Origin of the sequence: Allobosea psychrotolerans (assembly GCF_002917105.1) — a bacterium.
Taxonomy (GTDB): Bacteria; Pseudomonadota; Alphaproteobacteria; order Rhizobiales; family Beijerinckiaceae; genus Allobosea; species Allobosea psychrotolerans.
This window is the reverse complement of record NZ_PQFZ01000017.1, coordinates 1-115,343: the sequence shown is the minus strand read 5'-3', so window position 1 is coordinate 115,343 and position 115,343 is coordinate 1. Positions and strand designations below refer to the sequence as shown.

The 115,343-nt window shown below is 66.6% G+C and carries 80 protein-coding genes, 2 pseudogenes and 1 riboswitch (1 of these 83 running past the window's edge); of the genes and pseudogenes, 39 read left to right on the top strand and 43 right to left on the bottom strand.

The annotated features are described in order from the left end of the window. Window positions 1-1,859, bottom strand: the 5' portion of a protein-coding gene (locus tag CYD53_RS23245) for a bifunctional salicylyl-CoA 5-hydroxylase/oxidoreductase (RefSeq protein ID WP_103720501.1). 466 nt of this gene lie to the left of the window's left edge; the window shows 1,859 of its 2,325 coding nt (coding positions 1-1,859); it begins with the start codon at window positions 1,857-1,859; its stop codon lies off the left edge, out of view. A 229-nt stretch (window positions 1,860-2,088) separates the two neighbouring features. Here CYD53_RS23245 and CYD53_RS23240 point away from each other — a divergent pair, with 229 nt between their 5' ends. From CYD53_RS23240 to CYD53_RS23210, 7 genes are all read left to right on the top strand, one after another. Next, entirely contained in the window at window positions 2,089-2,844 is a 756-nt protein-coding gene (locus CYD53_RS23240; RefSeq protein WP_103720461.1) for an SDR family NAD(P)-dependent oxidoreductase, read from the top strand. A gap of 3 nt (window positions 2,845-2,847) precedes the next feature. Then, a complete protein-coding gene (locus CYD53_RS23235; protein WP_103720460.1) occupies window positions 2,848-3,375 on the top strand; it encodes a MarR family winged helix-turn-helix transcriptional regulator in 528 nt (175 codons plus the stop codon). Then, on the top strand, window positions 3,372-4,205 hold the full coding sequence (locus CYD53_RS23230; protein WP_103720459.1) for an enoyl-CoA hydratase family protein: 834 nt from the start codon (window positions 3,372-3,374) through the stop codon (window positions 4,203-4,205). The genes CYD53_RS23235 and CYD53_RS23230 overlap by 4 nt, the downstream gene beginning before the upstream one ends. A gap of 40 nt (window positions 4,206-4,245) precedes the next feature. Then, window positions 4,246-5,481: an acyl-CoA dehydrogenase family protein gene (locus CYD53_RS23225; protein ID WP_210202415.1), complete on the top strand. Its 1,236-nt coding sequence runs from the start codon at window positions 4,246-4,248 to the stop codon at window positions 5,479-5,481. Then, window positions 5,447-7,090 (top strand): benzoate-CoA ligase family protein, encoded by a 1,644-nt coding sequence (locus CYD53_RS23220; RefSeq protein WP_245928388.1) that lies wholly within the window; start codon window positions 5,447-5,449, stop codon window positions 7,088-7,090. The genes CYD53_RS23225 and CYD53_RS23220 overlap by 35 nt, the downstream gene beginning before the upstream one ends. Window positions 7,091-7,136: 46 nt before the next feature. After that, window positions 7,137-7,544, top strand: coding sequence for a RidA family protein (locus tag CYD53_RS23215; RefSeq protein ID WP_103720457.1), 408 nt, complete (start codon window positions 7,137-7,139; stop codon window positions 7,542-7,544). Between the two features lie 187 nt (window positions 7,545-7,731). Continuing rightward, window positions 7,732-8,613, top strand: a complete 882-nt coding sequence (locus CYD53_RS23210) for an EF-hand domain-containing protein (protein ID WP_103720456.1) — start codon at window positions 7,732-7,734, stop codon at window positions 8,611-8,613. A gap of 67 nt (window positions 8,614-8,680) precedes the next feature. On the opposite strand, the gene cysN is transcribed toward CYD53_RS23210, so the two are convergent. The 4 genes from cysN to CYD53_RS23190 form a co-directional block, all read right to left on the bottom strand. Next, the gene (gene cysN / locus CYD53_RS23205; RefSeq protein WP_103720455.1) at window positions 8,681-10,315 is read right to left on the bottom strand and encodes a sulfate adenylyltransferase subunit CysN; all 1,635 of its coding nucleotides are present in this window, start codon (window positions 10,313-10,315) and stop codon (window positions 8,681-8,683) included. Further along, complete coding sequence (gene cysD, locus CYD53_RS23200) at window positions 10,315-11,217, bottom strand: sulfate adenylyltransferase subunit CysD (RefSeq protein ID WP_103720454.1); 903 nt, start codon at window positions 11,215-11,217, stop codon at window positions 10,315-10,317. Before cysD ends, cysN begins: the two co-directional genes overlap by 1 nt. Beyond that, window positions 11,214-12,044, bottom strand: coding sequence for a phosphoadenylyl-sulfate reductase (locus tag CYD53_RS23195; protein WP_103720453.1), 831 nt, complete (start codon window positions 12,042-12,044; stop codon window positions 11,214-11,216). Before CYD53_RS23195 ends, cysD begins: the two co-directional genes overlap by 4 nt. 187 nt (window positions 12,045-12,231) lie before the next feature. Further along, entirely contained in the window at window positions 12,232-13,017 is a 786-nt protein-coding gene (locus tag CYD53_RS23190; protein ID WP_103720452.1) for an SDR family oxidoreductase, read from the bottom strand. 369 nt (window positions 13,018-13,386) lie between these two features. On the opposite strand from CYD53_RS23190, the gene CYD53_RS23185 reads away from it, so the two are divergent. The 9 genes from CYD53_RS23185 to CYD53_RS23145 all read left to right on the top strand — a co-directional run bounded on the left by CYD53_RS23185 (window position 13,387) and on the right by CYD53_RS23145 (window position 41,315). Further along, the gene (locus CYD53_RS23185; protein WP_425428335.1) at window positions 13,387-14,583 is read left to right on the top strand and encodes an ABC transporter substrate-binding protein; all 1,197 of its coding nucleotides are present in this window, start codon (window positions 13,387-13,389) and stop codon (window positions 14,581-14,583) included. Between the two features lie 159 nt (window positions 14,584-14,742). Then, window positions 14,743-15,597: a branched-chain amino acid ABC transporter permease gene (locus CYD53_RS23180; protein WP_103720451.1), complete on the top strand. Its 855-nt coding sequence runs from the start codon at window positions 14,743-14,745 to the stop codon at window positions 15,595-15,597. Window position 15,598: 1 nt separating this feature from the next. Further along, entirely contained in the window at window positions 15,599-16,630 is a 1,032-nt protein-coding gene (locus CYD53_RS23175; RefSeq protein ID WP_103720498.1) for a branched-chain amino acid ABC transporter permease, read from the top strand. Beyond that, the gene (locus CYD53_RS23170; RefSeq protein WP_103720450.1) at window positions 16,627-17,394 is read left to right on the top strand and encodes an ABC transporter ATP-binding protein; all 768 of its coding nucleotides are present in this window, start codon (window positions 16,627-16,629) and stop codon (window positions 17,392-17,394) included. Before CYD53_RS23175 ends, CYD53_RS23170 begins: the two co-directional genes overlap by 4 nt. A 10-nt stretch (window positions 17,395-17,404) precedes the next feature. Next, window positions 17,405-18,154: an ABC transporter ATP-binding protein gene (locus CYD53_RS23165; protein WP_103720497.1), complete on the top strand. Its 750-nt coding sequence runs from the start codon at window positions 17,405-17,407 to the stop codon at window positions 18,152-18,154. A gap of 16 nt (window positions 18,155-18,170) precedes the next feature. After that, window positions 18,171-19,280, top strand: a complete 1,110-nt coding sequence (locus tag CYD53_RS23160; protein WP_103720449.1) for a 5-methyltetrahydropteroyltriglutamate--homocysteine S-methyltransferase — start codon at window positions 18,171-18,173, stop codon at window positions 19,278-19,280. Between the two features lie 335 nt (window positions 19,281-19,615). Then, window positions 19,616-38,572 carry a leukotoxin LktA family filamentous adhesin gene (locus CYD53_RS23155; RefSeq protein WP_146055985.1) on the top strand — a complete coding sequence of 6,319 codons (18,957 nt, stop codon included), beginning with the start codon at window positions 19,616-19,618 and terminating at the stop codon, window positions 38,570-38,572. 107 nt (window positions 38,573-38,679) lie between these two features. Beyond that, entirely contained in the window at window positions 38,680-40,230 is a 1,551-nt protein-coding gene (locus tag CYD53_RS23150) for a ShlB/FhaC/HecB family hemolysin secretion/activation protein (protein ID WP_146055984.1), read from the top strand. 344 nt (window positions 40,231-40,574) lie between these two features. Further along, window positions 40,575-41,315 carry a SapC family protein gene (locus tag CYD53_RS23145; RefSeq protein WP_103720446.1) on the top strand — a complete coding sequence of 247 codons (741 nt, stop codon included), beginning with the start codon at window positions 40,575-40,577 and terminating at the stop codon, window positions 41,313-41,315. 12 nt (window positions 41,316-41,327) lie between these two features. On the opposite strand, the gene CYD53_RS23140 is transcribed toward CYD53_RS23145, so the two are convergent. The 8 genes from CYD53_RS23140 to CYD53_RS23105 form a co-directional block, all read right to left on the bottom strand. Beyond that, on the bottom strand, window positions 41,328-42,323 hold the full coding sequence (locus CYD53_RS23140) for an ABC transporter ATP-binding protein (RefSeq protein WP_103720445.1): 996 nt from the start codon (window positions 42,321-42,323) through the stop codon (window positions 41,328-41,330). Then, window positions 42,320-43,357, bottom strand: a complete 1,038-nt coding sequence (locus CYD53_RS23135; RefSeq protein WP_210202414.1) for an ABC transporter ATP-binding protein — start codon at window positions 43,355-43,357, stop codon at window positions 42,320-42,322. The genes CYD53_RS23140 and CYD53_RS23135 overlap by 4 nt, the downstream gene beginning before the upstream one ends. Window positions 43,358-43,359: 2 nt before the next feature. Beyond that, window positions 43,360-44,250, bottom strand: coding sequence for an ABC transporter permease (locus CYD53_RS23130; RefSeq protein WP_103720444.1), 891 nt, complete (start codon window positions 44,248-44,250; stop codon window positions 43,360-43,362). Window position 44,251: 1 nt separating this feature from the next. Next, complete coding sequence (locus tag CYD53_RS23125; protein WP_103720443.1) at window positions 44,252-45,205, bottom strand: ABC transporter permease; 954 nt, start codon at window positions 45,203-45,205, stop codon at window positions 44,252-44,254. A gap of 199 nt (window positions 45,206-45,404) precedes the next feature. After that, a complete protein-coding gene (locus CYD53_RS23120) occupies window positions 45,405-47,003 on the bottom strand; it encodes an ABC transporter substrate-binding protein (protein ID WP_103720442.1) in 1,599 nt (532 codons plus the stop codon). 174 nt (window positions 47,004-47,177) lie between these two features. Next, a complete protein-coding gene (locus tag CYD53_RS23115; protein ID WP_103720441.1) occupies window positions 47,178-50,771 on the bottom strand; it encodes an error-prone DNA polymerase in 3,594 nt (1,197 codons plus the stop codon). A gap of 10 nt (window positions 50,772-50,781) precedes the next feature. Further along, the gene (locus CYD53_RS23110) at window positions 50,782-52,326 is read right to left on the bottom strand and encodes a Y-family DNA polymerase (protein ID WP_103720440.1); all 1,545 of its coding nucleotides are present in this window, start codon (window positions 52,324-52,326) and stop codon (window positions 50,782-50,784) included. After that, on the bottom strand, window positions 52,232-53,101 hold the full coding sequence (locus tag CYD53_RS23105; protein WP_103720439.1) for an ImuA family protein: 870 nt from the start codon (window positions 53,099-53,101) through the stop codon (window positions 52,232-52,234). Before CYD53_RS23105 ends, CYD53_RS23110 begins: the two co-directional genes overlap by 95 nt. Before the next feature lie 296 nt (window positions 53,102-53,397). Here CYD53_RS23105 and CYD53_RS23100 point away from each other — a divergent pair, with 296 nt between their 5' ends. Beyond that, window positions 53,398-54,633, top strand: coding sequence for an amidohydrolase family protein (locus CYD53_RS23100; RefSeq protein WP_103720438.1), 1,236 nt, complete (start codon window positions 53,398-53,400; stop codon window positions 54,631-54,633). A gap of 193 nt (window positions 54,634-54,826) precedes the next feature. On the opposite strand, the gene CYD53_RS23095 is transcribed toward CYD53_RS23100, so the two are convergent. Genes CYD53_RS23095 through CYD53_RS23085 form a run of 3 tightly spaced genes read right to left on the bottom strand, consistent with a single transcriptional unit; the run spans window position 54,827 to window position 58,069 of the window. Further along, the gene (locus tag CYD53_RS23095) at window positions 54,827-56,050 is read right to left on the bottom strand and encodes an ABC transporter permease (protein WP_103720437.1); all 1,224 of its coding nucleotides are present in this window, start codon (window positions 56,048-56,050) and stop codon (window positions 54,827-54,829) included. Further along, complete coding sequence (locus CYD53_RS23090) at window positions 56,047-56,967, bottom strand: ABC transporter permease (RefSeq protein ID WP_103720436.1); 921 nt, start codon at window positions 56,965-56,967, stop codon at window positions 56,047-56,049. The genes CYD53_RS23095 and CYD53_RS23090 overlap by 4 nt, the downstream gene beginning before the upstream one ends. A gap of 4 nt (window positions 56,968-56,971) precedes the next feature. After that, a complete protein-coding gene (locus CYD53_RS23085; RefSeq protein WP_103720435.1) occupies window positions 56,972-58,069 on the bottom strand; it encodes an ABC transporter ATP-binding protein in 1,098 nt (365 codons plus the stop codon). Between CYD53_RS23085 and CYD53_RS30015 the strand changes: the two genes are divergently transcribed. After that, complete coding sequence (locus tag CYD53_RS30015) at window positions 58,062-58,268, top strand: hypothetical protein (RefSeq protein WP_146055983.1); 207 nt, start codon at window positions 58,062-58,064, stop codon at window positions 58,266-58,268. The two genes, CYD53_RS23085 and CYD53_RS30015, sit on opposite strands and share 8 nt — an antisense overlap. Window positions 58,269-58,274: 6 nt before the next feature. Here CYD53_RS30015 and CYD53_RS23080 read toward each other — a convergent pair whose 3' ends face one another. From CYD53_RS23080 to CYD53_RS23060, 5 genes are all read right to left on the bottom strand, one after another. Further along, the gene (locus CYD53_RS23080; protein ID WP_210202413.1) at window positions 58,275-59,435 is read right to left on the bottom strand and encodes an extracellular solute-binding protein; all 1,161 of its coding nucleotides are present in this window, start codon (window positions 59,433-59,435) and stop codon (window positions 58,275-58,277) included. 193 nt (window positions 59,436-59,628) lie between these two features. Next, window positions 59,629-61,149, bottom strand: coding sequence for an alkaline phosphatase family protein (locus CYD53_RS23075; protein WP_103720434.1), 1,521 nt, complete (start codon window positions 61,147-61,149; stop codon window positions 59,629-59,631). A 14-nt stretch (window positions 61,150-61,163) separates the two neighbouring features. Beyond that, entirely contained in the window at window positions 61,164-61,949 is a 786-nt protein-coding gene (phnX, locus tag CYD53_RS23070; RefSeq protein ID WP_103720494.1) for a phosphonoacetaldehyde hydrolase, read from the bottom strand. Between the two features lie 7 nt (window positions 61,950-61,956). Next, window positions 61,957-63,090, bottom strand: coding sequence for a TIGR03364 family FAD-dependent oxidoreductase (locus tag CYD53_RS23065; protein WP_181011989.1), 1,134 nt, complete (start codon window positions 63,088-63,090; stop codon window positions 61,957-61,959). After that, the gene (locus CYD53_RS23060) at window positions 63,090-63,839 is read right to left on the bottom strand and encodes an SDR family NAD(P)-dependent oxidoreductase (protein ID WP_103720493.1); all 750 of its coding nucleotides are present in this window, start codon (window positions 63,837-63,839) and stop codon (window positions 63,090-63,092) included. Before CYD53_RS23060 ends, CYD53_RS23065 begins: the two co-directional genes overlap by 1 nt. 183 nt (window positions 63,840-64,022) lie before the next feature. Between CYD53_RS23060 and aptA the strand changes: the two genes are divergently transcribed. Further along, on the top strand, window positions 64,023-65,348 hold the full coding sequence (aptA, locus tag CYD53_RS23055) for an omega-aminotransferase AptA (protein ID WP_103720432.1): 1,326 nt from the start codon (window positions 64,023-64,025) through the stop codon (window positions 65,346-65,348). 25 nt (window positions 65,349-65,373) lie between these two features. Here aptA and CYD53_RS23050 read toward each other — a convergent pair whose 3' ends face one another. Then, complete coding sequence (locus CYD53_RS23050; RefSeq protein WP_103720431.1) at window positions 65,374-66,876, bottom strand: aminotransferase-like domain-containing protein; 1,503 nt, start codon at window positions 66,874-66,876, stop codon at window positions 65,374-65,376. A 138-nt stretch (window positions 66,877-67,014) separates the two neighbouring features. Here CYD53_RS23050 and CYD53_RS23045 point away from each other — a divergent pair, with 138 nt between their 5' ends. Next, window positions 67,015-68,622, top strand: coding sequence for a gamma-glutamyltransferase (locus CYD53_RS23045; protein ID WP_103720430.1), 1,608 nt, complete (start codon window positions 67,015-67,017; stop codon window positions 68,620-68,622). 261 nt (window positions 68,623-68,883) lie between these two features. Here the strand turns inward: CYD53_RS23045 and CYD53_RS23040 are convergent, their stop codons facing one another. From CYD53_RS23040 to CYD53_RS23030, 3 genes are all read right to left on the bottom strand, one after another. Beyond that, a complete protein-coding gene (locus CYD53_RS23040) occupies window positions 68,884-70,470 on the bottom strand; it encodes an ABC transporter substrate-binding protein (protein WP_103720429.1) in 1,587 nt (528 codons plus the stop codon). A 416-nt stretch (window positions 70,471-70,886) separates the two neighbouring features. Then, the gene (locus tag CYD53_RS23035; RefSeq protein WP_103720428.1) at window positions 70,887-72,467 is read right to left on the bottom strand and encodes an ABC transporter substrate-binding protein; all 1,581 of its coding nucleotides are present in this window, start codon (window positions 72,465-72,467) and stop codon (window positions 70,887-70,889) included. Between the two features lie 100 nt (window positions 72,468-72,567). Further along, a complete protein-coding gene (locus CYD53_RS23030) occupies window positions 72,568-74,061 on the bottom strand; it encodes an amidase (RefSeq protein WP_103720427.1) in 1,494 nt (497 codons plus the stop codon). 216 nt (window positions 74,062-74,277) lie between these two features. On the opposite strand from CYD53_RS23030, the gene CYD53_RS23025 reads away from it, so the two are divergent. The 5 genes from CYD53_RS23025 (at window position 74,278) to CYD53_RS23005 (ending at window position 81,130) form a co-directional block, all read left to right on the top strand. After that, window positions 74,278-76,377, top strand: a complete 2,100-nt coding sequence (locus CYD53_RS23025) for a hydantoinase/oxoprolinase family protein (RefSeq protein WP_103720426.1) — start codon at window positions 74,278-74,280, stop codon at window positions 76,375-76,377. Window positions 76,378-76,388: 11 nt separating this feature from the next. Next, entirely contained in the window at window positions 76,389-78,017 is a 1,629-nt protein-coding gene (locus CYD53_RS23020) for a hydantoinase B/oxoprolinase family protein (protein ID WP_103720425.1), read from the top strand. 134 nt (window positions 78,018-78,151) lie between these two features. After that, on the top strand, window positions 78,152-79,156 hold the full coding sequence (locus tag CYD53_RS23015) for a TRAP transporter substrate-binding protein (protein WP_103720424.1): 1,005 nt from the start codon (window positions 78,152-78,154) through the stop codon (window positions 79,154-79,156). Continuing rightward, the gene (locus CYD53_RS23010; RefSeq protein ID WP_103720423.1) at window positions 79,153-79,761 is read left to right on the top strand and encodes a TRAP transporter small permease subunit; all 609 of its coding nucleotides are present in this window, start codon (window positions 79,153-79,155) and stop codon (window positions 79,759-79,761) included. The genes CYD53_RS23015 and CYD53_RS23010 overlap by 4 nt, the downstream gene beginning before the upstream one ends. A 64-nt stretch (window positions 79,762-79,825) precedes the next feature. Then, window positions 79,826-81,130 (top strand): TRAP transporter large permease, encoded by a 1,305-nt coding sequence (locus tag CYD53_RS23005; protein WP_103720422.1) that lies wholly within the window; start codon window positions 79,826-79,828, stop codon window positions 81,128-81,130. A 31-nt stretch (window positions 81,131-81,161) separates the two neighbouring features. Here CYD53_RS23005 and CYD53_RS23000 read toward each other — a convergent pair. After that, window positions 81,162-81,370 (bottom strand): annotated as a pseudogene (locus CYD53_RS23000) (TOBE domain-containing protein). 169 nt (window positions 81,371-81,539) lie between these two features. On the opposite strand from CYD53_RS23000, the gene modA reads away from it, so the two are divergent. From modA to CYD53_RS22975, 5 genes are all read left to right on the top strand, one after another. Further along, entirely contained in the window at window positions 81,540-82,322 is a 783-nt protein-coding gene (modA, locus tag CYD53_RS22995) for a molybdate ABC transporter substrate-binding protein (protein WP_103720421.1), read from the top strand. Next, entirely contained in the window at window positions 82,319-83,017 is a 699-nt protein-coding gene (gene modB, locus CYD53_RS22990) for a molybdate ABC transporter permease subunit (protein WP_103720420.1), read from the top strand. The genes modA and modB overlap by 4 nt, the downstream gene beginning before the upstream one ends. Further along, on the top strand, window positions 83,014-84,102 hold the full coding sequence (modC, locus tag CYD53_RS22985) for a molybdenum ABC transporter ATP-binding protein (protein ID WP_103720419.1): 1,089 nt from the start codon (window positions 83,014-83,016) through the stop codon (window positions 84,100-84,102). The genes modB and modC overlap by 4 nt, the downstream gene beginning before the upstream one ends. A 78-nt stretch (window positions 84,103-84,180) precedes the next feature. Further along, on the top strand, window positions 84,181-84,555 hold the full coding sequence (locus CYD53_RS22980) for a winged helix-turn-helix domain-containing protein (protein WP_092164910.1): 375 nt from the start codon (window positions 84,181-84,183) through the stop codon (window positions 84,553-84,555). A 105-nt stretch (window positions 84,556-84,660) separates the two neighbouring features. After that, window positions 84,661-87,015, top strand: coding sequence for a xanthine dehydrogenase family protein molybdopterin-binding subunit (locus CYD53_RS22975; protein ID WP_245928387.1), 2,355 nt, complete (start codon window positions 84,661-84,663; stop codon window positions 87,013-87,015). 199 nt (window positions 87,016-87,214) lie between these two features. Here the strand turns inward: CYD53_RS22975 and CYD53_RS22970 are convergent, their stop codons facing one another. The 10 genes and pseudogenes from CYD53_RS22970 to CYD53_RS31045 form a co-directional block, all read right to left on the bottom strand. Then, window positions 87,215-87,982, bottom strand: coding sequence for an SDR family oxidoreductase (locus CYD53_RS22970; protein ID WP_103720418.1), 768 nt, complete (start codon window positions 87,980-87,982; stop codon window positions 87,215-87,217). A 71-nt stretch (window positions 87,983-88,053) separates the two neighbouring features. Next, window positions 88,054-89,037: an ABC transporter substrate-binding protein gene (locus CYD53_RS22965; RefSeq protein ID WP_103720417.1), complete on the bottom strand. Its 984-nt coding sequence runs from the start codon at window positions 89,035-89,037 to the stop codon at window positions 88,054-88,056. Between the two features lie 3 nt (window positions 89,038-89,040). After that, window positions 89,041-89,802 (bottom strand): ABC transporter permease, encoded by a 762-nt coding sequence (locus CYD53_RS22960; protein ID WP_103720416.1) that lies wholly within the window; start codon window positions 89,800-89,802, stop codon window positions 89,041-89,043. Continuing rightward, complete coding sequence (locus tag CYD53_RS22955) at window positions 89,799-90,563, bottom strand: ABC transporter ATP-binding protein (RefSeq protein ID WP_103720415.1); 765 nt, start codon at window positions 90,561-90,563, stop codon at window positions 89,799-89,801. Before CYD53_RS22955 ends, CYD53_RS22960 begins: the two co-directional genes overlap by 4 nt. Continuing rightward, window positions 90,553-92,001 (bottom strand): acyl-CoA reductase, encoded by a 1,449-nt coding sequence (locus CYD53_RS22950; RefSeq protein WP_103720491.1) that lies wholly within the window; start codon window positions 91,999-92,001, stop codon window positions 90,553-90,555. The genes CYD53_RS22955 and CYD53_RS22950 overlap by 11 nt, the downstream gene beginning before the upstream one ends. A 4-nt stretch (window positions 92,002-92,005) precedes the next feature. Continuing rightward, the gene (locus CYD53_RS22945; protein WP_103720414.1) at window positions 92,006-93,091 is read right to left on the bottom strand and encodes a LuxE/PaaK family acyltransferase; all 1,086 of its coding nucleotides are present in this window, start codon (window positions 93,089-93,091) and stop codon (window positions 92,006-92,008) included. A gap of 93 nt (window positions 93,092-93,184) precedes the next feature. After that, window positions 93,185-93,313: riboswitch (TPP riboswitch) on the bottom strand. 71 nt (window positions 93,314-93,384) lie between these two features. After that, window positions 93,385-94,302, bottom strand: a complete 918-nt coding sequence (locus tag CYD53_RS22940) for a DMT family transporter (RefSeq protein ID WP_103720413.1) — start codon at window positions 94,300-94,302, stop codon at window positions 93,385-93,387. Next, window positions 94,290-95,297 carry an aspartate/ornithine carbamoyltransferase family protein gene (locus CYD53_RS22935; RefSeq protein ID WP_103720412.1) on the bottom strand — a complete coding sequence of 336 codons (1,008 nt, stop codon included), beginning with the start codon at window positions 95,295-95,297 and terminating at the stop codon, window positions 94,290-94,292. Before CYD53_RS22935 ends, CYD53_RS22940 begins: the two co-directional genes overlap by 13 nt. 43 nt (window positions 95,298-95,340) lie before the next feature. Further along, window positions 95,341-97,257 carry a putative bifunctional diguanylate cyclase/phosphodiesterase gene (locus CYD53_RS22930; RefSeq protein WP_181011988.1) on the bottom strand — a complete coding sequence of 639 codons (1,917 nt, stop codon included), beginning with the start codon at window positions 97,255-97,257 and terminating at the stop codon, window positions 95,341-95,343. A 281-nt stretch (window positions 97,258-97,538) separates the two neighbouring features. Continuing rightward, window positions 97,539-97,679, bottom strand: a pseudogene (locus tag CYD53_RS31045) (LLM class flavin-dependent oxidoreductase); the annotation flags it as partial. A gap of 297 nt (window positions 97,680-97,976) precedes the next feature. Here CYD53_RS31045 and CYD53_RS22920 point away from each other — a divergent pair. Further along, the gene (locus CYD53_RS22920) at window positions 97,977-98,741 is read left to right on the top strand and encodes a LamB/YcsF family protein (protein WP_103720409.1); all 765 of its coding nucleotides are present in this window, start codon (window positions 97,977-97,979) and stop codon (window positions 98,739-98,741) included. 117 nt (window positions 98,742-98,858) lie between these two features. Here CYD53_RS22920 and CYD53_RS22915 read toward each other — a convergent pair whose 3' ends face one another. From CYD53_RS22915 to CYD53_RS22900, 4 genes are all read right to left on the bottom strand, one after another. Then, a complete protein-coding gene (locus tag CYD53_RS22915; protein ID WP_103720408.1) occupies window positions 98,859-99,869 on the bottom strand; it encodes a 5-oxoprolinase subunit C family protein in 1,011 nt (336 codons plus the stop codon). After that, the gene (gene pxpB, locus CYD53_RS22910; protein ID WP_103720407.1) at window positions 99,866-100,600 is read right to left on the bottom strand and encodes a 5-oxoprolinase subunit PxpB; all 735 of its coding nucleotides are present in this window, start codon (window positions 100,598-100,600) and stop codon (window positions 99,866-99,868) included. Before pxpB ends, CYD53_RS22915 begins: the two co-directional genes overlap by 4 nt. Window positions 100,601-100,693: 93 nt before the next feature. Beyond that, entirely contained in the window at window positions 100,694-101,992 is a 1,299-nt protein-coding gene (locus CYD53_RS22905) for a Zn-dependent hydrolase (RefSeq protein ID WP_103720406.1), read from the bottom strand. Then, the gene (locus CYD53_RS22900; protein WP_181011986.1) at window positions 101,989-102,723 is read right to left on the bottom strand and encodes a GntR family transcriptional regulator; all 735 of its coding nucleotides are present in this window, start codon (window positions 102,721-102,723) and stop codon (window positions 101,989-101,991) included. The genes CYD53_RS22905 and CYD53_RS22900 overlap by 4 nt, the downstream gene beginning before the upstream one ends. Before the next feature lie 102 nt (window positions 102,724-102,825). Here CYD53_RS22900 and CYD53_RS22895 point away from each other — a divergent pair, with 102 nt between their 5' ends. The 6 genes from CYD53_RS22895 (at window position 102,826) to CYD53_RS22870 (ending at window position 110,407) form a co-directional block, all read left to right on the top strand. Next, entirely contained in the window at window positions 102,826-104,004 is a 1,179-nt protein-coding gene (locus CYD53_RS22895; protein WP_103720404.1) for a M24 family metallopeptidase, read from the top strand. 11 nt (window positions 104,005-104,015) lie between these two features. Continuing rightward, complete coding sequence (locus CYD53_RS22890; RefSeq protein WP_103720403.1) at window positions 104,016-105,572, top strand: ABC transporter substrate-binding protein; 1,557 nt, start codon at window positions 104,016-104,018, stop codon at window positions 105,570-105,572. 184 nt (window positions 105,573-105,756) lie between these two features. Further along, window positions 105,757-106,707, top strand: coding sequence for an ABC transporter permease (locus CYD53_RS22885; protein WP_103720402.1), 951 nt, complete (start codon window positions 105,757-105,759; stop codon window positions 106,705-106,707). Then, the gene (locus tag CYD53_RS22880; RefSeq protein WP_103720401.1) at window positions 106,700-107,518 is read left to right on the top strand and encodes an ABC transporter permease; all 819 of its coding nucleotides are present in this window, start codon (window positions 106,700-106,702) and stop codon (window positions 107,516-107,518) included. Before CYD53_RS22885 ends, CYD53_RS22880 begins: the two co-directional genes overlap by 8 nt. 7 nt (window positions 107,519-107,525) lie before the next feature. Beyond that, the gene (locus tag CYD53_RS22875) at window positions 107,526-109,178 is read left to right on the top strand and encodes an ATP-binding cassette domain-containing protein (RefSeq protein ID WP_103720400.1); all 1,653 of its coding nucleotides are present in this window, start codon (window positions 107,526-107,528) and stop codon (window positions 109,176-109,178) included. A 29-nt stretch (window positions 109,179-109,207) separates the two neighbouring features. Further along, on the top strand, window positions 109,208-110,407 hold the full coding sequence (locus CYD53_RS22870; RefSeq protein ID WP_181011985.1) for a M24 family metallopeptidase: 1,200 nt from the start codon (window positions 109,208-109,210) through the stop codon (window positions 110,405-110,407). Window positions 110,408-110,513: 106 nt separating this feature from the next. On the opposite strand, the gene CYD53_RS22865 is transcribed toward CYD53_RS22870, so the two are convergent. Then, the gene (locus CYD53_RS22865) at window positions 110,514-111,545 is read right to left on the bottom strand and encodes an LLM class flavin-dependent oxidoreductase (protein WP_103720398.1); all 1,032 of its coding nucleotides are present in this window, start codon (window positions 111,543-111,545) and stop codon (window positions 110,514-110,516) included. A 240-nt stretch (window positions 111,546-111,785) separates the two neighbouring features. On the opposite strand from CYD53_RS22865, the gene hmgA reads away from it, so the two are divergent. Next, window positions 111,786-113,099 (top strand): homogentisate 1,2-dioxygenase, encoded by a 1,314-nt coding sequence (hmgA, locus tag CYD53_RS22860; RefSeq protein WP_245928386.1) that lies wholly within the window; start codon window positions 111,786-111,788, stop codon window positions 113,097-113,099. Window positions 113,100-113,346: 247 nt separating this feature from the next. Then, the gene (locus CYD53_RS22855) at window positions 113,347-114,057 is read left to right on the top strand and encodes a glycine-rich domain-containing protein (protein ID WP_103720489.1); all 711 of its coding nucleotides are present in this window, start codon (window positions 113,347-113,349) and stop codon (window positions 114,055-114,057) included. A gap of 592 nt (window positions 114,058-114,649) precedes the next feature. Here CYD53_RS22855 and CYD53_RS30010 read toward each other — a convergent pair. Then, window positions 114,650-114,862: a hypothetical protein gene (locus tag CYD53_RS30010; protein WP_146055981.1), complete on the bottom strand. Its 213-nt coding sequence runs from the start codon at window positions 114,860-114,862 to the stop codon at window positions 114,650-114,652. Beyond that, a partial coding sequence (locus tag CYD53_RS22845) for an RHS repeat-associated core domain-containing protein (RefSeq protein WP_281261273.1) occupies window positions 114,855-115,343 on the bottom strand: 489 nt, incomplete at its 5' end. The genes CYD53_RS30010 and CYD53_RS22845, both read right to left, overlap by 8 nt.

Genomic DNA, 115,343 nt, shown 5'->3' with positions numbered 1-115,343 from the left:
CGCACCGACATCGGCTTCTCCAGCGGCCAGGCTTCGCGCAGGGCGCGGAAGACCTCGAGCGGATAGCGCAGGCGATTCTCGACCGAGCCGCCATACGCATCCGCCCGGTGATTGGTCAGCGGCGAGAGGAAGCTCGCCAACAGATAGCCATGGGCACAGTGCAGCTCCAGCATGTCGAAGCCGGCGCGCTCGCCGCGCTCGGCGGCCTGCACGAACTCGGCCTTCACCCGGTCCATGTCGGCGCGGCTCATCTCGCGCGGGGTCTGGCTCTCCGGATAGTAGGGCAAGGGCGAGGCCGAGATGATCGGCCAGGCGCCCTCCTCAAGCGGCCGGTCCATGCCCTCCCACATCAATCTGGTCGCGCCCTTGCGTCCAGCATGGCCGAGCTGGAGGCAGATCTTCGCCGCCGAATTGGCATGGACGAAGTCGACGATCCGGGCCCAGGCGGCTTCCTGCGCGTCGGTATAGAGGCCGGCGCAGCCCGGCGTGATGCGCGCATCGGCCGCCACGCAGGTCATCTCGGTGAAGATCAGCCCGGGGCCGCCGATGGCGCGCGAGCCGTAATGCATCAGGTGCCAGTCGTTGGGCAGGCCATCTTGCGCCGAATACTGGCACATCGGCGAGAGCACCATGCGGTTCTCGACCTGCATCTCGCGCAGCTTGAGCGGCTGGAAGGCCGGCGGCACGGGCGCGCCATCCTTGCGGGTGCGGGCAAGCGGGCCGAGTTCCTCAGCGACCAGCCTGTCGATCGCCGCGACGAAGCCCGGCGCGCGCAGGGCCAGATTGTCATAGGTGATCGCCTTGGAGCGCGTCATCAGGCCGAAGGCGAAACGCAGCGGGTCGAAGTCCCAGAAGCGGCGCAGCTGTTCGAACCAGACCAGCGAGACGTCGGCCGCGTGCTGGGTCTTCTCGACCTCCTCGCGGCGCGTGCGTTCGAACAATGCGAGCGCCTCAGCGACGTTCAATTGCGCCTTGCCGAAGGCCTTGTGCAGGGCGATCGCGTCTTCCATCGCGAGCTTGGTGCCCGAGCCGATCGAGAAATGCGCCGTCGCCTTGGCGTCGCCGATCAGGACGACGTTCTCCGAGACCCAGTTGCGGCAACGGATCATCGGGAAATTCCGCCAGAGCGAGCGATTGGTGATCAGCTTGTGGCCCTGCAGTTCCTCGGCGAAGACACCTTCGAGAAAGGCGGCCGATTCCGCTTCGCCCAGCCTGTCGAGCCCCGCCTTGGCAAAGGTCTCGGGATCGGTCTCCAGCACCCAGGTCGAGCGGCCGACCTCATATTGGTAGCAATGGGCGATGAAGAGCCCGAATTCGGTCTCCTTGAAGAAGAAGTTGAAGGCGTCGAAGGGACGGGTCGACCCCATCCAGGTGAAGATGTTGGGCCGCAGGTCGGTCTCGGGCTGGAAGCGCTCGCGCCACCCCTCGCGGATCCGGCTGTTGATGCCGTCAGCGGCGACGACGAGATCATAGTCGCGCTTCAACGCCTCGATATCGTCGGCCTCTTCGCCGAACCGAAGAGCGACGCCCAGTTCGCGGGCGCGTGCCTGCACCAGCATGAGCAGGGAACGCCGCGAGCAGCCGCAGAAACCGTTGCCGGAGACGCGGTGGACGCTCTCCTTGAAATGGATCTCGATATCGTCCCAGTATGCGAAATTGTCGCGGATCGCGGCATAGCTTGTCGCATCGGCCGCCTTGAAGGTGTCGAGCGTCTGGTCGGAGAAGACGACGCCGAAGCCGAAGGTGTCGTCGGGCTGGTTGCGCTCGAAGACCGTGACATCGAGCTGCGGCCAGTCGCGCTTCATCAGGAGCGCGAAATAGAGCCCGGCGGGTCCGCCGCCAACGACCGCGATGCGCATCATGACCTCCGAAACATGGGCTATGAAATTATTTTAGGTCTGAAATAATTTTATCTCAAGAGGCTCATTTCATTCGCCGACTCATGCAAGCTTGAAGCGTGAAATCGGACGCGCATCAGCCGTATAACGTGGTTTCTACCGAGCTTCTCGGCCTGCCTCGAAGCCGATCACGGCGCTTGCAAATTCCTTTAGACCTAAAATATATTGGCTTATCAGGAGATCGCTCAGGATGGGTCTTGCAGGACAGCATGCACTGGTGACAGGCGGTGGGCGCGGCATCGGCCGCGCCGTTGCGGCCGCGCTGAAGCGCGAGGGCGCCCGCGTCAGCATCATCGGGCGCGACGCGAAGGTTCTGCAAGAGGCGGTCGAGGCCGGCGACGCCGACGCGTTCATGTCCTGCGATATCCGCGACGAGGCAGCGACTGCCGTCGCCGCTGCCGCCTTGGCGCAAACCCAGCCCTTCGACATCGCCGTCGCCAATGCCGGCGCAGTCGAGACCGGGCCGTTCGCGCGCAGCGATGCCGAGCGCTTCCGCCGCATGAGCGAGATCAATCTGATCGGAACGGTCAACGCCTTCCACGCGGTGCTGCCCGGCATGCTGGAGCGCCGCAATGGTCGCTTGATCGCCATCGCCTCGACCGCCGGGCATCGCGGCTATGCCTATGTCTCGGCCTATGCCGCCGCCAAACATGCCGTGATCGGCCTGGTGCGCTCGCTCGCGCTGGAAACGGCACGCGCCGGCGTCACGGTCAACGCGATCTGCCCCGGCTACACCGACACCGACATGGTCGCAGGCAGCATCAGCGCGATCACCGCCAAGACCAGCCTTTCGGATGAGCAGGCGCTGGCGCAATTGGTGAAGGATAATCCGCAGGGGCGTTTGATCGCGCCGCAAGAGGTCGCCGCCGCCGTGCTCTATCTCTGCGGGCCGACCAGCCAATCCATCACCGGACAATCGATCCTGATCAATGGCGGGGAGTTCTAGGCCATGGAAACGCCCTCCCCCAGCCTCGTGCTCGACCGCGAGACCAAGGCCAGCGAACGCCCCGGCGATCACAAGGATGAATTGCGGCTCTGGCTCAGACTGCTGACCTGCTCGACCCTGATCGAGACCGAGATCCGCAACCGCCTGCGCGAGGAGTTCAAGACGACACTGCCGCGCTTCGACCTGATGGCGCAGCTCGAGAAATCGACCACCGGCATGACCGTCGGCGAGGTCTCGCAGCGATTGATGGTCTCGAACGGCAACGTCACCGCCGTCGTCGCCGGGCTCCTGGCCGATGGGCTCGTCGACAAGCGTGCCGCCGCGCAGGACCGGCGCGTGCAGGTGCTGACGCTGACGGCGCAGGGACGCAAGGCCTTCAAGGCGATGGCCGAGCGGCATGAGGGTTGGATCGCGGAGCTTTTTGCGGGGCTCGACCCTACCGAGACCACGCAATTGTTCCGGTTGCTCGGCCGCACCAAGACCTCGCTGCATGCGGCGATCGCGCAGCGCGCCAACGGAGACAAGGCATGAGCCTCGCCAACGCCACGACCTTGCCGCTGGTGGGTTTCACGCCGGTACATTTCGAGCTGAACGTCGCGGGCAAGGTCGCGACGGTGACGCTGAACCGGCCTGAGAAGAAGAATCCGCTGACCTTCGCAAGCTACCGCGAGCTCACCGATTTCTTCCTGGCCGCGCAGAAGGAAGAGGACGTCAAGGCGATCGTCGTCACCGGCGCCGGCGGCAACTTCTCCTCGGGCGGCGATGTCTTCGAGATCATCGGGCCGCTGGTCGCGATGGAGACCAAGGAGCTGTTGAAGTTCACCCGCATGACCGGGGAACTGGTCAAGGCGATGCGCGCCTGCCCACAGCCGGTCATCGCCGCGATCGACGGCATCTGCGCCGGCGCAGGCGCGATCATGGCGATGGCCTCGGATCTGCGGCTGGGCACGGCCGAGAGCAAGATCGCCTTCCTGTTCAACCGCGTCGGCCTCGCCGGCTGCGACATGGGCGCCTGCGCGATGCTGCCGCGCATCGTCGGCCAGGGCCGCGCAGCCGAAATGCTCTACACCGGCCGCGCGCTGAAGGGCGAGGAAGCCGAACGCTGGGGCTTCCTCAACCGGCTCGTGACCAAGGAGGGCCTGCTCGGCGAAGCCCAGGCGCTCGCAGCCGAGCTCGCCGACGGGCCGACCTTCGCCAACGCCATGACCAAGCGCATGCTCGAAATGGAATGGGCGATGTCGGTCGAGAGTGCGATCGAGGCAGAGGCCGTGGCGCAGGCCTTGTGCATGCAGACCGAGGATTTCGCCCGCGCCTACCGCGCCTTCGCCAACAAGCAGAAGCCGGTCTTCGAGGGGAATTGAGATGGCGGGCAGCGGCATTCTCGGCCAGGCGCCCTCGGGCATGACACCTCTGGGCATGGCGATCCTGGGCGACACGCTCGACTGGCCCTTCTTCGAGGACCGCCATCGCGGCTTCGCCGAGGGGCTTTCGGCCTGGGCCGACGCCACCCTGACCGGCTTGCCGCATGACGATGTCGATGCCGCCTGCCGAGCCCGCGTCAAGGCGCTTGGCGAGGCGGGCTTCCTCAAGGCCGTCGTGCCGGCAGCCTATGGCGGCCTGAGCGAGGCGCTCGACGTCCGCACGCTCTGCCTCGCCCGCGAGATCCTGGCGGCGCGTGACGGGCTCGCCGATTTCGCCTTCGCCATGCAGGGGCTCGGCACGGGTTCGATCACGCTCGCGGGCTCGCAGGCGATGAAGCAGCACATCCTGCCCGGCATCCGCGACGGCAAGCGCATCGCCGCCTTCGCACTGTCGGAGCGGGAAGCGGGTTCCGACGTCGCCGCCATGGCGACCAGCGCCACGCCGGACGGCAACACGCATATCCGGATCGACGGCGAAAAGACCTGGATCTCGAATGGCGGCATCGCCGACCACTATGTCGTCTTCGCCCGAACGGCCGAGGCGCCCGGCGCGCGCGGACTTTCCGCCTTCCTGGTCGAGGCGGACACGCCTGGCCTGAGCATTGCCGAGCGCATCGACGTGATCGCGCCGCACCCGCTCGCCACCTTGCGCTTCGATGCCTGCCGCATCCCGGTCGAGAACCGCATCGGCGGCCCCGGCGACGGCTTCAAGGTCGCGATGGCCACGCTCGACATCTTCCGCTCGACAGTCGGCGCAGCCGCTCTCGGTTTTGCACGGAGGGCGCTGCACGAGACGGTCTCGCACGCCAATGGCCGCAAGCTCTTCGGCGGCACGCTCGGCGACCTGCAATTGTCGCAAGCGGCCATCGCCGACAGCGCGGCCGAGGTCGATGCCGCAGCGCTGCTTATCTATCGCGCCGCCTGGACCAAGGATCGTGGCGCACCCCGCGTCACCCGCGAGGCGGCGCTCGCCAAACTCGTCGCAACAGAGAACGCCCAGCGCGTCATCGACCGTGCCGTCCAGATCCATGGCGGGCTCGGCGTGACCAAGGGCGTCAAGGTGGAGGAATTGTACCGGGAAATTAGGGCCTTGCGCATCTATGAGGGCGCCAGCGAGGTCCAGAAGGTCGTGATCGCACGCGACCTGCTCAAGACACATGCCGAGAAGGCAGGGGAACGAGATGACAGCAACCGGATTCGCGAGATCGGGGCATGAGGACGGTTTCGCGCGGGACAACCTGCCGCCGCGCGACAGCTGGCCCGATCTCAGGCTGACAGAAGCGGGGCTGACCTATCCGGAACGGCTCAACGTCGTCACGGAGCTGCTCGACCGCCATGTCTTGGAAGGGCGGGGCGGACGGACCGCGATCATCGCGGGCGATCTGCGCTGGAGCTATGCCGATCTCGCCGAACAGGTGAACCGCATCGCCAATGTGCTGATACGCGACCTCGGCATGGTCACGGGCAACCGCGTGCTGCTGCGCGCCGCCAACACGCCGATGATGGTGGCGAGCTATCTCGCCGTGCTGAAGGCCGGCGGCGTCGTGGTTGCGACCATGCCGATGCTGCGTGCGGGTGAGCTCATCTATCCGATCCGCAAGGCGAAGATTGCGCTGGCGCTGTGCGACCATCGCTTGCTCGGCGAGCTGGAGGCGGCGCAGGCCCAGGCGCCGGAGCTGACACGGATCGTGAGCTGGGGCGACGACGCCACTGGCAGCCTGGACGCACTGATGCGCCAGCCCGGCTATGAGAACTTCACCGCCGCCGACACGGCGAGCGACGATGTCTGCCTGATCGGCTTCACCTCCGGCACGACCGGCGAGCCCAAGGGCACGATGCATTTCCAGCGCGACATCCTGGCAATCTGCGACTGCTATGGTGCCCGCGTGCTCAAAGCCGATCCGGAGGACCGCTTCATCGGCTCGCCGCCGCTCGCCTTCACCTTCGGACTCGGCGGGCTCGTGCTTTTCCCGATGCGGATCGGCGCGGCGATGATCCTGCCGGAGAAGGCCGGCCCACCCGATCTGATCGACGCGATCGAGCGTCACAAGGCCTCCGTCGTCTTCACCGCGCCGACAGCCTATCGCGCCATGCTCGACCGGCTCGAAGGGCGCGACATCTCCAGCTTGCGCATCTGCGTCTCGGCCGGCGAGGCCCTGCCCAAGCCGACTTTCGACGCCTGGCAGGCCAGGACCGGGCTGCCGCTGATGGACGGCATCGGCGCAACCGAGATGCTGCACATCTTCATCGGCGCACCGCGCGAGACGATCAGGCCGGGCGCGACCGGTCTCCCCGTTCCCGGCTATGAGGCCAAGATCATCGATGAAGCCGGCGTCGAGTGCCCCGACGGCACGCCCGGCCGGCTGGCGGTGCGTGGCCCGACCGGCTGCCGCTATCTCGCCGATGCGCGCCAGGCCAAATATGTGCTGGATGGCTGGAACGTCACCGGCGACACCTATCTGCGCGATGCGGACGGCTATTTCTGGTATCAGGCCCGCTCCGACGACATGATCATCTCGGCCGGCTACAATATCGCCGGCCCCGAAGTCGAAATCTGCCTGCTGACGCACCCTGCGGTCGCCGAATGCGGCGTCGTCGGCGCGCCCTGCCCGGACCGGGGACAGATCGTCAAAGCCTATGTCGTGCTGCGCGAGGGCATCCTGGGCGATGCGAACCTCGTCAAGGAGTTGCAGGAGCACGTGAAAGCGCATATCGCGCCCTATAAATACCCGCGCGCCATCGCGTTCGTGACGGCCCTGCCCAAAACGCCGACCGGCAAGCTGCAGCGCTTCGCATTGCGCGAGATCGCGCGCAGCGAGGCCTGACCCTTCTTCGAAACACGAGCCGGAACGGCCAAACCGAGGCGACACCATGTCGAGTGCTGCAACACAACGCGCCATCCTGCCGGAGGGCTGGCCCACACCACGCGGCTATGCCAACGGCATGGTCGCGGAGGGGCGCGTCCTGGTCACCGGCGGGCTCGTCGGCTGGGACGAGGCCGGCGTCTTCGCGCAGGGCTTCCTGCCGCAGCTCCGACAGACGCTGATCAACATCAAGGCCGTGGTCGAGGCCGGCGGCGGGCAGGTCGAGGATATCGTCCGGCTGACCTGGTACGTCACCGACATCGCGACCTATCGCGCCAGCCTGAAGGAGATGGGACCCGTCTATCGCGAGGTGCTCGGCCGGCATTTCCCCGCCATGGCCGTGGTGCAGGTGGTGGCGCTGGTCGAGCCGCAGGCCCTGATCGAGATCGAGGCGACCGCGGTCGTCGGCCGCTGAAAGCCTGACCCGTGAAGGCCTGCCCCGGCGCGGCGATTATGTTTCTATATGTTTCGGTCACCGCATTTCGAAAACAATCGAAACCAAGATCTTTTCCGCAATGGCACAGGCTTAGCGATCCGGCATGGATTTCTCGTTGACTCTGTTTGCGCCGTCGACCGACGGCAATCAGTGATGGAGACATTTCATGTCGAGCATCGGCAGCGTTGGCGGCTTTCGTCCGCCTCCGCCGAAACCACCCAGCTTCGATACACTAGATAGCAACAGCAGCGGCTCCCTCAGCCTCGACGAGTTCCAGAGCGGAGCTCCCAAGGGTACTGACAGCGCCAAGAGCGAAGCGCTTTTCAAGGCGATCGACAGCGACAGCGACGGCTCGGTCACAAAGGCGGAGTCGGATGCGTTCAAGGCCAAGGCCGAAAAGGCAGGCCAGCAGCTGCAATCCTTCCTGTTCGGGCTTCAATCCGGCCAGACCAGCAGCGCCAGCGACAGCACGACGAGCGGCGGGACCGATATCTTCTCGCAGATCGATGCCAACTCCGACGGCAGCATCGCCAAGGACGAGTTCACCCAGGCCTTCTCCACGGGCACGAGCGACTCGACCAGCGCCTTGGGGGACCTCTTCGACGCGATCGACTCCGACTCCGACGGATCGATCTCCAAGGACGAGCAGTCCGCCTTCCAGGACACGCTCAAGGCCGCCGGACCGCCGCCACCGCCGCCGCCGCAGGACGCCTCCAGCGAGAGTTCCGACGATCAGGACATCTTCTCGCAGCTCGACGCGAATTCCGATGGCAGCGTCGCCAAGGACGAATTCCTGAGCGCCCTGAACTCCGACAAGACGGCTTCCGGTTCCAGCGATCTTCTGAGCAAGCTGTTCGATGCAATCGATTCCGACAAGAACGGATCGATTTCCAAGGACGAGCAGACCGCCTTCCAGCAAGCGTCGGACAAGCGTGGCCCCCCGCCTCAGCCCCCGGCCGCGTTCCTCAACGCCTCGCAGAGCTATGGCAACGTTTACCAGTTGGGAAGCGCGAGCTCCGCAACCAGCAGCTATTCGCAGGCGGCGTGATCCCCATCGCCTGATCAACCCCGGCCGGCAGAATGCCGGTCGGCGTCTCCTGGATACCCTGCGTCTCTCAGATACCTGCACCGTCCTGCAACGCCGAGTCTGCGCGCTCGCGCCACAGCAGCGCGTGGAGCCTGCGCAGCAGCGGCCGCAGGGCGATATCCCCGAGCGCCAGCACAGCTGATATGCCGACCTGTTCAGTTACCGCCCAGGCCGCCAGGAACAGCCCGGCAGTGCTCAGCAGCCGCCAGCTCACTGCAGCGAGCCACAACCGGCGATCGGGCGTTCCGGAGCGGCCGACGGTCCGGATGAGCGTCTGCCGCAAACGCGCCAACTGACCGGTCGCCACGCCACCGGCATCGGCTTCGCCCGCAGCCGCCTCGACGAAGCCGAAAGCAACCGTCTCATTGCTGATCCGGTCGATCAGGATGAAGCCACCGAGTTCACGGTTCTCCTGGTAAGGCAGGGCGATAACGGGCTTGTCGAGCTTCAAGCTGACGAAGCCGATGCCGTTCATGCGCAGGCTCTGGGCCGGCACCGGACGGAAGCCCTCGATATCGATGCTGTGATGCAGCACTTCCAGCGTCGCATTGGCGCTTTGCGTCGCGAGCTTGAGCAGGAACTGGCCGCCCTGCAGCAAGGCCCGTTCGCCGGTCCAGAGCAGGCGCGCCTTCATTTCGCGGCCGGCCGGCACAGACGAAGACGCGGCGACGATGACATCGCCGCGCGAGACATCGACATCGTCCTCCAACGTCACGGTCACGGCCTGGCCGACGGCGGCGTTGCTGGCCTCGCCTGCCGCGCCGATCAAACGGGCGATCCGGCTCGCGCGCCCCGAGGGCAGGACGGTCACGGCATCGCCGACGCGCGCCCGGCCGCGAACGGCCAGACCGGCATAGCCGCGGAAATCGAGATTGGGCCGATTGACCCATTGCACCGGCAGGACGAAGCCGCCCTCGCCTTGCCGCTCCGGCGCGACGGCGATGGTCTCGAGCAAGGGCAGCAGCGCCGGCCCGTCATGCCAGGGCATGGCGGGCGAGCGGCGCATCACATTCTCGCCGTCGCGCGCCGAGACCGGGACGAAGCGGACCGAGGCGAAGCCGAGCGACTTCGTCGCCTCGCGATAATCCGCGACGATGCGTCGGAAGACGGTCTCGTCATAGCCGACGAGGTCCATCTTGTTGACCGCGACGACGACATGACGGACCCCGACCAGCGAGACGATGAAGGAGTGCCGCCGCGTCTGCGGCAGCAGGCCCTTGCGCGCATCGATCAGGATGATGGCGAGATCGGCCGTCGAGGCGCCTGTCGCCATGTTGCGGGTGTATTGCTCGTGGCCGGGCGTGTCGGCGACGATGAAGCTGCGCTTCTCCGTGGCGAAATAGCGATAGGCGACGTCGATGGTGATGCCCTGCTCGCGCTCGGCCGACAGGCCGTCGACGAGCAAGGCGAAATCGGGCTGGGTCCCTTGCGTGCCGAATTTGCGGGAATCGGCGTCGAGCGTGTCGAGCTGATCGTCGAGCACCGCACCCGCCTCGTAGAGCATCCGGCCGATCAGCGTCGACTTGCCGTCATCGACCGAACCGCAGGTGATGAAGCGCAGCAGCGAATGCTGGCCCGAGGCATCGAGCCCGGACGAGTCATTGGCAGGAACCTGCCCGGCAGCCGGGCCCGAGGACCGCTTCTCCTTGGCCAGCGCGGTCATCAGAAATAGCCTTCCTGCTTCTTCTGCTCCATCGAGCCCGCACCGTCATGGTCGATGACGCGGCCCTGGCGCTCCGACGAACGCGAGGAGCGCATCTCGGCAATGATCTCGGTCAGGCTCGCCGCTTCGCTCTCGACCGCTCCCGTCAGCGGATAGCAGCCGAGCGTGCGGAAGCGGACCATGCGGCTCTCGACGACCTCGCCGGGCAGGAGCCCCATGCGCTCGTCATCGCGCATGATCCAAGCGCCGTCGCGCTTCACCACCGGGCGCGGAGCGGCAAAGTAAAGCGGCACGACCTGGATATTCTCGAGCGCGATGTAATCCCAAACGTCGCGCTCGGTCCAATTGGAGAGCGGAAATACGCGAAAACTCTCGCCCTTGTGCTTGCGGGTGTTGAACAATTGCCAGGGCTCGGGTCTCTGGTTCTTCGGGTCCCAGCGATGCTCGGGCGAGCGCAGGGAGAAGACGCGCTCCTTGGCGCGGCTCTTCTCCTCGTCGCGCCGGGCGCCCCCGAAGGCCGCGTCGAATTTGTGCAGGTCGAGCGCCTGTTTCAGGCCTTGCGTCTTCATCACATCGGTATGGATGCGCGAGCCCGAGGCGAAGGGGCCGATGCCGGCCTTCACGCCCTCCTGGTTGACATGCACGATGAGATCGAGCCCGAGCCGGGCAGCTGTCTCGTCGCGGAAGGCGATCATCTCGCGGAACTTCCAGGTCGTATCGACATGGAGGAGCGGGAAAGGCGGCTTGGCCGGATAGAACGCCTTCATGGCGAGATGCAGCAGGACAGCTGAATCCTTGCCGATCGAATAGAGCAGCACCGGCTTGTCGCAAGTCGCCACGACCTCGCGAATGATGAAGATCGCCTCGGCTTCGAGCTTCTGGAGATGGCTGAGCTGGATCATGCGCCTGCCCCGAGCGAAGCGGGCTTCGCTCGCGTCAGCTTCCCATCCGGACCGACATGGAGCCCGCATTCCTTGGCCGCATCCTCCTCCCACCACCAGCGCCCGGCCCGCTCCGGCTCGCCGGGGCGAATGGCACGCGTGCAGGGCTGGCAACCGATCGAAACGAAACCCTTCTCGTGCAGCGGGTTGAGCGGAACGCCATTCGCCTTGGCGAAGGCGAGCGTTCTGTCGCGCGACCAGTCGAGCAATGGGCTGAGCTTGATCAGCCCCCTCGCCGCCTCGGCCTCGGCGAAGCGGACGCCGCCGCGCGCGGCCGACTGATCGGCGCGCAGGCCGGTGATCCAGATGTCGGCGCCTGCCAGCGCCCGCCCGAGCGGCTCCACCTTGCGAATGTCGCAGCAGGCCTTGCGCGCCTCGCGCGAGGTGTAGAAGCCGTCGAGGCCATGCCTGCCGACAAACCCCTCGACCGCGTCATGGCGCGGATAGAAGGGCAGGATCCGGACGCCGAAATGCGCCTCTGTCTCTTTCCAGAGCGCGTGGACCTCCGGAAACAGCCGATCGGTGTCGAGCGTCACGATCTCGACGGGAAGTCCGGCATCGATGATGAAATGGGTGAGGACCTGGTCCTCCAGGCCGAAGCTGGTGGTGAAGACGAGGCGACCATGCGCGGCTGCCGCGGCGCCGGCGAGCCGGGCGGCAACATCCGCCGCGCCGAACGCCTCGTTCAAGGCCTGGGCCCGCCGCTCCAGCGGCGTACCAGCAGCTGGCGCGTCCGAAGCGGTGATCTGACCGGATAGGCCAGGTGGATTCAAGAGATCGGCGGACATCGGTTTTCGCCAGGTGAAGCGTTCGGTAAATCGAACGCTTCACCTAGACCCGATATGCTGAATGATCAATTCACAGGCAGTAGCGTGGTTTTTCTTATTTCACTTCGAAAGGAGAAAAACCTTCCGCAGCACGGCGAAAAGCCCGATTCCGTTGCGGAATTGCGGGCGCTCGCACCCATGCGCAGGCTCAGATGCCGCGCGTGGCACCACCATCGATGCGGATCTTGGCGCCGGTGACATAGCTCGCCCGCGTGCTGGCCAGGAAGGCAACGACATCGGCGAATTCCTGCGCCGTGCCGTAGCGCCCGACGGGAATCGTCGCGCGCGAGGCCTTTGCCGCCTCCTCGGGCGTGATGCCGGTGCGGTCAGCGGCGGCCTTGTCGAGCTGGTCGACGCGCTCGGTATGAATGCGCCCGGGCAGGACGACATTCACCGTGACGCCTTGCGCGGCGACTTCCGTCGAGAGCGTCTTCGACCAGCCGATCACCGCCGAGCGGATGCCGTTCGACAGCGCCAGGCGCGGGATCGGCTGTTCCACGCCGGACGAGGCGATGGTGATGATGCGGCCGAAGCCACGCCCCGTCATGCCGGGCAGCAGGCCCTGCGCGAGATGGAAGAGGTTGGCCGCCATCCCCTCGAAATGCTTCAGCCAGTCCTCGCGCTTGGCCTCGCGCGCCTCGGCCGGCGGCGGGCCGCCCGAATTGCCGATCAGGATGTCGACGCCCCCAGTGCCATTGAGCTCACCGAGAAAGGCGTCGACGGCGGTGATATCCGACAGATCGAGGCTCGCGGCTGAGATGCGCCCGCGTACCTCTGCGGGACAGTCGGCGATCCAGGCATTGGTCGCCGCGACGTTGCGCGCGGCCGCGATCACCGTCGCACCCTCCGTCGCGAGCGTCCGCGCGATGGCGGCACCGAGGCCGCGGCTCGCGCCCAGCACCAGCGCGCGCTTGTCGTGAAGGCCGAGATCCATGATGTGCTCCGTCCGGTTTCCTGGGCGCGCGAGTCCGCACGCCGTCGGCTCGCTGATAGCGGCTCGGCCTCGCCAAGGGAATGGCCGCCTTCGCCGGGGCCGACAGGACGAGGGCGCGTTGCGCGGGCACGTGCTAAAGTCGGATGATTTCAGATGGGATCACTCCGTGACTCCATCTGAAATCATCCGTCCCTCATCTAAAAGTGAGAGCAGGATCAATGCGAAAAAGCCGGTTCCTACTTTTTCGCATCCTGCTCTGGGTTGCAGCCGGCATCGCCTTTCGGCCAGATTGACAGACGGCATCGGCCAGCGGAAAATTGTGCGAAATCAAAATAATAGTGCGGTAATCGCACGTTTTGGGAGGGTATCATGCCGAAATCGACAACCGCCTTATCGCGCCGCGCCTTGCTGGCCCTGGGCGGCACGGCGCTCATGCTCGCTTCGGCGCAGGCACAGGCGCAGGCACAACAGACCGTCAAGATCGGCCTGATCCTGCCGATGACCGGCCCCTTCGCCGGTGCGATCGGCCGCCAGATCGAGGCCGCCGCGAAGCTCTACATGGCCCAGAATGGCGCCAGCGTCGCGGGCAAGACGATCGAGCTGATCATCAAGGATGATACCGGCACGCCCGACGTCACCCGCCGCATCGCGCAGGAGCTGCTGGTCAACGACAAGGTCTCCTTCCTGGCCGGTTTCGGGCTGACCCCACTCGCCTTCGCGGTCGCGCCGCTGGCGACGCAGTCGAAGACGCCGCAGATCGTCATGGCGGCAGGCACCTCCTCGATCACCGAACAATCCCCCTTCATCGTGCGAACCTCCTTCACCTTGCCGCAGGTGACGATCGGCATCGCCGACTGGGCCTCCAAGAACGGTATCAAGAAGGCGATGACGCTGGTCGCCGATTACGGCCCAGGCCTCGACGCCGAGAAGTCGTTCAAGGAGCGACTGACGGCAGCCGGCGGCGAGATCACCGGCGAAATCCGAATCCCGCTGCGCAATCCCGATTTTTCACCCTTCCTGCAGCGCGTCACGGACGCCAAACCCGATGCGCTCTTCGTCTTCGTGCCATCGGGCCTGGGCGTGCAGTTCATGAAGCAATTCGTCGAGCGCGGCCTGGACAAGTCCGGCATCCGGCTGATCGCGACCGGCGACGTCACCGATGACGAGTCGCTCGACAGCATGGGCGACGTCACGCTCGGCCTCGTCACCACGCATCATTATTCGGCGGCCCATCCTTCGCCCGAGAACAAGGCCTTCGTCGAGGCCTTCCGCAAGGCCGCCAATGTGCGGCCCAATTTCATGGCGGTGGGCGGCTGGGACGGCATGCACCTGATCTATCAGGCGCTGAAGAAGACCAATGGCGACACCGACGGCACCAAGCTGGTCGAGGCGATGAAGGGCATGAGCTGGGTCAGTCCGCGCGGGCCGATCTCGATCGACCCCAAGACGCGCGACATCATCCAGAACGTCTATGTCCGCAAGGTCGAGAAGGTGAATGGCGAACTTTACAATGTCGAGTTCTCGACCTTCGAGGCCGTGCCGGACCCGGTGAAGGCAGCCAAGTGAGGCACTGATCATCAAGACCGCAACCGTCTTTGCGAGCACCCGGGTCTTGCCTTCGGCAAGCCCGAGTACAGGCTCCGCGAAGCAATCCAGAGCGGCCGTGTTCGGCCTCCCCTGGATGGCTTCGTCGCTGCGCACACCAACCCGAGAGCGGAGCCCTCCTTGCTGACCATCCTGTTCGACGGGATCGCCTATGGCATGCTGCTCTTCGTGCTGGCGGCAGGGCTGGCCGTGACGCTGGGATTGATGAACTTCGTCAACCTGGCGCATGGCGCCTTCGCCATGGCCGGCGGCTACGCCACCGTCATCCTGATGAACCGCTTCGGGCTGCCCTTCCTGCTCTGCCTGCCGCTCGCCTTCCTGTTCAGCGCGGCGCTGGGCTTCATCTTCGAGCGCTTGCTCTATCGGCACATGTATGAGCGCAGCCATCTCGACCAGGTGCTCTTCTCGATCGGCCTGGTTTTCATGTCGATCGCCGCGACCGACTATCTGATGGGCTCGCAGCAGCAGAACATCCATCTGCCGGCTTATCTGCAGGGCCGCATCTTCATCGGCGGGGTCGGCATCGGCATCTACCGGCTCTTCATCGTGGTGCTTTGCAGCCTGATGGCGCTTGGCCTGCAATGGATGCTGGCGAAGACGCGCTTCGGCAGCCAATTGCGCGCCGCCGTCGATGACCGGCGCGCCGCGCGCGGGCTCGGCATCCCGGTGGTCAAGGTCTTCGCCATCACCTTTGCCTTCGGTTCCGGGCTGGCGGGGCTGGGCGGCGCGCTCGGTGCCGAGATCGTCGGGCTCGATCCGACCTTCCCGCTCAAATTCATGCTCTACTTTCTGATCGTGGTTACGGTTGGCGGCACCTCGAGCCTGACCGGGCCGCTGCTGGCAGCGCTCATGCTCGGCGTCGCCGACGTGATGGGCAAATATCTCGTGCCGCAGCTTGGAGCCTTCATCATCTATGCGATCATGCTCGCGGTCCTGATGCTCAGGCCGCAGGGCCTGTTCGCGCGTGGGCGCTGAGATGCTCAGCAAACCTCCCAGCACCAGGCCATTGGGGGCGCAAGCGCCCTCGCCCGCCGCCTTCCTGCAAGCGAGGGCAGCCTGGCGCTGGCCGGAAATCCTGTTCTGGATCAGTGCTTTCGGATTGATTCTTCTGTTTCCGAATCGCCATCTCCTGCTCAACGAAATCGCGATCCTGGGGCTGTTCGCGCTCTCGCTCGACCTGATCCTGGGCTATGCCGGCATCGTCTCGCTCGGCCATGCCGCCTTCTTCGGCGTCGGGGCCTATGCCGCAGGGCTGCTGGCCAAGCACGGCGTTTCCGAGCCGGTGACCGGGCTCCTGCTGTCTGGGGCGGCGGCCGGTCTCGTCGGCTTCCTCGCCAGTTTCATGATCCTGCGCGGCACCGATCTGACCCGGCTGATGGTGACGCTCGGCGTCGCCCTGATCTTCCACGAACTCGCCAACCGGCTCGACTGGATCACCGGCGGCGCGGACGGCTTGCTCGGCATCTCGGTTGGCCCGATCCTGGGCCGCTTCGATTTCGATTTCGCCGGCACCACGGCCTATACCTACAGCCTGACCGCGACATTCCTGCTCTTCCTGCTGGCAAGGCGGATCGTGCATTCGCCTTTCGGCCTGTCGCTGAAGGCACTCAAGGACAACCACCTGCGCGCGGCAACGATCGGCATCGCGCCGAACCGACGCATCGTCGCGATCTACACATTGGCCGCCGTCTATGCCGGCATGGCGGGAGCCCTGCTCACCCAGACGACGCAGTTCGTCTCGCTGGAGATGCTCGATTTCGCGCGCTCGGCCGATGCACTGCTGGTGCTCGTCATCGGCGGCTCCGGCTATCTCTATGGCGGGCTGATCGGCGCGATCGCCTTCAAGCTGATGAAGGACACGCTCTCGGCGATGACACCGGCCTATTGGATCTTCTGGATGGGCTTCATCCTGGTGATCCTGGTGCTGATCGGTCGCGACCGCCTGATGGCCACGCTGGCCAGGCCTTTCGCCCCGCTGCTCAAGCTGCTGGGAGCGCGCCGGCCGTGACGCTAGCTCACCAGACACTTGCCCTCCAGACACTTGGCCTGAGCAAGTCCTTCGGCGGCTTCAGGGCCAATTCGGATATCTCGCTCTGCGTCGCCAGGGGTGCGCGCCATGCGCTGATCGGCCCCAACGGCGCCGGCAAGACCACCTTCATCAACCTGCTCACGGGCGTGGTGCCGGCGACCTCCGGCACGGTCCGGCTGCTGGACGAGGATGTGACGCGCGTCAGCCAGCAGGGCCGCGTCAAGCGCGGCATGGCGCGGACCTACCAGATCAACCAGCTCTTCGCCGATCTCACGCCGATCGAGACCGTCGGCCTCGCCATCGCCGAGCGCGAGGGTGCCGGTGCGCGCTGGTGGAGCCGCGTCGGCCAGAACAGTGCGGTCGTCGACGAGGCCGAGGCGCTGCTCACGCGCATGAAGCTCGGCGAGGTGATGATGTGGCGCACCGCGACACTGCCTTATGGCAAGCAGCGGCTGCTCGAAATCGCGCTCGCCATGGCCTGCAAGCCGAAACTGCTCCTGCTCGACGAGCCGGCCGCCGGCGTGCCGGAGGATGAACGCCACGACGTGCTCGACAGCGTCGAGGCACTGCCGCAGGACGTCACCGTCCTGCTGATCGAACACGACATGGAGCTGGTCTTCTCCTTCGCCGACCGGATCTCGGTCCTGGTCCAGGGCCAGCTCTTCGCGGAAGGCGGCGTCGAGGAGATTTCGACCGACCCGCGCGTGAAGGCCGTCTATCTCGGGGAGGACGCGCATGTCTGAGCCCGATAGCATCCTCGGCCTGCTCGAAATCGACGACCTCGTCGCCGGCTATCGCGAGGCGATCGTCATAAACGGGCTGTCGCTGCGGCTCGCAGACGGCAAGGCGCTGGCGCTGCTGGGGCGCAACGGCACCGGCAAGACCACGCTGATCGACACGATCATGGGGCTGACCCGTCATATCTCGGGCCGCATCCGCTTCAAAGGCGAGGACATCACCCATTTGCCGCCCGAGCGGCGCGCGGCGATCGGCATCGGCTGGGTTCCCCAGGAGCGCAACATCTTCCGCTCGCTCACGGTCGAGGAGAACCTGACCGTCGTTCAACGCGGCACGGCCTGGACGGTCGCGCGTGCCTATGCATTGTTCCCGCGTCTCGGCGAGCGCCGCCGCAATCTCGGCAACCAGCTCTCCGGCGGCGAACAGCAGATGCTGGCGGTCGCGCGCGCCTTGATGCTCGATCCCGCCCTGTTGCTGCTCGACGAGCCGCTGGAAGGGCTTGCCCCGATCATCGTCGATGAATTGCTGGCTGCGATCGCCCGGCTCAACCGCGAGGACGGGCTGACCACGATCCTGGTCGAGCAGAAGGCGCGCAAGATCCTGCCTTTCACCGACGAGGCGATCATCCTTGAGCGGGGCGCCATCGTCCACGCCGCGCGCTCCGAAGCACTCTTGGCTGACGAGACGGCCATGTCCGCCCATCTCGCCGTCGCCGAACGGCCTGCCCGCTCGCGACGGTCGCCAGCATCCCACAACCAGACCTGATCCGAGGACCAAGACCATGACGACCAGGACCAAGCCTCCCTTCCGCGCCGACATGGTCGGTAGCCTGCTGCGCACCGCCCCTCTCAAGCAGGCCCGCGAGAAGCACGCCGCCGGGACGCTTGACGATGCCGCCTTCAAGGCGATCGAGGATGCCGAAATCCGCAAGTTGATCGCCAGGCAGGAGGCGATCGGCCTGAAAGGCGTCACCGATGGCGAGTTCCGCCGCGCCTATTGGCATTTCGACTTCATGGAGGAGCTCGACGGCGTCGAGGCGATCACGGCCGATTCAGGCATGAACTTCAAGGGCGGCGTCGGCATCGCCAAATCGCTGCGCATCGTCGGGAAAGTCGGCTTCAGCGGCCATCCGATGATCGAGCACTTCAAGTTCCTGCGCGACAATGTTTCTCCGGGCTCGACGCCGAAGATGACCATCCCCGGCCCCAGCATGCTGCACTACCGGGGCGGCCGGAAGATGATCAATATGGGCGTCTACCCGCAGATGGAGGCGTTCTACGGCGATGTCGGCACCGCCTACAACAAGGCCGTCCACGCTTTCTACGATGCCGGCTGCCGCTATCTGCAGCTCGACGACATTTCGTTTGCCTATCTCTGCGACCCCGACCAGCGCGAGATGCTGCGGGCCCGCGGCGACGACCCCGAGCACCAGCCCGAGATCTATGCCGGCATGGTGCGGGCCGCGCTCAAGGACAAGCCGGCCGACCTCGCCATCACCATGCATCTCTGCCGCGGCAATTTCCGTTCGACCTTCATCGCCTCCGGCGGCTACGAGCCGATCGCGGAGCTGCTGTTCAACACCATGCCGGTCGACGGCTATTTCATGGAGTGGGACAATGACCGCTCCGGCGGCTTCGAGCCCTTGCGCTTCCTGCCCAAGGGCAAGCATGTCGTGCTCGGGCTGGTGACCTCGAAAACCGGCGTGCTGGAGAGCAAGGACGATCTCAAGCGGCGCATCGACGAGGCCTCGAAATTCGTCGCGCTCGACCAGCTCTGCCTGTCCCCGCAATGCGGCTTCGCCTCGACCGAGGAAGGCAATACGCTGGCCGAGGACGAGCAGTGGCGGAAGCTCGAGCTGATCGTGGAGACGGCAGGCGAGATCTGGGGCTGAGCCCCATTCGACCGGCATCGCGCTAACCATTATGGCAGTTTTCCGCCATGATCCGCCTGCTGAACGCGTCATGTGAACTGTGGTTCGCAACGCGTTCACCCCCCGCTGACGCAACGACAGACCGCCTCTGGTAGTGAGTCGTTAAGCCTGATCCAGGGGGGAAACGGGCATTCGGAGACCGGCGCGATCCGCGCCGGCATTCGGGCGCCAGCATCTCGACTCGGAATCCGGTGAAACAACACCGTCTTGCCGGACGGGCCGAGGCTTCCGCGTTGCGCTCACTACGCTCCAAGACCACACGCCGTCGCACCGCTTCGCCGCGGCTGCCGCACGTCATGCTCCCGACGCCGTCGCCCGCGGTCCGGCCCAGCTCCTTTGCTACTAAGTCCGTGCTGGCGAATTTGCGCCAGCGTTGCCTGGTCGGCCAGGCGATGGCGCTGGTGCTGTGGAACGCTCCGGCCTTCGCGCAGAACATGATCACGCCCGACGGGCGCACGCAGACCAATGTCTCCGTCAGCGGCGCGACCACGACGATCACCACCCAGACGGTGTCCGGCAATGCCGGCTACAACTCGTTCTCGCGTTTCGAGCAGGCGGGCGGCACGACCGTCAACATGCACCTGCCGCAGAATACCGGCGCGCTGGTCAACATCGTCCGCAACGGCCCGGTCGTCGTCAACGGCATCCTGAATTCCTACAAGAACGGCCAGATCGGCGGGCACGTCTACTTCTCGGACTCCGCCGGCTTCACGGTCGGGCCGTCCGGGGTGATCAACACCGGTCAATTGACGGTCAACACGCCGACGCGCGACTTCCTCGATCAGGTGATCAGCCCCAACGGCGTCGTCAACGAAACGATGGCGGCCAGGCTGAGAGCCAACGACATCCCGATCTCGGCGGACGGCGCGATCTCGATCGAGGGCCGCATCAACGCCAGGCGCGGTGTGACGCTGTACGGCAGCTCCGTCAGCGTCGCAGGGCAGATCACGGCCAATGCCGCCCCCGTCGATATCGGCGAACGCCGGCGGCGTCACCAGAACGCCTTCGCGGCCAGCGTCAACACCAACGGTGTCCGCCATGGCGGCGCGATGGTGGCGCGGCGCGGCGGCGGCATCGAGATCGTCGCGGCGGGCACGGCGAGCATTTCAGGCTCCCTGAGCGCCAATGCGACTGCGCGGCGTTCCGCCGGTTCGATCGTGGTGCGCTCCGGCCGGGGCACCACGATCACCCAGACGGCGCGGTTGAGCGCACAGGGGGCAGCACCCTCGGCCAGGCTTTCGCAGGGCGGCACCGCCTCGGGCCAGGCCGCCGTCAACACCGGCGACGGCGGCAAGATTTCGATCACCTCCGACGCCGCGATCTCGATTGCCGGCGGAGCGCGCTTCGACGCCAGCGCGGCGCAAGGCGCCGCCGGCAAGGGCGGCGAGATCAAGGTCTTCGCCGGGACCAATCTCGATGTCGAGAGCGGCGCGATCTTCAGCGGCAAGGGCGGCCTGACCGGCGATGGCGGCTTCACCGAACTCAGCGCGACGAAGACGGTCACGCTCGGCGCGGTCGCTGTCGACCTCTCCGCCCGCTCGGGCAAGGCCGGCCTGCTCTATATCGACCCGACAGACCTGATCATCGGGACCGGCGGCAGCGCCAGCATGGTCACCAATGGCACGGATGTGTCGTTGCAGGCCAACAACAGCATCACGATCGCCGCCGACGGCAGCATCGACACGCGCCAGTTCAACCGTTCCGCCAATGGCGGCGTGCTCTCGGCCTCCAATCCCTCGACCGGCAATTCCGGCGCCATCCTGCTGACCGCCCCCAACATCAGCGTGTTCGGCTCACTGCTCGCCGGCGTCAGCACAGGCAGCGCCTATGCCGCCGGTGACGTCACGCTCGACGCGACGACATCGGACATCCGGATCGCCGGCATGGCCGGCGCGACCTCGACCATCGACATTCACGGCACGATCACCGGACGCGACATTCTGCTGAAGGCGGATGCGACCGCCGTCGCCTCCTATGCCGATCCCTCCGCCGGGCCGCTGCTGGCGCTCGCGGCGCAAAGCGCGGGCGGCATCCTCTTTGGCCTGAACGGCGGTTATGTCGGCAGCCATGTGCTGAGCCGCATCCGTGTCGTCGACGGCGCGACGATCGAGGCGACCCGCGACGTCACGATCACCGCCAAGGCCCGGCAGGAGGCCTCGCTGCCCGCGATCACGCTGAGCGGCGGAAACCCGTTCGCGGCGGCGGTGTCGATCGGCGAGATCATGGGAACGGTCACCGCCGACGTCGCGCAGGGAGCGACGATCAAGGTCGGCCGCAACCTCGCCGTCAACGCCGAGAACGACGTCAAGCTCGCTGTCTCGGCCGTCTCGATCTCGGTCGGCACGGGCCTGGTCGCGGCGACCGTCGCCTATGGCTATGTCGATGTCACCACCGCCGCGAAGGTCCATTCCGGCGCGACGGTCACGGCGGGGGCGACCAGCGGCTTCGGAACCGTCAGCGTCACCGCCAAGAACACCAATTCCTTCTCGACCTCGTCGACGGCCGTGGCGGCCTCGGGAGGCGTCGCCGGCATCGCCGTCGCCTATTCCGACTATAAGGCGGAGGCCGATGCGCTGCTCGGCGCCTCGCTTGGAACGAGCGCCGACAAGGTCCAGAACGTCACGGTCCAGGCCCTTTCCGACACGGCGAAGAACGCCACGAGTTCATCGGCGACGACCGGCGACAACATAATCTTCAATGCCGGACCGGCCGGAAGCACCGTCTCGAACCTGCTCAGCCAGCTCCTCGGGAAACTGTCGACCGCCTCATCGAGCGTGCCGATCAAGGTCGGCAGCGCCGTCACCATCGCCAGCAGCGACCTGAGCGCCACGGCCGCGATCGCGGCCGACCCGGGCGATCAGGCGCCGACGATCTATGCCTCGGGCGACGTCGTGGTGGCGAGCCGGCAACGCGATTTCGGCGTGCGCCTGATCGCCGACAGCTCGACCAACTCCAACTCGAAGGACCCGACCGCGAGCAATCCAGAGGCGATGGTCTCGCTCTCCTTCGGTATCGCCGTCGGCAACTACGCCCATAGCTCGACCGCATCCGTCGGGTCCGGCGTGACGATCAATGCCGGCCGCATCGGCGTCGCCGCGCTCAGCGAAAACCCGATCTCGAATACCTGGACGAACTGGTCCGGGCTGGGCGAGACCCTCTCGCACATCAACGGCAATCTCGGCATCGTCAACAATATCCTGACGAGCTATGCCAATGCCGCCTCGCAATCGAACGATCTCGGGCTCGCCGGCGCGGTCGACTATTTCCGCGTCAGCAACGACACCTCGGCCTATATCGCCAGCGGCGCGACGCTGAACCAGACCTCGACGACGGCGCCCTGGACGACGACGCTCTCCGGCAACTACGTTCAGAACTGGGCGAGCGGTGTCACCGTCAACGCCGATACGGACCAGCATTCGGTCGATGTCGGCGGCAATTTCGGCTTCACCGGCGGCGTCAATGGCGGCTCCGGTTCGGCGGTCGGCGGTTCGCTGATCGACATCGGCCGCAGCAGCAAGACCGTCGCGGCGGTGGCCGCAGGCGCGACGATCACGGCGACCGACCTCGCGGTCACCGCCAGCACCTCCGACCTGCTGTTTGCGATCGCAACCACCTCCGGGCGCTCGGCCGGCACGATCGCGCTGAACGGCATCGTCTCGGTCTCGGGCATCCACAACCAGACGCTGGCCTCGATCAGCAACGCGGCGGTCGTCACGGCCAATGCGGTCTCGGTCAAGGCCGAGCAGTTCGTCTCCGTCTTCGCGCTCAGCGGCGGCATCGTGGCCGGCGGCGGCAACGGCATCGGCATCTCGGTGGCGGTGCTAGACGCAGGCTCGGTCACGCGCGCCTATGTCGGCGACAATTCGGACGATCTCACGGACGGACGGCTCACTGGGACCGCACCGCAGGGGCTGATCACGGCAGCGTCGCTCGCTGTCGAGGCGGCAACGACCGGGCGGATCACGGCGGCCGCCGTCGCAGCGGCTGCCGCCGACGGCGCTGTCGCCACGACTCTGCCGCCGGGCACGAGCGAGGCGATCCGGAAAATCTCCGACAGCTTCAACAAGCAGTCCGGCAGCGGTCCCAGTCTCTCGGCCGCCGGTGCCTCGGCCGTCGCGCTGACGACGATGGGCACCTCCGCCTGGATCGACGGCGCCCGGCTGCAGAAGAAGGACAATGCCGGACTGACCACGTCGGTCAGGGCCGTGAACTCGACGATCATCGAGGTCGGCGCCGGCGCGGCCGCCGCCAATCTCGCCAACACCTCGGGCGCAAGCGGCGCCATCGCCGGGGCCGTCGCCATCGGCGTCCTCGACAACAGCACCGACGCGCAGATCACCGGATCGAGCCTGACCGGCGCCTACGACACCTCCGTCCAGGCCATTGCCGGCGGCCGGGCGACGATCGTCGGCGTCAGCATCGGCGTCTCGGCCGGCGGCAGCGGCGCGGCCGCGATCTCGGCGGCGGTCGGGCTCGTCACCAGCCGGGTCCAGGCCTCGATCGCCAACTCCGCCATCACCGGGGATGCCGCCACTTCGGTCTCGAAACTCGCCAGCGTCAACGCCTATCAGACCACCGATATCGGCATCGGCGGCGGCGCGGCCTATCTCGGCGGGCAGTCCGGCATCGGGCTCTCGCTGAGCTATGCCGAGATCGGCGATCCGAGCGGGCAGGACGCGGTCAGCGCGACCATCCGCAACTCGAGCTTCGTCAATCTCAACGGCCTGAACGTCGTCGCCTCGAATTCAAGCCGTATCGCCTCGGGGGCCGCCACGGTCGGCCTCGGCGGCAACGGCCTGGCTGGCGCCTTCGTCTTCAACAAGGTCACGCCGACGACGCGGGCCGAGATCAGCGGCACGGCCGGAGCGCCGCCGACCATCACGATCGGCGGCGACGTCGTCGTCACCGCCGACAGCAGCCGCGACACGACCTTCGACGCCATCATCTCCGGCCGCCAGACCTTCTCCCAGGCCGACGCGGCCCAGGTCCAGTTCGACGGTTCCGTCGCCAATGGCGGCGACCCCAACCCGAACGGCGCCGCGATCGTCGCCATCACCGGCATGGTGCAGGTCGGGCGCAACAATGTCGGCATCTCCTTCCTCAGCAACGAGGTGGCGCAGTCGCATATCGCGACGATCGACAACGTCATCCTGACCGCGACCGGCGATGTCTCGGTGCGGGCGCAGGACGGCGCCAGCATCACCGGTGTCGCTGTCGGGCTCGGCGGGGCCACCGGCCAGTTCGCCGGCGTCGCCTCGGTCGCCTTGCAGTCGGTCGATAACGTCGTGCGCGCCGGCATCACCGGCGCGGGCACGATCGTCACGGCCCGAGACGTGAAGCTGAACGGCAGCACGGCCGCAACCATCCGCGGCACGGCAGGCTCGCTCGGCCTCGGCTTCGGGTCGGCGGCGCTCGGTCTCTCGGTCGTCGAGAACAGCATCGAAAACAGCGTCAGCTCGACGATCGAGGATGCGCGGCTGCGCGCCTCGCGCGACCTGCTGGTCCAGAGCCAGTCGACCGGCACGATCTCGACCTTGTCGATCGGCATCGCGATCTCGCGCCAGGTCGGCCTCGCCGGCTCGGTCGCCACCAGCAGCGTCGCGACCGACGTGGCTGCGACCGTGAAGCGCGCCGACATCATCGCCGAGAACAATGTCGGCGTGATCGCGACCAATCATGACGGCATCGCGGTCTCGGCCGGCGCGCTCGGCGCGGCCGGCGGCTCGCCCAGCGTCGCCGGCGGCCTCTCGATCGTGAACAACACGATCGGCGGCAACACTGTCGCCTCGATCAGCGAGACCAGCTCCGTCGATGCGCGCGTCAACGGCACCGGGTCGCTGAGCTTCGCCAGCGGCGCGCTCGTCAGCCCGCCGAGCCTGTCCAGCCCGAGCGGCCCGTCGACCAGCCTGCCTGACCTGGCGATGGCCCAGCGCAGCATTCGCGGCCTGGCCGTGATCGCGACCTCGCAGCAGGCGGTGATGGCCAATGCGGTAACGGCGGGCATCGCGGTCTACCCGATCAGCGGCGCGGTCGGCTATGTCACCATCCGCAACTCGCTCGGCGGAACGACCTCGGCCACGATCGACGGCAGTGCGATCGACACAAGGCTGAACGCCGGCCAGAACCCGACCGCGATCGTGGTCGACGCCGCCAGCCATTCCTATGCCGGCAGCTACATCGTCGTCGGCGCGATCGGCGGCGCGGCCGGCGCCGGCGCCGACGCGCAGACCACGCTGAAGCGCCAGACGAGCGCCGCGCTGACGAACTCGACCACGGGCACGATCGCGACCAGCCAGGCCGGGCTCGGCGGCGTCGGCGTGGTCGAGGTCGCGGCGGTGTCCTCGCAAGCCTCGACCGGCAAGACGATCGGCTTTTCGGCCGGCGTCGCCGGCGCGGCGGCGACCGGCCTCGTCAACAGTTTCGAGGCGGTCACGACCGCGAATGTCGACCAGGGCATCCTCAACGCGGCCTCGCTGCGCGTCACCGCCGACAGCACGAACGGCTTCTACGGCGTCGCCGGTGTCGGCTCCGGCGGCGGCGTCGCGCTCGGCAGCGCCTTCGTCGTGGCCCGTAGCCAGAGCACCACGCTGGCGACGATCGGCGGCGGCGCGAGCGTCACCACGTTGAACATTTTCGGCACGTTGAACGTGCTGGCGACCAGCACCAACAGCTTCACCGCGCTGGCGGCCGGCGGCTCGGCCGCGGGCCTGGTCGGCATCGCCGGCATGGTCAACCTGATCGACGTCGCCAACACGACCCGCGCCGGGCTTTACGGTGTGAACTCGACGCAGCGGCGCACACCGATCCAGGAACTGGCCGGCCAGAGCATCGACGGCTCACTCAACGTCATCGCGCGCGAGACCACCACGATCACGCCGGAAACGGGCGTTGCCGCCATCGGCGGCGCCGGCGTCGGTGCCGGTGCCGCGACCAATGTCGCCAGCCTCGACTCGAGCGTGCTCGCAGACCTCTCCGGCAGCACGATCTCGACGACCGGCGCGGTCGTGGTCCAGGCGGTGAGCGACCGCAGCGTCGATGCCAACGCCTTCACCATCGGCCAGGGCGGCTCGATCGGCCTCGGCGCGGCCGTCAACGTCATTTCGGTCGGCACGGGCGCGCCCGCCGGCGCGGATCTCAATATCGGCGGCAACGGCACGCTCTCGCGCGTCAACCAGCTCACCGCCGTCGATCCCGGCTTCATGCTGAGCACCAGCGGGCTTGCGACCTATCGCACCCTGCGCGGCGCCTACGCCTCAGGCGCAACCGACGACCAGTTGCGCAGCACGGCCAATGCCGAATATCTGGCGCTGATCCAGAACGGCACCGTCGTCAACGGCGTGCTGACCCTGACCGCCAGCGGCGTCCAGGCGCTGCGCTCCAACGCCGCCATCGCGCTCTTCCAGGAGACGGTGACCGACCAGCAGGTCCGCGACTACGCGGCGGCGCGCTACACCGCGCTGAAGGCCGCCAATCTCCAATATGTCATCGGCGACGCCGGTCTTAACTCCTATCGGCAGGTCCTTGAGGTCGCGACGCCCAACCTCACCGACGCGCAGGTCAAGATCGCCGCCAACGACGCCTATGCCACGCTGCTGGCCAACGGCGTCCCGGTGAACGGGCTCTATTCGCTGCGTGGGTCGGGCCAGGCCGTCTACCAGGCCGCCGCCGACGCCGAGCTCGGCCGGACGGCGACCTTCAGCGAAGTCAGCGCCTACGCCGCCTCGCAATATGCCTGGTTCACCAGCAACCGCGCCCGGACGGCGACGCCGAGCGCGATCAGCGCCACGGCCCTGCTCGATTCGACCGGCGCCCAGACCGGCGCGACCGCGCTCGGCGGGTCGATCACGGCCAGCTCGGTCTCGGTGACCTCGACCTCGAAGACCTCGACCGATAACACCGCGCTCGGCATCGGCATCGGCGGGGTCGGCGTCGGCGCGGCCCTCGGCTACACGACGGTCGCCGACAATGTCAGCGCCCAGCTTGACCAGGCGACGGTGACGACGGGCTCGATCACGGTCAATGCCTCGGCCATCGACGGCGCCGGGGGCGTGGCGTCCAGGATCGACGTCAAGGCCGGCGCGGGCTCGGGCACGGCTTCCGCCGGCGCGGCGGTGGCGCAGGGCGCGATTTCGAACACGCTCACCGCCCGGCTCGGCGGCACGCTCACGGTCACCGGCGCGACGACGGTCGGCGCGACGACGACGCAAGGCTCGCGCGCCGACGCGCTCGGCGCGGCGGCTGCAGGCGGCGGCGCGCTCGGCATCTCGCTCGCCAAGAGCAGCCTCGACGGCACGGCGACGTCGAATGTCGCGGCCAACACCACGCTCTCCGGCGGAACCTCGCTCACTGTCGATGCCAGCAGCGCCGGCATCTCCTATGCCTCGGCGACCGCCGGCGCAGGCGGCTTGCTGGTCGCCGGCACGGGCGCCGACGCGCGCGCCAGCGACTCCTCGCGCGTCGAGGCCCATCTCGGCGACAACGCCAGCGTCAATGTCGGGACCGGAGCGATCCGCGTGACCGCGACCGCGACGCCCGACGCCAAGGCCGCCGCCTATGGCGTCTCGGTGACGGGCGGGCTCGCCGTGGGCGCGGCAATCTCGCGCGCCACCACCAACCAGACCGTGATCGCGGCGATGGATGGCGGAGCCGCCGCCCAGCGTGCGCTCACCGCCGGCAGCCTCTCGATCCTGGCCACCAGCACGATCTTCGGCACACCCGTGACCTCGATCGGCGGCTCGCCCGGCGCGACCGGCGATTTCAGCCGCGGCGGCACCGGAGCCGCCGCCTGGTCCTTCTCCGGCTCTGGATCCTACTATGCCAGCGCGGTCGGCTCGGACGCGAAGGCCGTCAACACCTCGACGGTCACCGCCTCGGCGGGCAACAATGTCCGGCTGCCGGCCGGCACCGTCGAGATCAACGCGACCAACGAGACGCGCCAGATCGCCTCGGCGACCGGCGTCTCGATCGCCGGCAAATACGCGATCGGCGCCGTGCTGGCCGAGGCGCGCTCGACGGCGACGACGAGCGCGACGCTGGGCGACGACGCCCGCCTGCTCGGCAACAGCGCGACGAGCTTCAGCCTGATCGCAGCCGGCAGCGACACGCAGATCGCCAGCGCCACCTCGGGCAGCGGCGGACTGGTCGCCGGCGCCGGCGCCTCAGCCGACACCGCCAATACCGCCACGGTCACGGCGAGCATCGGCGCGCGCACGCAGATCGGCGCCAACACCATCCTGGTCAATGCGGGCCATACCGATTCCTATGCCAACCGGGTCGACGCCGTGCAGGCGGCAGCCCTTGGCGCCAGCGCTTCGCTCGCCAGCCACGACGCGACCTCCAACGTGCTGGTCGACATCGGCGCCTCCGTCATCTTCAACGCGATCGGCAACGGCACCAAAGGCTGCTACGTCACCACCTGCCTCCAGGGCATCGAGCTCGAAAGCCGCAACGTCTTCACCCAACTCGCGCTCGGCGACACGATCAGCGCCGGCGCGGGCGGCGGCATCAACGGCGTCGGCGCCAAGTCGACGATCGACATCGACGGCTCGTCGAAGGTCCTGATCGGCGACAACGCCAACTTCTCCGGCGGCTTCAACGCCGTCTCCTCGCCCGGCCCGATCGCGATCCAGGCGATCACCGAACTCACCGCCAACGACACGGTGACGCTGACCACCGGCGGCCTGCTGCAAGGGTCCGGCGTCACCTCGCAATACCGCGCCCGCAATGTCGACAATGAGGTCACGCTCGGAACAGGCGTTACGCTGACCTCGGCCGGCACGATCAATATCGGCACCTACACCACCGCGACGGTCAAGACGAACGCGCTCGTCACGACCTATGGCCTCGCCGCCGTCGGCGTCGCCGAGGCCGATACCGACATCATCACCAACCAGACGATCACGATCGGTGCCAACAGCACGCTGACCGGCCTCGACAACGTCAACGTCACCGCCGGGCGCGATGCGTCCGGCCTGGCGATGACCTCGATCTCCGGTGACGCCACGGCGATCGGCTATGTGCGCGGCCTGATCGCGGTGCCCGACGCCGATGCCTCGACCGACCTGCAGAACCGGGCGCGGCTGAACGTCAACACCGGCGCGGCGCTGCTCAGCGCCCAGAACGTCACGCTCGGCGCCTATAACGGCATGGTGACGCCCAATGCCGACGGCGCCGGCCACGGCTTCCAGCTCTATTTCATCCCGGTGACGCAGCGCGACGAGACCCCGGGCGCATCGGCGACCTCGACGGTGGTGATGAACGGCCGCGCTGTCGGCGGCGTGTTCCACGAGCAGGAGATCACCATCGGCTGCGGCACGGGCGGCCTGTCGATCTGCGACCTCAACGCGACGCCGACCGTCTATGTGAAGGCCGGCGGCGCGCCGGTCGTCGTCACCCGCGACGACGCCTTCGACGCAGTGGCCTATGTCCGCGCCAACTACACCACGACCAACGGCACGATCGACGACACCGCCGTCGCCGACACGCTGGTCGGCGGCATCTCCTCGGGGCTGGTGCGGGCCTACCGGATCAGCCAGCTCTATGCGGCCGGCGGCAATGTCTTCGTCAATGGCGACACCATCCAGGGCAATGGCACGCTGACCGCCAATGGCGGGCCGACGATCAAGGTCGTCAACAACAGCGCCGCCTATCTGATCCTCGACGGCGGCGCCTATATCCCCGACCTCGCGACCGGGCAGATCCTGTTCACCGGCGCGGCGCAGGGCCAGACCGGACTGACGCAGACCCGCTTCAACGCCAACGGCACGGCCAGCGTCATCATCAACAACGCCTATACCCGCGACGATATCGGCGGTTACGGGCCAGCGCTGCTGATCGCCGACGACATCAGCAATCTCGGCGGCCTGGTCTCGATCAACAACACGCAGGGCTCATTCGGCTTTTCGGGCCAGCGCATCGACTCGCTGCAGTTCAACGTCACGGTGCCCAACGGCGCGGTCGCGATCTCCTCAAACGGACCCAACGGCATGTACAATGCCGGCGCGTCGCCGCAGGCTGAATGGGGCGCTGCGATCACCTATCCCGGCGCCACGCCGGGTGCGCCATCGCAGAACTACGTCATCAACGACACCGTCAACGCGATCGCCAACACGCTGTATTTCGGCTCCGGCGCAAGCCTGAACTATAACCTCTACCACCGTATCGAGGATGGCGGGAATCCCGGGCTGCGCTACAGCACCATCATGTACGGCAACTGTATCGGCTATGGCTCGACCGGCATGAACTGCCAGGGCGGCTATGATTTCGGCAACGGCATCTACTTCGCCCAGATCCCGATCGTGCCGAAATACTACCAAAGCGACACGGTCCAGGCGCAAGGCAGCGGCTCACAGATCTACGGCGCACAGGTCGCGATCAAGGCGACAGTGATCAACGTCAACGCCTCGATCGAGGCCGGGCGAATTACCAACCGGTCGGTCGTTCTGGGCGATAACCTGATCCAGGCGCTCGGTTTCGCGATCTTCAACTACAACACCTATGGCTACGGCTCGCCCGTGGTCGATCTCACCAACGATACGCGCCTGATCAACTACGGCAGCGCGGCCGGCTCCTACCGCGTCCTCAACAGCGGCGACAAGCTGATCCCCGTCAGCTACGACATCCGCACCGGACAGCTCAGTGTCAGCGACGTCAACGCCTCCTCGGGCGGCGGCTCGGTGCTGCTCGACGGCCAGATCATCAGCACCAACGTGCTCGGCAAGATCAAGATCAATGGCGGCTTCGGCCATGTCGACATCGTCAACAACAGCGGCATGGCGCTCGTCACCAACAGGATCAACACCGGCACGGCCGCCGGCGCCAACGCCAGCACGAGCAAGATCACGATCGTCGATCGGCTGAAGCCGGCCGCCGAGAACACCACGGTCTATGTCTACACGCCGGGCTCCGGCATCGCGAAATACATCACCGACAACGGGCGCCAGCCGATCCTGAGCGGCGCCAACGCCACTCAGCCCGTGCAGTTCATCGCCGGAGACAGCACGACCTACGACACCAAGGACGGCATGCGCTACGAGTGGACGCAGCAGCTGTTCGTTCACAAGGACGGCCTCGTCAGCGGCGATCCGAACCAACAGGGCGTGTGGCGCTATAATTCGGGCTCGGCCAACAATCCCTGGGTGTATGTCCCGGCGCCGGCGACCGGCATCTGGGGCGACGGCACCTCGTCGGGGCCGGACTATTGGAACGGGACGACCGGGGCGCAGGGCCGCGTCACCTATAACCCGTACTACGCCTCCAGCAATCCTGTCTTCTACCAGACCTTGCAGGGCGGCGTCATCGAGGTCTCGAACGCGCAACAATACTACGAGGGCTGCAATGGCGGCACTCCAAGCTTCTGCAGCCGCGACTTCCGCCAGGTCGACGGCTCGACCGCCAACACCTACTGGAACTACAACCACGTCAGGGACGCCTGGCTCCAGGTCACCGCCTCGGTCAGGGCGGACTATGATTTCGGGATCAGCTTCGCCGGCAATGCGAGCGGCCAACTCAACATCACCTCGAACCAGTCGATCCGCCTGCAGGGCAACCTCGTCAATCCGAGCGGCGCAACGACGATCACCGCCTCGGTCGGCAGCATTACCCAGGCGCCCAACGCCTCGATCCTCAGCAACCACCTGACCCTGACCGGGCGCGATTCCGTCGGCACGACCGCCGCCCCGATCCAGGCGACGCTGACGGCGGGCGCGGCCGTGGCGGCCTATTCCGGGGCCGGCGGCATCAATCTCAACATCGACTCCGATGCCAAGATCTGGCGCCTCAACGCCGATCTCGACTCCGCCTCAGGCCGCTATGGCGACATCAATCTCCGCGCCACCGGCGGGCTCGAGGTCGCAAGCTGGGCCGATCCGAACTACACCCATCTGCTCGGCAACAACATCTCCATCACCAGCGTCAACGGCGCCGTCGGCGGCATCAATACGCCGCTGCGCATGCAGGCCATGACGACGACGCTGGCCAATGGCAGCCAGAGCGGCGGCGTGGTCAACATCTCGGCGCAGGGCGATATCGGCATCAAGCAGCTCTCGGGCAATCTGCGCGTCGGGCTGATCGCCAGCACCGGCGGCAATGTCCGCGTCGACGTCGTCAGCGGCACGCTCAAGGCGGCCAACGCCCAGACCGCGGCGCAGTCGCTCTCGACCGAGCAGCTCTCGACGATCAAGAGCAAACTCAAGCTGACCCAGGCCGACGGCGCCGACGCCGCTGCGCTCGCCAGCGTCGCCGCGTTCGAGCGCAACGTCACCCAGACCTACACGCTCTATTCCAGCCTGATCCGCAACGGCAGCGTCACCAACGGCGTCTTCACGCTCGACGCCAATGCGACCGCGCTCTACCAGCCGCTCGCCGACGCCGCCGGGATGACCGTGCCGGCCTATGTCGCAGACCGCTATGCGAGCTATGCCAGCGTCTTCGAGAAGGCCTATGGCGCGAACTGGAGCACGCTGGCGCGCTTCCAGGAGAACACGCTCGAAAGCAATTTCAGCTTCACCACCGCCTCCGCCGGGGCCGTACCGAACCTCGCCACCAGCATCACCGCCAACGCGGTCTGGCAGGCAGGCCAGCTCGTCGCCGCGATCGACCAGGCGGCGCTGCAGCCGGCCTCGGGTGTCGTCGGCAACGGCACGGCGATCATCGTCGGCCGCGATGTGAGCCTGAACATCGGCGGCAGCATCGGCTCGCTGGCGCCCGACGTCACCATCGGCCTCGACACCATCCGCAACGGCACGCTGACCACGAGCCAGCTCCAGGCGCTTGCGGTCGCCACCACGCCGGGCTCGGTCAAGCTCTTCGGCACGAACGGAAGCGGCCAGCGCGTCGCGGTCTCCGATATCAACGCCGTGCCCAACGGCGTGACGCTGACCTCGGTCGACATCAGCCAGACCGCGCCGCTCTTCATCAGCGCGACCGGCACATTCTCCGGCTCGGCCCAGGGCGACATCTATGTCCAGGCGACGACCGGTGCGCAGTCGGGCGGCGGCTCGCTCAATATCGGGCGCGTCACCGCCACCGGCGCGATCAACCTGCAGGCGCCGCAGGGGATCACCGTCGCTACCGCGCCGAGCAGCACGACGCCGCTCAACGCTGTCCAGATTCAGGCCGGAACCGACCTGATCCTGACCGGAGCCGGCGGCGGGATCGGCTCGGCGGCGACGCCGCTGACCTACCAGATCGGCGGACGGTTGGTCTCGGCCTCGGCCGGAGCCGGCGATGCCTATCTCGTCGCAGCAGCCGGCAACGCCCAGATCGGCCGCATCTTCGCCTCCGGCACGGCCTCGCTCACGGCGACAGCCGGCTCGATCCAGAGCTACCTGCCGGGCGTCGCGATCTCGGCTTCCAACATCGTGCTCAACGCGTCCGGCAATGTCGGCAACGCCGTCACGCCATTCGCGGTCCAGGCCACCGGCGATGGCGAGGTCTCCGGCCAGATCGGCGGCTCGGCCACGCTCGCGACACCGACGCTCGCCAGCCAGTCCGCCGTCGCGCTGCGGATCGGCGCTCTGACGGCCACTGGCGGGCTCTCGCTCGCAGCCGATGCCGAGGTGCGGATCCTGCGCAGCCTGTCGGCGGCCACCGGGCCACTCGCCGTCACCGCCGGCACGATCAGCATGGCAGCGGGCGCGACCATGCAGTCCGGCGAGCAGATCACGCTCGCCTCGCTCAGCGATGTGACGCTCGGGCGGGTCACGAGCACGCTCATCGCTCCAGCCGACACGGCCTCCATCACCGTTTCGGCCGCGGGAGCCATCGCCGGCAATGGCGACAGCGTCGTCAATCTCAACGCCGGCCAGGCCGGCGGCGTCATCGCGCTCAATGCCGGCAGCGGCATCGGCAGCAGCCTGGCGCCGGTGAGCTTCGACGCACCGAGCCTGTCGGCCCGCAGCCTGCAGGGCGGCGTCCATCTCAAGACCGCCACGACAGCGCGTGTCACGGCGCTGACGGCAGATGCCGGCCCCGCCAGCCTGCTCGCGGCGGGCAATCTCACCGTCGATGCGCTGACGAGCGGTGGCACGGCAAGCGTAACCTCGACCGCCGGGATGCTGACGATCGGCACCCTCAGCTCGGGCGGGGCCACGACCCTGAGCGCGGCGAATGCGCTCGGCGCGACATCGGCGACGACGACCACAGGCGATCTTGCCCTCACATCGACGTCCGGCGGCATCACCGCCACCACCCTGCATGCGGCTGGCGCGGCCACGCTCACCGCTCCCGGCGCGATCAGCGTCGCGACGCTGACCAGCGGCAGCGGCACGAATGCAACCTCATCGGCCGGGACACTCGGCATCACCACACTGACCGCAGGGGGAGCAACCACGCTCGCCGCCTCCGGCACCGTCACGCTTGGGTCGGCGCGGACCACGGCCGGGGATCTCTCCGTCTCCTCGACAATCGCCGGGATCACGGCCGCCACGCTCGATGCGGCCCGAAACGCGACGCTGACCGCAGCCGGCGCGATCTCGGTCACGACCTCGCTCGCCGCCGGCGGCACGGCCTCCGTCACCTCGTCCGGCGGGGCGCTGAACCTCACCGCTGTGACATCGGGAGCAGCCGCGACACTCAGCGGCGCTACAGCTGTCACGCTGGGAACAGCGCGGACCATCGCGGGCGATCTCTCGGTATCCTCCACGACGGCCGGCATCACCGCGACCGCGCTCAATGCTGCCGGGACTGCAACCCTCACCGCCCCTGGCGCGATCAGCGTCGCCACGCTCACGAGCGGCAACGGCACGAGTGCGACCTCGTCGAGCAGCTCGCTTGGCGTCACGACGCTCACAACAGGGGGAACCACGACGCTCGCAGCCTCCAGCACGGTTACGCTCGGTTCTGCGCGGACGACGACGGGAGACCTCTCGGTCTCCTCCACCAATGCCGGCGTTACCGCGACCACGCTCGATGCCGATGGGGCCGTCACCCTCACCGCCCCCGGCGCCATCACCGTTGCGACGCTGACCAGCGGCAGCGGCACGAGCGCAACCTCGTCAGGCGCGACGCTCGATATCGCGACGCTTACCGCTGGCGAGACGGCGACGCTTTCGGCCTTCGGCACTGTCACGCTCGGTTCCGCGCAGACCACCGCCGGAGATATCCTCGCCTCCTCGACGCATGCTGGAATCGCCGCGGCCACGCTTAATGCGGCCCGGAACGCGACCCTGACCGCGGCCGAGGCTATCTCGGTCACGACCTCGCTGACCACCGGCGGCACCGCCTCCGTCACCTCGTCCGCCGGATCGCTCGACCTCGCGGCGCTGACATCCGGCGGCACGGCCACGCTCAGCGGCGCGACAACCGTCACCTTGGGAACCGCCCGGACGACAGCCGGCGACCTGTCCGTCGCCTCGACCAGCGGCAGCATCGCCGCGACCACGCTGGATGTGGCTGGTGCGGCGACACTCACCGCCCCAGATGCGATCAGCGTCACGACACTGACCGGCGGCAACGGCACGAGTGCGACCTCTTCGGGCGGGACACTCGGGATCACCACGCTCACGGCCGGCGGAACGACTTCGCTCACCGCCTTCCGCGCTGTCACCCTTGGCTCCGCTCAGACCACCAGTGGCGACCTTTCAGTCTCCTCGACCACGGCCGGGATCACGGCCGCCACGCTCGCGGTGGCTCGAAACGCGGCGCTGACCGCCACTGGGCCGATCTCGATCACGACGTCGCTGACCGCCGGCGGCACGGCCTCCGTCACTTCGTCGGCCGGATCGCTCGACCTTGCGGCCGTGACATCGGGAGGCACAGCGACGCTCGGCGGCGCGACGGCCGTCACGCTGGGAACAGTGCGGACGACTGCCGGCGATCTTGCCGTGTCCTCGACCAGTGCCGGCATCACCGCGACCAGGCTGGCCGCGGCCGGAGCAGCCACCCTCAGTGCTCCAGGCGCGATCAGCGTCGAGACGCTGACGAGCGGCAGCGACACGAACGCGACCTCCTCGGGCAGCACGCTCGACCTCACCACGCTCACGGCTGCAGGCGAAGCCGCACTCGCGGCGCATGATGCGGTCACGCTGGGCCGAGTCGAGACGAGCAGCGGCGCGATCCGCGTCACATCGAGCCATGCCAGCATCTCGGCCACGACGCTGATTTCGGCGGCCGGACTCGAACTGGCCGCCTTCGGCGACATTTCCGGGACGACGCTGACAAGCCACGACCAGGCCAGCCTCCATTCGACAACGGGCAAGCTGACGATCGCGACGCTGGATGCAGGCGCGACCGCGACCCTGCAGGCCGCCGGCGCCATCGCGCTGGGCACGGCAACCACGACGGCGGGAGACCTGCTCGCGACATCGACAGGCGGCCGCCTGACCGCCACGACCATCCAGGTCTTCGGCTCGACAATCCTGAGCGCCGCCACGCTGCACATCGACACGGTCACGAGCGGCGGCGACGCCACGGCCACGACCCAGCTCGGCTCCCTGGACATCGGCTCGCTGACCAGCGGCGGCGTCACGCATCTGGATGCAGCTGGCGCGCTCAGGCTCTCAAACCTCAACAGCGGCGGCGCAGCCACGCTCTCTTCGCGGAATGCGACGATAGACCTCGCGACCGCGACGACAGGCGACACCGCCGAGCTCTCGGCCGCTGGCGCGATCAGCCTGGGCAGGCTCACCACGCGGGCGGGCGATATCGTCGCGACATCGCTCAACGCCGGCATCACGGCGACCTCGCTGGAGGCGGCAGGCGCGATCACGCTCGATGCGGCCGGCGCGATCATCGTGGAGACGGCGAGCAGCGGAAGCGGCACGAGCGCTTCGACGCGCGCCGGGTTGACGATCGGCACGCTTGCGACCGGCGGCGACGCCACGCTCACCGCCGCGAACATGCTGACGCTCACCAGCGTGACGAGCTCGGGCAACCTGTCGCTGCGCTCGACGGCAGACGGCATCACCGCGCAGACCCTGCGCGCGAACGGCCGTGCCGATCTCGTGGCGGCCAGGACCGCGACGATCACCGAGCTGCGCAGCGGCGGCGGAACTGCCATCTCCGGCGATGTCATCGCCCTCGCCGCGCTAGCGGCGGGCGAAAGCGCGAACCTGAACGGCCGCGGCGCCGTCACGCTCGGCAGCGTGCTGACGCAATCGGGCGATCTCTCCGTCGCATCCGAATTCGGCACGATCCGTGCCGGAACGCTCGATGCCTCCGGTGCGCTCCTGCTGCAGGCGCCCGGCGCCATCACCGTCGGTACTGCACGCAGCGCCGGCTCCATCGCCGCCACCTCCTCGGGCGCGGGCATCGATATCCAGACGCTTGTCGCTCACGACGACGTCGCGCTCACGGCCGCAGAGGCCTTGCGTCTTGAAAGCCTGGCGGCAGGCCGGTCGCTCCTGCTGAACTCGACCCGCGGCGGCGTCACCATCACGACCGCGCAGGCGGGTGAGGATATCGCCATCGCCGGGCAGACGATCAGGTTCGGCACGCTCGATGCCGGCCGCTCCGCCAGCCTCGCCAGCGCCGGCGATATCGACGGCGACACCATCGTCGCCACCGATGCCCTCCTCGCGCGGGCAGGCCTCGGCGGCAGCGGTTCGATCCGGCTCGGCGTCGGCGCGGCGCGCAACGCGGAATTCTCCGCGCCCGACGATGTCCGCCTCGGCCGCTTCGGTGCGGGCGACAGCATCACCATCCTGGGCACGGACATCGCTTCCAGCATCGTGCAATTGCCCGGCGGCTCAGGCGCTCCGCTCGTGCTCGATATCGCCGGCTTGCGCGAGCGCACGGCGAGGTCCGCCACCCTTTCGATCGACGCATTGCGCTTCCGCGCCAACCGGATAGAGGTTACGGATGCGGTCATAACGACGAGCGCCAGCCGCTTCGATCTCGCCGCCAATTTCGTTCCGGGAGCTCTGCGCTTGACCACACCCGGAATGACCGTCCTGGCCAATAACCGCAGCATCGCGCCGGTCCGCGGTTTCGATGTGCAGCTTTACCAGAAGGACCGGACCTTTTTCATCTCGGTCAACGGCAACCAATTGTCTTCGAACGCCTATGTCGTGCGCTTCGACGGCAATATCGCCAATGTCGATACTGCGGATGGCGTCTCGCTTGTGCGTGACATGGCGCGGCTCAGCGTCGTCGCGCCGACGGGACCGAGCTTCGGCGACATCGCGCGCGGCTTCGCCTTGGGCGCTGACGGCCGCTGGCGCAGCACCGATCCCGAGACGACCGCCAGCGTCAGTGGAGCGAGTGGTCCGCGGGTGAATCTCGGCCAGTTCGGAAGCGGCGGGGCCCAGCCTTGACGCGACATCCTTGCGGGCAGCGCCGGCACGAAGCCGGCCGCGCTTTCGCTCCGCTCCTGGCCGCCCTGCTTGGATTGGGGCTTCCCAGCTTTGCATTGGCGCAAATCGTGCCCCGCACGATCGAGACCGAAGCCGAGCGCCAGCGCCTGGAGATCGAACGCCAGACCGCCCCGCCGCGCCAGAGCGGTCCCGGCGTCGTGGCGCCGCCGCCCCTGCCGAAGCTGAGCTTTCCCGCGGGCGGGACGACGATCGTCCTGAAGCGCATCGACTTCGACAAATCCGCCTTCCTGAGCGCGGCGGAGCTCGATGCGCTGCGCGCCCGCTATCTCGGCCGCAAGGTCGACCTGGCCGAGATCGGGAAGCTCGTCCAGGAGGTCAACGATCTCTACGCCGAGAAGGGGCAGGTCACCGCCAGCGCCATCCTGCCGCCGCAGAAGCTCGACGGCGGCGTGCTCAAGATCGGGCTGATCGAGGGCCGCGTCGGCAAGGTCAGCGTCACCGGCGCGGTTCAGACCTGGCCGTGGTATCTCCAGTCGCAGATATCCACCATTCCGCAGAGCGTGGTCGATACGCCGACGTTGAACCGCCAGGTCTCGATCTTCAACCGCCTCAACGAGGTCCAGTTGCGGGCTCAGCTGCGGGCCGGCGGCGAGTTCGGCCTGACCGATATCGAATTGGCGGCGACCGAGCCGCCGCGCAACCTCGCCCAGATCTCCTATGACAACCAGGCGGTGAAATCGACCGGCCGCTATCAAGGCGTGCTGTTCCTGAAGCATCACGGCCTGCTCGGCCTCGATGACAGGCTGGTCTTCTACGGTTCGCGTTCGCGCGGCAGCATCCTTGGAAGCGGCAGCTACAGCATTCCGATCTCGCCCTTCGGCACGCGGCTGAGCATGAGCTATACGCGCTCGGCCTTCCATATCGTCACCGGAGCGATCAAGGAGCTGCGGCCCGAGGGCATCTCGGAAAGCCGTGCGCTCAACCTCTCACAGCCCATTTTCGCAACCGATGCGGTGCTGTTGCAGGCCGTCGCGAGCATCGGCAGCGGAATCAGCAGCAGCAAGCAGATCGACATCACGACGGCGCATAGCAGCAACACCAAGGCGTCCGGCGGCCTTTCGCTCACCGTGACGCTGCCGGGCTTCATGCACACGACTTCCCCGACGCTCTCCCGGGTCGATTTTGAAGACAAGATCGGCCAGGCCAAGCGCAATCTGACGCTCTGGACCGGCAACACCTCGACGATCCTGCGCCTGAACGACGATATCTACGCCTCGCTCATCGGCGCGTGGCAATACACGAATGACAAGCAGCTTCCCGGCGACCAGATCTTCCAGATCGGCGGCCCGACTACGGTGCGCGGCTACCCGATCGGCGCCGCCTTCGGCGACTCAGGGTTTTACGGCCAGGCTGAGCTGCATTACGTGCTGCCCGAGCCGCTGAAGACGCTGGACGCCTTCGTCTTCCTCGATCACGGCATCACCTATGGGACAGTGCCTGCGAGCATGCGCGCGACCTCCGTCGGCGCCGGTCTCGCCTGGCGGCCGACCGATTGGGCGACGCTGGAAGGCGGCATCGCGCGCCCGCTCGAGCGGGTCTCGGTGGCGCAGCGCGATCACGAGCTCTATTTCCGACTAACCTTGCGAAAAAACATCTAGAGGCTGTTGTGAACCATGGGGTCGATTTGACGCTGGCGATTTTGCGCGAATGCCAGGAGTTCGAGGACGCAAACCTTCCGGTTTGCTACGAAGAACGACGCCGCAGTCGCGCAAAAGCGCCGCGCCCTGCGGGTGAGGTGAAAACGGCGGAGCTGCAGCGTCGCATCGCTTGCCGATACCCATGGTATCGCCTGCGCAATGCTCCTCCCATCTCCGCCGTTTTGACCTCATCACATCGGCCCCATGGTTCATAACAGCCTCTAAATCAATAGCTTAGATCGTGACGGCGAAACGCTCCAAGGCCATCACGAGAACCCGTCCCGTCTCTCCAGGATAAGAGCACCATGGCGCCATTGCCCCTCTTCTATACGAGCATCGTCGTACTCGATCGCAACATCCACCGCGATGCGCGGATCGCTCCGGCAGAGCGGGGTTACGCCTTCGCGGCCGGCAGCCATGTCGTGCCGGCGTTGATGGCGGAGTTCGTGCTCGGCTGCCGCGACATGCCGATCCTGTTCCTGGAAGAGGCCGGCAGCGTCTCGCCCTTGTTCATGGTCGGGATGCGCAGCGGCGAGAATGATTTCGTCGAGGCCAGCGGGCGCTGGAACGGCGTGCATGCGCCGGCCTATCTGCGCCGCTACCCGTTCATCGGCGGCGAGGTTTCGCAGGAGCAGCAGGTGATCTGCCTCGATGGCGGCTATGCCGGGCTGCAGGACCAGGCCGGCGAGCGCCTTTTCAGCGAGGCCGGCGAGCCCAGCGAAATGCTGCAGCGCGCCGTCACCTTCGTCGGGGAATATGCCGATGCGGCCAAGGCGACAGGCGTCTTCACTGCCGAGCTGAAAGCGCTCGACCTGTTCCAGACGGTCAATATCGATATCCGCTCGCCCACAGGCCTGAGTTCGAGCTTCAGCGGCTTCCTCGCCATCAGCGAGGAGCGCTTCAATGCCTTGCCCGACGATGTTCTGGCCGATCTGCGCCGCAAGGGCTATCTCGCGCCGATCTACGCCCATCTGATCAGCCTGGGGAATTTCGGCGCGCTCGGCGACCGCGCCGGTGCTCGCGCCACAGCCGCGGCGGCCGCCTGACCGCCGCGCGCGTCAGGCCGGAGCCAGCGCGTCCTCGGCCAGGACACAACGCACCAGGCGCCCCTCGCCCAGCGTCACGACCGGCGGCAAGGCGGCGCGGCAACGCTCCTGGGCGTGTTTGCAGCGCGGCGCGAAGGAGCAGGAGGCCGGCGGCTCGTTCAGGGCCGGCGGCGCGCCGGGGATAGCCTCCAGCCGCTCGCCCTTCCTGGCGCCGTGCAAATTCGCCGCGAGCAAGCCCTTGGTATAGGGGTGCTGCGGATCGCGGAGCAGTTCACGCACCGTGCCGGTCTCGACGATCTGACCGGCATACATCACCGCGAGCCGGTCCGAGATCTCGACCGCGACGCCGATATCGTGGGTGACGAAGATCACGCCCATGCCGAGGTCGCGCTGGAGCTGGCGCAGCAGCAGCAGGATCTGGATCTGCACGGTGGCGTCGAGCGCCGTCGTCGGCTCGTCGGCCAGCAGCAGCTTGGGACGCGCGGCGAGTGCGAGCGCGATCATGGCGCGCTGGCGCATGCCGCCCGACATCTCATGCGGATAGGCCTTGAGCCGCCGCTCCGGCGAGGGAATGCGGACGAGCTCGAGCAGTTCGAGCGCGCGCGCCATCGCGGCTTTCCTTCCGATCTTCTCATGCCGGACGATCGCCTCGGCGATCTGCTCACCGATCGTATAGACCGGGTCCAGCGCCAGCATCGGGTCCTGGAAGATCATCGAGGTGACGGCGCCGCGATAATCGGAGAGGTCCTGCGGGTTCAGCGCCAGCACATCGCGACCATCGACCTGGACAGTGCCGCCGATATCGGTGCGGCTCTCGGGCAGGAGCCGCAGCAGCGTCTTCAGCGTGACGCTCTTGCCCGAGCCGGATTCGCCGAGGATGCCGAGCACCTTGCCGGGCTCCAGCGTCAAGGAGACGCCGTTGACGGCATGGACGTTCTGCGCGCCACGGAAGCGGACGGTGAGGTTCTCGATAGCGACGAGAGGCTGGGCGACGAGCGGGGCGGTCACGCAGCCTCCTCCAGCTTGGGCGCGCGGCTATGGCCGGAGCCGGCGACCTCCATATGGCAGGCGACCTGGCGCGCGCCCTCGCCCGCTGTCGCGAGCACGGGCTTGACCTTGGCGCAGACGGTCTGGGCCTGCGGGCAGCGCGGATGGAAGCGGCAGCCCTCGGGCGGATTGATCGGGTTGGGCGGATCGCCGGCGAGCGGCGCCTCCATCGTGCGGTTGTCCGGATCCATCGAGGGCATCGCCGAGAGCAATGCGCGGGTATAGGGGTGGCGCGGATCGTCATAGAGCTCATCGACCGGGCCGATCTCGACCACCTCGCCAAGATACATCACCATGACGCGGTCACTGATGAAGCGAACGACGTTGAGGTCGTGCGAGATGAAGATGTAGGTCAGGCCGAACTCCTGGCGCAGATCCATCAACAGGTTCAACACCTGCGCCTCGACCGATTTGTCGAGCGCCGAGACCGCTTCGTCGAGGATGACGAGGCGCGGGCCCAATGCGAGCGCGCGCGCGATGTTGACGCGCTGGCGTTGCCCGCCGGAGAGCTCATGAGGGTAGCGCGCGGCAAAGCGAGCGGGATCGAGCCCGACGCGCAGCAGGAGATCGCGGGCGCGCAGGATCGCGGCCTGCTTCGAGACGCCATGCACCGTCGGCCCGAAGGCGATCGAATCCTCGATGGTCAGGCGCGGATTGAGCGAGGCGTAGCTGTCCTGGAAGACCATCTGGGCCTGGCGACGATATTCCTTCAGGCTGAGCGAGAGCCCGCCGACGATCTCGCCGTCGAACAGCATCTCGCCCTTGTCCTGCGCAATGAGCTGCATCACGACGCGCGCCGTCGTCGATTTGCCGCAGCCGGATTCGCCGACGACGCCGAGCGTCTCGCCCTTGAGCACGGCGAAATCGACGCCATCGACCGCGCGCACCACCGCGCCGCCGCCGAGCGGGAAATGCTTGGTCAGGGTGCGCGCCTCGAGCAGCGGGGTTCCGGCGCCGCCGCGGTCGCGTTCGTCCAGGGTCGGGGTCTCAGCCATGATCAGCCCTTCACATCCATCGCCGAGCGCAAGCCGTCCGAGAGCAGGTTGAACGAGATCGAGGTGATGAAGATCGCCGCGCCCGGCAGGGCCGCCACCCAGGGCTGGACATAGATCGCGGTGCGCAGCGTGTTCAGCATCAGCCCCCATTCCGGCGTCGGCGGCTTGGTGCCGAGCCCCAGGAACGAGAGGCCCGAGGCCAGGATCATCGAGACCGAGATCAGGCTGGTCGCATAGACGAAGATCGGCCCCAGCACATTGCCGAGCACATGCACGCGGATGATCGTACCGGCTCCGGCTCCGCTGGCGCGCGCGGCCTCGACATAATCCATGCCGCGCACCTGCGTCGTCACGCTCTCGGCGATGCGCGCGATCGGCGGGATGAAGACGATGGTCAGCGACAGCAGCGAATTGGCGATGCCGGCTCCCATGGCGCCCGAAAGCGCGATCGCCAGCAGCACCGAGGGGAAGGCGTAGAACACGTCGACCGTGCGCATGGTGATGGTGTTGAACTTGCCGCCGAAGAAGCCGGCTGCGACGCCGATCAGCGAGCCGAAGACAAAGGCGATGAAGACCGGCACCACGCCCATGAAGAGCGAGAGCCTGGCGCCGAAGATCAAGCGCGAGAGCATGTCGCGGCCAAGCTCGTCGGCGCCCAGCGGATAGCCCGGCGTGCCGATCGGGCGCAGCCGCCGCAGCATCGAGGAGCGCGTCGGATCGGCGGGCGCGATATAATCGGCGAAGATCGCCATCAGGATGATCAGCAGGACGACGATGCCGGCGCCGACCGCGACCTTGTCGGTCTTGAAGCGCCTGAACACACCGGCCCAATAGCCCGGCGATTTGGCGAGCGGGGCGACGACGGGCGCGGCGGCCTCGGTGAGCGTGGTCATCTCAGCGCCTCCGCACGCGCGGATCGAGCAGCCCTTGCAGGATGTCGACGAGCAGGTTCAGGCCCACGAAGAACATCGCGAGCACCAGGATCGTGCCTTGCAGCAACGGCAGATCGCGCTGGAAGATCGCGTTGCCGAGCAGGAATCCGGTGCCCGGCCAGGAGAACACGGTCTCGATCAGGATCGAGCCGCCGAGCAGATAGCCGAGCTGGAGCCCCATCACGGCAAGCGCGGTAGGAGCCGCATTCTTCACGACATGCTTGAACACGCCGAAATCCATCAACCCCTTGGCGCGAAGCGCCGGGACGAACTCCTGGTTCAGGATGTCGGCGACCAGCGCACGCACGGTGCGGGCGATGATGCCCATCGGGATCACCGACATCGTGATGGCTGGCAGGATCATGTAGCTGACATGCTCCCAATCCCAGATCCAGGCGGCCGAACCGCCCGGCCCCGCCCCGCCCGGCGGCAACCAGCCGAGCTGCACCGAGAACACGATCACCATCACCATGCCGAGCCAGTAATGCGGCACGGAGACGCCGAGCACCGCCAGCATCGAGGCGAATTTGTCGAGGAGGGAGCCGCGGAAATAGCCCGCGACAAAGCCGAAGAACGAGCCGAGCAGGAAGCCGATCACCGTCGCCAGCACCGCGATCAGCAGCGTGTTGCCGACCGCGCGCCAGACCTCGGCCGCCACCGGGCGGCCGGTGGCGATCGAGGTGCCGAGATCGCCCTGCAGCGCCTTCAGCAGCCAGAGGCCGAACTGGATCGGCAGCGGCCGGTCGAAGCCGTAGATCTTGCGCAACTCGTCCTGCATCGCCTGCGAAGCGTCAGGCGGCAGCACCGCAGTCAGCGGATCACCGGGCGCGATATGCACGAGCAGGAAGCAGAACAGGCTGACGCCGAACGCGACCGGCAGGACATAGAGGATGCGCTTGGCGAGATAGCTCAGCATGGGGTTGCCATCGTCACTCCAGATGCGCGGCGTGACCCGCGCGTCATGGTCGGCCGGACCCGACCATCTCGGAAACCAGCGCCTTCCTGTCACGAGATTCTCGGGTCTGCGCGGAGTTTATCCTTGGGCCGATCGAAGATCGGACCCGGGGGCTACGCCCGAGAATGACGACGATCGCGGGCGCAGCCATCACATCACCTCACTTCGCCATCGTGATCGGAGAGAAGTCCTGGAACCAGTTCTGGGCCTGGATGAAGCCCTTCACCTTGGGGCTCAGGGCGCGCGGGTTGACGTCATGCGTCACCATCAGGAACAGCGCCTCGTCGACATATTTCTCATGGATCTTCTGCAGCACCTTGGTCTGTTCAGCCGGATCGAAGGTAGTGCGGACCTGCTCGAAGAGCTTGTCCATGTCCGGATCGCAGTAATAGCCCCAGTTGGTGCCCGCCGGCGGCTGCAGGTTGCACTGCAGATGCCGAATCAGACCGGTGAAGGGATCCTGGATGAAATATGTGTAGTTCATGCCCGTCGCCTGACGCGACGATTCATGCTTGGCGCCGGCGCGCCAGATGTTGATCAGCGTGTTCCACTCCACGACCTCGAAATCGATCTTGATTCCGACCTCGGCGAGGTTCTGCTGGACGAACTCGTTCATCGGCAGAGGCTGCATCTGGCCGGAGCCGGAGGGCGCGATCAGGATCTTGGTCTGCACCGGCTTGGCAGGCGAATAGCCGGCCTCGGCGAGCAGCTTCTTGGCAGCCTCGGGGTCGTATTTCAGCTTGAAGCTGGGATTGCCGAACCATTGATGGCCGGGTGGATAGAAGCCCTCGGCCGGGATCATCATGCCGCCGAGCAACTCCTTCAGCCCCTCGCGGTCGACGGCCAGATTGGCCGCCTTGCGGATGCGGATGTCGTTCCAGGGCGAGCCTTCGACGCGGGAGAGATGCCAGGTCCAGTTATGCGGATAGGCATTGGTGACGATCTGGAAACCGGCGCTCTTGAGCGAGGGCACGAGATCGGGCGACGGCGCCTCGATCCAGTCGACCTGCCCCGCCCTCAGAGCGGCGGCGCGGGCATTGGGCTCCGGCAGCGGCAGCAGCACGAGCTTGTCGAGCTTGGGCACGCGCGCCTTGTCCCAATAGCCGGGGAACGGCGAGAGCTCGGCGCGCTCGCGCGGCTGGAAGGCGGTGAGCTGCCAGGGGCCGGTGCCCGAAGGCGTCTTGGCGAAGGCATCCCAGCTCTTGCCGAGCTTCTCCCATTGCGCCGGCGAGGACATCATGATCCAGGCGATCTGATAGGGCAGCGTCGCGTCGGGCGTCTTGGTGACGATCTCGACCTTGTATTTGTCGATCGCCTTGTAGGTGCCGACAGCGGGGATGCGCGAGCGGCCCTGCGCGGCCTGGCGCTGGTCGAATTGCGGAGCGTCGTTCTTCAGAAGCTTGTCGAGGTTCCAGACGACGGCGTCAGCAGTGAACTCTGAGCCGTCATGGAACTTCACGCCCTCGCGCAGCACGAAGGTCCATTTCGTCTTGTCGGCGGCATCGACGGTCCAGCTCGTGGCGAGGCCGGGCACCAGGTCGGAGGCCTTGTCGGCCTTGCTGAGGTCCCAGTTGATCAGCCCGTCATAGACCGTATAGCCCATGAAGCGCATGCCCTCGCCGCCCTGGTCGGTCTGGCCGGTGGTCAGCGGAATGTCGGAGGCCGTCATGCCGATCCGCAGCGTGCCCTGGGCGGAAGCCGATTGCGCCGCGAGCAGGAGCCCGGCGGCAAAGGACAAGGCGAGAGCGGAACGGATCATCAGCTAACTCCGAAATGGATGATTTCGAAGAAGCCTGAGCAAAGGCTGTGCCAGTAAGGCGCGGCGGAGCAACACCATGCGCCGCCTCGATCTTTGCCGACGCAACCGTCATGCAAAGATTTTGCCTAGAGAACGCGCAGTCGCCATTGCCTCTTAAATAGGCATGGTTCGAATTCAATGGAAATCCCGCGATTTCGGCAGAATCCGGACATTGCGCGGGTGGCGGCCGCCCGCAATCTGCGGCGGCAGGGGGGCCTCGGTCAGTGTCGAGGCGCTCTCAGGGCGGTGCGTATCCGAGAGCTTCAGCAGGTCGGCAGTACGGTCGATCACGCGCTGCGCCATCAGATGCGTCACGCCTTCCGGACTCTTCTGCACCCGGCCCTCGACCAGGAGCAGCCGCGCGCCCATGACCTCGCGGCGAAAGCGCTCGAACAGCCGCGCCCAGAGCACGACATTGGTGATGCCGGTCTCATCCTCCAGCGTGATGAAGACCGCGTTGCCGTTGCCCGGGCGCTGGCGCACCAGCACGACGCCGGCTGTGCGCGCCCAGGCCGCGTCCGGCTTCGCCTCGGTCTGCGCACAGCTCAACACCCCCTCCCGCCTGAAGAGCGGCCGCAGCATGCCCATCGGATGGCCCTTCAGCGAGAGACGCGCCGTCTGGTAGTCGGCGACGATATGCTCGGGCAACGGCATGACGGGTAGCGCCATGACGGGTTCTTCCCCCAGTTCATGCGCCTGCGCCGCCGCAAACAGAGGAAGCGCCTCGTCGTCGGGCAAGCGGCGCACGGCCCAGAGCGCCTCGCGCCGGTCGAGCCCGAGCGAGCGGAAGGCGTCGGCATCGGCGAGCAGGCGCATGGCGCGGGCCGGCAACCTGGCGCGGCGGGCGAGGCTTTCGACGTCGGCATAACCTTCGCCGCGGGCCTTGGCGATGCGCAACCCCCATTCCTCCTGGAAGCCGTCGATCTGGCGGAAGCCGAGGCGGAGCGCGAAGGAGCGTTTTTGCTTCGGCTCCCCCACTCCATCTCCGAAACAGGCGCTGGAAGAACCCCTCTCCTGTAAGGAGAGGGGCAGGGGTGAGGTGTAGGCCGCTTGACCAGTGGAGCGCCCCTTTTCAGCGGCGCTGCGGTGAGGCTTCGGCCAAACCTCAAACGGCCTACCCCTCACCCTGCCCTCTCCCTCCGGGAGAGGATTCCCCGCGCCTGTTCCGGTCAGACCAGAGCCTGCGCTTTCGACTGCCTCCAACCCGTTGTCCCAGCCACTGAAGTTCACATCGATGGCGCGCGCCTCCACGCCGCCATTCTCCTGCGCCTCGCGGACGATCTGCGCCGGCGCGTAAAACCCCATCGGCTGCGAATTCAGCAATGCGCAGGCGAAGATCGCGGGGTGGTGGCATTTCAGCCAGGAGGAGATGTAGACCAGCTTGGCGAAGGAAGCGGCGTGGCTCTCGGGAAAGCCGTAACTGCCGAAGCCCTTGATCTGGTCGAAGCAGCGCTGGGCGAAATCGCGCTCATAGCCGCGCGCCACCATGCGCCCGACCATCATCTCCTCGAACTGGCCGATCGTGCCGAGATTGCGGAAAGTCGCCATGGCGCGGCGCAGCCGATTGGCTTCGGGATCGGTGAATTTCGCCGCCACCATGGCGAGCTTCATCGCCTGTTCCTGAAAGAGCGGCACGCCTTCGGTCTTCTTGAGCACCTCGACAAGTTCGTCGGGTGGGCCGTGCTCAGGCGACGGCGAGGGATAGGTCACCTCCTCCACCCCCGTGCGCCGCTTGAGATAGGGGTGGACCATGTTGCCCTGGATCGGGCCGGGCCGGACGATCGCGACCTGGATGACGAGATCGTAGAATTCGCGGGGCTTCAGACGCGGCAGCATGTTCATCTGCGCCCGGCTCTCGACCTGGAAGACGCCGAGCGACTTGCCCTCGCACAGCATGTCGTAGGTCGCTTCGTCATCCTTGGGGACATCGGCCAGCCCCAAATCCTTACCCTCGTGCTCGCGCAGCAGGTCGAAGGCTTTTCGGATGCAGGTCAGCATGCCAAGCGCCAGCACATCGACCTTCATCAGCCGCAGCGCATCGATGTCGTCCTTGTCCCATTCGATGAAGGTGCGGTCGTCCATCGCGGCATTGCCGATCGGCACCATCTCGTCGAGGCGGCCGCGCGCCAGCACGAAACCGCCGACATGCTGCGAGAGATGGCGCGGGAAGCCGAGCAGCCTGAGCGCGAAGCCGACTGCGCGCAGGATCGTCGGGTTCGTCGGATCGAGCCCGGCCTGACGAACATGATTGGCGCCGATCTCGGTGCCCCAGCTACCCCATTGCGTGTCCGCGAGTCGGGCGGTGACGTCCTCGGTCAGGCCCAGCGCCTTGCCGACGTCGCGGATGGCGCTGCGCGGCCGGTAATGGATCACGGTCGCGGCGATGCCGGCGCGGTGGCGGCCGTATTTCTCATAGATCCACTGGATCACCTCTTCGCGCCGCTCATGCTCGAAATCGACGTCGATATCGGGCGGCTCGCGGCGCTCCTCGGAGATGAAACGGGCGAAGAGCACGTCGTTCTCGGCCGGATCGACCGCCGTGATGCCCAGCACATAGCAGACGGCGGAATTGGCAGCCGAGCCCCGGCCCTGGCAGAGGATGCCCTCACCATCGGCGAATTCGACGATCTGGCGGATGGTGAGGAAATAGCGGGCGTATTCAAGCTTCCCGATCAAGACGAGTTCCTGGTCGAGCAGCGCCTGCACCTTCGCGGGTACGCCATCGGGATAGCGCATCTGCGCGCGCTTGCGGACCAGCTCCGTAAGCCAGCCCTGCGCCGTCCAGCCCGGCGGCACCGGTTCGTCCGGATATTCGTATTCCAGTTCTCGGAGGTCGAACTCGATGCGGCCGAGCAGATGGCCGGTCTCCGCGATCGCATCGGGCGCATCGCGGAAAAGCCGCGTCATCTCCTGCCCGGTCTTGAGATGGCGCTCGGCATTGGCCTCGAGCAAGCGGCCCGCCTGGTCGATGGCGACGCCCTCGCGGATGCAGGTCAGCAGATCCTGCAGATCGCGCTGCTCGGGGGCGTCGTAGAGCACGTCATTGGTGGCCAGCAGCGGCGTGCGGGTCGCAGCCGCAATCGACTTCAGCCGGGCAAGACGGCGGCGATCGTCGCCCTTGCGATGCATGCTGGCCGCCAGCCAGACCGCGCCGGGTGCGGCCTCGGTGAGCCGGGCGAGGAGCGCGGGCAGAGCATCTTGGCGCTTGCCCGGCATGACGATGAGCAACAGGTCGCGCGCATCCGAGAGCAGATCGTCGAGATGCAGGATACAGACACCCTTCCGCGCCCTCAGATTGCCCTGGCTGAGCAGGCGGCAGAGCCTCCCCCAGCCGGCGCGATTGGCGGGGTAGACGACGATGTCGGGCGTGCCGTCGGCGAAGACGAGCCGGCTGCCGACCGCGAGCTTGAAGGCCCGGGCCATGCACTGGAGCTGCTCTCCGGTGAAGGGCAGATCGGCGAAGGCCGGGTTCTCGACCCAGATAAATTCGCCCGGACTGCCGCCTTCGCGGATCTTCTCGGGCTCCGGCAAGCCATGCTCGCGCAGATATTCAAGAGAGCTCCAGGCCCGCACCACGCCTGCGACCGTGTTGCGGTCGGCGATGCCGATGCCGGCATGGCCCAGCAGCAGGGCGCTCAGCACCAGATTGGGCCCGGGCGAGGCGCCGCGCAGGAAGGAAAAGTTCGTTGCCACAATGAGTTCGGCGTAAGCGCTCAGAGGTTGATTCATGCCAAGTTTCTCACGCGAAAAGCCCGTGCAGGAACCAGCGCGGCATCTCGTTTTCGCGCTCATAGAGCCCGGCGCGGAAGAGCCAGAAGCGGCGCCCTTGCGCGTCCTCGACACGGTAATAGTCGCGCGCCGGCTCAGCTGGCCCGTCGCGCCACCATTCCGGGGCGATGCGTTCGGGCCCCTCGGCGCGGGCGATCTCATGCAGCACGCGCCGCCAGCGAAAGCGCAAGGGCGGCCCGTCCGGCACCTCGGCCAAGGTCTCGATCGGCTGCGGCGGCTCGAAAAGCTGGAGCGGGCGCGTCGGCGGCTCGTTGGGCTCCGGCATGGGCCAGGCGATCGCTGATGCGGGGGTGGCGACCGGAACCGCCCTCGCCTCGCGGCGCGGGTCATGCGTGTCCCGCGCGGCAAAACGCAGCACACGGTCGCGGCCGAAACGGGTGACCAGGCGGTCGAGGAGCTCGGCCACCGCCTCGTCCTCGACGGCGCGCCCGTCCAGGCTGGGCTGATGCGTGTTCAGCGGCTCGCAGACCGGGATGGCGAGGCGGATCGCATCGAAACCGAAGCCCGGGTCAAGCGGGTCCGCCAGCGTGTCGATGCGTTCGCGGTAGAGCCTGAGGATGGCGTCAGCGTCGCGCGAGGGACGGCCCGTCTCGATACCCAGCCGCCTGACCGCACCATCCGTGCGGAAGAGGCTGATCTCGAAGGCGCGCCCGCCCTCGCCACGCTGTTCCAGCAGGCGGGCAGCCTCCGCGATCAAGCGCATCACCACCGCCTCCAGCCCCTGCATGTCCAGCAGGGGCTCGGCGAAATGCCGCTCGACCATGCAGGCGGGCGCCGGGCGCAGCGGCGTGATCCGGACATCCTCCCGGCCCAGCACCCGTCTGAGCCGGATCGCCAGATCCTCGCCGAAACGGGCGGACAGGACCATGGAGGGCCGCTCGGCCAGGTCGGCCACCGATTTCAGCCCGGCCCGGGACAAGGCGATGACGGTCTCGGCGGCGACCTCCAAGGCCGCGACCGGCAAGGGGCGGATCATCGCCTCGTCCTCGCCCGGCGGCACGATGCCGCCCGCGCCGAAGCGGCAGAGCGCATGCGCCGCTTCCGGCGTCCCGGCGATCGCGCTGCGCTGATGGAGCCCGCCTGCCCGCAACCGCTCGGCGATCACGGCCCGCAGCGCCGCCTCGCCGCCGAAGAGATGGGCGCAGCCGGTGATGTCGAGCAGCAGGCCGTGAGGCGGATCGAGCGCGACCAGCGGGGTGAAACGGTCGCAGAAGGCGGCCAGCCGCTCGATCAGGCGCTGATCGGCCTGCGGCTCGGCCTCGACTACGACGAGGTCCGGAATCCGGGCGCGCGCATCGGCGAGCGTCAGCCCACGCGTGAGCCCGAGCCTGACGGCATTCTGGTCGCAATCGACCAGCCGGAGCGCGTTACGCACCGTCTCGACCACCACCAGCGGCGGCTCAGACCGCCCGCCGGAAGCCGGGATCCCGCGCACCCTCCGCAGCCGGTCCGTCGGCAGGAAAGGGAACCAGAGGGCGAGATAGCGGCGCGGCATCCTGTGCTCTCCCCTGGTTGCCGGCTCTCTCCTGGAAGGCAGGTCTTGCCTGGAAGGCAGCTCTCTCGTGGAAAGATTGTCGGTCACGATCCCACTCCACACGCCACTCACGCTCACCCAGGCCGCCGCGATCGCGCAGCAGCCTGAGACTGAAAGCCGGATCGCCCGGCGCGTTGGCCTCCAGGGCCCGCGACGGCAAAGCGCGCACCAGCCAACGGGTTCGGGCGGCGCTGGCATCCTGCCGGGCGCTCGCACGCAGCAGCACCGTCGTGACGCCGGACGCCTCCGCCGCCAGCGCCAATCGCCGGCTCGCTGTCAGATCGAACAGGCGCGGCTCGCCCCAGGGCTCGATCAGCACCGCACCCAGCGCCGAACAGCGCGCAGCCTCCGCGCCGGCTCGCAGCACATCCTGCGCATCGCGCGCCCGCACCAGAAGGATGCGCGCCGGGTCGAGACCAAGCTCGGCCAGCCCCGGCGGGTGCAAACGCCCGGTCTCGGCATCGAGAACATCCTGCCTGACCCAGAGGACCTGGCCCATCTGCGCCGCCCGGATCGTCAGCCCCACGGCAAAACCCGTCGCCGCAGCGAGGTCCGCCGTTCCCGGCGCATAAACCTCATGCAGCGCCGCGCGCGCGATGCCTCCGCCCAGCGGCTCATCGAGAGCAGGCGCGCCGAAGCTCACACGCCCGACCGCCGCCGGCGCGGTACGCAGCGCCGCTTCGGCAAGGCTGCGCCGCAGGTCGGCCAGGACGAGAGGGGCGGGTTTTGGGTTCATCGCAGCGATTGTTCTCTCTTTGTTCTTATATAGAACGTGCTCCACGCGAAGGCGAGTCGCTTGAATCGGGGACCGCGTTGGAAGGCACTTGTCTCGGCCATGTTTTTCGCCGGCCATGGCTTTCGGCTTTGTCCCGGCGCAGGCTGCGCAGACTCGGTCCCCGACGCGCCGCGGCACATAAACTGCAGTCGGCATTTCAACTGTGGTCAGAGCCATTCGGAGCCGTCATGCTGTTTTCCAGCATGAGGGCCGGAGCGGCCGATCGCGTGACCGCCTTTCCCGATAGGCCGAGACCGATGCCCAGCGACAGCGCCTTCGATCTGATCTTCCGCCAGGCCAATCTCGGCGGCCATGACGGCCTGGTCGATATCGGCGTCAGCTCAGGCCGCATCGCCGCCATCGCGCCGCGGATCGTCGCGGACGCTCCCGAGATCGTCGTCGACGGCCGTGCGGTGCTGCCGGGCTTCGTCGACAGCCATATCCATCTCGACAAAGCCTGCCTGCTCGGCCGCTGCGGACATATTCGTGGCGGCCTGAAGGAGGCGATCAGCGCGGTCTCCGCGATGAAGCGCGATTTCACCGTCGAGGACGTCCATGCGCGCGGCGCGCAGGTGCTGGAGAAGGCGATCACCAAGGGCACGACGCGGATGCGTACTCATGTCGAGGTCGATCCACGCGCCGGCCTGCGCAGCTTCGAGGCGATCAAGGCGCTGAAGCGCGATTATGCCTGGGGGCTCGACCTCTCGATCTGCGTCTTCCCCCAGGAGGGGCTGATCAATGATCCCGGCACGGAGGAGCTATTGGTCGAGGCCCTGCGCGACGGCGCGGATGTGCTGGGCGGCTGCCCCTATACCGACAGCGACCCGCATCTGCAGATCGAGCGGCTGTTCTGCCTGGCCGAACGCTTCGATCTCGATCTCGATTTCCACCTCGATTTCGATCTCGACCCGTCCTGGATGCATCTCGACGAGGTCTGTCGCCAGACGCTGCGGCGCGGCTACCGGAACCGCGTCGCCATCGGCCATGTCACGAAACTCTCGGCGTTGCCGCCCGATGCCTTCGCAAGGACGGCCGAACGCCTGGCCGAGGCCGGCATCGCGGTGACCGTCCTGCCGGCGACCGATCTCTATCTGATGGGTCGGGAAGCGACGCATGACGTGCCGCGCGGGCTGGCCCCGGCCCATCGCCTGCTCAGCCATGGCGTCACCTGCTCGATCGCCACCAACAATGTGCTGAACCCGTTCACGCCCTTCGGCGATTGTTCGCTGCTGCGGATGGCAAATCTCTACGCCAATACCGCCCAGATCGGGCCGGACGGGTTCAGCGCTTGCATCGATCTCGTCACGACGCTGCCGGGGCGATTGATGCGGCTCGATGATTACGGCATCGCGCTCGGCAACCCGGCCGATCTGATCGTACTGGATTCGCGTAGCGCCACCGACGCGCTCGCCGAGATCGCCGAACCGGTTCTGGGGTTCAAGAACGGCAGGCAGAGCTTTTCGCGCCCGGCGGCGAGCTTGAACAAACCCTAAAGACTGCCTGAGTTTCCCCTCAGCCCTCATCCTGAGGAGCCATTCCCAAGGGAATGGCGTCTCGAAGGATGCTTGCAGAGGCTCCAGAACCTTCTGGAGCATCCTTCGAGACGCCGCTTCGCGGCTCCTCAGGATGAGGGCTCAAGTCTCAAATGGCCGCTAAATCTTGCTGTCTGTCCTCTGAAACGCGCCGTCATTGCTTGGGGGCAAGTGAATTCGGGTTGAAGGCCCCACCGAAAGGCGAAGGATTGTTCGACGGCGGCGGCGCGGCCGGAGGTGCAGGCTGGACCGGCGGCGCCAGCGAATTCGGATTGAAGGCGCCGCCGAAGGGAGACGGGTTGTTGGAGGGCGACGGCGTTGCCGGCTGCGCCGGGGCCTGCTGCTGGATGCGGTTGCGCTGCTCCTGCATCAGCCTTTCCTGCAATTGCTGCTTCTCCTGCAGGATCGCGGCGCGGCAGACATTCGCGTCGACGCGGCTTGCCGACCAGGCGATGAAGCCCGTCACGCCAAGGAGCAGAACCAGGACCGCGCCGGGATGCGTGAGCAGGCGCGAGAGCGGGTTGGCGTAAAACCGGGACTGGCCGGCCTTGCCGCTGCGCAGAAGCTCCTGGCGGCGGGTATGGGCCTCGCTGACCATCGCGCCGATCAGCGTCACCGCAATGATGATGACGGCGAGCGCCGAGAGCGAAGGGTCGGTGCCGAGCCTGACCTTCGAGGCCAGCGCCGTGGTGAAGGTGTTGCCGGAAAGGATGGTGAAGACGGTGGTGTTGTAGTTCTCGAACGAGGCCAGGAAGGTGATGAAGGCGGCCGAGCCGAGTGCCGGCTTCATGAAGGGCAGCAGGATCCTGCGGAAGGCCTGGCCCGGCGTCGCGCCGAGATCGAGCGCGGCTTCCGTCAGCGTCGGATCGAAGCGCTGAAGCCGGGCGTTGAGGACCAGCATGGCATAGGAGGCGATGAAGGCGACCTGCCCGAGCAGCGTCAGGAAGAAGCCGTTGTAGAAGACCGTATCGTAACTGGCGCCCACCCCGCGCCCGACGAAGCTCCAGAAGACGATGGTCGAGATGCCGAGCACGACGCCGGGGATCAGGATCGGCGTGATCAGCACGGCGTAGAGCCCGGCCCGCAGGCGCGGGCCGATATCGGCGAGTGCAAGCGCGCCCGCCAGCCCGAACGGCACCGCGATCGCAACCACCGCGACGCCGATCGCGAGGCTGGTCCACAGCCCGCTCATCAAGCGCTCATTGCGCACCAGCACGCCGAACCAGTCGGTGGTGAAGCACTCCCAGGGCACCACCCGGGGAAAAGCGGAGGAGTTGAAGGCCGTGATCACCATGATGATCAGCGGGCCGAACAGGAAGAGGAAGAACAACAGCGCGTAGCTGAATGCGAAGAGGCCGCCGCCCAAACCTCTCGTCATCGCCCGATCGCTCCGATCGAGACCTTGAAGACGCGCATCATCAGGAAGACGAAGGCGAGGCAGACAACGAGCAGGATGGTGGCGTAGGCGGAACCGCGCTGCCAGTCGCCGGCATCGTTGAACCATTGATAGATGATCTGGGTGAACCAGAGATTGGACGGGCCACCGAGGATCTGCGGGGCGGCGAGCGCGCCGGCCGTCAGCATGAAGACCATGGTCGCACCGGATGCGATGCCGGGCTTGGCGACCGGAAGCACCACGCGCCAATGCACCCGCCACCAGCTCGCGCCCATGTCGCGCGCCGCCTCGATCTGGTTGCGATCGAGCGTCTCGACCGCGTTGTAGATCGAGAACACCATCAGCAGGGTGTAGGTATAGGCAAGCCCGGCATAGAGCGCAACATCGGCGCGGATGAAGTCGATCGGGCTCGACCACAGGCCCAGCGCCTGGCCGATGCCGTTGATGACGCCTGTCGCGCCGAACAGGATGCGGAAGGCGAAGGCGCGCAGGATATCGTTGATCCAGAAGGGCACGATCAGGCCGATGACCATCATCCGCGCCGCGACGCCGGTGGCGGAATGGGCGAGGATGAAGGCGATCGGGTAGCAGATGACGATGTCGAGCAGGGTGACGATGACGGCAGCGATCAAGGTCTTGACCAGCACGCCGATGTCGAGCGTGTTCAGCGCGCCGTTGCCGAACAGGAAATAGCTGTAGTTCTTCAAGGTGTAGACATCGGCCGGCCCGCCGATCTCGGGGCGCGGCAGGTTGTGGCGCAGCGAAACGTCGAACATCGCCAGCTGCGGCAGCACGATCAGGACCAGCACCCAGAACAGCACCGCGACGCCGATGAAGACCGCGACGCCCAGGCCGTGCCGGTCGGCGATGGTGCTCCAGAGTTGACGAAGCGCTGCCATGGCCTCAGCCGCTCCGCGACGGATCGGCGGGAAGAACGGTCGCATGCTCCGGGCGAAACCAGATGCTGGCCGTGCCGTCAGCCGCGAGCGCCGGGCCGGAGGCATCGGCATTCATGCGGTAAAGCCGCAGATCGACCCCGTTGGCGTTGAGGAAGAGCGTGCGGATCGAGCCTTCGAACTCCTCGTTAACGCGCCTGGCGGCGATCGCGTTCGTCGCAGGGGGCGCGTCGGCAAGAGCGAGTTGCTCGGGCCGGACGAACAAGGTGCAACGCTCGCCGGCCTGATAGTCGCGCCCACCTGCCGACTGGCCGGTGAGCGGACCGAGCGCGGTGTCGAGCGTCACCAATGCGCCTTGCTGATTCATGACGGCGCCGGGAATCGCATTGGTCTCGCCCACGAAGGAGGCGACGAAGGGGGTTTTGGGCCGGTTGTAGATCGTCTGCGGATCGCCGACCTGCTCGACCACGCCGGCATTCATCACCGCGACCTGATCCGACATGGTCAGCGCCTCGCCCTGGTCATGGGTGATATAGATGAAGGTCAGGCCGACACGCTGCTGGATGGCGCGCAATTCGGTGCGCATATGCTGGCGCAGCTTGAGGTCGAGCGCCGAGAGCGGCTCGTCGAGCAGCAGGATGTCGGGTTCGGCTGCGAGCGCGCGGGCGATCGCGACGCGCTGCCGCTGTCCGCCCGAGAGCTCGTGCACCTTCTTGTCGCCGGTGCCGGGCAGCGCGATCATCTCGAGCAATTCGTCGGCGCGCTTGCGGCGTTCTTTACGCCCGACGCCACGCACCTCGAGCGGAAAGGCGATGTTCTCGGCGACCGAGAGCAGCGGAAAAAGCGCGAGATTCTGGAAGATCAGCGCGGTCGGCCGCTTGTTGGGACCGACATTCCTCATATCCTTGCCGCCGATCAGCACGCGGCCCTCGCTCGGCTGGACGAAGCCCGAGATGCAGCGCAGCAAGGTGGTCTTGCCGCAGCCCGACGGCCCCAGGAACGAAAAGAACTCGCCGCCCCTGATCGAGAGATGGGCGTTCTCGACGGCCCTGTAGTTTCCGAAGCGGATCGATACGTGCTCGAGGACGACGTCCCTGGTGTTCATGCTGGTCCTGGATCGGAGGGGGCTGTGGACGGAGCGGCCTATTCGCCTGGCACAATCACCGCTGTTTCACCGCGCCGTCATCCCGGACAAGCGGCGAAGCCGCGCCGATCCGGGATCCATTCCTGAACTGTTCTGGAATGGATCCCGGCGCTCCGGCCGGGATGACGGCGCGGCGGTGGCAAAGGAAGTGCCCGCGTGACAGGCCTCAGGCGCTCATGAACTTGTTGGTGAATTCCGAGCGCTTGGACGCATACCAGGGCGCCTCGGCCGGCCAGGGGTTCAGCTTGGCCAGCGAGTCGCCGGGATAGGCGTCGGCGAAGTTCTTGGCGTAGACCTCGCCGCCGAACTTGTCGGCGCCGATGACCGGCGAGTTGTAGCCATGGGTCTTGATCGCCTCGCCTGCGAGCTTGGCATCGTAGCAGGCGTCGATGAAGGCGTAGATCTGATCGATGTTCTTGGCGCCGATCGGCAGGGAAAGGCCGTCGACCCAGGCCATCGCGCCCTCGACCGGCGCGCGGTACATCACCGGCTCACCGGCGGTCTTGAGCGCGATCGGCGGGCCGTCCCAGGTCTGGCCGACGATGACGCCCTCGTTGAGCAGGCCGTTCTTCTGGGCGTCGGCATCGTTCCAGACCAGCTTGATGTTCTTCTTCTTCTTGATCGCGACCTCGGTCAGCTTGGTCCAGACCTCCGTCATCTTCTCGGGCGTCTTGTAGGCCTCCCAGACCGAGCCCGGCGCCAGTTCGCCGCGCCGCTCCATGCCCAGACCGAGGCCGAGGATCATCGAATGGCCGCGCCCCATCGTCTTACCGGCATTGGCGTCGTCCCAGACGTCGTAATAGCTCGGCGCGGGGCCGGCGGGCGTGAACTTGTCGGTGCGCCAGGCGACACCCTCGGTGCCCCAGATATGCGGCAGCCAATGGCTGCCCTTGCCGGCGAAGTTCCAGTGCGTCTCGCCCAGCGCCATGGCCGGGTTCACCTTGGCGATCGCGACCTTCTTCATGTCGAAGGGCATCAAGAGGCCGAGATCCTTCCAGAGCGGGCTGCGGTTCACCGTCGGGGTGACGATGTCGAAGCCCTGCCCGTTCGAAGCCTTCATCTTGTTGAGGATGTCGTCATTCGAGCCGATGCCGGTGAAATTGACCTTGATGCCGGTCTTCTCGGTGAAGCCCTTGACGAAGCTCTCCGGCAGATAGTCCGACCACATCATGATGTTGATCTCGCCCGAGGAGGCGAGAGCGCCGCGGCTGATCAGCGCCGGCATGGCGACGCCGGCCATGGTGGCGAACTTGGCGGCGAGCTTGAGGACGTCACGGCGGGCGAAGGCGGTTCCAGGCTTTTTGGACGTTCCAGGCGTCTTGGACATCGTGATCCCCTGTGATTGCGTTGCGCTGCGTCTGCTTCTGATCGGAAGCCGGCTTCGAGCCGGCGCGCCCCTGGATTGTTATGGGGGAGCGGCAAGCAAGATTAGAGCCACAGGTCGAATTTTATGGGTCCAGCTTCTCGGGCCATGGGCATGCCGCGCGATTGCGACAAGCCGGCGACGGCGCGCCCGGGCTTCAGACGTCGACGGGTTTCACGAGCGGACCGCGATCGGAGAGATGCGTATAGGCCAGCGTCTGGTCGAGATGCCGCGCCCTCAGCGCGAGCAGCTCCTCCGCATAATGCAGCCTGACCGCGAGATGGGCCGGGTCGGATGCGAGATCGCGCGTCTCGGCAGGATCGCTCTTCAGGTCGAAAAGCAGCGGCGGCAAGCCGGCGAAATGGACGTATTTATAGGCCTCGTCGCGAATGACGGAGAGGTTGCAGGCGTTGGAGCCGAGGCCGAAATGGCGCTCCGCCACACCGGTCTCGATGTCGCGGAAATCGAACTCCCAGAAAGCAGCGTCACGCCAGGAAGCCGGCGCCCGCCCCGCCAGGAACGGCAGCAGCGAGCGCCCATCCTGATGGTTCAAGGGCGCTTGATCGAGCCGCTCGGCCAGCGTCGGCATGATGTCGGCAGCCGAGGTGAACTGCTCGATCCTGCGGCCGGCATGCGCGGACTGGGCCGGATCGCGGATCACCAGCGGGATATGATAGCTGCCTTCGAAGAAGCCGCCCTTGCCGAGCAGCCAATGGTCGCCGGCCATCTCGCCATGGTCGGAGCAGAAGATGATGACGGTGTTCTGCCATTCGCCATTGTCGCGAAGCGCGGTGAAGATCCGGCCGAGCTGGGCGTCGACCTCGGCGATCATGCCGAAATAGACGGCGCGCAGTGTGGCGAGCTCCCCGGCGCTCCAGTCCTGGACGCGCCCGCTCGCGCCCCGAACGAACCCGGATTGCGTGTTCTGCGCGATCTGGAAGGCAAGATAAGGGTGAAGCGCCGCCTCGGCTGCGCGGTCGGGCGCACGGACGAAATCCGGCCCGTCCTGCGCGGTGAACATCGTGTTGTAGGGCGCTGGCACGACGAAGGGCGGATGCGGCCTCAAGAAGGAGAGATGCGCAAACCAGGGCCGATCCTGCTCGGAGCGCCAGCGCAGGAAGGCATCGGTCAGATAGGCGGTCTGGGTTTCGTCCCGGCCATAGGCTGGGGGCGCGTTGCCGACCTCGGCTCCCTGCCCTGCCGGCGCATGCACATCACGATCGGTCGCCCTCTCGTGTCCACGCGAGCGGAGCCAGGACAGCCAGGGCTTTTCGTGCTCGGGCAGCAATTCACGCACGGAAAAGCCCGGCAGCACGCCCTCATAGGTCGTCAGATGCGGATCGCTCGGCGGCAGGGTCCGGGGATCGAGTGAGACATCGGTGTAGCCGAACAGCGTCGGGTCATAGCCGGCCCGCCGGCCAAGCCTGGCGAGGTTGTCGAAGCGATCGTCCAATGGCGAGCCATTGCGGCAGACGCGATGGTTCATCTGGTAAAGACCGGTATAGAGCGCCGCCCGCGCCGGCGAGCAGGGCGCGGCCCCGGCATAATGCCGCGCGAACAGCACGCCCTCGGCTGCCAGCGCGTCGATATTCGGCGTCCGCACGCAAGGATGGCCAATGGCCGAGAGGCAGTCGCCGCGCCATTGGTCGGCGGTGATCAGGAGGACGTTGGGCTTCATGCCGTCGCCATCTCTCAGCGGTCGTCCTCCAACCGGTCGATCAGGGCCGGCAATTCGGCGACGGTGCCGATGACATAGTCCGCACCGGCCGCGATCAGCTTGGCGGCAACACGTTCATGCAGCGCCTGACGCTGCGCAGGCGAGAGCGCGGCGAGTTCATCCGGCGTCAGGCCGGCCTCATTCCCCGACAGGGTCAAACCGACCGTGACGCAGCCCGCCTCGACGCCCTCGGCAATGCCGGGCTCGGTATCGTCGACCTTGATCACGGCCGAGGCGGGATGGACCATCAGATCGAGGAAGCATTTATACATGCCGATCGCGGTCGGCCGTCCCAGCGGCAGATCGTCGGCGCAGACGAGATTGTCGGGCGCGTAGCCCTGCGCGGCGGCCAGCGGCAGCACGCGCTGCATGATCGAGCGGGTATAGCCCGTGGTCGAGCCGATCTTCATGCCCTTGGCGCGGATATGATTGGCGGTTTCGAGCGCGCCGGGCACCAGCGTACAGTAATTGCTCACGACCTCCTCGTTGAGGGGAACGAAGAGCTTGTAGACGGCATCGATCGCGGCCTCATCGGGCAACGCACCCTGCGCGACCCGCCAGCCTTCGGCGATATGGGGTTCCGCCAGCATCGCGGCGATATGCGCGCGCTTGGGCAGGCCCATCGGCTTGCGGGCATCGGGGATCGTCACCGCGACGCCGAATTTGGCGAAGGTGTCGACAAAGGCGCCCATCGGCGCAAATGAGCCGAAGTCGATCATGGTGCCGGCCCAGTCGAACACCACCGCCTTGAATTTGCTCATGCCGAGATCACCCTTGCCGCCCATAGAGTTCGTCGATGGTTTCCTCGCCGATCCCGAAGGCCGTCGAGGCGCCGCAGCCGCTGGTGACGACGACGATACGGACCGCCTCCGATGGCTTGTCGGTGAAGCGCCAGCGACTGGTGGCCGACGCATAGGTACCGATCCAGCGCTCGGTCACGGTCCGGCCCGGCAGATCGAGCACCGCATCGAATTCATCGAGGATGAGTTGGTCGACCCCTTCGGCCCCGAAGGGGTCGGGCGTCGCGGCATAATGATGGCTGTCACCGACGACCAGCGAGCCATCGGCCGACTGGGTCACGATCAGGTGGATGCCGTTTTCGCGATGGGCCGCCATCTCGGCGTCCAGGCGCCGCTTCAACGGCTCGGCCTCAGGCAATTCGGCATAGCCGAGATAGCGGCCGAGCCCGAGATCGGACATCACCGCGGTCCCCAGGGCCACCGGCGTGGCAGGCCTGACGCGCATCATCTGCAGTTTGCAGCGGGTCACGCCATAGGCCGCGATCCGCTCCGGGAACAGCGCCGTGAACTCGTCGCCGGGGCAGATGATCACGGCTTCGGCCTCGATGACGCCGCCATCGGCGGTAATCAGGCGCGGGGCCTCGACCGCGACGACGCTCGTGCCCCAGCGGAATTCGACGCCGTGGCGCTCAGCAAGGAAGCGCGCGACCAGCGGCACCGCCTGGCGCGATTCCACGCGCACCTCATGGGGGCTGTACAAGGCGAAGCGCGCCGCCTCGGGCCTCAGGCAAGGCACATGCGAAAGCGCCTGTCCGGCGCTGAGGCGTTCGCAGCCCTCCCCCATCTCGCTCGCCAGGAAAGCCTCGATCACGGCCTCCGATTCCGGCAGGCGTCCGGCCAGGACGAGCCCGCGCTGGAGGATATCGATGCCGGCGGCATCCGCGATCTCGACCCAGACGTCGCGGGCACGTCGGGCGAGATTCCAGCAATCGCCGGCGCCCTGCCCAGTCACCGTGACGAAGCCGAAATTGCGCACCGAGGCGCCATTGGCCTGCGCATCGCGATCGATCACGACGACCCGCTTGCCACGCCTGGCGGCCGCCAGCGCGTGACCCAGTCCAACGATGCCGGCGCCGACGATGGCGAGATCGAAGCTCGCCATCACGCCTCCCGATGAACCTGGAAGCCGGCGAAGGACTGGCTCACCGGCATGATTTCGAGGCTGTTGACGTTCACATGCGCTGGCTGCGTCGCGACCCAGAAGATCGTCTCGGCGATATCGTGCGGCTGCAGTGCGTTGGCTCCGGCATAAAGCGCGTCATAGGCCTTCTGGTCGCCGCCATTGCGCACCAGGGTGAATTCGCTCTCGCACAGGCCAGGCTCAATCGAGGTGACGCGCACGCCTTTGCCGTGCAGGTCGGAGCGCAGACCAAGCGAGAACTGCTGCACGAAGGCTTTCGTGGCGCCATAGACGTTGCCGCCGGAATAGGGCCAGTTCGCCGCGACCGAGTCGATGTTGACGATCGCGCCCTTGCGCTCGATCAGCCCTGGCAGCAGGTGATGCGTCAGCGTCACGAGACCGGTGACATTGGTGCCGATCATCGTCTTCCAGTCGGAGAGCGAGGATTGCGGGGCCGGCTTGGTGCCAAGCGCAAGGCCGGCATTGTTGACCAGCACGTCGATGCCCTTGAAGCCCTCGGGCAGGGCCGCGAGCGCCACCAGCATCGCCGCCTCGTCGGTGATGTCGAAGGCGGCGCCATGGAAGGCCTCGCCGAGTTCGGCTTTCAGCGCGTCTAGCCGTTCAGCGCGCCGGCCCGTGCCGATGACCTGCCAGCCGGCCTGAACGAAGCGGCGCGCGGTCGCTGCGCCGAAGCCCGCGGTCGCACCCGAAATCAGAATCGTCTTGGCCATCGCCATCCTCATGCGCCTTTCAGAACTCACGCAGCTTTGCAGGAGGAACGCCCCCCGTGACAAGGCGATGACCTCACGCCTTCGGCGCTGGACCTAACGAATGTCACGCGTGGCTCTACGATCAGCCCCACCCGCGCGACTAAAGCAGCACGACCCAGAGGCGAACGCATTCAGGAGACGGCCATGGACCAGCAGCCCCTCAACATGGACCATCACTGGCTCCCCTTCACCAACAACAAGCTGTTCCATGCCGAGCCGCAGCTCTTCGCCAAGGCCTCGGGCGTGCGCTACTGGACGCCGGAGGGCCGCGAGATCCTCGACGGTGCGTCAGGGCTGTTCTGCTGCGCTGCTGGCCATGGCCGGCGCGAAATCGCCGAGGCGGTGCACGCGCAATTGCTGGAGCTCGACTATTCCCCGCATTTCCAGCGCGCCGCGCCGATCTCCTTCGAGCTGGCCGAGCGGCTCTCCGGCATCCTGCCGAAGGGCCTCGACCGGGTCTTCTTCGGCTCGTCGGGCTCGGAAGCCGTCGATACCGCAATGAAGATCTGCCTTGCCTATCACCGCGCCAAGGGCGAGGCCCAGCGCACGCGCTTCGTCTCGCGCGCCTGGGGCTATCATGGCGTCAATCTCGGCGGCACCTCGCTTGCCGGCATGGTGGGCAACCGCCGCGAATTCTCCAGCGTGACCTGCGATGTCGTCCATATGCGCCATACCTGGAGCGACGAGCAGCGTTTTACCCGCGGCCAGCCCGATGACGGCGCCTGGCTCGCCGATGATCTCGAAGAGCTCTGCAAGACCTATGGCGGAGAGACGATCGCGGCCGTCTTCGTCGAGCCGATCGCCGGCTCGATCGGCACCATCGTACCGCCCAAGGGCTATCTCCAGCGCCTGCGCAGTATCGCCGACAAGCATGGCATCCTGCTTGTCTTTGACGAGGTCATCACCGGCTTCGGCCGTACCGGCGCTGCCTTCGCCTCGCAGGAATTCGGCGTGACGCCCGACGTGCTGACCATGGCCAAGGCGCTGACCAATGGCGCGATCCCGATGAGCGCGGTCGCGGTCAAGACCGAGATCCAGCAGGCCGTGATCGGCTCGATCAAGGCCGACCGGCCCGAACTGATGCATGGCTACACCTATTCCGCCCATCCGGTGGCCTGCGCCGCCGCTCTCGCCTCGCTGAACATCTACCGTGATGACGGCCTGTTCGCGCGCGGTCAGGCAATGTCCGATGCCTTCCTCGACGCCGTCTTCAGCCTGCGCAACCTGGCCCAGGTCCATGATCTGCGCGGCTACGGCATGATCTCGGGCATCCAGCTCACGCCCGGCAAGGCGCCCGGCGAAAAGGGCTCACTCGTGCAGCGCCTGCTGTTCAAGGAGGGGCTGCACGTCAAGGCAACCGGCGACGCGCTGATCTTCGCGCCGGCGCTGGTCACGACGGAGGACGAGATCGGCGCGATGACCGACATCCTGCGCAAGGTGCTGGGACGTGGCGAACTGATGGCGGCTTGAAGGACAGCGGCATGGCGCGGCGGCCTCAGAGCTGCCTCCCGACATCATCCGCCAACTCGCCCAACGCCCGCGCCAGCAGTGCAATCCCCGGCGCAATCCTGTCCTGCGCGATTGCGCCATAACCCATGCGGATGCGATTTCCGGGCCGGTTCTCGCTCAGATAATGCACGTCGCCGGCCTCGATCAGCACGCCGAGCTGCGCAGCGCGCTGCTGGAGGTCCTGCGCCCTGACGCCGCGCGGCAGCGTCAGCCAGAGGCCCGAGCCGCCTGTCGTCATGGTGACGTCGCAGCCGGGCAATTGCCGGTCGATCTCGCGCAGCATCAGCCCCCATCTGGCGGCGAGCTCCTTGCGCTGGCGGCGGATATGCGCGTCGTAATGGCCCTCGGCCAGGAACAGCGCCATCGCACGCTGGTCGAGCGCCGAGGGGTGGCGATACATCAGTCGCCGCAGCGCCCGCAATTCGCGGATTAAAGCCGGCGCGGCGACGATGAAGCCGAGCCGCAGGCCCGGGAAGAGCGGCTTCGACAGGCTGCCGACATGCAGCACGCGGCCTGACCGGTCGAAGCTCTTCAACGAGGCGCGCTGCGCACCGACGAAGTTGAGCTCGTGCTCGTAATCATCCTCGACGATCAGGAAGTCGTGCCGCTCGGCCGCCGCGACCAGCGAGAGACGGCGCTCCACGCTCATCGTCACATTGGTCGGCGACTGGTGTCCCGGCGTGACATAGACGAGGTCGGCGCCGGCCAGCGCCTCACTGATGCGCATGCCGTTGGCATCGACCGGATGCGGCTCAAGCGTTGCGCCCAGCGCCAGGAACATGTTGCGGGCATCGACATAGCCCGGCTCCTCGATGGCGACGCGCGTGTCAGTGCCGCAGAGCAGCATGGCAATGAGGAAGAGCGCGTTCTGCGCCCCGACCGTGACGAGGATACTGCCTGGATCAGCCCGGAAGCCGCGCTGCGGCAGCATGCGGCGTGTGATCTGCTCGATCAGGATCGGATCGTCATTGTCGATCAGGTCGCCCATCCAGTCATGGCTGTGGCGGACTGTGCCGGCGAGCCTGACACAGTCACGCCAGCGGCTGAGCGAGATCTTGTCCGGGCTGAGCTGGCCGTAGACGAAGGGGTAGGGAAATTCGCGCCAGTTCGCCGGCTTGACGATATTGGCCTGTTCGAGGAGCGGGCGGCGCAGGCGGCGGGCAAAATCCACCGACTCGTCCGAGCGGAGCAGCGCCCTCCCCGCATGCTCGTCGACGGGCACGTTGAGCTGCTCGCGCAGATAACGGTCGTTGACGAAATAGCCGCGCCGATTGACCGCCTTGAGGTAACCGTCCTCGGCCAGCCGTTCATAGACCAGCGTGATCGTATTGCGCGAGACGTTGAGCTTCCGGGCAAGACTGCGGGAGGCCGGCAAGGGCTCGTGCAACGGCAGGCCGCCCGCCAGGATCGCAGCGACGAGCCGCTCCTGGATCTGGCTCTGCAGCCCCTTTTGCGGATCAAGCGGGCTCGTCAGGACAAATTGCAGCATGGCTTACTGGCAAGAACGGTCCCGTCGCTAAGGTCCTGCCGCCAAGCACGAAACATGCCGCCCATCTGCGCAGGACGCATTCGACGCTGGCTTTGCCGGCGTGCCACTATGCCGGCACGCCCAACCAGAGAGACGCCGATGTCCACGCTTGTATCGACACGCACGCAGCCTTACCGCACCCAGAACTGGACCCTGACCAAGCCGACGGCGAAAGGCGGCCACGGCATCGTCGTGTCGCAGAACCGCGAGGCGGCCGAAGCCGGCGTCGCGATCCTGGAAGCCGGCGGCAATGCGGCCGATGCGGCGGTCGCGGCCTGCTTTGCACTCGCAGCGGTGGAGCCCTGGAACAGCGGGCTCGGCGGCATCGGCTTCGCGCTGGTGCTGAAGGCCAACGAGACGCGGGCGCAGGTCGTCGATTTCGGCCCCGTCGCACCGCGCCGCGCCGACCCGGCCGATTACCCCCTGACCGGCGAGATGAAGAAGGACCTCTTCACCTGGCCGGAGGTGGTGGGCGACGTGAACATTCACGGGCCGCTCTCCTTCTGCATCCCCTCCTCGGTCGCGGGCTACGCCAAGCTGAAGGAGGCTTTCGGCACTGCGCTACCGGTCGCGGACCTGCTGGCGCCGGCGATCGCCCTGGCCAAGCGCGGCCTCGCGCAGGACTGGTACACCACGCTCAAGGTCTCATCTTCGGCCTCGGTGCTGCGGCTCTATGAGGAGAGCGCGCGCATCTACCTGCCCGGCGGCCTGCCGCCAGTGCCGCCCTATCAGGGCATGCCGGGCTTCTTCCGGCTCGGCAATCTCACGTCGACGCTGGAGCGCCTGGCCCAAGCGGGGCTCGATGATTTCTACCACGGCGAACTGGCAACCCGGCTCGCCGCCGACATCAAGGCGCTGGGCGGCGTGGTCGATGCGGAGGACCTCGCCAACTGCAAGGCGGTCTTGCGCGAGGCCCCGGTGATCGACTGGCGCGGCACGCATCTCCTGCACACCGCCGGCGGGCTGACAGCCGCGCCGACGCTCGCAGCCGTGGTCGAGGGCATGGCGGGCAGCGCGCCCTCTTCTCAGGGTCCCGATGCCAACTGGTTCGCGACGCTGTCGCGAGTGATGCGCCAGGCCTATGCGAGCCGCCTCGAAGGGCTGGGCGCGGCGAAGGCCGCAACCGAACCCGGCGACACCTGCACGACGCATCTCACCGTCGTCGATGGCGAGGGCAATCTCGTTTCGGTGACGACGACGCTGCTCTCCTCGATGGGCAGCCGCGTCGTGCTGCCCGGAACCGGCGTGCTGATGAACAACGGCATGATGTGGTTCGATCCGCGCCCCGGCAGCGCCAATGCGATCGCGCCCGGAGCCAGGCCGCTCTGCAACATGTGCCCGGTCATCGTGACGCCGAAGGACGGCAGCTGGCCGCGCCTGGCGGCGGGCTCCTCGGGTGGCCGACGGATTCTCGCCAGCGTCTACCAGATGCTGGCCTGGACGCTGGATTGCGGCATGGAGATCGCTGAGGCCGCCCATACCCCGCGCATCGACGTCTCCGGCCCCGACTCGACCAGCGCCGATTACCGCCTGCCCGACGAGACGCTGGCGGCGCTGGAGGCGGCCGGCCCGCTCGCGGTGGTGGAGCACGGCGTGCTGCCGATCAACTTCGCCTGTCCCAACATCATCCGCGTCGACAAGGACGGCGCGGAAGGCTGCAGCGACGTGATCTCGCCCTGGTCGGCGGCCGTGGCGGCGAAACACTGAGGCGCCTGAACCGCGTCGGCGGAACCCCTCTCCTGCATCGAAGTCGGGTCTACTCGACTTCGACACTCTGAGTGCTGAACCCGGGTATACCCGGGTTCAGTGAGAGGGGCAGGGGTGAGGTGTTCGGACTGAAAACGTTAGGCTAAACCCAACCGCGCGGTTGAGCCGCGCGGCGCTGGTCACAGGGCCTACACCTCACCCTGCCCTCTCCTTACAGGAGAGGGTTCCCCGCGCTTCTTCCGCCACGGTATTGACCTTGGATCACACCCGCTTCAGCCCCCATGGATAAGGCGCCGAGCCCGGAAGCATGCCGGTCAGGCTCTTGCGATAGGCCGTCTTGATGACGAACTGGCCGAGCGGGATGGTGGCGCATTCCTCCAGCGCCAGCCGGCCGAGCGTGACCGCGATCTGCTTCTGCTTGGCTTGGTCCGGCGCGTAGAGCCATTCCTCGGCCAGTTCCTCGGCCCTGGCATTGGTCCACCAGCCGAACCAGCCCTTCTCGCCAGGACCGCGAACGAGATTTGACAGGGCCGGATTCCCCCAGCCGACCGCCGCGCCGGTGGTGTGGAAGATGCTCCAGCCGCCCTTCTCGACCGGCTCGCGGCTATTGCGGCGCTGGATCACCGTGCCCCAGTCGCTCGCCGCGAACTCGACATTCATGCCGAGCGACTTGAGCAACTCGTAGGTGACGTCACCGAGCGGGCCGATATCGGGGAAGTCGGTCGGGTTGATGATGACGACCTTCTCGCCGTTATAGCCGGACTCCTTCAGCGCCACCTTGGCCTTGTCGAGGCTCTGCGGCATCAGGTCCTCGAGCTCGCCGGTGTAATAGGGAGTGCCGCGCCACCACAGGTTCCGGCAGACCTGCCAGACAGAGGTGTCGTCACCCTGGCTGGCACGCATATAATCTTCCTGGTTCACCGCCATGCGCACGGCGGCGCGCACCTTGGGATTGTTGAAGGGCGGCTGGAGATGGTTCAGCCGCATGATCGAGCCGCGGCCGTTCTTGTCGATGACCTCGCGGGTGATGTCGGGGCTTTTCGCGAGCAGGGGCTGCAGATCGGCGAGCGGACGCTCCCACCAGTCGATCTCGCCCTTGGCCAGCGCTGAGGCAGCGGTCGCCGGATCGGGCAGGATCGGCCACTCGATCCGCTTGAAATGCGCGACCTTGCCGCCGGCATTGCGGCTAGGCGGCTCAGCTCGCGGCTTGTAGGCCTCGTTTTTCTCATAGACGACGCGGCTGCCGGAGACATATTCGCTGGCGACGAACTTGTAGGGGCCCGAGCCGACCATCTCGGTGACCTGCTTGGTTGCGTCGGTCTTGGCCAGGCGTTCGGGCATGATGAAGGGCGCGTTGTCGGCCTTGGCCAGGCAATCGAGCATCATCGGGAAGGGCCGGGTCAGCTTGATCTCCATCGTGCGCTCATCCGGCGCGCTCCAGGCCTCGACCGCCTTGAGCAGCAACTGGCCGTAAGGATCGCGCTGGCCCCAGCGCTTCAGGCTCTCGATGCAGTCGGCGGGCCGGACCGGCTGGCCGTCATGGAAGACGAGACCTTCGCGCAGCCTGATCTTCCAGACCTTGCCGTCGGCCGAGATCTCGTGCCCCTCGGCCATTTGCGGCTGCGGCTTCAGGTCGAGATCGCCGCCATAAAGCGTGTCGAAGACGTAGTAGGCGTGATTATTGGTGACGGTCGCGGTCGTCCAGATCGGATCAAGCGAGGTCAGGTTCGCCTGCGGCGCCATCTTGAGCGCGGTCGGGCTCGCCGATTGCGCCATGGCCTCGCGGGCCAGCGTTGGAGCAAACAGGGCGGCGGCTGCCGTGCCCTGCAGGAACTGACGGCGCTTCATATGGTCTCTCCCCTTTTATGGTCGGCCTTCGATGAAAACACTACGTCATTCCGGGGCAGGCGGTAGGCTTGAGCTCGGCATCCAGAACCTGGAGCGATTTCGAGCGGACCGGTGTCCACTTCGCTCGAAAACGCCCCAGTCGAAGCCGAGGACGCTCGGGCTGTCCTTGAGCCTCGGCACCGCCTTCAATCCGGCGATGTCAGCTGCGAAGCGCGCGGCTTATGGATCGCCGGCCAAGAGTGACTCGGGTGCCGCAGCGACAGCAAGAACTTTGGCGCCGCGCGGGCCGACCACCTTCGCCGGCGGCAGCCTTAAACAGTAAGGGCCCGGAGCTTGCAGCCCCGAGCCCAAAATCTCGATCGTCTCGGACGGCTAGCTAGCGACCGCCCTGGACGAGCCTGGCTCTTCCGCGCCGATCAGGCGCGCTTCAGGCCCCAGGGGTAAGGCGCCGAGCCTTTCAGCATGCCGGTCAGGTTCTTGCGATAGGCCGTCTTGATCACGAACCGGCCGAGCGGGACCGTCGCGGTCTCCTCGAGCGCAAGGCGGCCGAGCTGCGCGGCGGCCTTCTTCTGCGCGGCTTCGTCAGGAGCGTAGAGCCACTCCTCCGCCAGCGCCTCGGCCTTGGCGCTGTCATACCAGCCAAACCAGCCTTTCGCCCCCTGCCCGCGCACCAGGAAGGACTGCGCCGGACTGGCCCAGGCCATGGTCGAGCCCGTGGTATGGAAGATGCTCCAACCGCCCTTCTCGACCGGCTCGCGGCTGTTGCGGCGCTGGATCACCGTGCCCCAGTCGCTTGCCACGAACTCGACATTCATGCCGAGCTGCTTGAGCAGTTCGGCGGTGACGTCGCCGAGCGGCCCGATATCGGGGAAGTCGGTCGGGTTGATGATGACGACCTTCTCGCCGTTATAGCCGGACTCCTTCAGCGCCGCCTTGGCCTTCTCCAGGCTCTGCGGCATCAGGTCCTCATGCTCGCCGTCGTAATAGGGCGTGCCGCGCCACCAGAGATTGCGCGAGGTCTGCCAGAGCGACGTGTCATCGCCCTGGGCGGCGCGCATATAGTCTTCCTGATTCACCGCCATGCGCACGGCAGCGCGCACCTTGGGATTGTTGAAGGGCGGCTGAAGGTGGTTCATGCGCATGATCGCGCCGCGCCCGGCCTCGTCCGTTACCTCGCGGACGACCTCCGGGACCTTCGCCAGCATCGGCTGGAGATCGGAGAGCGGGCGCTCCCACCAGTCGATCTCACCCTTGATCAGCGCATTCGCCGCCGTCGCGGGATCGGGCAGGATCTGCCATTCGATCCGCTTGAAATTCGCGACCTTGCCGCCGGCGCCGCGGCTCGGCGGCTCGCTACGGGACTTATAGGCCTCGAACTTCTCGTAGACGACCTTGCTGCCCGAGACGAATTCGCCCGGCACGAAGCGATAAGGCCCGGAACCGACAACCTCGGTGACCTGCTTGTTCGCATCGGTTAGGGCGAGGCGCTCGGGCATGACGAAGAGGGGCGAATCCGCCTTGGCGAGCAGGTCGAGCATCATCGGGAACGGCCGCGTCAGCTTGATCTCGAAGCTGCGCTCGTCCAGCGGCGCCATGCTCTCCACCACCTTGGCCAGGAGCTGGGCGTAAGAATCGCGTTGTGCCCAGCGCTTCAGGCTCTGGATGCAGTCGGCCGGCTTCACCGGCGTGCCGTCATGGAAGACGAGGCCTTCGCGCAGCTTGATCTTCCAGACCTTGCCGTCGGCCGAAATCTCATGCCCTTCAGCCATTTGCGGCTGGGGCTTCATGTCGAGGTCGTGGCCGTAAAGCGTGTCGTAAACGTAGTAGCCGTGATTATTGGTCACGGTCGCCGTCGTCCAGATCGGATCGAGCGCCGTCAGATTGGCCTGCGGCGCGAATTTCAAGGTTGTCGCCGCCTGCGCGGAGGCACGCCCCGTCATGGCCGGCCCGGCCAATGTCAGGGCCGTCGCCCCCTTCAGGAATGTACGACGCTTCATTGCTGTTCCCCTCATTATGACTTGCAGCTTTGTGGATTTGGGCCGGCATACACCGGCCCTGCTTAATCGAAGCCCAATAACCTCAATCGAAATCCAAATCTCAATCGAAGCCCAGGAAGCCGGGGCTGTTGCTCAGCTTCGGCGCGGCCGCCAGTTTGGCGATGTCGGGCACCGGGCGCGCCGTCAGCGTATCGCCAGCCAGGGCCGCCTCGAGCGCGGCGGCCACCGCCAGCACCTTGGCGTCGCCGCCGCGCGGGCCGACGATCTGCAGGCCGAACGGCATGCCGTTGCGGTCGAGCCCGACCGGCAGCGAAATCGCGGGATGCCCGACATTGGTGACGGCATAGGCCATGGCGAGCCAGTGGAAATAGGTCCGGGTCGGCTTGCCGTCGATCTCGGCCGGGTAGAGCTCCGACCAGGGGCGTGGGCTCAGGGTCACGGCCGGCGAGAGGATGACGTCGTAATCCTCGAAGAAGCCCTGCCAGTTCTTGTAGAGCACGGTCTGCTGCTTCAGGGCGCGCGTGACGTCGAGCGCGCTGTAGCGCAGCCCCTCCTCGACATTGGCGCGGACATTGGGGCCGACCAGTTCGGGCGTGTCTCGGACGCGCTCATACATGCCGGCGAGGAACGCAACCGAGCGCAACACCTCGAAGGTCTCGTCGGCGCCGGTGCAATCGGGCGTCGCCGCCTCGACCTGTGCGAAGAGATGCCTGAAAGCGCCGGTCTTCTCGGCGAAGACTTCGCGGATATGCCGCTCGGTCGGGGCGAAACCGAAATCCGGCGTCAGCGCGACCTTGAGCGAGGAGAGATCGATCGTGCCCGGCCTGGCGAAATCCTCCGGGCGACGCACCGTCCTGCCATGGATCGTCGTGGCCAGCGGGTCGGCCGCGTCATCCGAGACCATGGTCGAGAGCAACAGGCACAGATCGGGCACGGTGCGCGCCATCGGCCCGAGCACGCTCAACGGATTCCAGCCGAGCGGCCGCTTCTCGCTCGGCACCAGCCCCGGCGAGGGCCTGAAGCCGACGATGCCGTTATAGGCGGCCGGGTTGCGCAGCGAGCCGCCAGTATCGGAACCGGTCGCGATCGGCACCATGTTCGTCGCCAGCGCGACGCCCGAGCCGCCAGACGAGCCGGCAGCGCATTTGGAGGGGTCGAACGGGTTGCCGGTCGCGCCATAGACGGCGTTGCGGGTGTTGGCGCCAGCGCCCCATTCCGGTGTGTTGGTCTTGCCCAGAACGATCGCGCCGGCCTTGCGGGTGTTGGCGACGATCAGCTGGTCTTCGGTCGGCACATGGTTCGCGAAGAGTTGGCTGCCATAGGTGGTGCGCAGGCCGGCGACGTTCTCGAGATCCTTCACGCCGAGCGGCAGCCCGTGCAGCGCGCCAAGCCGGTCGCCGCGCATCGTCGCCTCATCGGCGAGCTTTGCCGCCTTGCGGGCCCGCTCATCGTCACGCGCCACCATGGCGTTGACGGCCGGATCGACTGCATCGATGCGGGCGATACAGCTTTCGAGCAGTTCGCTCGCCGACAGCTTCTTGGTTCCGATCAAGGCGCGAGCCTCTACGGCGCTGAGTTCACAGGGTTCAGTCAAGGGAAGGACCTCTCGTCGAAGACGGGCCGCGCAGGCAAGAGCCGTGCCTCGGGGCCGCAACTATGACCTGCGAATCTCCGGCATGTCGCCCCCTGACGTTAGATGCCCCATGCATACCGCGCATGCTCTTGTTCCCGATTCTTGCCCCCGCTTCTTGCATGGTGCCTGCTGCGGATCAGACGCTGACCGCGGGCGACCCGACGGAGACACATCGATATGGCACCGAACCAGCACGTCAGACTCGCTGTCGATATCGGTGGCACCTTCACCGATGTGGTGCTGGAGACCGAGGCCGGGCGGATGACGCGCAAGGTGCTGACGACGCCGTCGCGGCCGGAGGAAGGCGTGCTCGGCGGCATGCGATTGATCCTCTCGGATGCGCGGATGCACATGTCCGACATCGATGTCTTCGTCCATGGCACCACCCTGGCGACCAACGCCATCATCGAGCGTCGCGGCGCGAGAACCGCCCTGATCGCGACCGAGGGGTTTCGCGACATCATCGAGATCGGCACGGAAAGCCGCTACGACCAGTATGATCTCTCGATCGAGAAGCCGCGCCCGCTGGTGCAGCGCGCGCTGCGCTTCACGCTACCCGAGCGCGTCGATGTGCACGGCAAGGTCCGCCTGCCGCTGGATGAGGCGGCGGTCGCCGCGCTCGTGCCGAAACTGAAGGCGGCCGGTGTCGAGAGCGTCGCCATCGCCTTCCTGCATTCCTACGCCAATGCCGAGCATGAGCGCCGCACCGGCGCGCTGCTGAAAGCTGCGATGCCCGAGCTCGGCATCACGCTCTCCAGCGAGGTCTGCCCGGAGGTGCGCGAATATGAACGCACCTCGACGGCCATCGCCAATGCCTATGTCCAGCCGCTGATGGCGGGCTACCTTGCCCGCATGGCCGAGGGGCTGGCGCAGGAGCAGTTCCGTGGCGCGATCTATCTGGTGACCTCGGGCGGCGGCCTGACCTCGATCGAGACCGCACAGCGCTTCCCGGTGCGCCTCGTTGAATCCGGGCCCGCGGGCGGGGCGATCTTCGCCGCGCTGACCGCAGCCCAGCTCGGCGAGAGCAAGGTGCTCTCCTTCGACATGGGCGGCACCACGGCCAAGATCTGCCTGATCGAGAAATTCGAACCGCAATCCTCGCGCGTCTTCGAGGTCGACCGCGCTGCCCGCTTCCTCAAGGGCTCGGGGCTCCCGGTGCGCATTCCGGTGATCGAGATGGTCGAGATCGGCGCCGGCGGCGGCTCGATTGCGAGGATCGATGCGTTGAAGCGCGTCACGGTCGGCCCCGAGAGCGCCTCCTCCGAGCCCGGCCCCGCCTGCTACGGACGCGGCGGCACGCACCCCGCCGTCACCGACGCCGATGTCGTGCTCGGCATGATCGATCCCGTCGCCTTCGCCGGCGGCACCATCCCGCTCGATCCGGACCTGTCGCGCAAGGCGCTCCTGGCCGATATCGGCGAGCCGCTCGGGCTCGATGCCGAAACCGCCGCCTATGCCGTGCATGAAATGGTCTGCGAGAACATGGCGAGCGCGGCCCGCGTGCATGCGGTCGAGCGCGGCGCGGTCGTCGGCGATCACACCCTGATCGCCTTCGGCGGGGCGGCGCCCCTGCATGCGGCGCGCGTGGCCGAGAAGATCGGCGTCAAGCGCGTGATCGTGCCGCCCAATGCCGGTGTCGGCTCGGCCGTCGGCTTCCTCGCCGCACCGGTCTCCTATGAACTGGTCCGAAGCCGCCATGTCAGGCTCGATGCCTTCGACGGGGCGCTGGTTTCGGATCTTCTCGCGGAGATGGAGCTGGAAGCGCGCGCTCTGGTCGAGCCCGGCGCGCGCGGCGAACCGGTGATCGCGCGGCGCGGCGCCTTCATGCGCTATGTCGGCCAGGGCCATGAGATCACCGTGACGCTGCCCTCCGGCGTGCTGGGCGAACAGGACATCCCGGCGCTGCGCAGCTCTTTCGAGGCCGATTACGCCGCCCTGTTCGCACGGCCGATTCCCGGAGCCGCGATCGAGATCCTGAGCTGGTCGGTTCTGGTCACGACGCAGCCGCCGAAGCCCGCAGTGGCGCCGCGCGTCGCGAGTTCGGCTCCGCCTGAGGCCTCCGGCAGCCGCGTCTTCCATGACGGCAAGGCCGGCGCCAGCATCATGATCCCGCTCTACCGGCGCGAGACGATGATACCGGGCGCGTCGATCGCAGGCCCCGCCATCATCGCCGAGGACGAGACCTCGACCTTCGTGTCGATGAGCTTCGACGCGCATATCGACGCCATCGGCTGCATCGTGATGGACCGCAAAATTCTCGATCGCAAAGCCGCGTGAGGAGAGATCAGATGAGCCAGACCGACAAGATCAGCCTGATCGATCTCCAGATCATGTGGAACCGCCTGATCGCGGTGGTGGAGGAACAGGGCCAGATCCTGATGCGCACGGCGTTTTCGCCGATCGTGCGCGAATGCGGCGACATCTCCGCCGGCGTCTTCGACCTGCAGGGCCGGATGCTGGCTCAGGGCGTCACCGGCACGCCGGGCCATGTCAACTCCATGGCGGAATCGGTGAAGCACTTCATCCGCCATTTCCCGATCGAGACGATGAAGGAAGGCGACGCCTACATCACCAACGACCCCTGGATGGGCACCGGCCATCTCAACGACTTCGTCGTGACGACGCCCGCCTTCAGAAACGGCAAGCCGGTCGCGCTGTTCTCCTGCACCAGCCATCTGATGGATATCGGCGGCATCGGCTTCGGGCCCGACGCCACCGACGTCTTCATGGAGGGGCTTTATCTGCCGATGCTGAAACTGATCGACGCCGGCAAGGTCGACCAGAACGTCATGGCGATCATCCGCGCCAATACGCGCCAACCCGTCGATACCGAGGGCGACACCTATTCGCTCGCCGCCTGCAACGACATGGGCGCGAAGCGCCTCGTCGAGATGATGGATGAGTTCGGCATCGAGACGCTCGACGAGCTCGCCGAGCATATCTGCGCGCGCTCACGCGAAGCCGTGCTGGCCGAGATCGCCAAGCTGCCGAAAGGCAGCTGGCGCAATGAGATGGTGGTCGACGGCTATGACGTGCCGGTCACGCTCGCCGCCGAACTGACCATCTCGGATGACGGCATCCATGTCGATTTCACCGGCACCTCGCCGCAGGCGCAGCGCGGCATCAACGTGCCGCATTCCTATACCACCGCTTATACCGTTTTCGGGCTGGGCTGCGTCGTCGCCGCCCAGATCCCCAACAATGCCGGCTCATTGGGCCCGCTGACCGTTTCCGCGCCATCGGGCTCGATCCTGAACGCGCCCAAGCCGGCGGCCGTCTCCTCGCGCCATGTCATCGGCCAGATGCTGCCTGACGTCGTCTTCGGCTGCCTGCGCCAGGTCATCCCGGAGCGTGTACCGGCGGAAGGCACCTCCTGCCTGTGGAACTTGAACGTGCGCGGCCGGACGCATGCCGGCGCGCAGGGCAATTACGGTTTCGCCATGGCCGTCACCAGCAATGGCGGCACCGGCGCGCGCTTCGACAAGGACGGGCTCTCGGCCACCGCCTATCCCAGCGGCGTGCGCGGTACCCCGGTCGAGATCGCCGAGACGCAGACGCCCCTGATCTTCTGGAAGAAGGAGCTGCGCCCCGACAGCGGCGGCAATGGTCGCACACGCGGCGGCCACGGCCAGATCATCGAAATCGAAAGCGGGGTCGATGCCTCCTTCGAGATCCTGGCGGCCTTCGACCGGATCGACCATCCGCCGCGCGGACGCGATGGCGGCGGCAACGGAGCCGCCGGCTATGTCGGGCTCAAATCCGGCAAGAAGCTCAAGGGCAAGGGCTTTCAGGAGATTCCGGCGGGAGACCGGCTGGTCGTCCTGACGCCGGGCGGCGCCGGCATCGGCAACCCGGCCGAGCGCGACCCGGCCCTGCTGAAACGCGACATCGAGGAAGAGCTGGTCAGCGCAAGCTAGTGCATCGGCTTCTTCCGAAAACCGGATTCCACTTTTCGGGCCGATGCTCAAGCCCGCAGCCCCGGCCCGTAGTTGGCCGGGGATTTGCTTTCTCCCCCACCGACAAACGACTTCACTGGAAGGGCTTACGGATCATGGCGGACCATCGCATCGCGCGGCGCGCGTTTCTGCTGGGAATGGGGTTGCTCGGCATGCTGGCCCAGCCTGCTGCCGCACAAACCCAGCTCGATCTCTCGACCGTCTGGCCCGAAAGCAATTTCCACACGCAAAACGCCATGCGCTACGCCGCAGAGGTCAAGAAGGCGACGAATGGCAGCGTCGATATCCTGGTCAAGGCCGGCGGCCAGCTCGGCTTCAAGGGGCCCGAGCATCTGCGCGCCGTGCGCGACGGCATCGTGCCGATGGCCGATATCCTCAACATCCAGCAGGTCGGCGACGAGCCTTTCATGGGCGTGGAAAGCGTGCCCTTCCTCGTCGGCACGCCCGAAGAACTCAAGGTCCTGCACAAATATGTGCGGCCCGAATACGACAAGATCGCCGAGCGCAACAACCAGAAGATCCTCTTCATCGTACCCTGGCCGACGCAATATCTGCAGCTCAAGGCCAAGGCGACCACGGTCGAGATGCTGAAGGGCATCAAGATCCGCGTGCCCGACAAGAACGCCGTCGACATGCTCAACGCGGTCGGCATGTCGCCGGTCCTGATCCCCTGGGGCGAGACTGTGCCGGCTCTGGCCTCGGGCGTGGTCTCGGGCGTCTCGACCTCGGCGGTGTCGGGCGTCGACGGCAAGTTCTGGGAGTTCCTGAAATACGTGCTGCCGACCAACCATGTCTGGTCGTCCGAGATGGTCACCATCAATCTCGACAGCTGGAAGAAGCTGAAGCCCGAGGAGCGCAAGGCGATGGAAGAGATCGCCGTCAAGCTCGAACCCGATTTCTGGGCGGCCTCGGTCAAGGCCGATACCGACAGCCTGAAGCGCCTGACCGAGGGCGGCATGGAGGTCGTGCCGGTGCCCGCGCCGATGATGGCCGAGCTGCGCGCCAAGACCGCGCCGCTGCTCGACGCCTTCCTCAAGCGTGTTCCCGCCGCCGACAAGCCGGTGAAGGCCTATCTCGCCGAGATGAAGCGCGGCTCGTGACCACCGCCTCTCCCTCCGAACCGCCAAGGTTTGCCGAACCGCAAGCGGTCGCCGTTCCGGCGGCCCTGCGCGCCCTGCTCGACGCGATCGACCGGCTGAGCCGCCTCGACGGCTGGATCGGCGGCGGCTGCCTGCTGGCGCTGACCTTGCTCATGCTGTGCGAGATCGGCACCCGCTTCCTGTCGAATTTCCTGCCCTTCTTCCCCGCCTCCATCCCGGTGGCGTGGGAGTATTCCTCCTATCTGATGGCGGCCTCCTTCACTTTTGGGGCCGCCATGACGCTGCGGGCGGGCGGCCATGTCCGCGTCACTCTGCTGATCGGCAAGGCGCCGCCGGCCTTGCGGCGGCCGCTCGAGGCCCTGGCGGCGCTGCTCGGCTTCGCCTTCATGAGCTTCCTGACCTACGCGATGGTGCGATTCGCCTGGGGCTCGTTCAGCCGGGGCCAGACCTCAGTCTCGAGCGATACGCCGATCTGGTTCCCCCAGGCTGTCGTGACCTTCGGCATGCTGCTTTTGACCCTGCAGTACCTCGCGCGCGTCATCCAGGCGGGGCTCGGCCTGCCGCTGGAAGACCACTCCATGAAGGCCGCATCCCCGGCGGATTGAGCAGCGCCTCGCTACAGCGCCCTTCCCTTACTCGCAGACCGGCACGCCGGTCGGGATCATGCCCATGCCCATCGAAGTCATCGTCATGTTCGCGATCCTGTTCGGCCTCCTGGCCAGCGGGTTGTGGATCGGTCTGACGCTCGCGCTGACCGGCACGGTGCTGCTCTTCCTGTTCCGCTCGATGCCGCTCGACCGGCTCTTGCCGCAATATGCCTGGAACATCCTGACCACGCAGGAATTGCTGGCGCTGCCGCTCTTCATCCTGATGGGTGAATTGCTGTTCCGCACGCATCTGTCGCGCTCCTTGTTCAAGGGGCTCGCGCCCTGGGCCGGGTTGCTGCCCGGGCGCTTGCTGCATGTGAACATCTTCGGTTGCACGATCTTCGCGGCGATCTCCGGCTCCTCTGCTGCGACCACCCAGGTCGTCGGGCGCATCGCGCTCACCGAATTGCTCAAGCGCGGCTACTCCAAGGACATCGCCATCGGCTCGCTGGCGGGCGCCGGCACGCTCGGCTTCCTGATCCCGCCCTCCAACATCATGATCATCTATGGCGTGCTCGGCGACGTCTCGATCCTGAAGCTGTTCACGGCCGGCTTCCTGCCCGGCCTCCTGCTCGCGAGCACCTTCATGGCCTGGGTGATGATCCACACCACGCTGCGCGGCGATCTCGTGCCCCAGGCCGAGAACGATCTGCGCAAGTTGAGCTGGCGCGAGCGCTTTTCCGCCCTGCGCGATCTGGCGCCGGCGCTGTTCCTGATCCTGTGCGTGCTCGGCTCGATGTATGGCGGCATCGCGACGCCGTCCGAGGCCGCCGCGGTCGGTGTGCTCGGCGCGGCGCTCGTCACCGCCTTCCAGGGTTCGCTGAATTTCGAGGCGATCAAGGGCATCCTGATCGGCTCGGTGATCACCTGCTCGATGATCGCGCTGATCGTGCTGGGCGCCTCGATCCTGGGCAATGCCGCCGCCTTCCTGGGCATTCCCCAGGCGGTCGCCGCCTTCGTCAAGGGACTGAACCTGACGCCCTTCATGCTGATCGTCGCGCTGATCGCCTTCTACATCGTGCTCGGCTGCTTCCTCGACGGCTTCTCGATGATCGTGATGACGCTGCCGATCGTGCTACCGATCGTGAAGCAGGCGGGGTTCGACCCGATCTGGTTCGGCGTCTTCATGGTGCTGGTGGTGGAGATGGCGCAGATCACGCCGCCGGTCGGCTTCAACCTGTTCGTGATCCAGGGCCTGACCGGGGACGGTCTCGGCTACATCGCCAAGGTGACCTTCCCCTATCTGGTCATCCTGATCCTGTTCACCCTGATCTTGACGGTCTATCCCGAGATCGTGCTGTGGCTGCCGAAAGTGCTGGCCGGGTAAGCGCCCTCGCCCGGCCGAGCGGCCACTGGCTTCAGTCGATCGCGATCATCGCGTCGGACGCCTTGACCACGGCATAGGCCTGCTGCCCGATAGCGAGCTTGAGTTCCTCCACCGCTGCATTGGTGATCGCCGAAGTCACGATCGCACCGCCGGCATCGAGGCGGACATGGGCGGTCGCGTCGCGCCCTTGGTGATCGCGACGATCGTGCCTTTGAGCTGGTTGCGGGCGCCGATCGTCACGGCATTTTTCTGAAGCGAATGGGTCGGCCGGCCCTGGAACAGAGCGCCGTTCCGAGCTCGGGGCTATTGTTGGGCTCGACCTGTTGCGGCAGTCGTTATATTCAATCAGACAGAACGCAGGCCAATCCGACGAGGGTGAACGCGGATGACGACGAACCGCCGATGTGTGATGGGTGTCGCTGCCGCGCTCCTGCTCGGTTTCGGCACGAATATCGCGACCGCGCAGGCCCAGACCAAGGAACTCGTCATCTTCGCGGCCGCGAGCCTGAAGAACGCGCTCGACGAAGCCGCGGCCGCCTGGGTGAAGGAAACCGGCAAACCGGCTCCAAAGATTTCCTATGCAGCCAGCAATGCCCTCGCCAAGCAGCTCGAACAGGGTGCTCCGGCCGATCTCTTCCTCTCGGCCGATCTCGACTGGATGGATTATGCGGCGAGCAAGAACCTGATCAGGCCGGAGACGCGGATCAGCCTGCTGGCCAACCGGATCGTGCTGGTCGCCCCCTCGGATTCGACGGCGAAGATCGCCCTGGCTTCCGGCGTCGATCTGAGCGCGGCGCTCGGCTCCGGCCGCCTTGCCATGGGCAATGTCGAGTCGGTGCCGGCCGGCAAATACGGCAAGGCTGCGCTGGAGAAGCTCGGCGGCTGGGACAAGGTCAAGGACAAGATCGCGCAGGCGGACAATGTCCGCGCCGCCCTGCTCCTGGTGTCGCGTGGCGAGGCGCCGCTCGGCATCGTCTACGCCACCGATGCGGCTGCCGACCCCAAGGTCAAGGTCGCGGCGGTCTTCCCGGAGGATTCGCACCCGCCGATCATCTATCCCGTCGCGGTGACCAAGGATGCGAGCAATCCTGACGCGCAGGGCTTCCTGAGCTATCTGCGCGGCGCCGGGCCGAAGGCCGCCTTCGAGCGCCAAGGCTTCACCGTGCTGAACAGGGCCGCCAACGCCTCGTGAACGACTGGTTGTCTCCCGAGGAATGGACGGCTGTCCGCCTGAGCCTGATCGTCGCGACGACCGCCATGCTCGCGAGCCTGCCGCTCGGGCTCGGCGTCGCCTTCCTGCTCGCGCGCGGCCGCTTCTGGGGCAAGTCATTGCTCGATGCGGCCGTCCATCTGCCGTTGATCATGCCGCCCGTCGTGACCGGCTATCTCCTGCTGATCGGCTTTGGCCGGCGCGGGCCGATCGGTCAGTTCCTCTATGATTATTTCGGCATCGTGCTCTCCTTTCGCTGGACCGGCGCAGTGCTCGCCGCCGCGGTCATGGGCTTTCCCCTGATGGTGCGCGCCATCCGCCTCTCGATCGAGGCGGTCGACCGCAAGCTGGAGGACGCAGCCGGCACGCTCGGCGCCAGCCCCGCCTGGGTCTTCCTCGTCGTCACGCTGCCGCTTTGCCTGCCCGGCATCGTCGTCGGCATGATCTTGTGCTTCGCCAAGGCGATGGGCGAGTTCGGCGCGACCATCACCTTCGTCTCCAACATCCCGGGCGAAACGCAGACCTTGCCTTCGGCGATCTACACCTTCACCCAGGTGCCCGGCGGCGAGGCCGGCGCGACGCGCCTGACGCTGATCTCGATCGCGATCTCGGTCGCGGCGCTCTTCGTCTCGGAATGGATGGCGCGTTTCGTCGGACGCAGGATCGCGGTCGAATGAGCCCGCTCATCGAGATCGCGGTCGAGCACCAGCTGGGCCAGTTCAAGCTCGACGCCAACTTCACCTCCAACGGGCGCCTGACGGCGCTGTTCGGCCGCTCGGGCTCCGGCAAGACCTCGCTCGTCAACGTCATCGGCGGCCTCATCCGCCCGGCGCGCGGGCGCGTCCTCGTCGACGGTGAGGTGCTGGTCGACACCAGGCACGGCGTTTTCGTGCCCAAGCACCGACGGCGGATCGGCTATGTCTTCCAGGAGGCGCGGCTCTTTCCCCATCTGACGGTGCGCCAGAACCTGCTGTTCGGGCGCTGGTTCGCGCCTCGCGAAGGGCGCGACAGCATCGCCTTTGAGGCCGTGCTGGACCTGCTCGGGATCGGCCATCTGCTCGAGCGCAGGCCGGCCGGCCTGTCGGGAGGCGAGAAGCAGCGCATAGCGATCGGCCGTGCCTTGCTGGCCAATCCCCGGCTGCTCTTGATGGACGAGCCGCTGGCCTCGCTCGATGAGGCGCGCAAGGTCGAAATCCTGCCCTATATCGAGCGTCTGCGCGACGAGATCGGCATTCCCATCGTCTATGTCTCGCACTCGGTTGCGGAAGTGGCGCGGCTGGCGACGACGCTGGTCGTTGTCGATCAGGGCGCCATCAAGGCCTGCGGCCCGACGGCAGAGGTGATGTCACGGTTGGACGTCGCCGGCTTGTCGGGGGCGGCCGAGGCCGGCTCCATCCTGGAAGCCGAGATCGTCGGCTACGATGCCGAATACCACCTGACCAGCCTGAGAACCCAGGCCGGCCTGTTGCAGGTCTCGCGCAGCGCCTTGCCGTTCGGCGGGCATGTCCGGGTCCGCATCCTCGCCAGCGACGTCCTGATCAGCCTGACACTGCCGACCGGCGTAAGCGCGCTCAACATCCTGCCGGGCACGATCGCCGAAATCGGCAGGACGCGTGGGGGCGCGGCAATCGAGCTGGTCATCGACTGCAATGGCGCGAGCCTTCTGGCGCGCCTGACCGCGAAATCCGTGGCGGCCCTGGCGCTGAGGCAAGGCAGCCAGGTCTATGCGGTGATCAAGAGCGTTTCTGTCGAGACGAGCTGAGGCTCGGCTCGATCGGAAGCTGTCGGTGCGGTCCGGCAAAAACCTGTTTAGAACCGATGGAAGCAACAGGATGCCGACATGCCCGAAACCGCCCGGCAAAAACCCTCCGCCCTGATCAGCATCAGGATCGACCTTGTGCCGATCGGCCGGCTCGGACCGGGCAAGGTCGAGCTCTTGGAGGCGATCGAGGCATCGGGTTCGATCTCGGGCGCCGGACGCGCCATGGCGATGTCCTATCGCCGGGCCTGGCTCCTGGTCGACAATCTCAACCGGATGTTTCGCCAGCCGCTCGTCGAGGCCGCGCCCGGCGGCGCCAAGGGCGGCGGCGCGCATCTGACGCCAATGGGCCGCGAGATCGTGGCGCATTACCGGGCCATCGAGAGCAAGGCCATGAAAGCGGCCGCCCTCCACATCGACGCCCTGCGGGATGCTGCAGCCGAGCCGACCTCCTGATGTCCCGTTGGGTGCCAGCCACCCGGATGGCAAAGCGGTTGCATCCGAACAGTCGTGATGGCGGCGACCAGGCCGCTCGAGGCATTAAGGCGAGAGCGAAGCGATATGAATGACGGCCTGATCGCCTCGGACGCCACGCGCATGGTCCCCGCGCCCGATGACCCGCGTTCGTTGCGGCGACGCGAGGATCAGCGCTTTCTCACCGGCGCGGGCCGTTATCTCGACGATCAACCCGTCCCCGGCGAACTCTTCGCCGCCATGGTGCGCTCGCCCCATGCCCATGCCCGCATCCTCGCGATCGATACCGCGGCAGCCGCCGTGATGCCCGGTGTGCGGGGCGTCTACACCGCCGACGATCTCGACGGGCTTCACCCCCTGCCCTGCTACATCGTCGTCAAGACAGTCGATCCGCTGGTCGTGCCACCGCGCTTTCCATTGGCGCGCGAGCGGGTGCGCCATGTCGGCGACCTCGTCGCCTTCGTCGTCGCCGAGAGCCGCGAGGCGGCGCGCGACGCCTGCGAGCAGGTCGTCGTCGATTATGACATCCTGCCCGCGGTGACGGAACTGCGCGGCGCGCTGGACCCTGAGGCCGCGCAGATCTGGCCGGAAGCTCCGGGCAACCTGGCCTTCCGCTTCGAGCGCGGCGACCGGGAGGCGGTGGCGAAGGCCTTTGCGAGCGCCGCCCATGTCGCCTCCTGCGACCTCGTCAACAACCGCATCGTGGCCGCCGCCATGGAGCCGCGCATCGCGCTCGGCCGCTTCGATCCGGTGAGCGGGGTCTACAGCCTGGCGATCAGCGGCGCTTCGGTGCACGCCATCCGTCGCGAGCTGGCTGAGGGCGTCTTCGGCCTGCCCCTCGACAGGATCGAAGTCTCCTGCCCCGATGTCGGCGGCGGCTTCGGCATGAAGAACGTCACCTATCCCGAATATGCCCTGGTGCTGTGGGCGGCGCGCAGGCTCGCGCGGCCCGTGCACTGGACGGCCGACCGCCTCGACGAGTTCACCAGCGGCGTGCATGGCCGCGACAACCTCACCGAGGCGCGGCTGGCGCTCGACGCCAAGGGCCGTTTCCTGGCGCTGGCGGTGGAGACGCTCGGCAATCTCGGCGCCTATGTCTCCTCGCTCGGCCCGGGAAGCTCGACGAATTCACCATCGACCGCGATGGGCGGGCTCTACGACATCCCGGCCATGACGATGGATGTACGCGGCGTCTTCACCAACACGGCGCCGATCGATGCCTATCGCGGGGCAGGCAAGCCGGAGGCCAACTATCTGCTGGAGCGGCTGATCGACACGGCCGCGTATCAGCTCGCGATCGATCCGGCGGAACTGCGCCGGCGCAACTTCATCCGGCGTTTTCCCCATCGCAGCGCCTTCGGCACCGTGATCGATTGCGGAACGTTCGCGGAAAATCTCGACCGGGTCCTGGCCGCGGCCGACCGCGCCGGCTTCGCCAGGCGCAAGCGCGAAGCGAAGAAGCACGGCAAGCTGCGCGGCTTTGGCATCGGCTGCTTTCTGGAGACGTCGCGCGGCCAGCCCAATGAAGAGGCCTGGCTGACCGTGCGGCGCGACGGCACCATCGACATGGCGGTCGGCACGCAATCCAACGGCCAGGGTCATGAGACAAGCTTCGCCCAGGTCGCAGCACAGCGGCTGGGACTGCCCGTCGAGACCTTCCAGCTGGTGCAGGGCGACACCGCCCTGGTGCCGCGCGGCGGCGGCCATGGCGGGGCGCGCTCCTTGCATCTGGGCGGGACGGCGTTGCTGATGGCGGCCGACGACCTGATCGCCAGGGCGCTCCCAGTCGCGGCGCAATTGCTGCAGGTCGCAACGGGCGAGCTCACCTTCGGCGATGGTCGCTTTCGCACGGAGACCGGAGCCGACGGCCTGGCGAAGGAAATCGATCTCTTCACGATTGCCCGGCATGTCGCGGAAAGCACCGGCGCGGCGCTGAGCAGCCATGGCGACAATGTCTGCGACGTCATCACTTTTCCAAACGGCGCGCAGGTCGCCGAGGTCGAGATCGATCCCGAGACGGGAGCCGTGTCGCTGGAGCGCTATGTCGCCGTCGACGATTATGGCCGATTGGTCAATCCGCTGCTGACGGAAGCCCAAGTCCATGGCGGGCTGGCGCAAGGCATCGGGCAGGCCCTGCTCGAAGAGGCGCTCTACGACCCCGATTCAGGCCAGCTGCTCAGCGCGACCTTCATGGACTACGCCATGCCGCGCGCCGACGACATTCCGTTCTTCGATCTGGAAATGGTCGAGGTGCCGACGAAAGCCAATCCTCTGGGCGCGAAAGGCTCGGGCCAGGCCGGCTGCATCGGCGCACCGCAAACGGTGATGAACGCCGTCCTCGACGCGTTGCGCCCGCTCGGCGTGACGCATCTCGACATGCCCGCAACCCCTGCCCGCGTCTGGCGGGCGATCAGAGATGCGCGGACGGCCCAAAAGCCTTAGAAACGGCCCCCTGCGATAGAACCACGCCGTCATTCCGGGGCAGGCCGCAGACCTGAGCCCGGAACCCAGAACCGATACGGCTCTTCGTCAGGCTTTGATATCAGAGGCTTCTTTGGAGCCCGCATCGGTTCTGGGCTCCAGGCTCGCGCTTCGCGGCGCCCCGGAATGACGGCGTGTTCCAGAGCCAGGACGATATACGCTAAGTCATCACCAGCCCACCATCGACATGGAGCGTCTGCCCGGTGACGAAGCCGCTCCAGTCCGAGGCGAGGAAGAGGACGGGGCCGGTGATGTCCTCGGGCGCCGCGATCCGGCGCAGCGGCGTCTGGGCAATGAGGGCGTCCCTCACCTCCTCCTTGGTCGCGCGGCTCGCATCGGTCGGATAGACCAGCCCGGGTGCCACGCAATTGACCCGGATCCCCAGGGGGCCGAGCTCGGCGGCAAGGGTCCGGCTGAAGCCGATCAGGGCCGATTTCGCCGTGGTGTAGTCGTGATAGGGAATGCTCGGGCGCGCGACGAGATCGCTCGTCATGTTGACGATGCTGCCCCGCAGCCGCTGCTTCATCAAGGGCAGCACGGCCTGGCAGATGTTGTAGGTCGCTTTCAGCGCGCCATCGAATTGCGCCTGATAGGCCGACCACGGTGTGTCCCAGAAGCGCGTCCGGTCATCGGGATCGAAGACATAGGGCGCGAAAGCGTTGTTGACGACGGCGTCGACCTTGCCGACCTCGTCGGCGATGCGCGCCATCATCGCTGCGACCTCGCTCTCCGAGGTTACATCGGCTGCGATCGCCAGGGCCTGCCCGCCCAGCGCCCGGCAAGCCTCGACGACCTGCAGCGCCGCCGCCTCATTGCTGCGGTAGTTGACGACGACGAGCCCGCCCTCGGCGGCGAAAGCTTTTGCAAGCGCAGCCCCGATGCCCCGGCTCGCGCCCGTGACGATGATGGTCCTGTCGCGGAAATTCATGGCGCTCGCCCATCTAAAAGTTAGAGCAGGATCAATGCGAAAAACCGGTGCCCACTTTTTCGCATCCTGCTCTATGGGATCAGGTCGGATTTGACGACCTGCCCGATATCGATCGGCTTGGCGATCAGGCCGAGCTGCCTGAAGGTATCGGCCCCCTTCTGCATCGGCTCGGGGTCGAAATGGCCCAGGCCCTTGCTGTCGGTGGTCGGGGAGACGGTGGAGCGGTTGCGCAGCTTGATGATCTCCAGATTGAGCGCCTCGTCGCGGCCATTGATGGCGCGGGTGACGGCGATCTTCGCAGCCTCATCGGGCTTGGCGATCATCCAGGCCGCGCTGTCGCGATAGGCGGCGAGAAAGCGCTTCAGCAGCGGCTTCTTCGCCTCATAGGTCGCCTGCGTTACCACGAAGATGTCGCTGGGCAGGTTGAGATGGTCCTTGACCTCGATGATGTCGACCTCGGGCAGGCCCTTCATCCGGCCGACCAGAAGGCCCGTATCGGTCGCGGCGGTGGCGTCGACCTGCCCCTGGATCAGCGGCGCGAAGTTCAGCAGGCCCGTGACCTCGATGGTGACGTCGCTCTCGGTCAAGCCGACCTGCTGCAGCAGCACCTGCAGGTTCTGGCGCGTGCCGCTCGACAGGCTGTAGACGCCGACGCGCTTGCCCTTGAGGTCCGCCGGTCCCTTGATCCCGGCGCTCTTGGGCGCGACCACGTTGAAGACGTTCTGCGGATAGATATTGTAGATCGCCACCAGCTTCTCGCCCTTGTCGAGGGCGAGATAGAGCGAGGCCGGGTCGGTGAAGGCGATGTCGGCCTTGCCGGTCAGCATGGTCTGGATGGCGGAGCCGCCGCCCGTGCCCGGGACATAATCCAGCGCGATCCCCTTCGCCTTGAAGAAGCCCTTGTCGGGTTCGGCGAGCAGGTTGGTGATCTCGCTGATCGGCTGGCTCCAGCCGGCGACGGTGACCGTGTCCAGGGTTTGCGCCCGGCTGGCACAGCCCAGCATGGCGGAGAAAGCCAGCGCCAGGGCGATGCAGCGACGTGAGGGGCTGAACATGGACTATCCTTTCAGATGATGGCGAAGCAGCAGGCGCTCGAGCCAGGTCGCGCCCTGGTAGAACAGCATTCCCATGAGCGTGATCACGATGAAGAGCGCGAACATCAGGCCTGAATCCATCACGCTCTGGGCAGCGATGATGGAGGCGCCGAGCCCAGCCCTGCCGCCGATGAACTCGCCGACGACGGCGCCGACCAGCGCCAGCACGACAGCGACGCGGACGCCCGCCATGATCACCGGCAAGGCGCTCGGCAGCTTCAACCGCAGCAAGGTCTGGAGACGCGTCGCGCCCAGCATGCGGAATAGCTCACGGCGCGCCGGATCGACCTGACCCAGGCCGGTCATGGTGTTCTCCATCAGTGGGAAGAAGCAGATCAGGGCGGTGATCACCACCGTCGAGGTCATGCCGAAGCCGAACCAGATGATAAAGAGCGGGCCGAGCGCGAGCTTGGGCACGACCTGGCTGGCAACGATGTAGGGATGCAGCAGGCGGCGCAGGAACCCGACCTCCGCCAGCACGATCCCGGCCGCGAGCCCGACCGCGCAGCCCAAGGCGAGGCCAAGCGCCATCTCGGTCGCCGTGATCTGCAGATGCGGCAGCAGGCGCCCGCTGGCGATCTCGCTCCACAGCGTCGCCAGCACGGCCGAGGGGGCCGGCACGATCAGCGCCGGCACGCCGGCCAGGCGACAATAGAGCTCCCAGCCGGCGAGCAGGACCAGCAGCAGCAGGGCCGAGGACAGGCGCGCGATCATCGTGGCGGTCATGGCGCCAGATCCATCGCCTGCCGCAACTCGCGACAGAGCGCGTTGAAGGCCTGGCCGTAGCGCATTTCGCGTTGGCGCGGCCGGGGCAGGTCCACGGCGATCTGATGGTGCAAACGCCCCGCCGCCATCACCGCGACGCGATCGGCCAGATAGACCGCCTCGGTGATGTCGTGGGTCACGAACAGCACCGTCGTTTCGTGCAGGGCGCAGAGCCTCAGGAGGTCGTCCTGCAATTCCTCGCGGGTCAGCGCGTCGAGCGCGGCGAAAGGCTCGTCGAGCAGCAGCACCGCCGGCTGGGTGACCAGCGCGCGCGCGACCGCGACACGGCTTTGCTGGCCGCCCGACAATTCGCTTGGGTAGCGCTGCGCATAGCCGTCCAGCGAAACCAGTTTCAGCAGATCGAGCGCAGCCTCCCGGTCCACCGCGCGGGGACGGCGCTTCAGCGAAATCGGCAGGAGCACATTGTCGAGCACGCTCGCCCAGTCCAGCAAAGTCGGGGCCTGGAAGACGAAGCCGATCTGCGGCCCCGGCTCGCGCAAGGCGGCGCCATCGATCCTGACGATCCCCTCATCGGGCAGGAGCAGGCCGGCGGCGAGCTTCAGCAGGGTCGTCTTGCCGCAGCCGCTGCGCCCGACCAGGCAATGGATCGCGCCGCGCGGGATCGTCCAGTCGACATGATCGACGATCGCGGGCCAGGCGCCATAGCCGTAGCTCGCGCGGTCGATGGCGACGAAGCCTTCGCTGTGCGGCTCAATCGACATAAGGCGCGAACCCGTCCGCGGCAGCTTCCGCCGCATGCTCGATCTCGGTCATGGTGACGAGGTCGAGCAGGTTGAAGCGCCCGTCATTATGCCAGCCGGCCTCGGGCGCGGTCATGCTGCCCAGCGCGCAGATGCGCGTCACGCCGACCTGCCCGAGCAGACCGGCAAGCCGGAACAGCTCCTCGGGCTCCGCCGCGATCCCGGCGCTTTGGAGGAAGGAGCGGAAGGGGGCGACCAGGCCGACGACATCGTCGAGCCTGTCGACAGCGACGATGGAAAGCGTCCGGTTCAGGCCACTGGGGGCCAGCGCCTGCGCGTCCTCGACATGGACGATGCTCCAGCTGTCGGCGGAATCGCCGAGAAGGTCGCGGTCACCGCTGAAGGCGCGAAGCTCCTGCGCGCCGCGCCAGGACGCGACGCCGGCAGCCTCCTCGATCGCAAGCGCGCGGCGCGGATGCTTGCGGGCGAAGCTCGCCAGCTCATGGCCGACATAGGCGGAGAATTCGCGCGGCGAGACACGCCCGCCGCGCTCGACGAAAAGCATCTGCGGGGAATAGCAGCCCTGCTGATCATAGCGCATCACGTCATAGGCGGCCCGCCGGGCGAGCGCGCCCGCCTTGCGCGTATCCAGCGCTGCGCGCGCGACCATGCCGAAGCCGATCTTGTGGCCATGCGGCAAATAGCGGGCGGTGACGGGCGCGCGATCCCGGATCGCCTTCAGCGCATCATTGCCGCCATAGGCGACGATGGCGTCCGCCTGCGCGAGCCACACGCGCTCGCCGGCCTCGTCGCCGCCCTTCCACCAGACCACGGCGAGGCATTCGCCCAGCCGCGGATCGATCTCGGCCAGGATGCGGGCGAACCAGCCTGCCAGCAGCGGCTCGGCGGTGGCGACCTTGCCGATGCTCCCGGCCTTGACCAGCAGGCCCGATATCAGGCTCCAGAGCGGCAGGCCCGGAACATTGCCGGCCCAGACATGCAGCAAGAGATCCGGCCCGAACGCCTTGGCGAAGCCGCCCTTCGGCCTGGGCTGGAAGTCGTCGAGGATCTGCGGATCGGCGAAATCCTCGGCCAGGAAGCGCTTGAGCTGCGGCTGCCGGAAGGTCTTCAGATAACCGGTCAGGCCGAGCCGGATCATCTCGGCATCATAGCCCGTCACGATCGGCAGCAATCTTTCGACCTTTTGCCGCCAGGGGTCGTTGCGATCGAGCAGGCGCGCGATCGCCTGGTCGATGATCGCGGTGATCTCGGCGACGCGCAGGGTCTTGAGATAGGTGCGGGCATTATCGCGCACGCGCCCCGCCAGCGCTGCGGCTTGCGCTTCGCTCAGCACGGGCACGCGGATCTCCGCCGCCTCGCCCCAGGCGCCGAAGTGAAGCGTCTTCCACTCCACCTCGCCGGCCGACAAGCCAGGCAGATGCCCCGCAAATTCGGTCATGACCTCAGCCACGGGCCGCTTTCAGGAATTCCTCGACCGCCACGGAGCAGCCCTTGGAATCGGCGCCATCGACGCGGCCCAGCAGGCGGAAGCCGCCGGGGACGACGATGCCGGCATCCTCGGTCAGGATCGCCGAGACCGAGTTGAAATGGGCGAGATCGTGATGGACCAGGACGCCTGTCTCGCCTGCGGGCAGATCCTGCCCCGTCAGCGGGTTCACCACCCTGGTGCGGATCCAGTGCGGGCCCGACTTCACCGGCGGGCAGGTCTCATTGCCCCAATCGTAGAACTGGGTGCTGAGCTCGGTCATGCCGTACATGTTGATGCAGCGATCGCGGGGCACGCCGAGCGCAGCCGACAGAGCGTCGTAGAACTCGTCCGCCGCCAATTCGCGCGACTGGCCCTTGAAGCCGCCAGTGTCGAGGATGCGGCTGCCCGGCGGCAGCGCAAAGCGCCGGCCCTGCCGCTGCAATGCGTCGAGCAGATGCACGAAGCTGTAGCTGGCGCCCAGCAGCGCATAAGGCTCGCCCCTCGCCTCGGCATGCGCCAGCGCCGCGAGCAGGCGCGCGGTGGCAAGGCCTGCCCCGTCGATGAAGCCTTCGCTGTCGGGCGTCCCGCATTCGCGCCGTGCCAAAGCAAGGTAATGCGCGAGCGAGGAATTCGGCATCGCCTGCTCGTCGGGGAACAGAATGCCCATGCGGATCCGGTCCAGCCCCTGCATGAAGCGCTGCCGGAAATTCAGGATCATCGAGCGGTCATAGACGGCCAGCGTCGGGTGATAGCTGCGTCCCCGCTGCCCGCCACGGGTCGTGCCGCTCGTCATGAAGACGTGCGCGATCTCCTCCGTGGGGCGGCAGCTCAGCGTCAGATCCTTGAAGGCGTCGATCGGAACGGCGGGAATGTCGCGCCAGTTCCGGATTGAAAGCGGCGTCCTGCCTCTCGCCGCGGCGAAGCGGCGATAGGGCTGATTGTTCTCGAACTGGTAGGCGAAGATGCGCAGCGCCAGCCGGTCGAAATCCTCGTCCGTCGCGTCTTTCCTGTCGAAGAACTCGAGCAGGGCCGCAATGATCTGCGCTTCCGTCACGTCCATGACACCTTCAAAGACATCAAGGCGCAATCCGGCACGTTTCCGGTCTGCGACCCGCTGTCCGGCCATTGGCGCGAGCATGGAAAAGGGGCGGCTTGCCACCCAATGTCCCGCATCCCTACGCCGGTATGAGCCGGATCAGGTTCGGAGGGTCACCGCGTTGCTCGAAACGGGTTCGAGCCGGCGGAATCTCAGCCTCCTAGCGAGGCCCCCCTGGGAACGGCCGCACCATGACGGCGGGAGCGCGGCCATGTCAAGAATGTGACATGGCGGCAGCTGGCTATCACGGCCTGACCTTAGCTCGCCTGGCTTTGAACGCGCGACTGCGGCAGGCTGGTGACGATCGCTCCCGCCACGACGAGCAATCCGGGCAGGACGATGCTCTCGCTCAGCATCTCCTTGAAGACGACATAGCCGATGAGCGTCAGGAACGGCACGCGCAGCGTGTCGGCGGCGCAGAGTTGCAGCGCGGAGCCATAACGCGACGCGTTCGCCAACGCCGTCTGCGTGACGAAGCCGGCAAGCATCAGCACACCGACCGCCAGCGAAGCTCCGAGCACGTCCTCGACATGGACGTCGCGCGGCTGAGCGGCTGCCCCCGCGTCGAGGCCGATGAAGAGCGCGCACAGATAAACCGGAAGCTGCACGGCATGCATGACGAACACGATCAGGACAACGCTCTTGCTCTCGGCCAGCCGGGCCAGCATCAAATTCGTGATCGTCAGCAGGGCGACAGCGCCGACCGGGACCAGCAGGCGCGGATCATGCGACACGCCCTGCGAGAACAGCAGATAGGCGCTTCCAACAGCGATGAGCGACAATCCCAGACAGGCGACCGCCCCCGGGATCAAGCCCGCGACCACGAGGCCCAGAAGCGCCGCGAAGAGCGGCCCAGAGAACTCGATCGTCGCGATGAAGCCCAGGGGAAGATTGGCCAGGCTCCAGATCAGCGCCAGGGACCCGATCAGATGAATCAAGCTGCGCTGGACATGATAGCCGAACTGCATGCCAGCCAATTGGTGCAGGACCGGCTTGCTCCTGAAGACGAAGAATCCGGCGAGGATGAGCGAGCCGGCGGAGCGGATCGCCGCGATCTCGACGATGCGGAAGGAATGCGAGAGATAGCGAATGGCTATCGCCACCGCGATATAGGCCAGGAAATAGGCCAGCATCCAAACCGAGAATGCGATGAAACGGCGCTTCAACCAGTCCATGGGATACCCAGAAGCATTCGCTCCAGGATGGCCATCCTCACCGGCAAGGACAATTTGACCTGTCGAAAATAGCCCGCATTCGGCAACGCGTCGCATGACACGTCGAGCTCGGAGAAACGCGGGAGGGGGTTCAGGATCAGGGTGTCGGATTTCGCATCGAGAATCTTCTTGGCCGTCAGCGTGAAGGGTTCGGTCTCGGTTTCCTTGTCGACGGCCTCGCTCCCCAGAGAGGCATGCGCGAAGCGGCTCATATCCTGCATCTGAATGATCAGGACGTCATGATCCAGAGTGTCCCTGACGTTATGAACGAAGGAGACCTTGCAGCCCAGGCTCGCAAGCAGCGCAATGGCTTCGCGCATCGGCGGATTGATCGGCACGCCCGGCAGGGAGCAAAGCGTGAAGCGCCGGGGCGGCGAGAGGCGCAGCATTTTCACGAAGGACAGGGCAAAGCGTGCACGCGTATCGCTCGACAAGGCAATCGACAGGTCTTTGACATCCCCGCGCAGATTGCGGATGGCGAAGAGATCGATCAAAGCCTGGGTCGGGTGCTCGTCGGCGCCGTTGCCGGCATTGATGACCGGCAGATAGCTCAACCGCCCGACCTGATATGGCAGGCTCTCGGTATGCGAGCGCACCACGATCAGGTCGCTATAGGCCTCCACGGTGCGGATATGATCGTCGAGCGTTTCGCCCGTCGCGCTGCCCATGCGGCTGCGGTCGGTATCGTAAACGTCGAGCGATTGATGCCCCAGGCGCAAGGCCGCGGCCTGAAAGCCCAGCCGTGTCCGCGTGCTGCGCTGGTCGAACAGGGTCGCGATCACCTTTGGCCGCCGCCTTATGAGATGAAGCCGGGCCGGCTGGTCGCCAGGCGCATCCTCTTCGTTCTCTTCCGCCAGCAAGCGTTCGGCGCGCGCGAAGATATCATCGAGATCGTCGCGCGATACGGAATCGGCGCCAAGCAGGTCCTTGCCGCTCGGATAGTTCGGCCTCTGCATGGCGCCTCGCTCCCGTTCCGGCTTTATTACCGCGGGGACGCGCTCAAGCAACTTCTGGCCGCTTCCTCACGGCAACCGCAGCAGGCGCCGTGAGGTTCCCGACAAGGCTCATCCTGTCGGAGGCCACGCGATCCTTGATGATGGCGAGCAAAGCCTCGTCGGACATCGGTTTCGCGAGGATGTATCCCTGTATCCCATGCAAGCTGAAGCGGCGCATCACGGCGAGCTGCGCCGCCGTTTCGATGCCTTCGACGATGATCGACAGCCCAAGCTTGTGAGCCAGGTCGGTGATCGCAGTCATCAGCGCATTCACCTTGACCGACGAATCGATCTCATGGCTGAAGGTCTTGTCGATCTTGATGATGTCGATCGGCAGTTTGGCCAGATAGCTGAGGGACGAGTATCCGGTCCCGAAATCGTCGAGCGCGATCCTGACGCCCATGGCTCGCAGCTTTTTCAGGCTCTCGATGATGTGCGGCGCATCCTCGATGAGCGTCGACTCCGTGATCTCGAGCGTCAGGCGGCGCGGCGGCAGTCCCGACTTGCGCAGGATGGCGGCGACGATCGCGACGAGGTCGTGATCGCTCTCGAACTGCCGCGCGGAGACGTTGACGCTAACGCCGACATTGCGCGGCCAGGCCAGGGCGGTGCGCACTGCGGTTTCGATCGCCCATGTCCCCAGCACCTTGATCAAGCCGGTGCGCTCGGCCACCGGAACGAAGGCCGCCGGGCTGACCACTCCGCGCCGCGGATGCTCCCAGCGCAGCAGCGCCTCGACCAGCGTGACGCTGCCGGAGCGAGGGTTGTAGATCGGCTGGTAGACGAGCTGGAATTGCCCGGCGCGGATCGCGTCGCGCAGATCGACCTCGAAGGCGAGATGCTCATCGTGCTCGACGCTCAGCTGCGGCGTATAGACGACCAAATGGTTCCGGCCGTCCGATTTGGCCTTGTAGAGAGCGATGTCGGCGCGCTTGAGGGCCTGTTCGACAGCCAGGCCGGCTTCGGCAACGACGATGCCGACGCTGACGGTCGCGGCGATGCTGCGCCCCTTGATCCGCCTCTGGGAGCCGATCCTTGTCAGGATACGGCGGGCGAGCTCGACCGCCTCGGTGCTTCCGCGCGACGTGACGATCATGAACTCGTCGCCGCCCATCCGCGCGGCGATGTCGCCTGAGCCAAGGCAGGACGCCAGTGTCTCGCCGATCGAGAGCAGCAATGCATCCCCGACATCATGCCCATAGGTGTCGTTGATGCTCTTGAAATCATCGACATCGATGGAGAGGAGCGCGGTATCTTGTTTGCGCGCCAATTGGTTCTCGATCTTGAGCAGAATCGAGCGCCGGTTATCCAGATTCGTCAGCGTGTCGCGATTGGCCAGGATCTCGAGCTCCTCCATCGTGCGATGGCGGGAGACGAACATCTCGTGGATGATCTGCGTGCTGGAGAAGGTCAGAATCGTCGTCAGCGCGACCGTCAGCGCGATCAGGACATAGGCCGGCTCCAAGGTCGCAGCCAATGCCACGGTGAAAGGGGCGCCGGAGATCAGGACCTGGATCTTCGTGATCAAGGGGCGCGAGGTGTTGCGCCCCGATATCCCCGCCAGATAGCCGATCGATTGCGCGATCGCCAGAACGGCGACAGGCTGGCTCGGATAGCGCCACAGCGCGTAGCAGCTGAATCCGGCAATGAGCGCGGCCGTTCCCCAGGCCCCGACCATCGCAAGCCGCTCGAAGCGGGCCGCGTCGAAGGTTGCGCCGGCGACGTCCTGAGTTCGTTCGTATAGCCTGTGGGAGGCGAACCGGAACAATCCGAGACAAGCCATCAGGACGGCCAGGCCATAGAACACGAGATCATGGCCGGCGAGCAGGCCCGCTCCCAGCATGACCAGGGTAACCGTGATCGAACCGACAAGAATAGGCCCGGGCGTGGCATAGAGCGCCGCGACAAGCTGGGCATTCATCGTATCGCGTTCTTCGGGGAGCCGTGCTGCCTCAGCAACATTATTTGTGCTTCTGGACATAGGACACACTCGGCTCAGAGCCAGGTTCAACCCGGCTCACATAATTCTGGCTCCTGTCGAAGCCTCCCGGAGAGCATCGGCCTTCAAGGTTGAATAAATCCTAAGATTGCCGACCTCATTTCGCGAGCCATGGGTTCCAGAGCGCGCGATCACGCTGTGCGCGAAGCGCCTGACGGCGGAGCGAACTCATGGTCTTGCTCCAGCTTTCGGCCTCGCTCCAAGCGAGCCAGTGCTTTCGCTTGGGCGGGATGGACGGGGCGCGCGAGTCCGAAATGCTCGCGCAGCGTCCGGCCGCCATAATCCTCCCGGAACAGGCCTCGCCGGACCAGGATCGGAACGACCTCGTCGACGAACTCCTCGAACGGTCGATATGACCTCGGATGTCGTCGCAGCACGATCCCGGCTCGCATCCGAGGCGCTGGCCAGTCTGGATAGCCGGATAGCCCGGCGGCGATCGCGTGATGTCGAGCGGGGCCTCGACTTCGATCAGCACCGCGGGACGCCTCGCCGCACCGCGAGCGCGGCTTGGGCAGAACGGCGCGACAGGCTGGCAACCAGCTCCTCGCTCCACTAAGACTCCCCCGGCCCAGCCGCCCTGCGGCTTGCGGCCATTGGCCCTGCGGTACCGAAGGGTCGGTCTCAGCGCTTCAGGATCTCGGATGAACATCGATCTCAACGCGGATGTCGGCGAAAGCTTCGGTCCCTGGACCATGGGGGACGATGCGGCGATGTTCGACATCGTCACCACGGCCAATGTCGCATGCGGTTTTCATGCCGGCGACCCCGAGATCATGCGAAAGACCGCCGAGCTCGCGCGCGGCAAGCATGTCGCGATCGGCGCCCATCCAGGCTTCGCCGATCTGATCGGCTTCGGTCGACGCCGCCTGCCGGGCCTGACCGAGCGGGAGGTCGAGAACCTCGTCGCCTATCAGGTCGGCGCGTTCAAGGCGGTAGCAGCGCTGACCCGCTATCCGATGACCCATGTGAAGACGCATGGCGCGCTCGGCAACATCTGCAACGACGACGATGCGCTGGCGCTCGCCGTCGCACGCGGCATCAAGGCGGCCGCCCCCGACGCACTCTTCCTGGTGATGCCGGGGATGGCGACGGAACGGGCGGCCGAAAAGCTCGGCCTCGCCTATTTCCGGGAGATCTATGCCGACCGGACCTATGATGACAGCTTCAACCTGACGGATCGCGCCAAGCCCGGCGCCGTGATCCATGATCCCGAGGAGGCGTGTCGGCATGTCATGCGCATGCTCGATGCCGGCGCGGTGGTGTCGGTGACCGGCAAGACGCTCAAGGTCGGCATCGATTCGATCTGCGTGCATGGCGATAATCCCCGTGCCGTCGCCTTGGCCCGGACGCTGCGCGACAGGCTCGAAGCGGCGGGCGTGACGGTGGCGCGCTACACCGCATCCTGACCCTTAGATCACGTTTCCCGCATTCGGCTGACTCCCTCCCAGTGCGGGAAACGTGATCGATTCCAAAAGCTTAGAGCATTACCTTGCGAAAATCGGTTCCCAATTTTTCGCAAGGCTTTAAAGGCCGATCGCCTCCGTCGCGCTGGTGACGCCGCCGATCAGGTTGAGCGCGAGCAGCCTTTCACTCGTCAGCGGCGCGGCCAGCGGGACGAGCGTGGAGGCAAGGCCCTCGATCATGGCCTGAAGCCGGCGCGCCGCCTCGATTGCCCGCTCGAAGGTCACGATCTCGAAGCGCACGGGCTCGCCCGGCGGGATCTGCGCGAAGCGGCCGATATCGGCGCTGATGATGGTCGCGATCTTGGGGTAGCCGCCAGTGGTCTGGCGGTCGCGCAGCAGCACGATCGGCCGGCCGTCGCCCGGCACCTGGATCGAGCCGTCGACGATCCCGTCCGAGACGATGTTGTAGCCGCCGCGATGCGGCAGCGTCGGCCCATCCAGGCGCACGCCCATCCGGTCGGCCTGTCCGCTGAGGCGGTAGCCGCCGCCGCTCAGGATCGCCAGGGCCTCGTCGCTGAAATGATCGTCCTGCGGGCCGGGCAGGATGCGGATCGGCCCCGCCTCGCCTTCGGGACGCTCGTGCAGGCAGAGCAACGCTGCGTCGCGCCCGCAGGGCGTGGCTGGAATACGGGCGCCGACCGTGAGCGGTTCGCCGCCGATGCCGGAGCGGCGATGCATCGAATGGCTGCCCATGTCCGGCGCGGTCGCGATGCCGCCCTCGACCCCCAGATAGGCATAGGCTGCGCCCGGCGCGGGGCGCGCCACGACCGTGCCGCCGTCACCGACGCGCACCGCGGTGAATGGCGCGACCTGGCGCCCATCGACCTCCAGCGTGCAGGCCGGACCGGCAAGCGCAATCGTGATATCGCCCTCGGCCGTCAGGCGGACACCGCCCGGGCCGAGCTCCAGTGCTGCGGCGCCGGCCTCGGCTGCCACGAGCAGGTTCGCCGCCGCCAGATGGAAGCGATCCATCGCGCCCGCAGGCGAAACGCCGAAACGCTGATAGCCGAAGCGGCCGCGATCCTGGATCGAGGTCGCGGGACCGCAGGCCTTTACGATGAGCGCACTCATGGCGCCTCACAGCGGGCGACCGGGGCTCCGGAAGCCGCCAGCGCATCAAGCCCGGCCCACTCATCGGGAGCAAGCCGCTCGAAGCGGATTTCATCGCCCGGCGCGTAGGTGAAGACCGGGTCGCGCCCCGGCATGAAGCCGCGCGCTGGCGTTCGGCCGATCATATGCCAGCCGCTCGGCCCCTCGACAGTGGAGATGGCGCCCTGCGCTCCACCGATGGAGACCGACTGCGCCGGCGTCTTCATGCGCGGCTCGAGCCGGCGTGGGGTGGCGAGCAACGGGTCAAGCCCGCTGAGATAGGCAAAGCCCGGCATGAAGCCGATCATCGCGACGACATAGGTCGCGGCCGCATGGCGTGCGACCAGCGCCTCCGCGCTGATGCCGTGACGCGCCGCCAGATCATCGAGGTCCATGCCGAAATCGCCGCCATAGACGACCGGCACGCGCCAGCGCCGGACCTGGCCACCTGTCGCGACCGGCTTCTCGGCGAGCGCGAGAATACGCTCCGCCAAGGCCCGGAAATCGGTGCGGAGAGGGTCGAGATGGACCAGGAGCGAGCGGTAGGTCGGCACGGTCTCGAGCAGGCCGGGCGGCGGCTCGGCCGCGAGCGCCGCATCGAGCGCCAACACGCGCGCATTGACCGCGGGATCGATCGCATCCCCGAATTCGACCGAGATGGCGGCGTCGCCGCAGCGCAGCAGACGCGGATAGGGCAAGGTCTCGATCGTCATCCGTTTCCCGCGACATTGATGTTTCCGCGACAGTCCTGGGCCGGGCTGCACCGCATGGCATCGGCGATATCCCGCCGTGAGCCTCGGCAATTGTCATGCACTGATGTTGCCCGGTTCAAGGCAAAACCGCATCAGGATGCGCGCTGCGACAGCGAAATCCCGAATCTCCATCGATTCCAGCGGATTATGGCTGCCATGCGCGTTGCGGATGAAGATCATCGCGGTCGGCACGCCGTGATTGGCGAAGATCGCCGCGTCATGGCCGGCTCCGCAGGCCATCCGCGGGATCGCGAGCCCTTCCGCCTCGGCCAATCCTGTCAGGCGCATGGCGAGACGGTCATCCATCAAGGCGGGCTCGGTGCCCGAAAGCGGCCCAAGCTCAATCGAGACACCGCGCCGCCGGGCGATCTGCGCCGCGAGGTCGCGCATGAGATCGGGCGCGCGCGCCAACAAGGCGGGCGAGCGGCTGCGCAGGTCGATCGAAAGGTCCACGCGCCCGGCGACCTTGCTGAAGGCGTGCTCCGCCGGGTCGGTCGCAAATTGCCCGACGGTGATGGTGAGATCTTCGCCCTCGGCTTCCAGATCGCGCCAGAGCTCATCGAGCCGGAGCGTGAGCTCGGCCGCGGCCAGAGCGGCGTCGCGCCGCAAGGCGCGCGGCGTGGCGCCCGAATGGGCATATTCACCGCGGCAGACGACATGGCGAAACCGCGCCGAGCCCCGGATGCCGGTGACGATCGCGACCGGCGCGCCTTGCGCCAGCAGGACAGGCCCCTGCTCGATATGCGGCTCGATGAAGGCCCCGATCTCCGCGGGGGTGAGGACGCTTGCTCCCGCGCGCAAAGCATCGAGATCCGCGCCGGCCTCTCGCATATGGACAGCCAGGCTGCGGTCGTCGTCGCTGCGCCTGACCTGATCGAGTTCAGCCGCCGCGAGCGCCCCGAACGCAGCACGGCTGCCTATATAGGAGGCATTGAACCAGGCGCTTTCCTCAGCCCGGATCACGGTCAGAACGATGTCACGCGGCGGCACGATCCCCGCCCGCACGATCCCGGCTATGACGGCAAGGCCGGCGAGGACGCCGGCAGCGCCGTCGTAGTTGCCGCCATTGGGCACGGAGTCGAGATGCGAGCCGATCATGATCGCATGCTCGCGCGTCCGGCCCCGCAAGGTCGCATAGAGGTTGAGCGCCGGATCGCGCCGCAGCGTCAGCCCAAGGCCCCCGGCCTCACGCGCGACGATGTCATGGGCGATCGCCTCGCCCAGTCCATAGGAGGCACGCGTGATGCCCTCGGTGCCGCCTGTCCTGGCGCTCAGCTCATCGAACAACCGCTCCGCCAGCGCGATATCGGGCTCAGCCGGCAGCGATGGTAGTTCCGATTGAAGCGCCGTCACAGGCGCGCCAGCCGCGCGACGATGCTGGCGCGCACGGCATCGAGATGGTCGCGCATCGCCTGGGCCGCCTTCTCGCCGTCGCCTTCGGCGAGCATTTCGACGATCGCGAGATGTTCGCGGCAGGTATCCGTGAAGCGTTCCGGCAGGCTGCGCAGATCGAACATCAATGTCTGCCGGCGCAGATTGCGCACGATCGCGGCGAGCCGGGAATTGCCGGCTGCATCGGCTATGGCGCTGTGCAGCATGTCGTCGGCGCCGCGGACTTCGGTACGATCGGGCGTTTCACCCGCTTGCGAATGCGTCAACAGCGTCTCGAAACGCCCTCGCAACGTCACCAGCAGCTCCGGCGCGACCCGGCCGGCGGCGATGCGCGCGGCTTCCGGCTCGAGCAGGCGGCGCACGCCGAGATTCTCGGCGAACTCCTCGATGCGCATGGTCGCGACCTGCACGCCGCGCGCGCCCAGGCGCACGATCAGCCCCTCGCTCTCCAGGATCAGCAGCGCGTCGCGCAGCGGCGTGCGCGACATGGCGAGCTGCTCGGCCAGCCTGCGCTCGGTGAAGAAGGCGCCGGGCTTGGCCTCCCCCGACATGATCATGTCGAGCACGGCCTCATAAGCCTGGGCGGCCAGGCTCTTCTCCGGCTCGGCGAAGGCGCCGGCGGATTCCTGTGCCTTGGCGGGTTTACGGGAGCGGCCGGCGGTCGAGACCGCTTTCTGTGCAGATGTGTCCAAGCTCTGTGCATTCCAGTGGTTGACGAGTGGTATACCACCTCGTAGCGTGACTGCAAGCAAGCTTCGTCGGGGATCCCCGACTATCTTGCGGCGGAGACGGATATGGCTTTTACCGGCGCCCCCACCTTGCCTTTTTCGCGTGAGGAACACCTCGAGCGCCAGGGCTGCCTGCGGCAGACCCTGAAGGCGCGCGGCTTCGACGCCATGCTCGTCTTCGCCCAGGAGAGCCATTACTGGCTGACCGGCTACGACACCGGCGGCTCGGTCTTCTTCCAGTGCTCGGTGGTGACCGCCGATGAGCGCCCCATCGTCCTGCTGACGCGCCGGCCCGACCTGCTCCAGGCGCGCCAGACCTCGACGATGGAGGACATCCGGATCTGGTGGGACGCCGAGGACGCCAATCCGGCGCGCGACCTCAAGGGCATCCTCGAAGAGCTCGGGCTCAAGGGCGCCAACATCGCCGTCGAACTCAACACCCATGGCCTGACCGGCTGGAATCTCTGGCGGCTGCAGAAGACGCTCGACGGCTTCTGCAGGCTCGACAATGACGACCACCTGATCCGCAAATTGCGCCTGGTGAAGTCGCCCGCCGAGATCGACTACATGCGCCAGGCCGGCAAGCTGCTCGACAAGTCGCTCGAAGTGGTGATCGAAACCGCCAGGCCCGGCGTGATGGATTCCTCGCTGACGGCGGCCTATCTCAAGGTCGTGCTGGAAGGTGGCGGCGACATGCCGCCCAATGCGCCCCTGTTCAATTCGGGCCAGCGCGCGGTCTATGGCCGTGGCGTCTCGATGCCACGGCGGCTGGAGGCAGTCGACCAGATCATCGTCGAATATCCGGTCGCCTATCGCCGCTATTGCTGCAAGACCGAATGGACGATCCTGATGGGCCGCGCCAGCGACCAGCAGAAGCACATGTACGAGACGGCGCGGACCACGATGGACCGCATGACCGAGATCGCGCGCCCCGGCAAGACGCTCGGCGAAATCTTCGACGTCCATGCCGACGGCCTCGATAAAGGCGGCTTCGCGGCGCACCGTTTCGGTGCGACCGGCTACTCGGTCGGCTGCACCTGGGCGCCGACCAGCATGGACGTGCCGCCGATGATCTATTCCGGCAACCCGACCATCTGCCTGCCCGGGATGACGCTGTTCTACCACGTCATGATCGGCGACAGCGACACCGGCTACGCCATGGGCGTCGGCCATACGCTGCTCGTCACCGAGGGCGCGCCTGAGATCCTGACCGGCCTGCCCGACGCTCTCACCGAAGTCCTCTGAGGGGAAGACCCATGACGCAGCTTCCGATCACACGCCGCAGCGCTCTCGCGGGCCTGGCCGCAGCGACCGCCCTGCCCGATCTCTCCTTCGCGCAAGGCGCGCCCAAGACCGGCGGCACGCCCAAGAGCGGTGGCACGCTGAAGATCAGCCATCCGACCCGCGTCGCCTCGCTCAACGTGCTGCAGATCTCCGGCCCGGCCGAGTATCTCGCTGTCGACATGCTCTATTCCGGCCTGACCCGGATGGGCCCCGACATGCGCGCACAGCCCGATCTCGCGCTGGAATGGAGCGCAGACGCCGATGCGAAGAGCTTCGTCTTCAAGCTCAAGCCGAACGTCACCTTCCATGACGGCAAGCCCTTCACCGCCGAGGACGTCGTCGCCACGATCAAGACGATCCAGGACCCCAAGAGCGCCTCGCCCGCCCGCACGGTGCTGAGCATGATCGGCGACGTAGCAGCGGTCGATCCGCTGACCGTGAAGTTCACGCTCACCTCGTCTTATGCCGACCTGCCGATCTCGCTCGCCCATGCCAATGCGCGGATTGTCTCGGCCGAGACGCTGAAAGGCCCGCTGACCGCGCTCGACACCAAGGCCAACGGCACAGGCCCGTTCAAGCAGGAGAGCTTCGACAGCGCCCGCATGCTGAAGCTGGTGAAGAACCCGGCCTATCATCAGCCCGGCAAGCCCTATCTCGACGCAGTCGAGATGCATCTCTTCCCCGATCTCGCGGCCGAGACGCAGAACTACCTGTCGGGCGCCGTCGATGCGATGCTCGAGGTGCAGCAGGCCGATTTCAAGCGCATCTCGACCGCGCCCGGCAGCGTCGGCGTGCGCACGCCGTCGGGGCGCTTCGTCAATGTCGTAATGCGGCAGGACCAGAAGCCCTTCGACGATGTCCGCGTGCGCCGGGCGATGGCGATGGCGATCGACCGGCCGACGCTGGTCGACATCATCCTGGAAGGCTATGGCCGGCCTGCAGGCGACAATGTGATCTCGCCCGGCTATCGCTACCTGCTCGAGACCACGGCACCGAAATACGACCCCGCCGCAGCCAAAAAGCTGCTCGCGGAAGCCGGCTACCCGAACGGCCTCAAGATCCCGCTGATCTGCTCGAACCGGCCGGCGATCCGCTCGCAGGTCGGCATCGCGATCAAGGAAATGGCCAAGCCCGCCGGCTTCGACATCGACGTGCAGACTATGCCGCACGACACCTATCTCGCCAATGTCTGGATGAAGGGACAGTTCTATATCGGCTATTGGGGCATGCAATCGACCGAGGACCAGGCGTTTACCCTGCTGTTCACGACCGACGCCGCCTTCGCCGACACCGCCTGGAACAGCAAGGAATTCGACGCGCTCGTCGCCAAGGGCCGCGCCACGATCGACGACGCCGAGCGCCGCAAGATCTATGCGGAGGCCCAGGCGCTGATGGTGCGCGATGTGCCCAGCGTCATCCCCTTCTTCCAGGATGTGCTGACGGCCAACCGCTCCTATGTGAAGAACTGGGGCGGCCACCCGCTCGCACGCTATTTCTTCGTCGAGAACGTCTGGCTCGACAAGGCGTGATGGTGATGAACGGCATGGAAGGTGCTTCTGCACCCTCAGCCCTCATCCTGAGGAGCCATTCCTGTCGGAATGGCGTCTCGAAAGATGCTTCAGGAGGCTCTGGAACCATCTGGAGCATCCTTCGAGACGCCGCTTCGCGGCTCCTCAGGATGAGGGCTCGCGACGAACGGACTGTCGCCGGATCATGAGCGCGGCGTATCTTCTCAGACGGCTCGCCGCGATCCTGATCGTCCTGCTGATCGTCTCGCTGACCGTGTTCTCGATCACGCAGATCCTGCCCGGCAATGCGGCCGTAATGATCCTGGGCGAATACGCCACGCCCGCGCAATTGCAGGCGCTGGAGCTGAAACTCGGCCTCGATCAGCCCTGGTATGTCCAGTACTGGCGCTGGTTCTCCGGCATGCTGAGCGGCGACTGGGGCGTCTCGATGCGCCTGTCGCAGCCGGTCGCGGCGTTGATCGGCGAAGCGTTCTGGCGTTCGGCAGCGCTCGCTCTCGCCTCGCTTGCGACCGTGACCCTGATCGCCATCCCGCTCGGCATTCTGGCGGCGCTGAAGCGCGGCACGATTGTCGATCTCGTCATCGGCCTCTTCGCCTATATCGGGACGGCGGTGCCTGAATTCGTCACGGCGACCTTGCTCCTGGTTTTCCTGGCCGGCCCCGATCGCGGTTTTCTCCCGGCAGGCGGCTTCGCGCCGCTTTCGGAGGGCGTGGGCGCTGCCCTGTCGCATGTCGTCCTGCCGGCAGCGACGCTCTCCCTGATCCTGACCGCACATATCGCCCGGCAGGTGCGCAGCGAGATGTCCGACGTTCTGTCGAGCGACTATATCCGCGCCGCGCGATTGAAAGGCCTCTCCGAACGCTCGGTCGTGCTGCGCCATGCCTTGCGCAACGCGATGGCGCCGGCGGTCGCGGTGATCTCGCTCGATATCGGCTATCTGCTCGGCGGCATCCTGGTGGTCGAGGAAGTCTTCGCCTGGCCGGGGCTGGGGCGGCTCATCATCTACGCGCTGCAGAACCGCGACCTGCCGGTGATCCAGGCGGCAACGCTCGTGCTCGCCTTCGCCTACGCGCTCTCCAACCTCGTCTCCGACATCGTCATCGCCTGGCTCGACCCGCGGGTGCGTTATGCGTGACCTGCTGCGACATCCAACCGGGCTCGCCGGTGCCGTGCTTCTGGCGCTCATCGCCGTGATGACGATCCTCGGCCCGCTGATCGCGCCCTATGACCCGCAGCAATTCCACCCGCTGTCGCGGCTCCAGGGTCCCTCGGCCGCGTACTGGCTCGGCACGGACCAGTTCGGCCGCGACATCTTCTCGCGCATTCTCAACGGCGCCCGCTCGACTATCCTGTTCGGGCTCGGCGCGACCATGGCCGGCGTTGCAGCGGGCGGCGCGATCGGCCTGATCGCGGGTGCAATCGGGGGCGCGGTCGACAGCCTGATCATGCGCCTGCTCGACGGGTTGCTCGCCGTGCCGGACCTGCTCTTCACCTTGCTGATCGTCACGGTGCTGGGCGGCGGCTCGGGCCACGCCATGCTCGCGGTCGCCATCGCCTTCATGCCGGGGCTGGCGCGCATCGCGCGCAGCACGGTGCTCTCGGTGCGCACCCGCGAATTCGTGCTGGCGGCGCAGGCGCGGGGCGAGTCCCCCGCCTATGTCATCGCCTGCGAGATCATGCCCAACACCATCGCGCCGATCATCGTCGAGGCGACGATCCGGGTCTCCTTCGCGATCATGCTCGGCGCGACGCTCGGCTTCCTCGGGCTCGGCGCCCAACCACCTTCGACCGAATGGGGCCTGATGATCGCCGAGGCGCGGCAATACATGTTCCGCAACCCGATCTGCGTCGCGGCACCGGGCGTCGCCATCGCGCTCGCTGCACTCGGCTTCAACCTGCTTGGGGACGCCTTGCGCGATCTCACCGACCCGCGCGGGCGGCGGTGACGGCGTGATGCAGAACACAGCTATTGCCGCTGCGCGCCCCGACGCCCGCCCTGCCCTGGAGGCGCGCAGCTATTCGCTGGCCTATGAGACGCCGGGCGGCCTGGTCCAGGCGCTGAAATCCATCGACATCAGCATTCCGCGCGGCAAGACGCTCGGCCTCGTCGGTGAGTCCGGTTCCGGCAAGACCTCGCTCGCCTGGGCGATCATGCGCTATCTGCCGCGCAATGCGCGCGAACTCGGTGGCGACCTGCTGCTGGGCGGCGAGAGCCTGCGCGCCACCTCAAAAAGCCAGATCGCCGATATTCGCGGGGCGCGCATCGGCATGGTGTTCCAGGATCCGAGCACCTCGCTGAACCCGACGCTGACGCTCGGCGAACAGCTTGCCGAGACCCTGATCCGCCACCGCAAGATGAGCAAGGCGCAGGCCTTCGGCGAGGGCGAGGCTTTGCTTGCGCGCACCGGCATCACCCGTCCGGCCGCGATGATGAAGCGTTATCCGCACGAGGCCTCGGGCGGCGAGAAGCAGCGTGTTGTGATCGCGACCGCCTTCGCCTGCGACCCCGAATGCATCCTGTTCGACGAGCCGACGACGGCGCTCGACACCATCACCTCGCGCCAGATCCTCGACATCTTCCAAAGGCTTCAGGAGGATACCGGGGTCGCCGCGCTCTATATCTCGCATGACCTCGCGCTGGTCTCGCGCATCGCCCATGACGTGGCGGTGATCCATCGCGGCGAGATCGTCGAACGCGGTGCGACCGCGACGCTCTTCCGCAATCCGCAGCATGACTACACCCGCGCGCTGATAGCTGCCGCGCCCCGCCCCGACATCCGGCTCTCCGGTCCGGCACCGGACATCGCCGCCCCGACCGTGCTTGCGACGCAGGACCTGACCGTGCGCTACGGCGGCCGCTCCCTGCTGCAAAAGCTGATGGGGCGTGGCGAGGCCGCCATCGAAGGCGCGCGCAAGATCGATATCGATGTCCGCGAGGGCGAGATCCTCGGCATCGTCGGCGAATCCGGTTCCGGCAAGTCGACCATCGCGCGGGCCATCGCCGGCATCGCCGATTTCAACGGTACGATCAGCTTCGACGACCATGTCGTCCGGGAACGCGGCGCGATCGGCCGCAGCTATCGCCGCGCGGCGCAGATCATCTTCCAGAACCCGGATGCCTCGCTCAACCCGCGTCAGCGCGTCGGCGAGATCATCGCGCGCCCCCTGAAGCTCTATGGCTTAGCCAAGGGCAGCGGCATCGAGGCGCGCGTCGCCGAACTGCTGGCGCAGGTCCGGCTGCCGGCTGATTTCGCCGGGCGCTATCCGCATCAATTATCCGGCGGCGAGAAGCAGCGCGTCGCGATCGCGCGCGCCTTCGCGGCGCGGCCGAAACTGGTGATCTGCGACGAGATCACCTCCTCGCTCGACGTCTCCGTGCAGGCCGCCGTGGCGCGCCTGCTCGTCGGTCTCCAGGCGGAATCGAAGGCCTCATGCCTGTTCATCACGCATGATCTCAACCTCGTGCGCCAGCTCGCCCACCGCATCGCCGTGGTCTATCGCGGCGACCTCGTCGATCTGTTCGAGGCTGCCGATTTCGATGCGCAGAAGCGCCATCCCTATACGCGCGCGCTGCTCGAGGCGATGCCGCCCCCGATCCATCCTTGAGACAGGAGAAGGCGATGCAGGACTTGGTGATGAAAGAGATCTCCGCCACCACCGGCAGCGGCCGGGCCATCACCTTGCGCTTCGAGAAGGCCGAACACGATGCCCGGCTCGCCGCCACGCGCGCCGAGCTGATGCGGCGGAACCTTTCTGCGCTGCTCGTCTTCGCCCAGGAGAGCCACTACTACCTCACCGGCTTCGACACAGCCGGCTATGTCTTCTTCCAGGTCGGGATCATCACCGCCGACGAGCGCCCTACGGTGCTGCTGACCCGCCGGCCCGATCTGCGCCAGGCCCAGGTCGCCTCGCTCTATGACGATGTCAGGATCTGGCTCAATGCCGAGGGCGCGCGGCCGGCCTTCGAGATGAAGACGATCCTGGAGGAGCTCGGCCTGAAGGGTTCGCGCATCGGCGTCGAATTCGCGACCTATGGCCTGACCGGCGCCAACAGCCGCGAGGTCGAGGCGGCGCTCAGCGGCTTCGCCGAGGTCGTCGACGGCTCCGACATCGTGCGCCGGCAGCGGCTGGTCAAATCCCCGGCCGAGCTCTCCTATATCCGCCGCGCCGGCGAGCTTGCCGACGCAGCCGTGCTCGCGATGGCGGGAAAGGCAAGGCCCGGCGTGCTCGACAGCGTGCCGACGGCAGCCGGCGTCGCGGCGATGCTGGAGGGCGGGGGCGACATGCCGGCCGGCGGCCCGCTGGTGAATTCCGGCCCGCGCGCACTCTATGGCCGCGGCGTCGCCGGGCCGCGCATGCTGGAAGAGACCGACCAGCTCATGATCGAGCTCGGCGCCTCCTATTGCCGCTACAATGTCTGCATCGAACACACTCTGGTGCTGGGCCGGCTCGACCCGCGCCAGCAGGCGCAGCACGAGGTCGCCTGCGAGGCGATGCGGCAGGTGCTCGACGCCGCGCGTCCCGGGCGCGAACTCGGCACGCTCGACGACATTCACCGCAAGGTGCTCGACGAGGCCGGTTTCGGCCTGGAGCGCTTCTCGGCCTGCGGCTATGCGCTCGGCTGCACCTATCGCCCGACCTGGATGGACGTGCCGCCGATGATCTATTCCGGCAACCCGCTGGTGATGGAGAAAGACATGGTCTTCTTCGTCCACATCATGATCCCCGATACGCGCACCGGACTCGCCGCCGGCGTCGGCCAGACCTTCGCCCTGCGCGAGAACGGTCCGCCCGAGGTCTTCAGCACGATCCCGCTCGCGCTGCTGCAGGGATGAGGCCGGACGCCCCTGCTGGCTGCACCGACGCAGCCAGCGGACGTCCTCGCGGCCAAGTCGAGAGCGCGGCTCACCGCGCACCCGCAAGCAAGCAAAGCGCGCCGTCTCAGGCCAGGAGTTCCCGCACCAAGGGCATGACCTTCATGCCGTAGAGCTCGATGCTGCGCATCAGCCGGTCATGGGGCAAGGAGCCGGCGCTGTATTTCAGCTGGAAGCGCGAAACGCCGAGCGCTTTCACCGTGTTCGCGATCTTCCGCCCCACGGTTTCGGGGCTTCCGACATAGAGCGAGCCGCGATCGGCCTCCCGATCGAACTCGGCGCGATTCATCGGCCCCCAGCCGCGCTCGGCGCCGATCCGGTCCCGCATGCGCTTGAAGTCGGGCCAGAGTTCCTCCCGCGCCTGCGCGTCGCTGTCGGCGACATAGCCGGGCGAGTGCACGCCGATGGGCTGGACCGGCCGCGCCATCTGGCTGAAGGCGCGGTTGTAGAGCTCGACATAGGGTTTGAAGCGCAAGGGATCGCCGCCGATGATCGCCAGCATCATCGGCAATTCGTATCTGGCCGCCCGAACCACGGATTCGGGGCTGCCGCCGACGCCGACCCAGGTCTTCAGGGTTCCCGTCTCGATCGGCGGGAAGACACGCTGTTCGGTGAGCGAGGCGCGCGTGGTCCCGCTCCATGTCACCGCCTTCTTGGCGATGAGCTCGGCGAAGAGGTCGAGCTTCTCCTCGAACAGCGTCTGGTACTGGTCGAGATCGAAGCCGAACAGGGGAAAGGACTCGGTGAAGGAGCCGCGCCCGAGGATGATTTCGGCGCGCCCCTTCGCCACGGCGTCGAGCGTCGCGAAGCGCTGGAAGACGCGGACCGGATCATCGGACGAGAGCACGGTCACGGCGGAGCCGAGCCTGATCCGGCTTGTCCGCGCCGCGATCGCCGCCAGAACCATCTCGGGCGTGGAGACCGCGAAATCCTCGCGGTGATGCTCGCCGATGCCGAAGAAATCGACGCCGACCTCGTCGGCCAGGACACCTTCCGCCACGACGTTGCGGATGACCGCCGCATGGGGCAGCAAGGCGCCGTCGGGCCCGACGGTCACGTCGCCGAAGGTATCGAGGCCAAATTCGAGGGCCGGTGTCATGATATCGTCCTTCAGCAGCGCGTTCCGTCATCCCGCGGCGTGGCGCGTGGATTATCGCGCTAGCTAGTCACGCATGCCGCGCCGCGCCAGCTGCGACCGGCGCTGGAGCAGGATGCAAAAAAAGCGGGAACCGGTTTTTCGCATCGACCTCGCTCCAACTCTTGATGAGAGACGGATTCAGATTTCAGATCGGATCATTGTGTGGTCCCATCCGACATCATCCGGCTCAAGGAGATGACGATGAGCGATGGATACATGTCCGGCTTCGGCAACAGTTTCGAGACCGAGGCGCTGCCCCATGCCCTGCCGGTCGGCCGCAATTCACCGCAGCGCGCCAATTACGGGCTCTATGCCGAACAGCTCAGCGGTTCGGCCTTCACCGCCCCGCGTGTCAACAATGAGCGCTCCTGGCTCTACCGCATCCGCCCGAGCGTGAAGCATTCGGGCCGCTACAAGAAGATCGACAAGGGTGCGATCCGCTCCGCGCCGAATGCGGGCGAGTCGGAGCTTCCGATCGGCCAGTTGCGCTGGGGGCCTGTGCCGATTCCCGATGGCGAGCGCGATTTCATCAGCGGGCTCTTCACCATCACGACGGCCGGCGATGTCGAGGCGCAAAGCGGCATGGCCGCCCATCTGCTCCTGGCGAACAGCTCGATGCGCGACAGCTATTTCTTCAATGCCGACGGCGAGTTGCTGATCGTCGCGCAGGAAGGCAGCCTGCGCTTCCACACCGAATTCGGCGTCATCGCGATCGAGCCCGGCGAGGTCTGCATCATCCCGCGCGGCGTGATCTTCCGCTGCGAACTCGCAGGCGCCACGGCCCGCGCCTATGTCTGCGAGAATTACGGCGGCGTCTTCACCTTGCCCAATCGCGGCCCGATCGGCGCCAACTGCCTCGCCAATGCCCGCGACTTCCTCACACCCGTCGCAAGCTATGAGGACAAGGAGGTCCCGAGCAGCCTGACCGTGAAATGGTGCGGCGAACTCTACCGCACCGAGATCGGCCAGTCGCCGCTCGACGTCGTCGCCTGGCACGGCAATTACGCGCCCTACAAATATGACCTGCGCCGCTATTCGCCGGTCGGCGCGATCTCCTTCGACCACCCCGACCCGTCGATCTTCACCGTCATGACCGCGCCCAGCGAAAGCGAGGGCACCGCCAATATCGACTTCGTCATCTTCCCCGAACGCTGGGCGGTGGCGGAGAACACCTTCCGCCCGCCCTGGTATCATCGCAACATCATGTCGGAGTTCATGGGGCTGATCTACGGCGTCTATGACGCCAAGCCCGAAGGCTTCACGCCCGGCGGCTTCAGCCTGCACAACATGATGCTGCCGCATGGCCCCGATGCCAGCGCCTTCGAGCACGCCAGCACCGGCGAGCAGAAGCCGGTCAAGCTGACCAATACGCTGGCCTTCATGTTCGAGAGCCGCTTCCCGCAGAAGCTGACGAAGTTCGCCTCCGAACTCGCGACCTTGCAGAGCAACTACATCGATTGCTGGGACGGGCTGAAAAAGCGCTTCGACCCAACAAAGATCACGCCGGATTGGTGAGAGACCGTCTGGAATCGCCAGCCCTCATCCTGAGGAGCCGCGATACGCGGCGTCTCGAAGGATGCTCCAGTTTGCACGGGAGCCTCCTGGAGCATCCTTCGAGACGCGCTCCTGCAGAGCGCTCCTCAGGATGAGGGCTCGGGAGGGTTCCAAACGAGCTATGAAGATCGGCGCGCGGCCACCTGCCGCAAGGGGATGCATCGACCCTGCACTCGTGATCTGATCGCCCGTGGCGGGGGGAGCAATGATGACAGCCTGGTTGAGTGGCGCACTGAGCCTGGCGCTGGGCGGCGTTCTGGTTGCCGGGCTGGTGATCTGGCCGGCCCATCGCCGCCTGCAGCAGGCCGAGTATATTCGCAACTACAGCTGGCCGCCGGGCCTGCTCGACAAGCTCGCGGCCCATCATCGCGGCTTTACCCGAAAGGAGACGGCCCTCGTCGCCCAGGGCCTGCGGCAGTTCTTTCTCGCCTATCTCAACAGCGGGCAGCGCTATGTCGCCATGCCCTCGCAGGTGGCGGACGATCTGTGGCACGAGTTCATCCTCTACACCCGCGCCTATCAGGATTTTTGCCGCCAGGCTTTCGGCGGGTTTCTGCACCATACGCCGGCGGTCGCCCTGGCTGAGGGCCGCAAGCAGGACAATACCGGCCTGCGCCGTGTCTGGCTCCAGTGCTGCCGTGAGGACGGCATCAATCCCACGAAGCCGTCGCGGCTGCCGCTGCTCTTCGCGCTGGACGTGAAGCTGAACATTCCGGGCGGCTATCGCTACTATCCCGATTGCGCGCAGCTGCGCCGCAACGGCGATGCCGGCTCGCAATGCGGCGGCGACTTTTCCGACAGCTCCTATGACGGCGGAACGGACGGCCTCAGCGACAACAGCGACAGCAGCGGGTCGGACAGCAGCAGTGACGGTGGCGGGGGCGATGGCGGTGGGTGCGGCGGCGGTGGCGGGGATTAGCCATTCGTCCGGACGCCGTCATCGATAGGACCGTTCGGGGTTTTGGCCGGGGAACGGCGGAATCCGGCCGCCGCCCCAATATGAAAGAACCCTAATGCGCTGGCGAGATCGCCAGCGAAGGCAATTGCGCGCGCTGACGGGTCATTGTCGTTCTCGGCCGAGCCGAGCTTGCCGGAGGGGCCGGCCGCCGCATTGTCGTTGAGCGGTCGCGAGGTCGGGCCTGTATCGGGGCCGAGGTCGTTGCCCTCGAGCCAGACATATTCCCGGATCGTCGCACCAGAGGCCGCATTCTCCTCCGCCAGCGCATGGCGGTGTCGTAGATCAGATGCGTCGTGCCCGATGGGGCGTGTTGATCGCCGCACGGATCGCCCGCCACTCCAGCCTATAATAGCTGTAGCTACCCTTCAGCGTCCCGCCTAGGCTCGCCTGCGACGAGTGACTCGCCGCGCTATGCGTAAAACTCCAGGCCGACGCGCTTTGCATTTCGGTGACTATGTTGCAGGCGTCGTCATACGCATAGGTCCGCGTCACCGTGCAGTTGGTCGTCACCTGCATCATCCAGTTCGATTGGAGGCAGGCTATCGCGGAGCATTTATTTCAGTTCATCCAAATGAGGATGCTCTCTATATATATGAACCAAATATTCCGCTTCTAATTTTCCAATCGCCTCTCCGATTACTCGCTTCATTGACTCGTATGTATCCGGTTCAAATTTTCCATTTATCAGCAATAAACTTGAACTCATCGACTCCATCGCATCAACAATAAGTTTTTTTACTTGCTTAGCCGATTTTTCATCAATCATATAACGACCCCGTGCAAAGCCTGTAACAGCGTCTAAATTCGGAACTCTGAAGATCCCCTGACGGAGAAGGAAGAAGATGAGCACATTCAGCATAACAGTCGCGCTTGAGTGTTCGCGTTCCACATTCTTGAACTAGCGAATTACGCGGTATCCGCGTCATTGGCCCGCTCGTAAGGGCCCCACTCGCCAGCCCCTCCCGATCCGTCAGCATCATCGGCGATCCGCTGGCGTAAGCATTGACGGATGGCCCATCGACGTAACCGAGTGGGTCGGTCTGGAGGTATCGTCCTGTGGTTGGGTCGTAGGTGCGGTGCCAGTTGTAGTGCAGGCCGGTCTCGAGCTGGAACCATTGCCCGGGGAAGCGGGCGTCGAGCGTGGCCACGCCCGTGATCGAGACGACCTCGCCATAGGGCTTGTAGACGGCGTCCCAGACCAGGGCCTGGCTGGCATTGGTCATCCGGATCGGCCGGTCGAGATGGTC

What these genes read in the sequence shown, in the direction of transcription:
- CYD53_RS22970 (WP_103720418.1), bottom strand. Translation starts at nt 87,982, where the DNA reads ATGAATTTCCGCGACAGGACCATCATCGTCACGGGCGCGAGCCGGGGC.
- CYD53_RS22920 (WP_103720409.1), top strand. Translation starts at nt 97,977, where the DNA reads ATGAACATCGATCTCAACGCGGATGTCGGCGAAAGCTTCGGTCCCTGG.
- CYD53_RS23015 (WP_103720424.1), top strand. Translation starts at nt 78,152, where the DNA reads ATGGCGGACCATCGCATCGCGCGGCGCGCGTTTCTGCTGGGAATGGGG.
- modC (WP_103720419.1), top strand. Translation starts at nt 83,014, where the DNA reads ATGAGCCCGCTCATCGAGATCGCGGTCGAGCACCAGCTGGGCCAGTTC.
- cysN (WP_103720455.1), bottom strand. Translation starts at nt 10,315, where the DNA reads ATGACCGCGCTGGCCAAGGAGAAGCGGTCCTCGGGCCCGGCTGCCGGG.
- CYD53_RS23075 (WP_103720434.1), bottom strand. Translation starts at nt 61,149, where the DNA reads ATGAAGCCCAACGTCCTCCTGATCACCGCCGACCAATGGCGCGGCGAC.
- CYD53_RS22855 (WP_103720489.1), top strand. Translation starts at nt 113,347, where the DNA reads ATGACAGCCTGGTTGAGTGGCGCACTGAGCCTGGCGCTGGGCGGCGTT.
- CYD53_RS22960 (WP_103720416.1), bottom strand. Translation starts at nt 89,802, where the DNA reads ATGACCGCCACGATGATCGCGCGCCTGTCCTCGGCCCTGCTGCTGCTG.
- CYD53_RS23080 (WP_210202413.1), bottom strand. Translation starts at nt 59,435, where the DNA reads ATGTCCAAGACGCCTGGAACGTCCAAAAAGCCTGGAACCGCCTTCGCC.
- CYD53_RS23235 (WP_103720460.1), top strand. Translation starts at nt 2,848, where the DNA reads ATGGAAACGCCCTCCCCCAGCCTCGTGCTCGACCGCGAGACCAAGGCC.
- CYD53_RS23060 (WP_103720493.1), bottom strand. Translation starts at nt 63,839, where the DNA reads ATGGCCAAGACGATTCTGATTTCGGGTGCGACCGCGGGCTTCGGCGCA.
- CYD53_RS23215 (WP_103720457.1), top strand. Translation starts at nt 7,137, where the DNA reads ATGTCGAGTGCTGCAACACAACGCGCCATCCTGCCGGAGGGCTGGCCC.
- CYD53_RS23095 (WP_103720437.1), bottom strand. Translation starts at nt 56,050, where the DNA reads ATGACGAGAGGTTTGGGCGGCGGCCTCTTCGCATTCAGCTACGCGCTG.
- CYD53_RS23025 (WP_103720426.1), top strand. Translation starts at nt 74,278, where the DNA reads ATGGCACCGAACCAGCACGTCAGACTCGCTGTCGATATCGGTGGCACC.
- CYD53_RS22945 (WP_103720414.1), bottom strand. Translation starts at nt 93,091, where the DNA reads ATGGACGTGACGGAAGCGCAGATCATTGCGGCCCTGCTCGAGTTCTTC.
- CYD53_RS23045 (WP_103720430.1), top strand. Translation starts at nt 67,015, where the DNA reads ATGTCCACGCTTGTATCGACACGCACGCAGCCTTACCGCACCCAGAAC.
- CYD53_RS23110 (WP_103720440.1), bottom strand. Translation starts at nt 52,326, where the DNA reads ATGCCGCGCCGCTATCTCGCCCTCTGGTTCCCTTTCCTGCCGACGGAC.
- CYD53_RS23135 (WP_210202414.1), bottom strand. Translation starts at nt 43,357, where the DNA reads ATGGCTGAGACCCCGACCCTGGACGAACGCGACCGCGGCGGCGCCGGA.
- CYD53_RS22870 (WP_181011985.1), top strand. Translation starts at nt 109,208, where the DNA reads ATGAAAGAGATCTCCGCCACCACCGGCAGCGGCCGGGCCATCACCTTG.
- CYD53_RS22890 (WP_103720403.1), top strand. Translation starts at nt 104,016, where the DNA reads ATGACGCAGCTTCCGATCACACGCCGCAGCGCTCTCGCGGGCCTGGCC.
- CYD53_RS23020 (WP_103720425.1), top strand. Translation starts at nt 76,389, where the DNA reads ATGAGCCAGACCGACAAGATCAGCCTGATCGATCTCCAGATCATGTGG.
- modA (WP_103720421.1), top strand. Translation starts at nt 81,540, where the DNA reads ATGGGTGTCGCTGCCGCGCTCCTGCTCGGTTTCGGCACGAATATCGCG.
- CYD53_RS22885 (WP_103720402.1), top strand. Translation starts at nt 105,757, where the DNA reads ATGAGCGCGGCGTATCTTCTCAGACGGCTCGCCGCGATCCTGATCGTC.
- hmgA (WP_245928386.1), top strand. Translation starts at nt 111,786, where the DNA reads ATGAGCGATGGATACATGTCCGGCTTCGGCAACAGTTTCGAGACCGAG.
- CYD53_RS23175 (WP_103720498.1), top strand. Translation starts at nt 15,599, where the DNA reads ATGCTCAGCAAACCTCCCAGCACCAGGCCATTGGGGGCGCAAGCGCCC.
- CYD53_RS23115 (WP_103720441.1), bottom strand. Translation starts at nt 50,771, where the DNA reads ATGAATCAACCTCTGAGCGCTTACGCCGAACTCATTGTGGCAACGAAC.
- CYD53_RS22875 (WP_103720400.1), top strand. Translation starts at nt 107,526, where the DNA reads ATGCAGAACACAGCTATTGCCGCTGCGCGCCCCGACGCCCGCCCTGCC.
- CYD53_RS23195 (WP_103720453.1), bottom strand. Translation starts at nt 12,044, where the DNA reads ATGTCCGCCGATCTCTTGAATCCACCTGGCCTATCCGGTCAGATCACC.
- CYD53_RS23240 (WP_103720461.1), top strand. Translation starts at nt 2,089, where the DNA reads ATGGGTCTTGCAGGACAGCATGCACTGGTGACAGGCGGTGGGCGCGGC.
- phnX (WP_103720494.1), bottom strand. Translation starts at nt 61,949, where the DNA reads ATGAGCAAATTCAAGGCGGTGGTGTTCGACTGGGCCGGCACCATGATC.
- CYD53_RS23190 (WP_103720452.1), bottom strand. Translation starts at nt 13,017, where the DNA reads ATGGATCTCGGCCTTCACGACAAGCGCGCGCTGGTGCTGGGCGCGAGC.
- aptA (WP_103720432.1), top strand. Translation starts at nt 64,023, where the DNA reads ATGGACCAGCAGCCCCTCAACATGGACCATCACTGGCTCCCCTTCACC.
- CYD53_RS23005 (WP_103720422.1), top strand. Translation starts at nt 79,826, where the DNA reads ATGCCCATCGAAGTCATCGTCATGTTCGCGATCCTGTTCGGCCTCCTG.
- CYD53_RS23155 (WP_146055985.1), top strand. Translation starts at nt 19,616, where the DNA reads ATGCTCCCGACGCCGTCGCCCGCGGTCCGGCCCAGCTCCTTTGCTACT.
- CYD53_RS22915 (WP_103720408.1), bottom strand. Translation starts at nt 99,869, where the DNA reads ATGAGTGCGCTCATCGTAAAGGCCTGCGGTCCCGCGACCTCGATCCAG.
- CYD53_RS23145 (WP_103720446.1), top strand. Translation starts at nt 40,575, where the DNA reads ATGGCGCCATTGCCCCTCTTCTATACGAGCATCGTCGTACTCGATCGC.
- CYD53_RS22980 (WP_092164910.1), top strand. Translation starts at nt 84,181, where the DNA reads ATGCCCGAAACCGCCCGGCAAAAACCCTCCGCCCTGATCAGCATCAGG.
- CYD53_RS23220 (WP_245928388.1), top strand. Translation starts at nt 5,447, where the DNA reads ATGACAGCAACCGGATTCGCGAGATCGGGGCATGAGGACGGTTTCGCG.
- CYD53_RS22940 (WP_103720413.1), bottom strand. Translation starts at nt 94,302, where the DNA reads ATGGACTGGTTGAAGCGCCGTTTCATCGCATTCTCGGTTTGGATGCTG.
- CYD53_RS23230 (WP_103720459.1), top strand. Translation starts at nt 3,372, where the DNA reads ATGAGCCTCGCCAACGCCACGACCTTGCCGCTGGTGGGTTTCACGCCG.
- CYD53_RS23160 (WP_103720449.1), top strand. Translation starts at nt 18,171, where the DNA reads ATGACGACCAGGACCAAGCCTCCCTTCCGCGCCGACATGGTCGGTAGC.
- CYD53_RS22935 (WP_103720412.1), bottom strand. Translation starts at nt 95,297, where the DNA reads ATGCAGAGGCCGAACTATCCGAGCGGCAAGGACCTGCTTGGCGCCGAT.
- CYD53_RS22955 (WP_103720415.1), bottom strand. Translation starts at nt 90,563, where the DNA reads ATGTCGATTGAGCCGCACAGCGAAGGCTTCGTCGCCATCGACCGCGCG.
- CYD53_RS23035 (WP_103720428.1), bottom strand. Translation starts at nt 72,467, where the DNA reads ATGAAGCGTCGTACATTCCTGAAGGGGGCGACGGCCCTGACATTGGCC.
- CYD53_RS23050 (WP_103720431.1), bottom strand. Translation starts at nt 66,876, where the DNA reads ATGCTGCAATTTGTCCTGACGAGCCCGCTTGATCCGCAAAAGGGGCTG.
- CYD53_RS22880 (WP_103720401.1), top strand. Translation starts at nt 106,700, where the DNA reads ATGCGTGACCTGCTGCGACATCCAACCGGGCTCGCCGGTGCCGTGCTT.
- CYD53_RS23125 (WP_103720443.1), bottom strand. Translation starts at nt 45,205, where the DNA reads ATGCTGAGCTATCTCGCCAAGCGCATCCTCTATGTCCTGCCGGTCGCG.
- CYD53_RS23090 (WP_103720436.1), bottom strand. Translation starts at nt 56,967, where the DNA reads ATGGCAGCGCTTCGTCAACTCTGGAGCACCATCGCCGACCGGCACGGC.
- CYD53_RS23130 (WP_103720444.1), bottom strand. Translation starts at nt 44,250, where the DNA reads ATGACCACGCTCACCGAGGCCGCCGCGCCCGTCGTCGCCCCGCTCGCC.
- CYD53_RS23040 (WP_103720429.1), bottom strand. Translation starts at nt 70,470, where the DNA reads ATGAAGCGCCGTCAGTTCCTGCAGGGCACGGCAGCCGCCGCCCTGTTT.
- cysD (WP_103720454.1), bottom strand. Translation starts at nt 11,217, where the DNA reads ATGATCCAGCTCAGCCATCTCCAGAAGCTCGAAGCCGAGGCGATCTTC.
- CYD53_RS22865 (WP_103720398.1), bottom strand. Translation starts at nt 111,545, where the DNA reads ATGACACCGGCCCTCGAATTTGGCCTCGATACCTTCGGCGACGTGACC.
- CYD53_RS23210 (WP_103720456.1), top strand. Translation starts at nt 7,732, where the DNA reads ATGTCGAGCATCGGCAGCGTTGGCGGCTTTCGTCCGCCTCCGCCGAAA.
- CYD53_RS23085 (WP_103720435.1), bottom strand. Translation starts at nt 58,069, where the DNA reads ATGAACACCAGGGACGTCGTCCTCGAGCACGTATCGATCCGCTTCGGA.
- CYD53_RS23100 (WP_103720438.1), top strand. Translation starts at nt 53,398, where the DNA reads ATGCCCAGCGACAGCGCCTTCGATCTGATCTTCCGCCAGGCCAATCTC.
- CYD53_RS23185 (WP_425428335.1), top strand. Translation starts at nt 13,387, where the DNA reads ATGCCGAAATCGACAACCGCCTTATCGCGCCGCGCCTTGCTGGCCCTG.
- CYD53_RS22895 (WP_103720404.1), top strand. Translation starts at nt 102,826, where the DNA reads ATGGCTTTTACCGGCGCCCCCACCTTGCCTTTTTCGCGTGAGGAACAC.
- CYD53_RS30010 (WP_146055981.1), bottom strand. Translation starts at nt 114,862, where the DNA reads ATGATTGATGAAAAATCGGCTAAGCAAGTAAAAAAACTTATTGTTGAT.
- CYD53_RS22965 (WP_103720417.1), bottom strand. Translation starts at nt 89,037, where the DNA reads ATGTTCAGCCCCTCACGTCGCTGCATCGCCCTGGCGCTGGCTTTCTCC.
- CYD53_RS23120 (WP_103720442.1), bottom strand. Translation starts at nt 47,003, where the DNA reads ATGATCCGTTCCGCTCTCGCCTTGTCCTTTGCCGCCGGGCTCCTGCTC.
- CYD53_RS23225 (WP_210202415.1), top strand. Translation starts at nt 4,246, where the DNA reads ATGACACCTCTGGGCATGGCGATCCTGGGCGACACGCTCGACTGGCCC.
- CYD53_RS22975 (WP_245928387.1), top strand. Translation starts at nt 84,661, where the DNA reads ATGAATGACGGCCTGATCGCCTCGGACGCCACGCGCATGGTCCCCGCG.
- CYD53_RS22930 (WP_181011988.1), bottom strand. Translation starts at nt 97,257, where the DNA reads ATGAATGCCCAGCTTGTCGCGGCGCTCTATGCCACGCCCGGGCCTATT.
- pxpB (WP_103720407.1), bottom strand. Translation starts at nt 100,600, where the DNA reads ATGACGATCGAGACCTTGCCCTATCCGCGTCTGCTGCGCTGCGGCGAC.
- CYD53_RS23105 (WP_103720439.1), bottom strand. Translation starts at nt 53,101, where the DNA reads ATGAACCCAAAACCCGCCCCTCTCGTCCTGGCCGACCTGCGGCGCAGC.
- CYD53_RS22950 (WP_103720491.1), bottom strand. Translation starts at nt 92,001, where the DNA reads ATGACCGAATTTGCGGGGCATCTGCCTGGCTTGTCGGCCGGCGAGGTG.
- CYD53_RS23065 (WP_181011989.1), bottom strand. Translation starts at nt 63,090, where the DNA reads ATGGCGAGCTTCGATCTCGCCATCGTCGGCGCCGGCATCGTTGGACTG.